This window comes from Methylobacterium sp. 174MFSha1.1, assembly GCF_900116815.1.
In the GTDB taxonomy this organism is placed as follows: Bacteria; Pseudomonadota; Alphaproteobacteria; order Rhizobiales; family Beijerinckiaceae; genus Methylobacterium.
Genome location: NZ_FPCB01000004.1, coordinates 227,141 through 342,483, shown reverse-complemented (window position 1 = coordinate 342,483; position 115,343 = coordinate 227,141). Strand labels below are relative to the sequence as shown.

The 115,343-nt window shown below is 71.2% G+C and carries 99 protein-coding genes and 3 tRNA genes (2 of these 102 running past the window's edge); 43 read left to right on the top strand and 59 right to left on the bottom strand.

Annotated features, from left to right (window positions below):
* Positions 1–377, bottom strand: partial view of a signal peptidase II gene (lspA, locus tag BM430_RS01575; RefSeq protein WP_093564617.1) — the 5' portion only. It extends 136 nt beyond the left edge of the window; 377 of the gene's 513 nt are visible here — the first part of the coding sequence; its start codon is at positions 375–377; its stop codon lies beyond the left edge, outside the window.
* Positions 377–2,572, bottom strand: coding sequence for a heavy metal translocating P-type ATPase (locus BM430_RS01570; protein ID WP_093564615.1), 2,196 nt, complete (start codon positions 2,570–2,572; stop codon positions 377–379). Before BM430_RS01570 ends, lspA begins: the two co-directional genes overlap by 1 nt.
* Positions 2,573–2,672: 100 nt before the next feature.
* Between BM430_RS01570 and BM430_RS01565 the strand changes: the two genes are divergently transcribed.
* Positions 2,673–3,074, top strand: coding sequence for a MerR family transcriptional regulator (locus tag BM430_RS01565; protein WP_093564613.1), 402 nt, complete (start codon positions 2,673–2,675; stop codon positions 3,072–3,074).
* 401 nt (positions 3,075–3,475) lie between these two features.
* On the opposite strand, the gene BM430_RS01555 is transcribed toward BM430_RS01565, so the two are convergent.
* The 22 genes from BM430_RS01555 to BM430_RS01450 form a co-directional block, all read right to left on the bottom strand.
* The gene (locus BM430_RS01555; RefSeq protein ID WP_244539261.1) at positions 3,476–4,783 is read right to left on the bottom strand and encodes a multidrug ABC transporter ATPase; all 1,308 of its coding nucleotides are present in this window, start codon (positions 4,781–4,783) and stop codon (positions 3,476–3,478) included.
* 107 nt (positions 4,784–4,890) lie between these two features.
* Positions 4,891–5,589: a DUF4396 domain-containing protein gene (locus tag BM430_RS01550; RefSeq protein WP_093564611.1), complete on the bottom strand. Its 699-nt coding sequence runs from the start codon at positions 5,587–5,589 to the stop codon at positions 4,891–4,893.
* Positions 5,590–5,597: 8 nt separating this feature from the next.
* Complete coding sequence (locus tag BM430_RS01545) at positions 5,598–8,045, bottom strand: heavy metal translocating P-type ATPase (protein ID WP_093564609.1); 2,448 nt, start codon at positions 8,043–8,045, stop codon at positions 5,598–5,600.
* Between the two features lie 67 nt (positions 8,046–8,112).
* Complete coding sequence (locus tag BM430_RS01540) at positions 8,113–8,595, bottom strand: DUF305 domain-containing protein (RefSeq protein ID WP_093564607.1); 483 nt, start codon at positions 8,593–8,595, stop codon at positions 8,113–8,115.
* Positions 8,596–8,650: 55 nt separating this feature from the next.
* Complete coding sequence (locus BM430_RS01535) at positions 8,651–8,983, bottom strand: four-helix bundle copper-binding protein (RefSeq protein ID WP_093564605.1); 333 nt, start codon at positions 8,981–8,983, stop codon at positions 8,651–8,653.
* A gap of 180 nt (positions 8,984–9,163) precedes the next feature.
* Positions 9,164–9,559, bottom strand: a complete 396-nt coding sequence (locus tag BM430_RS01530; RefSeq protein WP_093564603.1) for a CopM family metallochaperone — start codon at positions 9,557–9,559, stop codon at positions 9,164–9,166.
* A 25-nt stretch (positions 9,560–9,584) separates the two neighbouring features.
* On the bottom strand, positions 9,585–9,950 hold the full coding sequence (locus BM430_RS01525) for a hypothetical protein (RefSeq protein WP_093564601.1): 366 nt from the start codon (positions 9,948–9,950) through the stop codon (positions 9,585–9,587).
* A 21-nt stretch (positions 9,951–9,971) separates the two neighbouring features.
* Positions 9,972–13,121 carry an efflux RND transporter permease subunit gene (locus BM430_RS01520; protein ID WP_093564599.1) on the bottom strand — a complete coding sequence of 1,050 codons (3,150 nt, stop codon included), beginning with the start codon at positions 13,119–13,121 and terminating at the stop codon, positions 9,972–9,974.
* A gap of 11 nt (positions 13,122–13,132) precedes the next feature.
* Positions 13,133–14,872, bottom strand: a complete 1,740-nt coding sequence (locus BM430_RS01515) for an efflux RND transporter periplasmic adaptor subunit (protein WP_093564597.1) — start codon at positions 14,870–14,872, stop codon at positions 13,133–13,135.
* Positions 14,873–14,957: 85 nt separating this feature from the next.
* Positions 14,958–15,425: a hypothetical protein gene (locus tag BM430_RS01510; RefSeq protein ID WP_093564595.1), complete on the bottom strand. Its 468-nt coding sequence runs from the start codon at positions 15,423–15,425 to the stop codon at positions 14,958–14,960.
* 91 nt (positions 15,426–15,516) lie between these two features.
* Positions 15,517–15,729 (bottom strand): heavy-metal-associated domain-containing protein, encoded by a 213-nt coding sequence (locus BM430_RS01505; protein WP_093564593.1) that lies wholly within the window; start codon positions 15,727–15,729, stop codon positions 15,517–15,519.
* A gap of 75 nt (positions 15,730–15,804) precedes the next feature.
* The gene (locus tag BM430_RS01500; RefSeq protein WP_177302884.1) at positions 15,805–16,281 is read right to left on the bottom strand and encodes a DUF411 domain-containing protein; all 477 of its coding nucleotides are present in this window, start codon (positions 16,279–16,281) and stop codon (positions 15,805–15,807) included.
* A 19-nt stretch (positions 16,282–16,300) separates the two neighbouring features.
* The gene (locus BM430_RS01495; protein ID WP_093564591.1) at positions 16,301–19,474 is read right to left on the bottom strand and encodes an efflux RND transporter permease subunit; all 3,174 of its coding nucleotides are present in this window, start codon (positions 19,472–19,474) and stop codon (positions 16,301–16,303) included.
* Positions 19,471–20,985 carry an efflux RND transporter periplasmic adaptor subunit gene (locus BM430_RS01490; protein ID WP_093564589.1) on the bottom strand — a complete coding sequence of 505 codons (1,515 nt, stop codon included), beginning with the start codon at positions 20,983–20,985 and terminating at the stop codon, positions 19,471–19,473. Before BM430_RS01490 ends, BM430_RS01495 begins: the two co-directional genes overlap by 4 nt.
* Positions 20,982–21,392 (bottom strand): FixH family protein, encoded by a 411-nt coding sequence (locus BM430_RS01485; protein WP_093564587.1) that lies wholly within the window; start codon positions 21,390–21,392, stop codon positions 20,982–20,984. Before BM430_RS01485 ends, BM430_RS01490 begins: the two co-directional genes overlap by 4 nt.
* A gap of 81 nt (positions 21,393–21,473) precedes the next feature.
* Positions 21,474–21,884 carry a hypothetical protein gene (locus tag BM430_RS01480; RefSeq protein ID WP_093564585.1) on the bottom strand — a complete coding sequence of 137 codons (411 nt, stop codon included), beginning with the start codon at positions 21,882–21,884 and terminating at the stop codon, positions 21,474–21,476.
* A 134-nt stretch (positions 21,885–22,018) separates the two neighbouring features.
* Positions 22,019–22,249, bottom strand: coding sequence for a hypothetical protein (locus BM430_RS34465; protein WP_177302883.1), 231 nt, complete (start codon positions 22,247–22,249; stop codon positions 22,019–22,021).
* A gap of 82 nt (positions 22,250–22,331) precedes the next feature.
* Positions 22,332–23,534, bottom strand: a complete 1,203-nt coding sequence (locus BM430_RS01470; protein WP_093564583.1) for an MFS transporter — start codon at positions 23,532–23,534, stop codon at positions 22,332–22,334.
* The gene (gene arsB, locus BM430_RS01465) at positions 23,524–24,591 is read right to left on the bottom strand and encodes an ACR3 family arsenite efflux transporter (protein WP_093564581.1); all 1,068 of its coding nucleotides are present in this window, start codon (positions 24,589–24,591) and stop codon (positions 23,524–23,526) included. The genes BM430_RS01470 and arsB overlap by 11 nt, the downstream gene beginning before the upstream one ends.
* 7 nt (positions 24,592–24,598) lie before the next feature.
* Positions 24,599–25,024, bottom strand: coding sequence for an arsenate reductase (glutaredoxin) (arsC, locus tag BM430_RS01460; protein WP_093564579.1), 426 nt, complete (start codon positions 25,022–25,024; stop codon positions 24,599–24,601).
* Positions 25,024–25,551: an arsenate reductase ArsC gene (locus BM430_RS01455; protein WP_093564577.1), complete on the bottom strand. Its 528-nt coding sequence runs from the start codon at positions 25,549–25,551 to the stop codon at positions 25,024–25,026. The genes arsC and BM430_RS01455 overlap by 1 nt, the downstream gene beginning before the upstream one ends.
* Complete coding sequence (locus BM430_RS01450) at positions 25,544–25,903, bottom strand: ArsR/SmtB family transcription factor (RefSeq protein WP_093564575.1); 360 nt, start codon at positions 25,901–25,903, stop codon at positions 25,544–25,546. Before BM430_RS01450 ends, BM430_RS01455 begins: the two co-directional genes overlap by 8 nt.
* 50 nt (positions 25,904–25,953) lie before the next feature.
* Here BM430_RS01450 and arsH point away from each other — a divergent pair, with 50 nt between their 5' ends.
* From arsH to BM430_RS01430, 4 genes are all read left to right on the top strand, one after another.
* Positions 25,954–26,700, top strand: coding sequence for an arsenical resistance protein ArsH (gene arsH / locus BM430_RS01445; RefSeq protein WP_093564573.1), 747 nt, complete (start codon positions 25,954–25,956; stop codon positions 26,698–26,700).
* 308 nt (positions 26,701–27,008) lie between these two features.
* Positions 27,009–27,953, top strand: coding sequence for an ABC-three component system protein (locus tag BM430_RS01440; RefSeq protein ID WP_093564571.1), 945 nt, complete (start codon positions 27,009–27,011; stop codon positions 27,951–27,953).
* Positions 27,950–28,204, top strand: a complete 255-nt coding sequence (locus BM430_RS35660) for an ABC-three component system middle component 6 (RefSeq protein WP_093564569.1) — start codon at positions 27,950–27,952, stop codon at positions 28,202–28,204. Before BM430_RS01440 ends, BM430_RS35660 begins: the two co-directional genes overlap by 4 nt.
* Complete coding sequence (locus tag BM430_RS01430; protein ID WP_143131915.1) at positions 28,201–29,979, top strand: ABC-three component system protein; 1,779 nt, start codon at positions 28,201–28,203, stop codon at positions 29,977–29,979. Before BM430_RS35660 ends, BM430_RS01430 begins: the two co-directional genes overlap by 4 nt.
* A 462-nt stretch (positions 29,980–30,441) precedes the next feature.
* Here the strand turns inward: BM430_RS01430 and BM430_RS01425 are convergent, their stop codons facing one another.
* Positions 30,442–32,214, bottom strand: a complete 1,773-nt coding sequence (locus BM430_RS01425) for a hypothetical protein (protein WP_093564565.1) — start codon at positions 32,212–32,214, stop codon at positions 30,442–30,444.
* 727 nt (positions 32,215–32,941) lie between these two features.
* Here BM430_RS01425 and BM430_RS01420 point away from each other — a divergent pair.
* From BM430_RS01420 to BM430_RS01395, 5 genes are all read left to right on the top strand, one after another.
* Positions 32,942–33,196: a hypothetical protein gene (locus tag BM430_RS01420; RefSeq protein WP_093564563.1), complete on the top strand. Its 255-nt coding sequence runs from the start codon at positions 32,942–32,944 to the stop codon at positions 33,194–33,196.
* A gap of 474 nt (positions 33,197–33,670) precedes the next feature.
* Positions 33,671–33,907, top strand: coding sequence for a hypothetical protein (locus BM430_RS35135; RefSeq protein WP_244539249.1), 237 nt, complete (start codon positions 33,671–33,673; stop codon positions 33,905–33,907).
* Positions 33,904–34,230: a hypothetical protein gene (locus BM430_RS01405; protein WP_093564559.1), complete on the top strand. Its 327-nt coding sequence runs from the start codon at positions 33,904–33,906 to the stop codon at positions 34,228–34,230. The genes BM430_RS35135 and BM430_RS01405 overlap by 4 nt, the downstream gene beginning before the upstream one ends.
* A 24-nt stretch (positions 34,231–34,254) precedes the next feature.
* Positions 34,255–34,518 (top strand): hypothetical protein, encoded by a 264-nt coding sequence (locus tag BM430_RS01400; RefSeq protein WP_244539248.1) that lies wholly within the window; start codon positions 34,255–34,257, stop codon positions 34,516–34,518.
* A 3-nt stretch (positions 34,519–34,521) separates the two neighbouring features.
* Complete coding sequence (locus BM430_RS01395; protein ID WP_093564557.1) at positions 34,522–34,791, top strand: phage antirepressor KilAC domain-containing protein; 270 nt, start codon at positions 34,522–34,524, stop codon at positions 34,789–34,791.
* A gap of 87 nt (positions 34,792–34,878) precedes the next feature.
* On the opposite strand, the gene BM430_RS01390 is transcribed toward BM430_RS01395, so the two are convergent.
* From BM430_RS01390 to BM430_RS01370, 5 genes are read right to left on the bottom strand one after another with little or no spacing between them, the layout of a single operon-like run.
* On the bottom strand, positions 34,879–35,313 hold the full coding sequence (locus BM430_RS01390) for a hypothetical protein (protein WP_093564555.1): 435 nt from the start codon (positions 35,311–35,313) through the stop codon (positions 34,879–34,881).
* A 2-nt stretch (positions 35,314–35,315) separates the two neighbouring features.
* Entirely contained in the window at positions 35,316–35,654 is a 339-nt protein-coding gene (locus tag BM430_RS01385; RefSeq protein ID WP_093564553.1) for a hypothetical protein, read from the bottom strand.
* On the bottom strand, positions 35,641–35,892 hold the full coding sequence (locus tag BM430_RS01380; protein ID WP_093564551.1) for a hypothetical protein: 252 nt from the start codon (positions 35,890–35,892) through the stop codon (positions 35,641–35,643). Before BM430_RS01380 ends, BM430_RS01385 begins: the two co-directional genes overlap by 14 nt.
* 10 nt (positions 35,893–35,902) lie before the next feature.
* Positions 35,903–37,612 (bottom strand): P-loop NTPase family protein, encoded by a 1,710-nt coding sequence (locus tag BM430_RS01375; RefSeq protein ID WP_093564549.1) that lies wholly within the window; start codon positions 37,610–37,612, stop codon positions 35,903–35,905.
* Between the two features lie 54 nt (positions 37,613–37,666).
* The gene (locus BM430_RS01370; protein WP_093564547.1) at positions 37,667–38,203 is read right to left on the bottom strand and encodes a hypothetical protein; all 537 of its coding nucleotides are present in this window, start codon (positions 38,201–38,203) and stop codon (positions 37,667–37,669) included.
* 107 nt (positions 38,204–38,310) lie between these two features.
* On the opposite strand from BM430_RS01370, the gene BM430_RS01365 reads away from it, so the two are divergent.
* The 3 genes from BM430_RS01365 to BM430_RS01355 all read left to right on the top strand — a co-directional run bounded on the left by BM430_RS01365 (position 38,311) and on the right by BM430_RS01355 (position 40,066).
* The gene (locus BM430_RS01365; RefSeq protein ID WP_143131914.1) at positions 38,311–38,718 is read left to right on the top strand and encodes a hypothetical protein; all 408 of its coding nucleotides are present in this window, start codon (positions 38,311–38,313) and stop codon (positions 38,716–38,718) included.
* A 186-nt stretch (positions 38,719–38,904) separates the two neighbouring features.
* The gene (locus tag BM430_RS01360; protein WP_143131913.1) at positions 38,905–39,270 is read left to right on the top strand and encodes a hypothetical protein; all 366 of its coding nucleotides are present in this window, start codon (positions 38,905–38,907) and stop codon (positions 39,268–39,270) included.
* A gap of 163 nt (positions 39,271–39,433) precedes the next feature.
* Positions 39,434–40,066, top strand: a complete 633-nt coding sequence (locus BM430_RS01355) for a metallophosphoesterase (RefSeq protein ID WP_093564541.1) — start codon at positions 39,434–39,436, stop codon at positions 40,064–40,066.
* 38 nt (positions 40,067–40,104) lie between these two features.
* Here BM430_RS01355 and BM430_RS01350 read toward each other — a convergent pair whose 3' ends face one another.
* Positions 40,105–40,347, bottom strand: coding sequence for a hypothetical protein (locus tag BM430_RS01350; protein ID WP_093564539.1), 243 nt, complete (start codon positions 40,345–40,347; stop codon positions 40,105–40,107).
* 72 nt (positions 40,348–40,419) lie between these two features.
* On the opposite strand from BM430_RS01350, the gene BM430_RS01345 reads away from it, so the two are divergent.
* Positions 40,420–40,995: a hypothetical protein gene (locus BM430_RS01345; protein WP_093564537.1), complete on the top strand. Its 576-nt coding sequence runs from the start codon at positions 40,420–40,422 to the stop codon at positions 40,993–40,995.
* 149 nt (positions 40,996–41,144) lie between these two features.
* Here the strand turns inward: BM430_RS01345 and BM430_RS01340 are convergent, their stop codons facing one another.
* Entirely contained in the window at positions 41,145–41,465 is a 321-nt protein-coding gene (locus BM430_RS01340) for a hypothetical protein (protein WP_093564535.1), read from the bottom strand.
* Between the two features lie 166 nt (positions 41,466–41,631).
* On the opposite strand from BM430_RS01340, the gene BM430_RS01335 reads away from it, so the two are divergent.
* The 3 genes from BM430_RS01335 (at position 41,632) to BM430_RS01325 (ending at position 43,609) form a co-directional block, all read left to right on the top strand.
* Positions 41,632–42,138: a hypothetical protein gene (locus BM430_RS01335; protein WP_093564533.1), complete on the top strand. Its 507-nt coding sequence runs from the start codon at positions 41,632–41,634 to the stop codon at positions 42,136–42,138.
* Between the two features lie 195 nt (positions 42,139–42,333).
* Complete coding sequence (locus BM430_RS01330) at positions 42,334–42,807, top strand: hypothetical protein (RefSeq protein ID WP_093564531.1); 474 nt, start codon at positions 42,334–42,336, stop codon at positions 42,805–42,807.
* Between the two features lie 37 nt (positions 42,808–42,844).
* Entirely contained in the window at positions 42,845–43,609 is a 765-nt protein-coding gene (locus BM430_RS01325; RefSeq protein ID WP_244539246.1) for an abortive infection family protein, read from the top strand.
* Between the two features lie 227 nt (positions 43,610–43,836).
* Here the strand turns inward: BM430_RS01325 and BM430_RS01320 are convergent.
* Positions 43,837–43,912: transfer RNA gene (locus BM430_RS01320), tRNA-Ile, on the bottom strand.
* A 182-nt stretch (positions 43,913–44,094) separates the two neighbouring features.
* A complete protein-coding gene (locus tag BM430_RS01315; RefSeq protein WP_093564529.1) occupies positions 44,095–44,379 on the bottom strand; it encodes a hypothetical protein in 285 nt (94 codons plus the stop codon).
* 363 nt (positions 44,380–44,742) lie between these two features.
* Between BM430_RS01315 and BM430_RS01310 the strand changes: the two genes are divergently transcribed.
* Entirely contained in the window at positions 44,743–45,219 is a 477-nt protein-coding gene (locus tag BM430_RS01310; protein WP_093564527.1) for an Lrp/AsnC family transcriptional regulator, read from the top strand.
* A 32-nt stretch (positions 45,220–45,251) separates the two neighbouring features.
* Here the strand turns inward: BM430_RS01310 and BM430_RS01305 are convergent, their stop codons facing one another.
* From BM430_RS01305 to BM430_RS01285, 5 genes are all read right to left on the bottom strand, one after another.
* Complete coding sequence (locus BM430_RS01305) at positions 45,252–46,910, bottom strand: ABC transporter ATP-binding protein (RefSeq protein ID WP_093564525.1); 1,659 nt, start codon at positions 46,908–46,910, stop codon at positions 45,252–45,254.
* Complete coding sequence (locus tag BM430_RS01300) at positions 46,907–47,770, bottom strand: ABC transporter permease (RefSeq protein ID WP_093564523.1); 864 nt, start codon at positions 47,768–47,770, stop codon at positions 46,907–46,909. Before BM430_RS01300 ends, BM430_RS01305 begins: the two co-directional genes overlap by 4 nt.
* Complete coding sequence (locus tag BM430_RS01295) at positions 47,767–48,723, bottom strand: ABC transporter permease (protein WP_093564521.1); 957 nt, start codon at positions 48,721–48,723, stop codon at positions 47,767–47,769. The genes BM430_RS01300 and BM430_RS01295 overlap by 4 nt, the downstream gene beginning before the upstream one ends.
* Before the next feature lie 73 nt (positions 48,724–48,796).
* Positions 48,797–50,407, bottom strand: a complete 1,611-nt coding sequence (locus BM430_RS01290; protein WP_093564519.1) for an ABC transporter substrate-binding protein — start codon at positions 50,405–50,407, stop codon at positions 48,797–48,799.
* Positions 50,408–51,741: 1,334 nt separating this feature from the next.
* Complete coding sequence (locus BM430_RS01285) at positions 51,742–52,098, bottom strand: cupin domain-containing protein (RefSeq protein ID WP_093564517.1); 357 nt, start codon at positions 52,096–52,098, stop codon at positions 51,742–51,744.
* A gap of 317 nt (positions 52,099–52,415) precedes the next feature.
* Between BM430_RS01285 and BM430_RS01280 the strand changes: the two genes are divergently transcribed.
* The 12 genes from BM430_RS01280 (at position 52,416) to BM430_RS01225 (ending at position 67,911) form a co-directional block, all read left to right on the top strand.
* Positions 52,416–53,303 carry a GNAT family N-acetyltransferase gene (locus BM430_RS01280; RefSeq protein ID WP_348273068.1) on the top strand — a complete coding sequence of 296 codons (888 nt, stop codon included), beginning with the start codon at positions 52,416–52,418 and terminating at the stop codon, positions 53,301–53,303.
* A 104-nt stretch (positions 53,304–53,407) separates the two neighbouring features.
* Positions 53,408–54,277: a GNAT family N-acetyltransferase gene (locus BM430_RS01275; RefSeq protein WP_093564513.1), complete on the top strand. Its 870-nt coding sequence runs from the start codon at positions 53,408–53,410 to the stop codon at positions 54,275–54,277.
* Between the two features lie 49 nt (positions 54,278–54,326).
* Positions 54,327–55,604 (top strand): NAD(P)/FAD-dependent oxidoreductase, encoded by a 1,278-nt coding sequence (locus BM430_RS01270; protein ID WP_093564511.1) that lies wholly within the window; start codon positions 54,327–54,329, stop codon positions 55,602–55,604.
* The gene (locus tag BM430_RS01265) at positions 55,601–57,058 is read left to right on the top strand and encodes an aldehyde dehydrogenase family protein (protein WP_093564509.1); all 1,458 of its coding nucleotides are present in this window, start codon (positions 55,601–55,603) and stop codon (positions 57,056–57,058) included. Before BM430_RS01270 ends, BM430_RS01265 begins: the two co-directional genes overlap by 4 nt.
* Positions 57,059–57,407: 349 nt before the next feature.
* On the top strand, positions 57,408–58,055 hold the full coding sequence (ycaC, locus tag BM430_RS01260) for an isochorismate family cysteine hydrolase YcaC (RefSeq protein ID WP_093564746.1): 648 nt from the start codon (positions 57,408–57,410) through the stop codon (positions 58,053–58,055).
* A 103-nt stretch (positions 58,056–58,158) separates the two neighbouring features.
* Positions 58,159–59,061 (top strand): LysR family transcriptional regulator, encoded by a 903-nt coding sequence (locus BM430_RS01255; protein ID WP_093564507.1) that lies wholly within the window; start codon positions 58,159–58,161, stop codon positions 59,059–59,061.
* 316 nt (positions 59,062–59,377) lie between these two features.
* A complete protein-coding gene (locus tag BM430_RS01250) occupies positions 59,378–60,952 on the top strand; it encodes an ABC transporter substrate-binding protein (RefSeq protein ID WP_093564505.1) in 1,575 nt (524 codons plus the stop codon).
* A gap of 4 nt (positions 60,953–60,956) precedes the next feature.
* On the top strand, positions 60,957–61,898 hold the full coding sequence (locus tag BM430_RS01245; RefSeq protein ID WP_093564503.1) for an ABC transporter permease: 942 nt from the start codon (positions 60,957–60,959) through the stop codon (positions 61,896–61,898).
* 10 nt (positions 61,899–61,908) lie between these two features.
* On the top strand, positions 61,909–62,832 hold the full coding sequence (locus BM430_RS01240) for an ABC transporter permease (protein ID WP_093564501.1): 924 nt from the start codon (positions 61,909–61,911) through the stop codon (positions 62,830–62,832).
* Positions 62,829–64,481, top strand: a complete 1,653-nt coding sequence (locus BM430_RS01235; RefSeq protein ID WP_093564499.1) for an ABC transporter ATP-binding protein — start codon at positions 62,829–62,831, stop codon at positions 64,479–64,481. Before BM430_RS01240 ends, BM430_RS01235 begins: the two co-directional genes overlap by 4 nt.
* Before the next feature lie 228 nt (positions 64,482–64,709).
* Entirely contained in the window at positions 64,710–66,188 is a 1,479-nt protein-coding gene (locus BM430_RS01230; protein ID WP_093564497.1) for an amidase, read from the top strand.
* Between the two features lie 259 nt (positions 66,189–66,447).
* A complete protein-coding gene (locus BM430_RS01225) occupies positions 66,448–67,911 on the top strand; it encodes a M81 family metallopeptidase (RefSeq protein ID WP_093564495.1) in 1,464 nt (487 codons plus the stop codon).
* A gap of 3 nt (positions 67,912–67,914) precedes the next feature.
* Here the strand turns inward: BM430_RS01225 and BM430_RS34460 are convergent, their stop codons facing one another.
* From BM430_RS34460 to BM430_RS01205, 5 genes are all read right to left on the bottom strand, one after another.
* Complete coding sequence (locus BM430_RS34460; RefSeq protein ID WP_177302881.1) at positions 67,915–68,067, bottom strand: hypothetical protein; 153 nt, start codon at positions 68,065–68,067, stop codon at positions 67,915–67,917.
* Positions 68,068–68,315: 248 nt separating this feature from the next.
* Positions 68,316–69,371 (bottom strand): patatin-like phospholipase family protein, encoded by a 1,056-nt coding sequence (locus BM430_RS01220; RefSeq protein ID WP_093564493.1) that lies wholly within the window; start codon positions 69,369–69,371, stop codon positions 68,316–68,318.
* Between the two features lie 318 nt (positions 69,372–69,689).
* Positions 69,690–70,256: a histidine phosphatase family protein gene (locus BM430_RS01215; RefSeq protein WP_093564492.1), complete on the bottom strand. Its 567-nt coding sequence runs from the start codon at positions 70,254–70,256 to the stop codon at positions 69,690–69,692.
* A 22-nt stretch (positions 70,257–70,278) separates the two neighbouring features.
* Positions 70,279–72,039: a protein kinase family protein gene (locus BM430_RS01210; protein WP_093564490.1), complete on the bottom strand. Its 1,761-nt coding sequence runs from the start codon at positions 72,037–72,039 to the stop codon at positions 70,279–70,281.
* A gap of 267 nt (positions 72,040–72,306) precedes the next feature.
* Complete coding sequence (locus tag BM430_RS01205; RefSeq protein ID WP_093564488.1) at positions 72,307–75,312, bottom strand: response regulator; 3,006 nt, start codon at positions 75,310–75,312, stop codon at positions 72,307–72,309.
* A gap of 244 nt (positions 75,313–75,556) precedes the next feature.
* Here BM430_RS01205 and BM430_RS01200 point away from each other — a divergent pair, with 244 nt between their 5' ends.
* Positions 75,557–76,558, top strand: coding sequence for an SDR family oxidoreductase (locus BM430_RS01200; RefSeq protein WP_093564744.1), 1,002 nt, complete (start codon positions 75,557–75,559; stop codon positions 76,556–76,558).
* A 209-nt stretch (positions 76,559–76,767) separates the two neighbouring features.
* Here the strand turns inward: BM430_RS01200 and BM430_RS01195 are convergent, their stop codons facing one another.
* Together BM430_RS01195 and BM430_RS01190 are read right to left on the bottom strand one after the other, a co-directional pair.
* Entirely contained in the window at positions 76,768–78,081 is a 1,314-nt protein-coding gene (locus BM430_RS01195) for an MFS transporter (protein ID WP_093564486.1), read from the bottom strand.
* 8 nt (positions 78,082–78,089) lie between these two features.
* Entirely contained in the window at positions 78,090–78,284 is a 195-nt protein-coding gene (locus tag BM430_RS01190) for a ribosome modulation factor (protein WP_093564484.1), read from the bottom strand.
* Between the two features lie 173 nt (positions 78,285–78,457).
* Here BM430_RS01190 and BM430_RS01185 point away from each other — a divergent pair, with 173 nt between their 5' ends.
* Positions 78,458–79,753, top strand: a complete 1,296-nt coding sequence (locus tag BM430_RS01185) for a trans-sulfuration enzyme family protein (RefSeq protein ID WP_210188392.1) — start codon at positions 78,458–78,460, stop codon at positions 79,751–79,753.
* A 126-nt stretch (positions 79,754–79,879) separates the two neighbouring features.
* On the opposite strand, the gene BM430_RS01180 is transcribed toward BM430_RS01185, so the two are convergent.
* The gene (locus BM430_RS01180; RefSeq protein ID WP_093564480.1) at positions 79,880–80,209 is read right to left on the bottom strand and encodes a hypothetical protein; all 330 of its coding nucleotides are present in this window, start codon (positions 80,207–80,209) and stop codon (positions 79,880–79,882) included.
* 417 nt (positions 80,210–80,626) lie between these two features.
* Between BM430_RS01180 and BM430_RS01175 the strand changes: the two genes are divergently transcribed.
* The 5 genes from BM430_RS01175 to BM430_RS01155 all read left to right on the top strand — a co-directional run bounded on the left by BM430_RS01175 (position 80,627) and on the right by BM430_RS01155 (position 83,756).
* Positions 80,627–82,198 carry a 2-isopropylmalate synthase gene (locus tag BM430_RS01175; RefSeq protein ID WP_093564478.1) on the top strand — a complete coding sequence of 524 codons (1,572 nt, stop codon included), beginning with the start codon at positions 80,627–80,629 and terminating at the stop codon, positions 82,196–82,198.
* A gap of 124 nt (positions 82,199–82,322) precedes the next feature.
* Positions 82,323–82,398, top strand: a tRNA-Lys gene (locus BM430_RS01170).
* Positions 82,399–82,503: 105 nt separating this feature from the next.
* Positions 82,504–82,579 (top strand) — tRNA-Lys (locus BM430_RS01165).
* A 45-nt stretch (positions 82,580–82,624) separates the two neighbouring features.
* Positions 82,625–83,284, top strand: coding sequence for an esterase/lipase family protein (locus BM430_RS01160; protein WP_093564476.1), 660 nt, complete (start codon positions 82,625–82,627; stop codon positions 83,282–83,284).
* Between the two features lie 193 nt (positions 83,285–83,477).
* Positions 83,478–83,756 (top strand): hypothetical protein, encoded by a 279-nt coding sequence (locus tag BM430_RS01155; protein ID WP_143131911.1) that lies wholly within the window; start codon positions 83,478–83,480, stop codon positions 83,754–83,756.
* 290 nt (positions 83,757–84,046) lie between these two features.
* On the opposite strand, the gene trxA is transcribed toward BM430_RS01155, so the two are convergent.
* From trxA to BM430_RS01130, 5 genes are all read right to left on the bottom strand, one after another.
* Complete coding sequence (gene trxA / locus BM430_RS01150; protein WP_093564472.1) at positions 84,047–84,367, bottom strand: thioredoxin; 321 nt, start codon at positions 84,365–84,367, stop codon at positions 84,047–84,049.
* 139 nt (positions 84,368–84,506) lie between these two features.
* The gene (addA, locus tag BM430_RS01145) at positions 84,507–87,962 is read right to left on the bottom strand and encodes a double-strand break repair helicase AddA (protein ID WP_093564470.1); all 3,456 of its coding nucleotides are present in this window, start codon (positions 87,960–87,962) and stop codon (positions 84,507–84,509) included.
* Between the two features lie 450 nt (positions 87,963–88,412).
* Positions 88,413–89,720, bottom strand: coding sequence for an HlyD family type I secretion periplasmic adaptor subunit (locus BM430_RS01140; protein ID WP_093564468.1), 1,308 nt, complete (start codon positions 89,718–89,720; stop codon positions 88,413–88,415).
* On the bottom strand, positions 89,720–91,714 hold the full coding sequence (locus BM430_RS01135; RefSeq protein WP_244539245.1) for a type I secretion system permease/ATPase: 1,995 nt from the start codon (positions 91,712–91,714) through the stop codon (positions 89,720–89,722). Before BM430_RS01135 ends, BM430_RS01140 begins: the two co-directional genes overlap by 1 nt.
* A 125-nt stretch (positions 91,715–91,839) precedes the next feature.
* Positions 91,840–93,240 (bottom strand): carbohydrate-binding domain-containing protein, encoded by a 1,401-nt coding sequence (locus BM430_RS01130; RefSeq protein ID WP_093564466.1) that lies wholly within the window; start codon positions 93,238–93,240, stop codon positions 91,840–91,842.
* 826 nt (positions 93,241–94,066) lie between these two features.
* Between BM430_RS01130 and BM430_RS01125 the strand changes: the two genes are divergently transcribed.
* From BM430_RS01125 to BM430_RS01110, 4 genes are all read left to right on the top strand, one after another.
* Complete coding sequence (locus BM430_RS01125; RefSeq protein ID WP_177302880.1) at positions 94,067–99,283, top strand: DUF4082 domain-containing protein; 5,217 nt, start codon at positions 94,067–94,069, stop codon at positions 99,281–99,283.
* Between the two features lie 139 nt (positions 99,284–99,422).
* Positions 99,423–99,722 carry a hypothetical protein gene (locus BM430_RS01120; protein ID WP_093564462.1) on the top strand — a complete coding sequence of 100 codons (300 nt, stop codon included), beginning with the start codon at positions 99,423–99,425 and terminating at the stop codon, positions 99,720–99,722.
* 15 nt (positions 99,723–99,737) lie between these two features.
* Positions 99,738–101,888, top strand: a complete 2,151-nt coding sequence (locus tag BM430_RS01115; protein ID WP_093564460.1) for a peptidase domain-containing ABC transporter — start codon at positions 99,738–99,740, stop codon at positions 101,886–101,888.
* The gene (locus tag BM430_RS01110) at positions 101,885–103,336 is read left to right on the top strand and encodes an HlyD family type I secretion periplasmic adaptor subunit (protein WP_093564458.1); all 1,452 of its coding nucleotides are present in this window, start codon (positions 101,885–101,887) and stop codon (positions 103,334–103,336) included. Before BM430_RS01115 ends, BM430_RS01110 begins: the two co-directional genes overlap by 4 nt.
* 208 nt (positions 103,337–103,544) lie before the next feature.
* Here the strand turns inward: BM430_RS01110 and BM430_RS01105 are convergent, their stop codons facing one another.
* From BM430_RS01105 to BM430_RS01080, 6 genes are read right to left on the bottom strand one after another with little or no spacing between them, the layout of a single operon-like run.
* The gene (locus tag BM430_RS01105) at positions 103,545–103,790 is read right to left on the bottom strand and encodes a hypothetical protein (RefSeq protein WP_093564456.1); all 246 of its coding nucleotides are present in this window, start codon (positions 103,788–103,790) and stop codon (positions 103,545–103,547) included.
* Positions 103,787–105,856, bottom strand: a complete 2,070-nt coding sequence (locus BM430_RS01100; RefSeq protein WP_093564454.1) for a chemotaxis protein CheA — start codon at positions 105,854–105,856, stop codon at positions 103,787–103,789. Before BM430_RS01100 ends, BM430_RS01105 begins: the two co-directional genes overlap by 4 nt.
* Positions 105,849–106,715 carry a CheR family methyltransferase gene (locus BM430_RS01095; RefSeq protein ID WP_093564452.1) on the bottom strand — a complete coding sequence of 289 codons (867 nt, stop codon included), beginning with the start codon at positions 106,713–106,715 and terminating at the stop codon, positions 105,849–105,851. The genes BM430_RS01100 and BM430_RS01095 overlap by 8 nt, the downstream gene beginning before the upstream one ends.
* Positions 106,712–107,800 (bottom strand): chemotaxis-specific protein-glutamate methyltransferase CheB, encoded by a 1,089-nt coding sequence (cheB, locus tag BM430_RS01090; protein ID WP_093564450.1) that lies wholly within the window; start codon positions 107,798–107,800, stop codon positions 106,712–106,714. Before cheB ends, BM430_RS01095 begins: the two co-directional genes overlap by 4 nt.
* Positions 107,797–109,143, bottom strand: a complete 1,347-nt coding sequence (locus tag BM430_RS01085) for a chemotaxis protein CheW (protein WP_093564448.1) — start codon at positions 109,141–109,143, stop codon at positions 107,797–107,799. Before BM430_RS01085 ends, cheB begins: the two co-directional genes overlap by 4 nt.
* A complete protein-coding gene (locus tag BM430_RS01080; RefSeq protein WP_093564446.1) occupies positions 109,136–111,079 on the bottom strand; it encodes a methyl-accepting chemotaxis protein in 1,944 nt (647 codons plus the stop codon). The genes BM430_RS01085 and BM430_RS01080 overlap by 8 nt, the downstream gene beginning before the upstream one ends.
* A gap of 218 nt (positions 111,080–111,297) precedes the next feature.
* Between BM430_RS01080 and BM430_RS01075 the strand changes: the two genes are divergently transcribed.
* Positions 111,298–111,609 (top strand): DUF2934 domain-containing protein, encoded by a 312-nt coding sequence (locus BM430_RS01075; RefSeq protein WP_093564444.1) that lies wholly within the window; start codon positions 111,298–111,300, stop codon positions 111,607–111,609.
* A gap of 262 nt (positions 111,610–111,871) precedes the next feature.
* Here the strand turns inward: BM430_RS01075 and BM430_RS01070 are convergent, their stop codons facing one another.
* Positions 111,872–113,098, bottom strand: coding sequence for an MFS transporter (locus BM430_RS01070; protein WP_093564442.1), 1,227 nt, complete (start codon positions 113,096–113,098; stop codon positions 111,872–111,874).
* A gap of 334 nt (positions 113,099–113,432) precedes the next feature.
* On the opposite strand from BM430_RS01070, the gene gyrA reads away from it, so the two are divergent.
* Positions 113,433–115,343, top strand: partial view of a DNA gyrase subunit A gene (gyrA, locus tag BM430_RS01065; RefSeq protein ID WP_093564440.1) — the 5' portion only. The gene runs 849 nt beyond the window's last position; 1,911 of the gene's 2,760 nt are visible here — the first part of the coding sequence; it begins with the start codon at positions 113,433–113,435; the stop codon falls past the right edge of the window.

Genomic DNA, 115,343 nt, shown 5'->3' with positions numbered 1-115,343 from the left:
TCGAGGTAGTCCGTGACGACGCCGTCCATGAGCCGGTCGACGAAGTTGCCGGCGGCCCCGCCCGCTATCGCGGCGAGCCCGAGGCGTTCGAGCCCGCCGCCCGCGGCCAGAGCCCAGCCGGCCACAAGGCATGTGAGCGTGCCCTGGATGGCGAGGAGCAGCGCCAGGGAGGACTGGTCGTGCGCCGGGAACAGGCTGAAGCTGATGCCGTGATTGAACGACAGGCTTAGGTCGACGAAGGGCAGTGCGCCCTTGACGGCGCCCTCCTCCAGCCACGCCTCGGCTACCGCCTTCGCGACGAGGTCTATGGCCGCGGCGGCCCCCGCCACCCCGGCCACGGTCGCCGCCCGGCCGGCCCACCCTGACAGGGAGAACATCAGGCCCTCAGGAGACGGAGCGCGTTGGCCGTCACCAGGACGGTCGCGCCGGTGTCGGCCAGGATGGCCGGCCAGAGGCCGGTGATGCCTGCGATGGTCGTCACCAGGAACACGGCCTTCAGACCGAGGGCGATCGCGACGTTCTGGCGGATATTGCCCAGGGTCGCCCGAGAGAGGGAGACCAGCGCGGCCACGTCGCCCACCCGGTCGTTCAGCACCGCCGCGTCCGCCGTTTCCAGGGCCGCGTCGGTGCCGCCGCCCATCGCGATGCCGACGCTGGCGGCGGCGAGCGCCGGCGCGTCGTTGATGCCGTCGCCGACCATTGCCACCGGAGCCGCCGCCTTCAGGGCCGCGATCTCGGCGAGCTTGTCCTGAGGCAGGAGCTCGGCCTTCACGTCGAGCCCGAGTTCGGACGCGACCGCCTGGCCCGTGCGCCGGTTGTCGCCGGTCAGCATCACACTGCGGACGCCGAGCCTCCGCAGGGCCGAGATGCCGGCCGCCGCGTCGGCGCGGGGCTCGTCCCGGACCGCGATGGCGCCCAAGGCCTCGGCGCCACGGACGACGATGACCACCGTCTTGCCGCCGGCTTCCAGGTCCGCGACCGCGCGCTCGGCCTCGGGGCCGAGCCGCGCGCTCTCGGCGGCGTGGCGTGGGGAGGCGACGAGCACCGTCTGACCCATCACCGTGGCCGACACCGCCTTGCCGGGGATGGCGCGGGCGTCCCGCGTCGGGCGCAGCGGCACCCCGTCCGCGCTCGCCCGGTCGAGGATGGCCCGGGCGATGGGGTGGCTGCTTCCGCTCTCGACCGCGCCGGCCAACCCGAGAAGCGAGCGCTCCGACGCGTCCGGGGCAAAGACCAGGATGTCCGAGACCCGCGGCCGTCCGGCGGTCAGCGTCCCGGTCTTGTCGAACGCGACCGTGCGCACCCGCCCGATGACCTCCAGTGCGGCGCCGCCCTTCACGAGCAGCCCGCGTCGCGCACCGGCGGCCAGTCCGGAGGCGATGGCCGCCGGGGTCGAGAGCACCAGCGCGCAGGGGCAGGCGATGAGGAGGAGCGCCAGGCCCCGGTAGATCCAGGTGCCCCAGTCGGCGCCGAGCAGCGGCGGCACGACCGCGACCGCGGCCGCGAACGCGAACGCGATGGGCGTGTAGACCGCGCTGAACCGGTCGATGAAGCGCGCCGTGGGCGACTTCGACGCTTGCGCCTCCTCGACAAGGTGCAGGATGCGGGCGACCGTGTTGTCGGCCGCCGTCTTTGTGACCCGGACCTGGAGCGCACCGTCGGCGTTGACGCTGCCGGCGTAGACCGGGTCGCCGACCTCCTTGGGCTTCGGGACCGACTCGCCGGTGATAGGGGACTCGTCGAGGCTCGACGCGCCGTCGGTGATCACCCCGTCGGCAGGCACGCGGTCGCCCGGCCGCACGACCACGACCTGACCGACGGCCAGCGACGCGGCCGCCACCTCGCGGATGGTGCCATCGGCCTCGTCGACGAGGCGGGCGGTCTTCGGCACCAGGGCGGCGAGCGCCTTGATGCCGGCCCGCGCCCGGCCCGCCGCCACGACCTCCAGCATCTCGCCGACCGTGAAGAGCAGCACGACGATGGCGGCCTCCTCGGCGGCGTGGATGGCGAGCGCCCCCGCGGTCGCGACCGACATCAGCATCTCGATGGAGAAGGGCGTGCCGGCGAACGCCGCCACGGCCGCGCGGCGGCCGTAATAGGCGAGACCGACGAGCGCCCCTGGCCAGTAGGCGTACTCGCCCGCCACGCCCGGCGCGATCCGCTCGACCAGGAAGCCGGCGGCGAACAGGGCGCCGATCAGGATGCCCAGCAGCGCCTTCCGGGTCCGCCAGAGCGGCGGCTCGGGCTCCTCCGCGGTCTCGACGGGCTGGGCCCCGCCCGAGGCTTGCGCTAAGGCCAGTTCCGCGGCCGTGGGAAGCGGCGCGACGCCGTAGCCAAGGCGCTCGATGCGCCCCTCCAATTCGGTCCTCGGCGTCGCGGCCTCGTCGAGCGCGAGATCGAGGACTTGGCTGCCGTAGTTCACGCGCACGTCCGCGACGCCCGGCAGCCGGGAGACGGCGGTCTCGATCTTTCCGGCGCAGGTCGGGCAGTCCATGCCCTTGACCCTGTAGCGCAGAGCCTGCGGTCCGTTCGTGGGGAAGGATGTGCGGTCCGCGCCGGCGGCCTGGTTCATGGTGCGCTCCGTTCGCCGGGCTCCTGGTCCGGACTGGGAAGGCCCCCTACATGCACCCTGTAGTCACTACAGGGTCAAGGCCGTGCGGACCGCCTCTTCCATGACCATCGGCAGCCTCGCGGAGGCCACGCAGACCCGTGTCGAGACGGTCCGGTGGTACGAGAAGGTCGGGTTGCTGCCCCCGCCGGCGCGGTCGAGCGGTAACTACCGGCTCTACGGGCCCGAGCACCTGCGCCGGCTGAGCTTCATCCGCCGCGGTCGCGCCCTGGGGTTCACCGTGGAGCAGATCCGGGACCTGCTCGCCCTGGCGGACGACCGTGAGCGCTCCTGCGGCGAGGTCGACACCATCGCCCGCGCCCATCTCGCCGACGTGGAGCGCAAGCTGGCCGACCTGACCCGGCTCGCCTCGGAACTCCGCGAAGTCATCGGCCAGTGCGGCTGCGGGTCGGTCGCCGACTGCCGCATCATCGAGGCCCTGTCGCCGTCGGGTGAGCCTGCGTGAGCGACCTGGGCCCGGAGGTCAGCGAGCGACGTAGGGCGTCATCAGCACCCGGCTCTCGAACAACCCCTTGGCCGCGAACCCGCAGCACGCGACGGCGAGGAGACCCACCGTAATCGCGACGAAGGCTCGGCGCGCGGCGGCCTGGACATGCGGCCTGACGCGACGGCGGCGACCCGCGTTCCTCTGGCCCTTAGGAATGGCGCTCCTTCATCACCAGCCCGGCCTTTTCTAAAGTTGAGGCTTGTCACGATCCCGCCGTCACGACGCTCGATAGGCACTAGCCCCGCCTTAAAAACCGGGAGGCGGAATTGCGGTGAGATGAAAGCCCGATCTGCCACCGCGAAGTGATTACGAAGGCTGGCAGATGTACACCAAAAAGCCGACGCTCCGTCCTGGCGTGGCTAGAAAAAAGGGGATCCGCGGCGCCCGCATAAGCGTAATCTGAGCGATACCTTCGACCTAATCGGTATGGAGGCGAAATTCCTCTGTGATTGAACCGCGACGCCAGCGTTTAGGCCAGGAATGCGCGACCATCCCTGCGAGTCGGGGAAGCTGAGCGCCCTGGTTACCTCCTCGAACCGGGCTCGCGCGTCCGACCAGCCCTGCGCGAAGTCGAACAGCTCCCGCAGGGCCGGCGAAATCTCCTTGTAGGCCGCGAGTGCGGCTACCAGCGCCCCGAGCGAGAGCCGGCCCTGGATGACAAGGTAGCCGCCGACCGAGAAGAAGAAGAACGGCGTCAGGTTGGCCGTATAGTTGTAGAGGCCCTTGAGCCGGCCCTTCAGATCGGCGATCTCGACGCGCACCCGCTCCAGCGCCTCAGCTTGGCGCATCTGCTGGCGGAGGACCGGGGGATGTTCCGCGGTCCCCGCTTCTGGCGCGGTCAGGAGGCCGCCGAGCGTCCGTGTCGCGTGCACCCGCTCGCGCACCTTGGCGTTCAAGTGCCGCTGCAGCCGCGGCAGGAGCGTGAGCTGCACCGGCAGCATCACCAACGCGGCCAGCGCCAGGGCGGCATCCTGGAGGAGTAGGAAGGCCACGCTGGTCAAGAGCGTACCGCCCTGGACGAAGGGCACGGCCACCAGGCCTGCGCCGGCGTAGCCGATGGGCTCGACCTCCTGCACGGCGACAGCGGCCAGCGCGGCGCGGCGCTCGGGCGACCGCTCCCCACGGGCACGCCGGAAGACGGCGAGGCGCAACCTGCGCACGAGTCGCTCGTTGAGGCCGCCGCGCGTCCGGTTGACCGCGTACTTGGCGAGGCCGCCCAGCGTCAGCACGGCGAGGTAGCTCGCGCACAGCGCGAACAGGAGTTCGACACGTCCCAGTTCGAGCCCGAGGAAGGCCATCCCGGGATGGCCGTCGCCCTCCGCGTCCGAGAGGGCGTGGTTGATGATGTGCTTGGGGATCTCCAGGAGGAGCCAGGCGGCCGGCAGCGTCAGGAGCGAGAGCAGCAACAGCCGCAACTGCGGGCGCAGCGTCGCTTGCAGGACGTAGCGCTCAAGGCGCCACTCTTCCGGATTTCCCGCGCCGCACCGGCGCCGTTCGTGCAGCGTGCGCCAAGCGAGGCGCAGCGCCATCCACCCCGTCCAGGCCGGCGCCACGACGAGAGCAAGGACCGACACGAGCTCCATCCACCAATGGCCGTGAGGACCGTCCAGGCCGGCGAAACGGTGGATCAGGTCGTGGATGACGACGGGCGTGAACAAGGGTGGCACCACGACGAGAGGGTGGATGCAGGCGGGGCGGGTCACGTCCTGAGACTGTGCCGGATGGGGGGCGTACCGGCCTACATGCGTTCCTTGATGCCGGAACCGACGAGCCACTAGTTGATGGGGTAGCTAATCAGGAATCCCGCGACCATGGCGAGCTGCATGGCAGCCCAGAACTCTACCGAGTTCACCGGGGCCCGCTGCCCCACGAGATGCGGGAACAGGTTGAACTGCGCGAAGGCCATGAAACCGTACATGCCGACCTGCCAGGCGATCAGCGAGGCGGTGTCCGCCTTCACGGCCGCCACGAGGCCCTCTCCCGGGGAGAGCCCCCGCATCGGTACGATGGCGTAATACTGGAACACGATCCCGAGCGCGTAGGCGAAGACGAAGTCCAGCACCCAGACCGCGTACATCTTCTCCTCGAACAGGGAGTGCCAGCCGAACCTGACCGCAACCGCCGGCACTAGGAAGGCCAGCCACTCGGCGGCGACGTCGCCCAGCATGCAGCCGCTGCCGCAGTGGAGCGCGCCCTTGCCGACCATCGCTGGGAACGGCGTGCCGGTCATGTTCGGCGGCTCCTCGCCCCGCTCTTTGGCGTGGTGGTGCGCCTCCATCGTGGCGAGGCGCCCGTATCGGAAGTAGGCCCACGCCACGGCGACAGTTCCGAACAGGGCGCTGACCGACCAGACCACGTTCACCACGGTCATGTGCTGCGGGTGGCGGATGACCTGCACCGACAGCAGCAGGGCGCAGGCGGCCCCCAGCAGGAGGGACGCGACGGCGAGGGCGTGGAGCCAGGTCGGGAACACGGAGGCTCCTAGCGGGCGGACGAGGGATCGAGCTTCGTCGCCTGCAGGCGCAGGGCGTTGCCGATCACGCTGACCGAGGACAGCGCCATCGCCGCGGCCGCGATGACCGGCGAGAGCAGGATACCGAGGAACGGATAGAGGATGCCCGCCGCCACCGGCACGCCGGCGGCGTTGTAGATGAAGGCGAAGAACAGGTTCTGGCGGATGTTGCCCATCACCGCCCGCGACAGGCGCCGGGCCCGCACGATGCCGAGGAGGTCGCCCTTGAGCAGCGTCAGGCCGGCGCTCTCGATGGCCACGTCCGTGCCCGTGCCCATGGCGATGCCGACGTCCGCCGCGGCGAGCGCGGGAGCGTCGTTCACGCCGTCTCCGGCCATCGCGACGACCTGACCGGCCGCCTTGTGCCGCTCGACCACGGCGGCCTTCTGGTCGGGCAGCACCTCGGCCTCGACCTCCTCGATGCCGAGCCGGCGCGCCACGGCATCGGCGGTCGTGCGGTTGTCCCCGGTCAGCATCACGACCCGGATGCCCTCGGCCCGAAGCGCGGCGAGCGCCTCGGCTGTCGTCGCCTTGACGGGGTCGGCGATGGCAATGACGCCGGCCACGCGCCCGTCGACGCCCGCGAAGATCGCCGTGGCGCCGTCGCGCCGGAGCTCGTCGGCCTCGGCCGCGTGGGCCGAGACATCGACGCCCTGCTCACGCAGGAAGGCGGCGTTGCCGAGGGCCACGCGCCGGCCCTCGACGGTTCCGAGCGCGCCCTTGCCGGTCGGGCTGTCGAAATCCTCGACGGGGGAGGCCGCGATCCCGCGCTTCCCGGCGGCCGCCACGATGGCCAGGGCGAGCGGATGCTCGCTCGCCCGCTCGACGCTCGCCGAGAGGCGCAGCACGGTAGCCTCGTCGAAGCCTGTCGCCGCCACGACCCGCGTCACCGCCGGCTTGCCCTCCGTCAGCGTGCCGGTCTTGTCGACCACCAGCGTGGTGACCCGCTCCATGCGCTCCAGGGCCTCGGCGCTCTTGACCAGCACCCCGGCCTGGGCGCCGCGGCCGACCCCGACCATAATCGACATCGGCGTGGCGAGGCCGAGCGCGCAGGGGCATGCGATGATGAGCACCGCGACCGCCGCAAGCAGCGCGAACGTGAAGCGCGGCTCCGGCCCGAACGCCATCCAGGCGACGAATGCGAGCACCGCCACGCCGATGACCGCCGGCACGAACCAGCCGGCGACCTGGTCGGCGAGGCGCTGGATGGGCGCGCGCGAGCGCTGCGCCTCGGCCACCATCTGGACGATGCGGGCCAGCATGGTGTCGCGCCCGACCTTGGTCGCCTCGACCACGAGCGAGCCGGACTGGTTGAGGCTGCCGCCGATGACGCTGGCGCCGACCTCCTTGCTGACGGGCATGGATTCCCCCGTCACCAGGCTCTCGTCCACCGAGCTGCGGCCCTCCACGACGGCGCCGTCGACCGGCACCTTCTCGCCGGGGCGCACGCGCAGACGGTCGCCGACGCCGATGGCGTCGAGCTTCACCTCCTCGTCCGTACCGTCGGGGTGGATGCGCCGGGCCGTCTTCGGCGCGAGGTCGAGCAGCGCGCGGATTGCGCCACCGGTGCTCTCGCGGGCGCGCAGTTCCAGCACCTGCCCGAGCAGCACCAGCACGGTGATGACCGCGGCCGCCTCGAAATAGGCCGGCACCGCCCCGCCGTGCCCGCGCAACGCCTCCGGGAAGAGCCCGGGCGCGAACGTCGCGACCACGCTGTAGGCCCAGGCCACCCCCGTCCCGAGGGCGACCAGGGTGAACATGTTCAGGTTGCGCGAGACCACGGAGCGGTAGCCTCGCACGAAGAATGGCCAGCCGCCCCAGAGCACGACCGGGGTCGCCAGCGCGAACTGGATCCAGTTGGACGTCTGCTGGCCGAGGCGCTCGGTGAGACCGAACAGGTGGCCGCCCATCTCCAGCACGAACACCGGCAGGGTCAGGACGAGCCCGACCCAGAACCGCCGGGTCATGTCGACGAGCTCCTCGCTCGGGCCCTCGTCGGCGCCGACCATCGCCGGCTCCAAGGCCATGCCGCAGATCGGGCATGCCCCAGGGCCGACCTGCCGAACGTCCGGATGCATCGGGCAGGTGTAGATCGTGCCCTCGGGCACCGGGTCGGCCTTCGTCGCGGCTTGGCCGGGGTCGACGTAGCGGACCGGGTCGGCCTCGAACTTGGTCCGGCAGCCGTTCGAGCAGAAGTAGTACGGGTGGCCGCCGTGCTCGGCCCGGTGCTTCGTCGTATGCGGGTCGACCATCATCCCGCAAACAGGGTCCTTCACACGGTTGGCACCCGCGTCGTTCGCCGCGATGCCGGCCTGGTCGCCGTGCGCATGGCCATGTGCGTGCCCGGCATGGCCGTGGCCGCCCGCGCAGGCGTGGCCTCCCGGGGCGGGGTGGTGTCCCTGTGGCGCGTCGCTCATGACCGCTCCTTCCGCATGGCCGAGGAGGCGCCGCCGGGCCACGAGCGACCCGACGGCAGCCGGCGGCTTACTGGCGACCTTCCTTCTGGGCGTTCTTGTCGAGCCAGGACGTGAGTTCCTTGATGCTCTTCTCCTGCTCCTGGATGGTCTTCTCGGCGATCTTCTTCGCCTCGGGATTGTCGCCGTTCTTCAAGCCCACCTGGGCCATCGCGATGGCGCCCTGGTGGTGCGGGATCATCGCGCAGATCCAGGCGACGTCGGCGTCCTTGGCCATCATGCCCTGCATCATCGGGCCGTTCATCGACATCATGGCCTGCTGGAGGCCCTTCTGGGCATCGGTCATCTGGGCGCCCATGCCCTGCATGGCCTGGGACATGTGACCCTGCATGTCCTTCATCGAGTCCTCCTTGGCGGCCGACGCCGCCTTGCAGGCCGCGGGCAGCTCGAACGAGGGCCCCTGCATGGAGCCGTGGTCGTGGTCGGCGGCGAAGGCCGCCCCGGTACCGGCGAGCGCCAGGGTCGCGGCGAGGGTCAGGGTGCGAACGAACAAGATTGCCTCCTCAGGTCGGTTGGCGGGGGCGGCCGGCAGGACCGCCCGGTCGGGTTCAGGCGGCCATCTTCCGGCAGCTCTCGGCGCAGGCCCGGCACTGCGCGACGCAGTCCTGCATGTCGCCGACCTGCTCGCAGCTCCTGGCGCAGGCCTCGCAGATCTCGGCGCAGGCCCGACACGTGTGCTTGTGCTCCGGCAGGCCGATCAGCATGAAGTGCGCCGAGGTCCGGCAGATCTCCGCGCAGGCCATCATCAGCCGGAAATGCCCCGGCTCGACGTGCTTGCCGCCAGCCGGCAGGCAGTGGTTCGAGGCCATGCCCAGGCAGGTCTGGTAGCAGCGCAGGCACTCGTCGATGCAGGATTGCATCTCGCTCGACACGTGGCTCATTCAAGCATCCTTCTCGCTTATACTGATAAATAGGGGCAAAGCTAGAGATCTGACAAATTATTAACTCGATCAGTCAGCTATAATCCGGATATCAAACTCCCCAACCCGCGAAGCGTTCAGAAATAAATACTCTGGACGATCACGGATTTGGGAGCGCCGCCTACCTGCGCGAGGGCGACCTCACTGGGTGCCCTTCTTCTTGAGGAAGGCCTCCATCTGGGCGATCTCGACATCCTGGGCCTTGATGATCTCCTCGGCCAGCTTCCGGATCTCGGGGTCCTTGGAATGCCGGAGGGCGACCTTGGCCATGGCGACGGCCCCCTTGTGGTGGGGGATCATGCCGCGCACAAAATCGACGTCGACGTCGTTCGTGTAGCGGATGTCCATGTCCCGGTGCATCTCGGCGCCGACGTCACGGAACGCCTTGGTCGCCGGCGTGTCCGCCTTGGTCGCGGGCGCGGCGGCATGGTCGTGCCCGGCGTGGCCGCCGTGCCGATGCTCCTCGTGGGCCGGGGCGGCGCCCGCAAGGCTGAGGGCCAGGGCCGCGGCGGCGAGGGTCGAGGTCAGCGTCTTCATCGAAGGATTCTTCCTGGTGCGTGGGTCAGTTGAACTTGCCGCTGGCGGTCGAGCCGTCGGGGCCGGTGAGCTGCACCGCGCCCTTCGGGCTGTCGCCGAGGGCTGCCCCGGCCTTGCCGGTGAGGCGGTTGCCGTCGGCGGGCTCCAGGGGGACGCGGGTCGGCTTGCCGCCGACTACGAGGATGGCCGTGCCCTTGAAGCCCGCGGCCGGGACCGGCTTCTGGCCCTCGTCGGACACGAACACGTCGACGGTCTCGCCCTTGGCGACGAGCTCGACGTGGAACTTGCCCGCGTCCGCCACCCGGCCGCCGTGCTGGCCGGCGGTCTCGTGGGCGTAGGCGGCGGTCGCGGCCAGGAGGGCGCCGGCCAGGGTCAGTCTCGGAAGCATCATGCTCAGGTCCTCTCTCGGGGTTCAGTAGGCCTCGGCCGGGCGCGTGCGCGCGCCGTCCGGGGATGGGTGGACCGGTGCTTCGGCGTGGAGGGCGCGCAGCCGCTCCAGCGGCTTGCGTCCGAAGCGCAGGAACAGGACGGGAGTCAGGAAGGTGTCGAGCAGCGTCGCACTGACGAGGCCGCCGAAGATCGTGACCGCGACCGGGTGCAGGATCTCCTTGCCCGGGCTCGCCGCGTCGTAGAGCAGCGGCACCAGGGCGACGCCGGCCGAGAGCGCCGTCATCAGCACCGGGGTCAGCCGCTCCAGGCTGCCGCGCACGACGAGGTCGGGCCCGAACGGCACGCCCTCGTGCAGCGACAGGTTCAGGTAGTGGCTGATCTTGAGGATGCCGTTGCGCGCGGCGATGCCGGTCAGCGTGATGAAGCCGATCATCGACGCCACGGACAGCGGCTGCCCGACCAGCCACAGAGCCGCCACCGAGCCGATCAGGGCGAGCGGCACGTTGCCCATGATGATGAGGGCGAGCGCGGCCGAGCGGTAGCGGCTGTAGAGGATGGCGAAGACCAGGGCCAGGGACAGCGCCGAGAGCGCCGCGATGGTCCGGCTCGCCTCCTCCTGCGCCTGGAAGGTGCCCTCCAGGCTGGTGAAGAAGCCGGGCGGCAGCGGCTCCTTCGCCACGGCCTCGCGGATGGCCGCCACGATGGTGGCCATGTCGCTCTCGCCGTTGGTGTTGGCCTGGACGACGATGCGGCGCCGGGCGTTCTCGCGCAGGATCTGGTTCGGCCCGTCGGTCTCGCGGATGTCGGCCACCTGGCGCGCCGGCACCCACCCCGAGGGCGTCTCCAGCAGCAGGTCGCCCAACCCGGTCGTGGTCCGGCGGTTCTCCGAGAGGCGCAGGACCACGTCGAAGCGGCGCACGCCATCGACCACGGTCGAGACGACCCGCCCGTTCGAGAGGCGGCTGATCTGCTCGACGACGGCGGCCGGCTGCACGCCGTAGAGGGCCGCCCGGGTGTAGTCGACCCGCACCTCAAGCTGCGGGATGCGCACCTGCCGCTCGACCTGAAGGTCGACGAGCCCCGGGATCGCGGCCATCCGGTCGCGCAGGGAGTTGGCCACCCGGCGCAGGGCATCGAGGTCCTCGCCGAACACCTTCAGGGCGATCTCGGCCCGCACGCCCGAGAGCATGTGGTCGAGCCGGTGCGAGATGGGCTGGCCGACGTTCACCGCCACCGGCAGGGCCGCGAGGCGCCCACGGATGTCGGCGACGAGGGACTCCTTCGGACGCTTGGCGCCCTCGTCCAGCGCCACCTCGATCTCAGACGAGTGGACGCCCTCGGCGTGCTCGTCGAGCTCGGCCCGCCCGGTCCGGCGACCGACCGCCTTCACGCCCGGGATGTCCAGCAGCAGCCGTTCCGCGATCAGCCCGACCCGGTTGCTCTCGGCGAGCGAGATGCCCGGGTTAAAGGTCATGTTGACCGTGAACGAGCCCTCGTTGAACGGCGGCAGGAAGGCCCGGGGCAGGTTCCAGGCGGCCACGCCCGCGGCCACCACCGCCACCGCGACGGTGCCGACCAGCAGGCCCTTGTGGCGGAAGGCGACCCGCAGCAGGGCGGCGTTGCCGCGCTTGAGCAGCTTCAGGAAGCGGCTGTCGTGCTCCTCCAGGTTCCTGAGCCCCGGCAGCAGGAGCGAGGCCAGCACCGGCGTCAGGGTGATCGAGGTGAGCAGGCTCGCCAGGATCGAGATGATGTAGGCCTGCCCGAGCGGCGCGAAGAGCCGGCCCTCGATGCCCGAGAGGGCGAAGAGCGGCACGAACACCAGGATGATGATCAGCGTCGCGTAGACGATGCCGGAGCGCACCTCGTTCGAAGCCTCGACCACCACCTGGAACACGCCCTTCGGGTTGCCCTCCCGCCGGTTCTCGCCGAGCCGCCGGTAGATGTTCTCCACGTCCACGACCGCGTCGTCGACGAGCTCGCCGATGGCGATGGCGAGCCCGCCCAGCGTCATCGTGTTGATGGACAGCCCGAACAGGTGGAACACCACCGCGGTCGTCAGCACCGAGACCGGGATGGCGAGCAGCGAGATCGCCGTGGTGCGCACGTTCAGCAGGAAGGCGAACAGCACCACCGCCACCACCAGCACCGCCTCCAACAGGACGCGCTCGACGTTGCGGATCGAGGTCTCGATGAAGTCGGCCTGGCGGAAAAGGACCTGGTCGGCCTTGATGCCGGCCGGCAGGGTCGGCGACATCTCCTTCAGGGCCGTCTCGATGCTGCGGGTCAGCCGCACGGTGTCGACGTCGGGCTGCTTCTCGACCGAGACGATGACCGAGGGCTTGGCCATGTACCCGGCGTCGCCCCGCTTCGTCCGGGCGGCGAAGGAGACCTCGGCCACCTGGCGCAAGTGGACCGGCGTTTCGGCAACCGTCGCGACCACGAGGTTGCGCAGGTCGTCGAGGCTCATGGTCCGGCCGATGTTCCGGATGAGGTACTCGCGGGAATGCTGGTCGGTGAAGCCGCCGCCGGCATTGGTGCCGAACTGCGCCAGCGCCGTCTCAAGCTGGGCGTTCGTCACCCCGAGCGAGCGCATGGCGGCCGGGTTCGGGCTGACCCGGAACTGGCGCACCTCGCCCCCGATGGGGATGACCTGCGCCACGCCCGGGATGGTCAGGAGCCGCGGCCGGATGGTGAAGTCGGCGACCTCGCGCACCTGCATCGGGGTCGCGGTCTCGCCGGTCACCGCCACCAGCAGGATCTGGCCCATGATGGAGGAGATAGGGCCCATCACCGGGGTCACGCCCCGCGGCAGCTGGTCCTGCACAAGCGACAGCCGCTCGGCCACCTGCTGGCGGTTGCGGTAGATGTCGGTGCCCCAGTCGAACTCGACGTAGGTGATGGACAGGCCGACGCCCGAGACCGAGCGCACGCGGGTAACCCCGGGCAGCCCGTTCATCCGGGTCTCGATGGGATAGGTGACGAGCTGCTCGACCTCCTGAGGGGCGTACCCTTCGGCCTCCGTCATGATGGTGACGGTGGGCTTGTTGAGGTCGGGGAAGACGTCGACCGGCAGCTTGGTCGCGGTGAAGGCGCCGAAGAGCACCAGCACCGTGGCCAAGGCGAGGATGAGCAGGCGGTTGCGGACCGACTGGCTGACGAGGAAGGTGAACATCGGGCGCCTCCTCAGCGGACCTGGTCGAGGAGCTCGGCGCCCTGGGTCACGACCCGCTTGCCGGGTCCGATCCCCTCGGCCACCAGCACGCGGCCGCCGTCGAGCGGCTCGACCCGCACGGGCCGGGCCTCGAAGCGCTCGGCGGTGGTGTGCTCGTAGACGACGTCCTGCCCGTTGCCGGTGCGCACGACCGCCGCGCGCGGCAGCGCCAGCCCCGACTGCTCGGTGTCGGTCCCGGCCAGCACGGTGACGAACTGGCCGACGCGCAGGCCGGAGGCGTCGCCCTGCACCGCGAACTGCACCGGGATGGCCTGGTTGCGGTCGGCCAGCCCCGTACCCTGGTAGGCAAGCTTCAGGGTCCGGCCGTCGGCGAGCCGCGCGGTGGCGTTCTGGGCCGCGGTCAGAGCGTCGAAGCTCAGCGCCTCCACCCAGAGGCGGTTCGGGTCGACGATCTGGAAGACCATGGCCCCGGGTGCCGCCATCTGGCCGGCCACCGCGGTCGCCTGCGCCACCACGCCGTCGACGGGCGACACGAGTGTCTCGGGCTGCTGCCGGGCCTTGTCGAGGGCGGCGCGGCGGTCGTGCAGGCCGTTGAGCTCCGCGACCGCGTCGTCGAGCTGCGTCGTGGCGACGGCGCCGGTGGTGGCGAGCTTGCGGTAGCGGTCGACCCGGCGCTCGACGATGGCGATCTGCTGGTCGAGCTCGCCCTGGCGCTGGCGCATGTCGGAGACGTCGACGGCCTGGACCGGTGGGGTCACCGTGGCGAGAACGTCACCCTTGCGCACCTTGGTGCCGAGGCGCGGGAACAGCCCGGAGGCCGGTGGCGAGAGACGGCCGCCGACCGAGGACTGCACGACGCCGCTGGCGTTCGGGTCCGGGATGATGCGGCCGGGCAGCTCGACCGAGCGGTGGAAGCTGCCCTGCTCGGTCATGGTGGTGCGCAGGACCAGCAGCCGTTGCGTCGGCTTCGGCACGAAGACGGAGCCGTCGGGCAGGCGCTGCGCGAGGTCCGACGAGGCCGGCGTGGTCTGGCGCGGCTCGATCAGCGCCGCTCCCTGCACGGGCGCGCCATGGTCCTCGTCGCCGTGCGCGAAGGCGGCGGTGCCGAGGACGAGGGTGATGCCGATGGCGACCAGCGCCACCGCCGGCGCGCCACGGCGCCCGCGTGCGAGCGCCGTCACGAGCACGCCGAGCAGGAAGGCGATGGCGACCGCGGCCACCAGGGCCGGGTCCTTGGCCGTCAGCCGCTCCCGGACGTCGTGGACGACCTCGGAGACGCGCGCCAGGGCAGCCTGAGCCGGGGCCGGCTTGGCAGGCGTCGCGGCCGCGGCGACCTTCGGGTCGGGCACGGTGACCGCCACGGTCAGCACATCGACCGCGTCCCCGGCCGTGACGGTCGCCACGAGATCGTGCCGGCCAGGCTTCGACAGCCAGGGGGCCGGCAGCGCGTAGCCGCCGTCGGCCGTGGCGGTCGCGGTCTTCGGCCCGTCGGGCGTCTCGACCTCGATGGTCGCGCCGGGCACCGGCTCGTTCGTCCGGAAGCGGTCGAGGAACAGCGTCAGGGTCCCGTCGCGCGGGATGGCGACGAGCTCGAAGGCGTCCGAGAGCGCCTCGCCGCGCGGGGCGATGGTCTTCGAGACAGGCGGCTGGGCGGCGCCGTGGTCGTGGCCCTCGTGGGCCAGCGCCGGCCCCGACAGGACGGCGGCAAGCAGCGCCACCGCGCGTAAGGCGGCGGCAAAACGGGTCGACATGTACGGGAATCCTCGCGTCGGGAAGTCCGGACGGCGCCGTTCACGGGCGCAATCCGGGCGTCGCGCGCCTCAGGCGCGCCCTACTTCACGCGAGGGTTCGTGGGGGCTTGGGCAGGGCCTCGGGGCCGGTGCCGGCGCGGCCGGAAACGTCGCGCGGGATCAGCGTGACGGTCCGGAACAGGGACGGCGACAGGGCGGAGGGGCCGGACAGGATGCCGGTGGCGCAGCAGGCCATCGGTCCGCAGCAGCGGGTCTTGCAGGGTCCGGGGCAGCAACCGCCGTCCCGGTCCACCTCGATGCGCACCGGCTCGACGGCCGCGGCCGGGAGCGCGGCCTTGAGCGAGGCGGACGCCTCGGACCGGACCGAAGGCTTGGCAGGCGTGGTCGCGACGGCCGAAGCCGGCGCAAGCGCTGGCTTCGGCTGCGCCGCAGCCACGTGATGGCCGTGGTGGGCGTGCCCCTCGTGCGCCTGGACGGCAGACGGCGCGACGTAGGCGATGATCGCGAGGATCATCGCCGCCATCAGGCGCACGATTTGCCGGTCGAGGTTCATAAGGTCGTCTTACACCGGTTCGGGTGGCGGGACTATGTCCGCCGTTGAGACGTGAATGCCCGCAGGCAAGTTTGGTTGCCGTCGCGGCGTTTCAAGCCGCCGCGAGCAGCGGCTTGGCCGGGAAGCCCGCCGCGGCGATGGCCTGGGCGATCCGGTCCGCAGGGCCGGCGGCATCCGACACGGTCACGAGCTTGGCTCCGAGTTCGACCTCGACCCGGGCGTTCGGCTCGATGCCTTGGACCACGCGGGTCACCGACTTGGCGCAGCCGCCGCAGCCCATCTTCTCGACCTTGAAGCGATGCAAGACGCACTCCCTTGGATGACGTCACACCCAGATGGGGCTTCCCATTATGGGAAGGTCAAGGGGTGAGCGATGCGCTCAGGCCGGCTCGCTCCCGCGGTAGCGGGCGAAGGCACTCCTTCCTTCGGAGCCGAACAGGACTACCTCGTAGGTATCCGGCTCCATGCCGTCGACCTCCATGCCGGGCGAGCCGACCGGCATGCCCGGCACCGCCAGCCCGGTGCCTCGGGGCTTCTCTGCCAGGAGCCGCTTGATCGCGCCGGCCGGCACGTGGCCCTCGACCACGTAGCCGCCCACCTGGGCAGTGTGGCAGGAGGCGAGGTCCCGCGGCACGCCGAGACGTGCCTTCACCGGGTTCACGGCCCCCTCAGTCACCGTCACCGAGAAGCCGGCCTCGCGAAGGTGCGCGACCCACTTCTCGCAGCAGCCGCAGTTCGGGTCCTTGGTCACCGCGACCTCGGGCAGCCCCGCCGCCAAAGCACCCCTTCCGAGGGCCAGCCCCGCCGCCAAGCCCCCGAGCACGGCACGCCGGGACGGCATCGTATCGCTCCGCATGGTCATCTCCCGTTCGCTCTCACTCGGCCGCCTGCGGCAGCCTCACGTTCCCGTCCGCTGCCTCGCGGGCCACTTCGTCCGCCGGCGGCAACCCGCGCCCCTTCACCAGGGCGTAGACCGCCGGGATCACGACCAGCGTCAGCACGGTCGAGGAGACCATCCCGCCGATCATCGGCACCGCGATGCGCTGCATGACCTCGGAGCCCGAACCGGTGCTCCAGAGGATGGGCAGGAGCCCGGCCATGATGGCGACCACCGTCATCATCTTGGGCCGGACACGCTCCACGGCCCCGACCATGATGGCCCGCCGCAGGTCCTCGCGCGTGAGGGGGCGGCCCTCGCGCACGCACCCGACCCGGACCTCGTCGAGGGCGTGGTCGAGGTAGACCAGCATGATCACCCCGGTCTCCGCCGCGACGCCCGCGAGCGCGATGAAGCCGACCGCCACCGCGACCGACATGTTGAAGCCCATCATCCAGAGCAACCACACCCCGCCGACGAGTGCGAAGGGCAGCGACAGCATGACGATGAGCGTCTCGGTCAGGCGCCGGAAGTTGAGGTAGAGCAGCAGGAACACGACGAGCAGCGTCAGCGGCACCACGATCCTCAGGCGCGCCTCGGCCCGCTCCAGGTACTCGTACTGACCGCTCCACTGCAGGATCGTGCCCTGGGGCAGCTTGACCTCGTCGGCCACGGCCCGGCGCGCCTCGGCCACGTAGCCGCCGAGGTCCCGCCCGGCGAAGTCCACGAAGACGTAGACCGCGAGCTGGCCGTTCTCGGTGCGGATCGAGGTCGGGCCCCGGGTGAGCTCGACCTTGGCTACCTCGCCGAGCGGCACCGTGCCCCCGGCCGGCAAGGGCACCTGCACCTCGTCGGCGATGGCCCGCGGGTTCGAGCGGAAGGCGCGCGGGTAGCGCACGTTCACGGTGTAACGCTCGCGGCCCTCGACCGTGTTCGTCACGCTCTGCCCACCGAGGGCGGTCGCGACCACGTCCTGCACGTCACCGACCATCAGGCCGTAGCGCCCGAGCGCCTCCCGGTCGGGCGTGACGTCGAGGAAGTAGCCGCCGATGACCCGCTCCGCGTAGGCGCTCGACGTGCCCGGCACGGCACGCACCACGGCCTCGACTTGGCGGGCAACCCCCTCCATCGCCGTCAGGTCGGTGCCCAGCACCTTCACGCCCACCGGGGTGCGGATGCCGGTCGAGAGCATGTCGATGCGGGCGCGGATCGGCTGCGTCCAGGCATTCGAAACGCCCGGGAACTGCAGGGCCCCGTCCATCTCAGCCTTGAGGCTCGCGAGCGTCACGCCCGGGCGCCACTCCGCTTTCGGCTTCAGGGTGATGACGGTCTCGAACATCTCCATCGGCGCGGGGTCGGTCGCCGTGTTGGCGCGGCCCGCCTTGCCGTAGACTGAGGCGACCTCGGGGAACGACTTGATAATTCTGTCCTGGGTCGCAAGGAGCTCGCCGGCCTTGGTCACAGAGATCCCCGGCAGGGTGGTCGGCATGTAGAGCAGCGTGCCCTCGTCGAGCTCCGGCATGAACTCGGAGCCGAGTTGCCGGGCCGGCCAGGCGGTCGCGGCCAGCAATCCGACGGCAAGCAGGATGGTGAGGAGCCTGGCTCGCAGAATGCCAGCGATGAGAGGCCGGTACAGCCAGACGAGGAACCGGTTCACCGGGTTGCGGTGCTCGGGGACGATGCGCCCGCGCACGAACAGCACCATCAAGGCCGGCACCAGGGTCACCGACAGGAGCGCCGCCGCGGCCATGGCGAAGGTCTTGGTGAAGGCGAGCGGCCCGAATAGCCGCCCCTCCTGGCTCTCTAGGGTGAAGATGGGCAGGAAGCTCACCGTGATGACGAGGAGCGAGAAGAATAGCGACGGTCCGACCTCGCTCGCCGCCTCGACCAGAACCTCGACCCGCGGCTTGTCCGCCGGGGCCCGCTCCAGGTGCTTGTGGGCGTTCTCGATCATGACGATCGCGGCATCGACCATGGCGCCGACCGCGATGGCGATGCCGCCCAGGCTCATGATGTTGGCGCCGATTCCGAGCGCCTTCATGCCGGCGAAGGCCATCAAGATGCCGACCGGCAGCATCAGGATGGCGACCAACGCGCTGCGCACGTGCAGCAGGAAGACGACGCAGACCAGGGAGACGACGACGCTCTCCTCGACGAGGGTCCCCCGCAGGGTATCGATGGCCGCGTCGATGAGTTGCGAGCGGTCGTAGACCGGCAGGATCTCGGTGCCCGCCGGCAGGCTTTTCGCGACCTCGGCGAGCTTCGCCTTCACCCCCTCGATGACGTTGAGGGCGTTGGCGCCGAAGCGCTGCAGGACGATGCCGCCGGCGACCTCGCCCTCGCCGTTCATCTCGGTGATGCCGCGGCGCTCGTCCGGTCCGAGCTCGACCCGGGCGACGTCCCGCACCCGCAACGGCGTGCCACCGGAGGTCTTCAGGACGATGTCCTCGATGTCGGCGACGCTCCGCAGGTAGCCCCGGCCGCGCACCATGAACTCAAACTCGGAGAGCTCGACCGTGCGGCCGCCGACGTCGGTGTTGCTCGACCGGATCGCGTCCCGGAGCTTGGACAGGGGGATGCCCTGCGCGCGTAGGCGGTTCGGGTCGACGACGACGTTGTACTGCTTCACGAAGCCGCCAACGCCGGCGACCTCGGCCACGCCCTCGGCGCGCGAGGCGCCGAACCGGATGACCCAATCCTGCAGCGACCTAAGCTCGGCGAGCGTCCGCTCCTTGGCGACGACGACGTACTGGTAGACCCAGCCCACCCCCGTCGCGTCGGGTCCGAGGGTCGGCGTCACCCCGGCCGGCAACCGGCTCGCGGCCCCGTTGAGGAACTCCAGGACGCGCGACCGCGCCCAGTAGGGTTCGGTGCCGTCCTCGAAGATGACGTAGACGAAGGACACCCCGAAGAACGAGAAGCCGCGCACGACCTTCGCCTTCGGCACCGTCAGCATCGCGGTCGAGAGGGGAAACGTCACGACGTCTTCGACGGTCGTCGGACTTTGACCTGGGTACTCCGTGTAGACGATGGCCTGCACGTCCGAGAGGTCGGGGATGGCGTCGAGCGGCAGGGTCCGTAGCGCCAGGACGCCGGTCGCGACCGCGAACACGGTGCCGATCAGCACCAGCACGAGGTTGCGGGCCGACCAGCCGATAAGACGCGCGATCACCGCGTGCCTCCCGCGCTCGCCGCCTGCCGGTCGTCCTTCGGTGCGGTCAGGGACTGGAGCGCCGCCTTCAGGTTGCTCTCGGCGTCGATCAGGAAATTTGCCGCCGTGACCACCCGGTCGCCGGGCGTCACGCCCTCTCGGATCTCGACGTAGCCCCCGCCGCGGACGCCGACCTTCACCTCCTTGGGCTCGAACCGGCCCTCGCCGCGGTCGAGAAGAACCACCTGCCGCTCGCCGGTGTCGATGACCGCGTCGTCCGGCACGGCCACGACCGGCTTGGCGTCGCCCGTGCCGATCTCGACGTCGGCGTACATGTCAGGCAGGAGCGTCCCGTCCGGGTTCGGCAGCTCGATGCGCACCCGCGTCGCCCGGGTGTCGGGGTTCACCTGCGGGTAGACCACTGCGACCTTGCCGGAAAAGGTTTTCCCGGGCGCCGAGCGCAGGCGGACGCTCACCGGCTGTCCCACGCGCACACCGGCGAGGTCGCGCTCTGGCACGTCGGCCAGCACCCACATCGCCGAGATGTCGCCAATGCGGAACAGGGTGTCGCCGGCCGCGGCCTTCATGCCCTCGATGGCGGTCCGCTGCAGGACGAGTCCGTCCCGGGGCGCGGACCACGTGACCGCCATCGGCACCTTCCGGGTGCGCTCCATCTCGTCGATGACGGCCTCGGAGACGTTCAGGTTCTGGAGCCTGCGGCGCGCCCCGTCGAAGCCCGGGTTGGCGATGAGCTGCGCGGCGGCCGCGTTGATCTCGGGGGAGTAGACGTGGACCAGCGCCTGGCCCTTGCGGACCCGGTCGCCGGTCGTGACGTTCTCGACGTGGTCGACGTAGGCGTCGGACCGGGTGGCGATGACGGTGACGCGCCGCTCGTCGAGGGCGACCGTGCCCGGCACGCGCACCGGCTGCGCCACGACCCGCCGGTCGACGGTCTCGGTCCGCACGCCGGTGCGCTGGACCTTGCCGGGGGAGACCGTCACGACGCCGGCCTCGTCCTCGCCCGCGTAGACGGGGATGTAGTCCATCCCCATCGAGTCCTTCTTGGGCGTCGGGGAGGTGTCCGGCAGCCCCATCGGGTTGCGGTAGTAGAGGATGCGCCTAGCGTCGCCGGCCGGGTTGGCCGCGGAACCCTGGGCCATCCCGTCGGGCATGGCTTCGCCGCCCTCGGCGTCGTCGAAGCGCACGTCCTCGCTCGCCCGGACGGCCCGGAACGCGCGCCCGTCCGCGGTCGTCGTCGGGGATGCCGAGTAGACCGGCTTCCCGTCCGGGTCCTGGTAGAAGACGACCGGCCCGGTCGCCTTCGCCGAGGCGGGCGCGGCCGCCCGGCCGTTGCCGCCCGGCAGCCAATCGGCGAACCGCGCGGGGACGCGCTCGACCAGCGCCGGGACGAACTCGGAACGGGCTCGCTCCAGGACGGTAGGCACGGGGTTCCCCCCGTGCCCCGCCCCGTAGCCGACGGCCCCCGCCGCGAACGCGGCGAAGGCCCCGGCGGCCCAGGCGGCGCGGCTCACTTGACGGCCTGGAAGACCAGCTTGTCCTCGACCGTGCCGGTCTCGCCCTGGACCTTGGCCCCGAGCGAGAGGCGCCAGCCGCCGGCCATCGAGAGCTTGGCCTTGAAGCGGTACACGCCTGGTTCGGTCGAGGGCACCTGCTCCAGCTTGGTGACCATCTCCTCCATGCTGTCGGGCGCCATATCGAGGCGCTTGGCGAAGATGACGGCGTCGGGCACGGCCTTGCCGCTGCGCTTGTCGACGAGGCGCACGGCGACGACGGCCTCGCCGACCTTCGCCTCCTGCTGCACGAGTTCGAAGCGGTAGTCCTTGACGTCCGCCAGGGCGGGGACGGTCATCGCCGACGCCGACAGGACGGCGGCGAGCAGCGCGGCCGGCACGGCGCGCGCGAAGGGGTTCTTGGTCACGGGTGTCATCTCCTGAACGCGATGGAAGGCCACGCGCGGGCGCGCGTCACCGTACCGGCGCTAGCGCCGGCGGCATCGGGTTCAGGCTCGGGGAGGCTCAGGTAGCGGGGGGCGGTGCACGCTGGCGAAGGAGGCCGCGTCGGGCCACGCGCGGCTCGTCCGCGTCGCGACCGGCGCCGGGACGAAGGCCGCGGCCGGCAGGAGCGAGGCGACGCTGGCGAGGCAGAGCGCCAGCAGCCGGCAACCCGCCTTGGCGCAGTCCGGCTTCTCCGCCTTTTCCGGCGGGCAACAGGGCATGTCGTCCATGTCCATCCCGGCCATGTCCATGCCGGCATGGTCCATGGCCGACATCGCCGCGTGCGAACCGTGGGCCTGTGCCGTCATGGAGGCGTGCATGCCCGCGGCGGCCGCGGAAGCGGTCACCGGCGTCAGGGCGAGGCTGAGAACCGCCAGGAGCGGGAGCAGCCGCCGGAGGGCGAGCCAGAACGTCACGAATCGACGATGCCAGATTTCCGGGTCGCGCGGAAGGTCGATGGACTTCAGGATGCCCCTTCCCGCCGTGGGAAGGTCAAGTGCACACGACCGCCGGGACCGCGTCGGATGGTCCCGGCGGTCGAACGCGGCCGTCAGTACCCGTGATGGTGATGGTGGTGGCCTCGGTCGAAGTGGACAGGCCGGTCATAGCCGTGATGGTGATGCCGCTCGTAGCCGTGGCGGTAGCCGTAGCCATGGTGATGATGGTGATCCCAGTGGTGATGGTGATGATGGCGCGGCCCGCGCTCGTACCACTGCGCGGAGGCGGCGCCGGGGAGCAGCACCAGAGCAGCCGCAACCAGACCTGCGATGCGAAGCTTCATGGGAGGACCCTCCTCGGTTGAGATGTCTCCAGACTAGGCAAGTCGCGTTGAATCGGTTCTGAAGCCTGCGCGCAGCCTCCGTTCAGCGAACGGCGCCGCTTCCCTCGACGACGTCCGGCCGCGCCCCCCACAAGGCTATCGCCAGGCCAAGGTTCGCCAGCGCGAGCGCCACCAGCAGGCCGTAGGCCGCGTCGGCGCCGCCGTAAGTGAGCGCCACCGCCCCGAGCGAGGGGGCCAGCGCCTGTGCGGCGAGACCAGGTCGCGCCAAGCGTCCCACGAGCACTGGGTATCGCGCCGGCCCGAACAGGGCGAGCGGCACCGTGCCCCGGGCAATGGAGTAGATCCCGTTGCCCGCCCCGTAGAGCACCAGGGCGAGGCCGACCGTCGGCACGCCCGCCGCCAGGATGGCGAGCCCTACGACAACCAGCGCCATGGCCACGGTCAGGGTCCATAGCGGGTGGTGCCGGCCCTTGTTCGCCATCTCGACGATGCGGGCCCCGACCTGGGCCGGCCCGATCAGCGCGCCGTAGGAGACGGCCGCGGCCAGCGCGACGCCACGGGCCTGCAGCAGGGCGATGAGGTGCACCGAGACCAGCGTCATCACGGTGCCGCCCAGCACGAGCACGCCGGCCATCAGCCGGTAGGCCCGGCGCTCGCGAGGCGTCAACGGAACGTCCGCGTGGTGCTCCTCACCTCTTGCGGGCTTCCGGGCAGGCGCCTTCGGGATCAGGCCCAGTACCAGTGGCAGGGTCACGACGAGGTGCAATCCGGCATAGGCAAGGCAGGCGTGGCGCCAGCCGACCTGCTCGACGAGGAAGGCCGAGAGCGGCCAGCAGACGGTGCTGGCGAACCCGCCCCAGAGGGTCAGCGTGGTGATGGCCGGGCGCGCCTCGGCGCCGTAGAGCCGGCCGAGGGTGGCGAAGGCGGGGTCGTAGAGGCCGCAGCCCATGCCGAGCCCGATGACCAGCCAGCCGGACAGGAACACGGGCAGGTTCGGCGCCAGCCCGATCACGACGTGGCCGGCCGCCAGCAGCAGGGCGGCCAGCGCCAGGACCGGGCGTCCCCCGTGCCGGTGGATGGCGATTCCCACGCGGGGCGAGGCGATTGCCGCTACCAGGAGCCCGACGGACAGGCCGCCGACCACCCAGGCCAGCGGCCAGCCGGTGTCGACGGCGATGGGACCGGCGAGCACCGCCGGCAGGTAGAACGACGAGCCCCAGGCGAGGATCTCCACCACGCCCAGGGCCGAGATGACGGCGAGGCGGCCGCGGGCCTTAGACCTCACGGGAGGCAGGCTTCAGGGCCGCTCCCTTGCCCGCCACGCCGCGCTCGTACCAGCCTTGGCTCCGGTTCACGATCCACACGACCGAGAGCATCACCGGCACCTCGATCAGCACGCCGACCACGGTGGCGAGCGCCGCGCCCGAGTTGAAGCCGAACAGGCTGATGGCGGCGGCCACCGCGAGCTCGAAGAAGTTCGAGGCGCCGATCAGGGCCGAGGGCCCGGCGACGCAGTGCTGCTCGCCGGCCGCACGGTTCAGGAGGTAGGCAAGCCCCGAGTTCAGGTAGACCTGGATGAGGATGGGGACCGCCAGCAGGCCGATCACCGCCGGCTGCGCCAGGATCTGCTCGCCCTGGAAGCCGAACAGCAGGACCAGCGTGGCGAGCAGCGCCACGAGCGACACGGGGCCGAGCCGGGCGAGCAGCCGGTCCAGCGCCGCCTGCCCGCCCGAGGCGAGGAGGGCGCGTCGCACGACCTGGGCGATGATCACCGGGATGACGATGTAGAGCACCACCGACAGCACCAGCGTGCCCCAGGGCACCGTGATGGCCGAGAGCCCGAGCAGCAGGCCGACGATGGGCGCGAAGGCCACCACCATGATGGTGTCGTTGAGCGCCACCTGGCTCAGGGTGAAGTGCGGCTCGCCCCGGGTGAGGTTCGACCAGACGAACACCATCGCGGTGCAGGGCGCCGCCGCCAGGATGATGAGCCCCGCGATGTAGCTGTCGACCTGGTCGGCGGGCAGGTAGGGCCGGAACAGGTAGCCGATGAACAGCCAGCCGAGCGCGACCATCGAGAACGGCTTCACCGCCCAGTTGATGAACAGCGTCACGCCGATGCCGCGCCAGTGCCGGCCGACGTGGCGCAGCGAGGCGAAGTCGATCTTGAGCAGCATGGGGATGACCATGAGCCAGATGAGCACTGCCACCGGCAGGTTCACCTTCGCGACCTCGGCGTCGCCGACGGCGTGGAAGAAGCCGGGCATGACGTGGCCGAGCGCGATGCCGGCCACGATACAGAGCGCGACCCAGAGGGTCAGGTAGCGTTCGAAGGTGCTCATGGTGTCCTCAGGCGGTGGCGACGCGGCGGCCGTGCTCGTCGACGACGCGCTCGCCGTCCTCCTTCACGAACTCGCCCTGCTGGTCCGGCAGGAGGTCGAGCACCGCCTCCGAGGGTCGGCACAGGCGCACGCCCTTCGGACTGACCACGAGCGGGCGGTTCAGCAGGACCGGGTGGGCCTCGACCGCGTCGAGGAGCTGCTCGTCGCTCAGCGCCGGATCGCCGAGGCCGAGCTCGGCGTAGGGGGTTCCCTTCTCGCGCAGCGCGTCCCGGACCGAGAGGTCGGCGCGGGCGAGCAGTTGCTTGAGGAGTGCCCGGTTCGGCGGCGTCTTCAGGTACTCGACGACGTGCGGCTCGACGCCGGCGTTGCGGATCATCGCCAGGGTGTTGCGGGAGGTGCCGCAGGCGGGGTTGTGGTAGATGACGACGTCCATCACGCGACGTCCGGGCGGGCCGAGGTCGCGCCGGCCATCTGGCCGATCTCGCGGACCTTCGACGACAGGGCGACTTGGTCGAGGCTGCCGAGCGGCAGGGCGACGAAGGCCGCGATCCGATTCTTGAGGTAGCGCTGGGCGGTGACGAAGGCGCGCTTGCGCTCCATCTCCGAGCCCTCCGCCGCGGCGGGATCCTCGATGCCCCAGTGTGCCGTCACCGGCTGGCCCGGCCAGTACGGGCACGCCTCGCCGGCGGCGTTGTCGCAGACGGTGAAGACGAAATCCATGATGAGGGCGTCGGGCCCGGCGAACTCGTCCCACGACTTCGAGCGCAGGCCCTCGGTCGGGTAGTCGCTCTCCCGCAGGACCTGCAGCGCCATCGGGTGCGGCTCGCCCTTCGGTTGGCTGCCGGCGGAGAAGGCGCGGAAGCGCCCGCCGCCCTCCTTGTTGAGCATGGCCTCGGCCAGGATCGAGCGGGCCGAGTTGCCGGTGCAGAGAAATAGGACGTTGTAGGCGGGCTCAGGCATGGAGGGTGTCCCCGGTGGTGCAGTCGCAGGCGTCGAGCGCAGCGACGGCCGGGGCACAGACCTCCGGGTGGCCCTGGCAGCAGTCGCGCATGAGGAACTGGACGAGGTCGGACAGGCCGCCGTAGGCGGCGCTGTAGATGACCGACTTTCCCTCGCGCCGGGAGGTGATTAGCCCGGCGTGCGAGAGCTCCTTCAGGTGGAAGGACAGGTTGTTGCCGGCGACTTTCACCGTCTCGGCGAGGACGCCGGCGGCTAGCCCGTCCGGGCCGGCGGTGACCAGAGCGCGCACGACCCGGAGCCGGTGCTCCTGGCCGAGGGCCGCGAAGGCCGCGAGGGCTTGCCGTTCGTCCATCGAATGACCTATATATCAACTCTCGTTGAAACGTAGAGAAAAGAAGCGCCTTGGACAAGCCCCAGCAGCCGTTCGCCGACGGGATGCCGAACCTCTCCGAGGCGCATTTCGAGGTGCCGACCGAGGAGCGGATGGCGGCTCCGACGCCGCTCGACCATGCGCCTCGGTTCCTCGTTCTCTACGGGTCGCTCCGGCCGCGGTCCTTCAGCCGCTTCCTGGCCTACGAGGCGGCGCGATTGCTGGAGGCGATGGGCGGCGAGGTCCGCATCTTCCACGCGGACGGGCTGCCGCTTCCTGACGACGCCACCGCCGACCACCCGAAGGTGCAGGAGCTACGGCAGCTCTCGATCTGGTCGGAAGGGCAGGTCTGGGTCAGCCCCGAGCGGCACGGCAACCTGACCGGGGTGATGAAGAGCCAGGTTGACTGGCTGCCCCTCAGCGAGGGCTCGGTTCGCCCGACCCAGGGCCGCACCCTGGCCGTCATGCAGGTCTCGGGCGGATCGCAGAGCTTCAACGCCGTGAACAGCCTGCGGGTGCTGGGGCGCTGGATGCGGATGGTGACGATCCCGAACCAGTCGTCGGTGCCGATGGCCTACAAGGAGTTCGACGACGCGGGCCGCATGAGGCCAGGGCCGCTCTACGACCGGGTCGTGGACGTCTGCGAGGAGCTGATGAAGTTCACCCTCCTGACGCGCGGGCGGGCCGATTACCTCGTCGACCGCTACTCCGAGCGCAAGGAACGCGAACCAGAGCGCCTGAAGGCCGTCGCCGACGATATCGGCTTCGCCAAACGGTAGGCATCGCCGGTGAGGGCACCGTGGCGCTCCTCGTGCCGCCAGAACCTCGTGGGCGAGAGGAGCAGGATTGCGGCGTGTGCCGGCGGACGTACAAGGCTCTGCGCCGAGCGGAGTGACTGGGCGCCGGTGACGTCCCGGTCCAAAGACCCCAGGCCCGCAGCCTGTCGGTGCATGCGAGCCCGCCCGTGAACCTTGCGCCAACTCGCCTCTTACCGACAGGGCCGCGCCGGGTGTCGGTTGCTCGGAGTGCTGCTAGGCTTCTAATTGCGCGTTAGCGCGATTCCATCAGCCAGAAGCACCGCCGGCACATGCCCATCCCCGCAGACAAGCAAGGCGACTGGCACGACGCCCTCGAACTAAAGCTCTACCGGACCCACGGCGAGGAGTTCGAGAACTTCTTCGCGACGATGATGGAGATGCGTCACGGCGAGGAGTTCGAGCGCGTGGCAGCCTCCGGGCGCGCCGGCGACCGCAAGTGCGACGGGTTCCTGCACACCACGGCCGAGGTCTTCCAGTGCTACGGGGCGGCGAAGGGCGGGGAGAACCGCAAGGCGGTCAACAAGACCCTCACGAAGAAGATGGAGACCGACTACCGGGGGGCGGCGCGCCATTGGACGCGGATGACCCGCTGGCACATGGTCCACAATTTCGTGGACGGTCCCACCGCAGAACCCCTGGCCAAGATCGAGGAACTGCGGTTGGCGAACCCGCAGCACCAGCTGCACCTCTTCGGGAAGATGAGCTTCAGGAAGGTGATCTTCGCCCTTGAGGAGCCGGATGTCGCCCGCCTCATCGGGCGTGCCGCGACGCTGGCCGATTTCGAGAACCTTCAGCCGCCCGAGGTCGTGGCCGTCCTGCATGCCGTCGTGAAGGCCATCTCGGACGACCTGCCGGACGACGACGATGCCGCGTCGGTGCCCCGGGACAAGCTGCGCTACAACGCCATCACCGGGGCCGTGGCCCGCAAGATCGCGATGGGGCAGACGAACGCGGACATCGTCCGGGCTCACATCCTCAACGACCCGAACCCGCTCCTCGGCATCACCCTCGCGAATGAGTTCCGCCGCCGCTACAAGGACCTCGACCTGCAGGATCTCACCTCCAACGAGGTCATGCTCGGGCTGTACGACGGCATCGTCGGGACAGGGAACCCGACACAGGAGCGCGACGTCGCCGCCTGGAGCCTCCTGGCCTACCTCTTCGACACCTGCACGGTCTTCAAGGACCGGCCGCCCATCGAGGTGGCCGCGTGATCCTGCCGGCCAAGCACCTGCGCCACGACAGGGCGCTGATCGGCGTCGGGGCCGACATCCTGGCCGTGCTCGATGGCCCGAGCAGCGTCTCCGCCGTTTGGGACGCGGTCCGCGCGGCCCGCGCCCGGCGACCGGACGCCTCGCCCCTGTCGTTCGACTGGTTCGTCCTGGCGCTTTGCTTCTTGAATGCGGTCTCCGCCATCCAGCTCGTCGAAGGGGGGCTCATCGCCCCGTGCGGTGGGCCGCGATGATCCTCGGCATCTCCAGCGACCTCCCGAGCTTCAAGGCGCTCACCTTCCACGAGGGGCTCAACGTCCTCGTGGCGGACAGGACCGAGGACTCGACCGAGAGGCAGACCCGCAACAGCGCGGGGAAGACCAGCGCCATCGAGGTCATCCACTTCCTGCTGGGCTCGGATGCCGGCAAGGGCTCCATGTTCCAGGTCCCTGAACTGGCGGCCTACGCCTTCCACGGCACGTTCCGGTTAGGCGGTCACGAGGTATCCGTCTCCCGTCGGGGGGACAACGCGAACCAGATCCTGCTCGACCCGGACGCCGCTGCCCTCCTCGGCGTCGACCTGTCCCACGACAAGAAGGCCAACCGGCCGTACCTGCCGGTCAAGAGATGGCGCGAACTCCTCGGCCACCATTGGTTCGGGCTCCCGCACGATCCCAAGGGCACCGAGCTCGGCGCCTCGTTCAGCCCGAGCTTCCGCTCGATGGTCAGCTATTTCATCCGGCGCAACAAGGTCGGCGGCTTCCAGTCGCCCGAGCGCCAGGGCGACAAGCAGCAGCCCAGCGACTGGCAGATCAACCTCTCGTACCTCATCGGCCTCGACTGGCGGGTGCCACGCGACATCGAGGACCTCCGGCTTCGCGAGGCGAGCCTGCGCGAGTTGAAGAAGGCCATCCGCGAGGGCGCGTTCGGGCGGATGTTCGGCTCCGTGGCCGAGATCCGGCCGGAGCTCAACCGGATCGAGGACAGAATGGCCCGCCTGCGCGAGCAGACGGCGAATTTCGAGGTGTTGGAGGAGTACCGGACCTTCGCCCGCGAGGCCGCCGACGCGCGCCGTCGCATCAAGGCCATCGGGCACGAACTCGTGCAGGCGCGGCAGACCATCGAGCACCTGCAGCGCGTCTCCGAGGTCGAGCGGCCGCCGGAATACGCGGTACTGGAGCGGATCTACAGGTCGGCGGGCGTCGAGCTGCCCGGCGTCGTCCTGCGGCGGTTCGACGACGTCAAGTCGTTCCAGCTCTCGGTGGTCGAGAACCGCAAGGCGCACTTGGCCGAGCAGGTCGCAGAGACTCATGCCAGGATCGCGGCGCTCGAAGCCGAGATGAAGGTTCTCGACGGCCGGCAATCGCAGATCATGCAGGTCCTCGCCGGGAAGGGCGCGCTCGACGACTTCACGCGGATGGGCGAGGAACTCGCCACCCTTGAGATGCAGGCGACCCTGCTCCGGGAGAAGTTGCGCAACGCGGAGATTCTAGAAGGCAAGAAGAACCAGGCGCAGATAGAGCGGCTGACCCTCCACGAGCGGCTTCAGGCTGACCACCGGCAGCGCGAAGGTGTCCTCCGAACCGCCATGCGGCGCATCGATGCCGCGATCTCGGGCCTCTACGACGACCGCCGGGGCAACCTGATCGTCGACGCGACGAGCAAGGGACCGGAGTTCCGCATCACCATCCAGGGTGACGGCAACCGCGGCGGCATCGACCACATGGAAATCTTCTGCTTCGACCTGATGCTTTACCAGGCGGCGCGGGAGCGCTTCGCCGGCGGCCCCGGCTTTCTGGTCCACGACAGCCACCTCTTCGACGGCGTCGATCCGCGGCAGGTCCGCTCGGCCCTGATCCTAGGCAAGTCAGTCATTGGCGACCTCGGGGGGCAATACATCGTCACCCTGAACTCCGAGACCCTCCCATTGCTCGGACTGGACGTCGAGATCGTGGATGACATCCTGGACCCGCGTCTGTCCGACGACGAGGGAGGAGGGCTATTCGGCATCCGCTTCGAGCTGAAATGATCCTGATCAGCGGCTGGGACCTTGCCTTTTAGACAGCGGCCTGCGGCACCGTTCGCGAGGCTGCGAAGGTGCGCCGCTACAAGCGCCCCGGAAACGTCCGCTGTCCAGCGTCGGATCTCTGGACCGGGTCGGCCCGCCACTTACCAGCTATCTCTGGCCAAGCGATCACGCCTATCCCAAAGGAAATCGTCGTCATGATACGTATGGCTAGGCGCCTGTACTTGATCGCGGTCTCGATCAACGGTGTGTTCGACTGGAGGTGCACGTAGAGGTCCTTTTAGATGTCGAGCACGGTGTGCTTGGCAACCTCGTCGACTGCCCAATCGGCGGCGCAGCGGTACTTGGCCGCGCGAACGGTGGAGACGAACCGCTCTTGTCATGCCTCAATCTGAGGCACGAGGTCGGTGGCGAGTTAGACATGGAAACGCGCGCTCATGTCCGGCAGGCGTGCCCAGTTCCAGGCTATGCGGGAACCAGACAAGGCAACGCCCGCCGGGCCGGGAGGCGCTCAGCGGGCGTCGGTCCTAGAAGAGTGCTGCCCTTCGTCGTGACGTGGCGAGAATAGGTCGAGCCGAGGCCAGCGACAACACCATCGCCTGCACTCGGTCCAATATCCCGTAACACTTCGTGCGCGAGCGCGGCGGGGGGCTCGACGGACATTTCGAGGGTGTCGGCACCGACGATGGCGGCGGGTTCTGGCGCCGGATTTTCGGCGGGACGCGTGGCGGTGATGCTCGCGACCGCGCGGGCGTCGCGCAGGGCGTTGTCGATCCACCGCGGTGAGACGCCATACATCTCGGCGACAACCTTCACGGTCATGCCCATCTCGCACATCTCCATCGCCTGCTGCCCGACCTCCAGGCGATGGGCCTGCTGCGCGTCACGCGACCGGACGCCCTTAGCGCGCCGGCTGGCGACGACCCGCCCGACGGCATTCTCCGCGCGCCGGGCCTTGTCTACGAGGATGCGCAGGTTCCCCCGGCGCATCTCCATGGGCGTGATGTTTAGGAGCTCGATGAGTGCCTTCGGGCTGATCTTGTAGCGGGGGTCGACCGTGATGCCCTTGTACGTCTTCCGCAGACCCCTGGCGGCATCGCGGGCACGGGATGTCACTGAGCATACCTTGCCGGGCGCCTCGGCGCGGTCGATGCCGAGGCGGCCGGCGGTCTCCAGGACGAACGCGTCGAGCTCTTCGGGATGCAGCACCCAGGCTGCCGCATACGTCATGGCGAGCAGCCAGGTGTGCCTGCCCGCCCCGTAATCCCCCCGGGACTTGCCGTCGACGATGCCCTTGCGTCCATGCCGGTGGACGAAGAGGCGGTCGAGGTCGGCGCGGATCGTGTCCCAGTATGACGAGCCGGTAAGAAGCGCCCCGTGGTGCCCCTCGCGAGGCTTGCGGGAGGCGCGGGCAGCGCGGGCCACCTCGCGCTTGGCCTTGGCCTCGGCCGCGTCGGCCTGGCGCTGGGCCTTGCTCCGGCGGGCGAAGGGGAGGACGGTGCGGCACATCTCGTCGAAGTCGACGCGGCGGATCTCGCGGATCAGGTCCGGGAAGATGATGCGTACCGCCAGACCCGACTTCTCGTTGTATGTCCGCGGCATACGGAAGACCTTTGTAAGCGGCCGGGCGGACGGGTCGCTCCCCATGTCCCGGAACGCCTCGTGCAGAACCTGCTGAACGGCACGGTGGCGGTCCATCACGAGTTGGGCGGCCTGAGGCTGGAACAGCCACACGACCAAGGCGCCCCGGCCGCTATGCGTCGCGTAGGACGGACCCGGCCAGCCACGCTCGGCGCAGACGTTCCTAACGGCCTCAACGACCGTCACCGGCGAGACGTGCTTCCACTCGTCAACGTCGTGGAAGTCGATGTCGACCCAGAAGGCGGTGACGCTGACGGCGTTCTCCAGGGTCTTCTTCTCGGGCCGCTCGCCCAACCTCATGACGGGCCAGGTCGCGAAGCTCATGAACTTGAACCGCGCCAGGTCGACGTTCCGGGTCGCAAGAGCGCCGGGGCTCCAGCGCCGGTCCTGCCAGATGACGTCCGGCGAACCGTCGCCCTTCTTGCCCTTCGCCGATGGGAAGCGGCCGCTAAAGATCACGGCGCCGGGGCAGACCTTGTGGACGAGGCGTGCGTAGTCGAGGGGCTGGAGCTCGTAGCAGAACTCGGGGGCGCGGTGCACGAACAGGGGTGCGGCATCGCGCGCACCTGTGGCGACGGCGGTGTTGGGAAGCGTCACGACGTATCCTCTACTGCAGAGCATCGCGGGGCAGCACGTCCGCGACGACCGAGATCGATTTGCCAAGGCTAGAACAGGAGGGTGAATACGTCAAACTCCGCTCAAACACTGTCGAATACTTATGATGGCCACTCCGCTGTTGGGGGTGGCGCATGAGGTTCGACCCCTCCAAAAGGCGCAGCGGGCAGGGCTGGGCGGGCTGCACGGGGGTGGCGTGGGTAGGGATACGTCCGGCTCGGCCAGGCCGCGTACGGTGCCTCTCTGCGCCTTGGGGGTCGGCGGGCAAGACGCACGATCCGGTCCTCGGTAGAGCGCGCGGATGTGGGTGGGAACGGTTCGAGGCGCGCACGGAACGTTACGGGGTATGGGGGCTTGGCTTTAGCCAAGGTGTGGGGTGGTTATCCTGTCCCACCCGCCAGCCTTCCCGGGGACCGGCGCACCTACGACCTCGCCTCCGACGGCTAGCCGAATACCGGCACCGGGGGGGACGCTCCGAGCATCGCCCTCGGAGCCCCACCCGTGCACCCGTCACCGTCGCCTGCCATTCCGCCTTCCCGTCCCCGACCTGCCGCTAGCGGGCTCCCCTGGCCGCCCCAGGGACCATGGCGGCATGAGCCACGTCACGGCTACCTCGCCCCGCGCCAGGGTCACCGACCACGCCGTCCGCCGGTACTGCTAGCGGTACTTCGGCGCCGTCCTCGACGAGACCATCGACGACCAGCGCGCCATGCCGGTCCCGCGCAAGGCCGGGCACGACCTGGCGCAGGTGCGCGCCTGGCTGGCCGACTTCGGCGGGGTCCTGATGGCCGCCGGGCACCGCACTGGGAATGTCGTCGCCTTCCCCAAGGCCATGAAGGTCTGGGTCGCCGACGGCGTCGTCGTCACGGTTCTGGCGCGCGTGTCCAAGCCCCCGGCCGGTCCCGCCTCCCAGGTCCCGGCCCGGCCCCGGACCGTCCTCGAACTCGGCGGAGCCACCGCGTGACCGAACAGCCCTTCCCCTTCGGCGCCTGCCCGGCCCCCACCACCTGCAAGGAGGGCATGTTGGCGGTGATCCGCCCCGGCATGGACTGATCCGAGGTGCACTGCGGCCGCTGCGGCGGCCAGGGCATCGTGCGCCACGGCGAGCTCCTGCCGCCGTCGCCGTTCCCGGCCGCGTCCGAGCCGGGTCAGGCCGATCCCGTGTCCGAGCCCGTCCCCGACGCGGAACCCGCCCCGGCGGACGCGCCTGGGCCGTCCGGCAAGGGCAAGGGGGGCGCATCGTGAACCGCGCGCTTTCCTTCGGCGGCTATCACCAGCGTCGCGAGGCCGAATGGGTCGGCGCGCTGGTGCTGCTCGGCGTGGCCGTCGCGCTCCTGCTCCCGGGGCGACGTTCTCGCGCCCGACGTTCGACGCCTTCTCCGACATCGCCCCCGAGGGCACCTGGGGCGCCGCCCCGTTCGGGGTCGCCGTTGTCCGCATGCTCGGCCTCTGGGTGAACGGCTCGAAGCGGCACAGCCCCTCCATCCGCCTCGTCACCGCCGCCGTCGGCGCCTGCGTCTGGACCGGGCTGGTGTGGCTCCTCGCCCGGGACAGCTACCCCGGCTGGAACAACGGCGTCCTCGCCCTCGTCGACGCCTACTGCGCGTTCCGGGCCGTCTGGGACCAGGGCACGAACGACGCCCGCGCCGCCATCCTCCGGAGGGCCGCCCGTTGATCGACCTCGTCGCGACCTTCGTCGGCCTGCTCGCCAACGCCCTCAAGGTCCTCGGCACCGTCGCCGTCGGCGGCCTGCTCGCCGGGGGCACCTACGTGCTCGCCCGTATCAAGGAAGCCCGTCGGCTGCCGGAGCAGGCCCTGGGCCTCCCCCGCATCGCCCTCGACCCGGCCGACCGCGACCTCGGGTTCACCCTCGTCCGGACCGGCACCGACCTGACGCACGCCATGCACGACCACGGCGAGATCCTGCGCCGGTCGCTCCGGGGCCCTACCGCGACCACAGATGCGCGATCTTCGACTGGCTCGGCGCCGTCCTTCTGACACGTGAACCCGAGACCGCCTGACGTGCTCGACCTGGCGCTCGCCCTCGCCCTGACGCCCGCCGGATTTTCGGCGCTCGCCGCCGCGGCGGCCGCCGTCGTAGCCGCGGTCTACGCGCCCCGGCTCGCCGTGCCGGTCGCGCTGGTGGCGGTGATCCCCACCGGGGTCGCCTACGTCACCCTCCTCCAGGCCGAGGTCGCCTCGACCCGCCGGGAGCGCGACGAGGCCCGCGAGCTCGCTGAGGTCCGCGGTCGCGTCGTCGAGACCCTGCAGCGCCAGCACCACTAAGGCCTGCAAGACGCGGGCAAGGCGCTGCGCCAGGGGCCCAACCGGTTCGTGGCTTGGCTTAAGAAGCGGCACGACCTGATTGAGCGCAACGGCGGCAACGTCGCGACCCAGCGCCTGATCGAGCGCGGGCTCTTCACCGTCGTCTGGAAGGAGTTCGGCGGCAAGCCCCGACCGGTCAAGCGGCTTACAGGCAAGGGCATCGTCTTCTACGCGAAGGAGTTCGGCGTTCGCCCGCCGGCGCCGCCGTCGGAGGCCCTGCTCCCCGGCTTCTGACCCCATACATGGAATGCGAAGCTAACGCCGGTTAGCTTCTTTGTGGCCCGGTTCCCCCCGCGGGGGCCGGACCTTCATGCGTCCGGATCAGTCGCCCGACGAGACCTGCCCGGAGCCCGTTGGGCACGGCGCCGACATCGTCACCTTGACGTCAAGGCCGTGCTGCTCGTCGATACCCCATCCCCCAGTCGGGCCGCCGCCGACGGCGTTGTAAGTCCCGCCGAGGTCGCCCCAGCGGGATCGCGCGGCTTGGCCAGTGGCCTGCAGGATGATGGTCTCGCGACCCGTTCTCACGTCGACGGTCCCGCAGGTGATGACGGTTCCCCAGATGCGGTCGACGGGACTAGCGTAGATGCGGGCGAACCCAGCCCGGCCATCGCGGGCGGGCCCGCGGACGCTGACGTAGAAGCGGTCGCCCTCGTCTGGAAAGGGTGCGGGCTCGGACTTGGCCGACCGGGCCGCCTCGGCCGGGACGGCGGCGACGAGCAGGACGGCGGCGAGGGCGAGGGTCAAGGAACGCATCGTCAATTCTCCAAGGTGATCCATGCCGTGCCATCGGCCTCGAACCAGGCGAGCGCCGCGGCGGTGATGGGGTGGCCGTCGGCGAGGAAGGCGCCAGCGCCGTAGACATGGAAGCGGAGCCGGCGGGCGCCGGGCGGTCGGGGTGCGTCGGTGGGAGTCCCCCGCGCGACCTCGCAGACCTCCCGGACGTGGCGGGCCCGGACGCGGGCCAGCGCCCCGGGGCGCACGACGAGGACGACGCCGGCCAGGGCGACGGCCTCGACGTGCGCGACGACGCGGCCGCCCTCCCGCAGGGACCAGCACCGACGCCTCGTGTGGCGGTACAGCTCACAGGGAGGCACGCTTCCGTTCCTGCAGGGGGCCGCGGCGCTGCCGGTAGGGTGCGGCCATGGCGTTCGCCTCGACGGCGAGAGCCTCCGCGAGGAGGAGTCCTTCCAGCTCCTCGCCGTCGTCCCGGCGGGCGAGGAGCTCGTCGACGTGCAGCGCGGCGCCCACGAGCACGGGTCCGCTCGCCAAGCGGTGCTGCCAGGCCAGCCGGAGGCGTTCCCGGACGGCGCCCAGGTTGTCGTTCTCGTGCATGGCGACCCCCTCAGTTGGGCATCGCGCGGGCGAAAACGTCGCGGGCGGCCAGGACCCCCTCGACCATGCGCCGGAGCGGGCGCAGCGAACCCCCGCGCCACGCCGACAGGGCATCGAGCTCGTCGCCGTCCAAGGGCGGACACCAGGCCTCGTCGAGGCCGCGCTCGCGCCGGAGCTCGTCGAGGATGGCGGCTGCGGCGACGGGCATGTGCTCCCGGCGCGGCATCGGCCACTCAACCGGGGGGGCGCGGTCGAGCAGGGGCCCGGAGACGCCGTCCCTCGTGTTCGCCGTCAGGATGTACGAGATGCCGGACAAATCGAGCGGCACTTCCAAGGCCGGGTCGAAAATGGCCTTGGCCGTGCTCCCCCGCTCCAGGAACGGGAGCAGCGTCTCGTCAAGTCGGCCCCAGCGACGCGACGGCCCCGCTTTCTCCGCCTCGTCGATAATGCAGCCAAGGGATGCCAGCCGGAACCGAAGTACGCCCTGCGCGGGCACGGACAGCCGCCAAGTGGTCCAGGTCCGTGAAGCGCCGGCAAAATTTCCGCCGTCCATGACGCCGGCCGCGCTGTAGAGCACTTCCGGCAGGCCGCACGCCTTGAGCAGGGCCCGGGAGTATGCGGTCTTGCCCCCGCCGGCGCCACCGACCAGGGTGCGCGGGCGTAGCATGGCGAAGGGCGCGCCGACGAGATCGGACGCGTAATGCTCCGTGACCTCACGCGCCCACGGGAAGGCAGCGTTCAGCGTCGCGGCGACGGCGGCCGGTTCCGGCGCCGGCGTCAGCGGCAGGGCAACCTCGGCGACGGGCTCGCAGAGGGCCCGCGGGCTGTCACCACGGTCCCGCGCGACCAGGCTGGGCTGCGCCAAGTGCGTAAGCGCCGGGAACACGACGAGGGAGGGGCCAGGCTCGGGCCGGTCCTCCGGTTCGGTAGACGAAACGGCCTTGGGCGCCAGCGTCGCGGGGAACGGCTTCGGCCTGGCCGGCGGGCGCCGGACGATCTCGGCGCGGTCGTCGTCCGCCGGGCAACCGCCCTGAGCGTCACGGGCGTCGGCGTCCGCGTCGCGCGATCCGGCACGCTCGCCGAGGATCTCGCGACCCAGGTCCAGCGAGCGCTGGATCACGCACAGCGGGGGTCCACCCGGGCGCCACGTCCCGAGGCCCTCCGGGTGCGCGAGCAGGCTCCGAGCGCCGACGGAGAACCGGAGGAACCCCGGCGCCCGCAGCGCGCCGCACCGCTCGGCGGCAGCCGCCGAGCGCTCAAGGGCTGCGCGGTTGCCGGTCTCGGCGAGACAGGCGTCCGCGAGATGCGCGATACGGACGTAATCGAGGAGGATGCCTTCCTGGCTCTCTGTCGCCAGGTGGTCGTCGAGGTCCATCAGGAACGGACCTCTGTCGATCTCCTCGACACGCTGGGCGCAGCGGCGACCCAGGCGCTCGACGTCGTCGCGAGCCGCCTCCACCTTGGAGGGCGAGAGGGGGATCGGGAGATGCGGCAGGGACCGGCACACCGCCCAGGCCTGCGCGGCGTCGCGGGCGAGCTCGGCGTCCCAGTGCGTCTCCGCCGTCGGGACGCCGCTGAGCGGCGGGCTCTCCCAGCGCCGCTTGATGTAGCGAACCCAGGCGATGAAAGGGTGGGCGTCGGAGCGGGTCGGTGCCTTGAGCGAGCCGCGATACATCGCGAGCGCGCTGAACGGCTCCGCCCGGTCAAGGGCGTTGGTCATTGGATTGCACTCTCCTCGCCGGGAAGGCCTACGCCGCCGGCTCGAAGAACCACGCTAGTCCGGATCTCCTAACCAGACCTTAAGCTGGCGCGGCCAGGCGGGTTTTCCCCTGCGGGCTGCGCGGACGACGTCGGAGGCGTGCTTCGCCGCGTCCACGGCCATCGACAGGCGCTCGGCTTCGTCGATGCCGGGGGCGGCGTCGGCATAGCGAGCGATGGCCAGGATCAGGCCCCCGAGCACTTCGGCGTCAGGCTCCGAGGCAGCATTGGCCAGGACGAGCAGAACGCTCGGAGGCATGCCCTGACGGGCGAGGCGCTCGGCGGCCAGGTTCCGCCGCTTGATCCCGAAGACCTCCTCGAAGGCGTATGTCCACCCTCCCGGCCAGAGCTTGCTCGCCGCGCGGTCGATGGCCGGCTCCAGGGCTGCGTTGACCTCTGCACGGTCGAGCGGCACCGGCTCGCCATCGCCGAGCAGGTGCGCTTGCCTCTCCGGGTCGTAGGCCAGGGCGTTGCGCCCGATCCGGCCGACAACGGTCCACCCCTCGGGGGCGGGCCAGCGCTCCGCGTCCATCGCTTCCAGTTCGATCTCCATGTCGGTCGGGATAGCACGGCCCCGGCTGAGCGCCAGCGGGGCGACGGCGTCCCTCCCCGAATCGACGCGTCCCCGTAGAATCCCCGCAGGGACCCGGGGGGATGGTCATGGACGTGGGGAAGGTGACGGAACTCGCGAAGGCGGTCTCCGCCCTCGACGAGCACGAGGCGACGCTCCTGGCCGAGGTCGTCGAGGAGATGCGGGCGACCCGCGCCAGGACGGAGGCGGATCGCCTCGCCAAGCTCAGGTCGTTGAGCGACGTCGAGGCGGTCGAGGCGGCCATCGCGGCGTGGGAGGTCGAGCTCGTCGACGACCTGAAGGCCGCCCTGAAGGTTCTGCTCGACGCCGGGTTCGTCCGTGACGCCACGCTGGAGGCGGCATACCGCGTCGGGTACCAGCGCGGCGCCTACGACAACGCCGCCGGCCCGGCCGACATGAAGGTGCCGGCCGAGGACGACCGGGACTACGTCACCCTGCGGCGCTACGACCTCGACGACCTGCGGAGGGCGGCGTGAGGGAGGCGTTCGAGGTCGAAGCCCCTGACGGCCAGCCGGTGGCGGTAACGCTCAAGCGAACCGGCGCGCGAGTGGATCGAGCACCTGGCGCGTCATGGCGAGGCTAACCTTGAGGAGCGGGGGCGCCCGTGCTTCCAGGGCAACCGTCGGGCGCGCCGGAAGGCGGCCGCACAGGCGCGCAAGGGCGTGTCCGAAAATCCGGCGCCGGCGAAGCTGCCCGATACCCAAACGCCTCCCCTTCCCGGGGTGGTCTCCCTCATCCACGATTTCACGGCAACGGTCGAGGCGGTGGTGACTTCGGACGCCGCGCGCGATGCCGTCGCCAAGCTCACTCAGGCCGCTCAGCACACGGTCCAGTGGCTGAACGCCCAAGCCCTGAAAGGCCGCATCATCGACACGTTGACGCCCGAGCAGCGCGCCGCCCGATGGGCCGCCGTCGCCAAGGAGTGCAAGAGCCTGCGCCTGACGGAGGAGGCCTCCGAGGCGGTTGCTGGAAATCCGGCACGCCCCGGTTACCCCGCCGCCCAGGCTATCCGGCCAGGGAATACGTAACCCTGCCACCAACCGTCACTTGCCGCCCCCGGCGCGAGCTGCGATCCCTAGCCCACTGAAGTCCCACAAGGCCCGCCGTGAAACGCATACGCCACCCCCGCCTGAGACCGACCCCCGGGGCGTGACGCCATGCGCGCAGCCCCCTTCCAAGGAGGCTGCCTTCATGTCCAAGACCAAGCACTCGACCGTCCCCGCCCGCGTCTTCTTCACCGCCGACACGCACTTCGGGCACACCGGCGTCATGGAGATGAGCAAGCGCCGGTTCGGCTCCACTGAGGAGCACGACGAAGCCCTCATCGCCGCCTGGAACGCCGTCGTCGGCCCGCGCGACACCGTCTGGCACCTCGGCGACTTTGCCATGAAGAGCTCGCCCGAGCGGTGCGCGGAAGTCTTCTCCCGGCTGCGCGGCCGCAAGTGCTTCATCCGGGGCAACCACGACCGCGACCGCGTCCTAGACCTGCCGTGGTCCGAGGCGCCCTCCGACCTTCAGGTGATCAAGATCCCGTTCGCCGACGGTTTCCAGCCGGGTGGCTACCAGCAGGTCGTGCTGACGCACTACGCCATGCGGTCCTGGCCGCACATCCATCACGGCGCGATCAACCTCTTCGGCCACACGCACGCTTCGATGCCGGGCACGTGCCGGTCCTGCGACGTCGGCGTCGACGCCTGGAACATGAGGCCGGTGACGCTCGCCGAGATCGTGCCGTGGCTGCAGGCGAGCCCGGCCGAGCCCGAGGAGTTCGAGATCCGGCGCCGCCAGGAGGCCGAGAGAGCCCGAGAGGCCGAGCAGGCCTGAAACGAGAAGGGCCCCGGAGAGCGTCCCGGGACCCTTCGTTATTCGGATGCTTCGATGGCGGCGGCCGCCCGGCGCAGGGCCAGGGCCCGCGCCTCTAGCGGCGACCCCTCTTTTTCGAGCAGGGCGAGCAGCGCCGGGGCGGCCTCGGGCGGGATGCCACGTTGCCCGTTGGCCCACCGTTGAACCAGGCGCGCATCGACGCCGAGGGCGGCCGCCAGGGGCCTACGCCACTCGGGTCCGAACAGCGCCTCGCCGGCGGCCACTAGCAGGGTCGGGTTCACGCTTCCGCTCTCCAGATGTGGCTTTCGTTGTCTGAGCGCACCCTGACGGGGTCACCCCTCAGGAGGTCCCCCGTGCGTTCGCTTATCCGCTTCATCGCCGCCGTGATGAAGGCCGCCATGGCCGCGATGGCCGCAGCCCCCCGTATGGTCTGGGACGGCGCCCGCTGGGTCGCCCGGGCCGTCACCGCCCCGCCGCCGGCAGTAGCCGAGGCGCAGGCCGAGGCCATGGCCGAGATAGAGGCGATGGCGCAGGAGGACGCCGCCGCCAAGGCTAAGACCGCCGCCACGCCGGCCGCCGTCCACGAGGCATGGGGGCGCGCCGCGGTGGCGCACCTGGCACCGCTGCCCGGGCAGGCCCCCGCTGCGACGGCCTGCCTCGACGAGGCGGCCCGGTGCTACCTCGACCGATTGACGCCGGCGCAGGCGCTCAAGCTCGCCTCGCTGGAGCCCCGCCACGTCGGCGCGCACCTGCTCGGCAACCGGCCGCTCGCCTCGCTGCCCCGGCCGCTCACGCTGGCGGAGTGGCACCGGCAGGAAGTGGAGCGCGTAGCCGCCAAGGCGAAGCCGAGAGCGCGTCCGGACGGCGAGCCCCGGCGCGACCGCCGCGAGGCGTCTCACCGGCCCGCACCGGCCTTCGCCGTCGCCTGATCGGACGCCCCTAGGAACCACGAAGCCCGCCTCGGTCTCCCGAGGCGGGCTTCTTTATTTGGGGATAGCGACGTCTCGCTTGCTTGAAGCCATTGACTCTTGCGGGCTGCGCCTCACTCGACCTGGGCTGCACCCGCGGTGGCATCAGTTCATGCTGCAGCCGCACGCGCCCGGAGCATGAGGAGCCGCATGCGCTGCGCGTCGTCAGCCAGGCGGGCGGCCTCGGCGCGGGCGGCGTCCGCCTGCCTGGCCCTGACGGCCTCGATGCGTCCGGCCCGGACGCGGGCGGCGACGGCGTACCACTCGTCAGCGTTCGCCGCGTCGCGCTCGGCGCGGGCCTGGCGGCCGGCGATGAGGACGGAGGCAAGGCCGCCGGCGAGACCGTAGGCGACACCCTCGAAGGCGGCGCCAACCTGGTGAGCTGAGGTATGATAGTGAGCCATCAGGGCGGCCTCCGTCGGTGCGTTCATCAGAGATCGCAGCTCCGCGAATCGGCGCCAAGAGTCGCCCGACGCCTTCCTGTGCGCAGGGTAAAGGAAGCCCTGGGCCCTAGCATCCGGACGCCAGGCATCCGGATGGCATAGTGGCTTTCATGGCCCAGGCGGACACTCCCCCTGTACGCAGCGGGAGGCTTCCATGGGCTACCACCACGACAACGAAGACAACGACGGCGAGCAGGACCCCTTCATCGAGGAGTTCCTTCGCGAGATCGCGATGGACCAGTTCGACCCGCCGGAGCCCGAGGCGTCCGAGCCGGAGCCGGAGCCCGCTGGGGAGGACGAGAACGTCCCGGAGCCCGTGGCCGACGAAGCCGCCCCGGTGGCGGCCACGCCTCTGTCCGCGTCGGCCGAGGCGGCCGCCCACCGGCGCGTCGAGGCCGAGCGGAAGCGCGTCGAGCGCGAGGAGCGCCGCGCCGCCGGGCTCCCCGACCGCCGCACGGTCGATACCGTCGTGAGCGCCGCGCTCGCTCAGGTCCTGCGCGAGGGGAACGCCGCGGCCCGCATCCGGGCCAGGGGCTCCGCGGTAGGATTGGTCGTCGATGGCGAGGCCGTGCTGCGTCTCGCCATCCGCGGCCTGACGGCCCGGGGGGTCGCGAAGGAGGCCGCTTCCCGAGCCGTCGCCGAGCGCCTGATCGGACGGTAATCGTCGGGGGTGGCTTTGGCATCCCGCTGACTATTCGTTACAATATCTAGACGTAACGGGGCGCCCTATACTTGAGGGTGCCCCGTTTTGTTGTGGCATCCGGACGCCAAGCCAGCGCGCCCTCATAGACGCGACGCTAACCCGAACCGGTCACGGTCCCCTCGGCATGACCAAGGGGGGGGCACGATGGCGGAGATGACGAACATCGAGACGGCGCAGAGGGCACTCCTTCTTATGCGGGCCCAACGCCGGGTAGCCGACGCCCACAATCGCCTTCGGTTACGCGAGCCCGGTACCACCGTCCGGTTCCCCGACGGCTCGGTCGGCTGCCGCTCGACGCCCGAGTACGACGAGGCGTTCGACCGGTGGGAGGCGGCCAAGGCGAAGCTCATGCGCCTGTACCGTGAGACTGTCGTCGCCTCGGACCTGCCCGGCGACTTGGTCCGCGAGGTTCTGCTCGCCCGCGTGGCGCATGCCGGGGCCAAGGCCTGGTGCAAGGGAATCGCCGCTATCCCAGGCGCGCCCGACCTCGACCCAGACCGGGTCAAGGCTGAGGTCTCCGCTTTGCGCGCGAGGGAGCGCGAGCGGGTCTCCGAGGCCCTCCGGGTCGCCATGATGCTGGAGGACGAGGAGGCCGCTCACCGGCGTGGTCAAGGACCGGCGAACTAAACCGCGCTACTCCTAGGCGTAGCCGGAGGTACGACGTGTGGACGACATCCCCAAAACACGCCTGGAGCAGGTCGCGATGATGGAGGGCATCCTCATCGAGCACGCGACGGGCCGGTCCAGCGACGGCCACGTCTACGAGCACCTGCGCCGAGAGTTCATCGCCGATGCCGAGGTGCGGGTCCTCCTCCCTGACTACGTCCGGACCTGCCGGACGCTCGATGCGTTCTGGCCCTTCATCAAGGACAAGCTCGGCCGGTACCAGGAGCGCCGGGCCTTCATCCGCGAATCGTTCACGCCACTGATCGACCACCTGGAGGGCCGCAACCGCGCCCCCGGCGACGCGGTGGTCGGAGACGCGCTCGCCTCGTTCGATGTCGACGGCGTGCATGCGGTCTGGACCAAGGCCCTCGCACGGCGGACCTCCGACCCCGAGGGCGCCATCACCGTCGCGCGCACGCTGCTGGAGGCGGTGTGCAAGCACATCCTCGACGGGCTCCACATCGACTACGCCCCAAAGGACGACCTGCCCAAGCTCTACGGCCTGGTCGCCGCCGGGCTGAGGCTGGCCCCGGACCAGCACCGAGACGTGCCGATCAAGGCCATCCTCGGCGGGGCCATGAATCTGGTGAACGGGCTCGGGACCCTGCGCAACCGGTTCTCCGACGCGCACGCCGACGACCCGCCGACGGACGAGCGGCCCCGCGTCCGTCCATCGCCGCGCCACGCCAGCCTCGCGGTCAACGCGGCCGGCGCCGTCGCGACCTTCCTCGTCGAGACCTACCAGGAGCGCGGCAAGGGCTGAGCCGACCGGCCGGGGCGTGGCCTGTAACGGGCCACGGGGGCAGTGGCAGGCTGATCCTGTGACGCCTCAAGGGCTGGCCGTGCGCCGGCGCCCGCGTCGCCGACCACCCCGCCGGAGGGCCTCAGAGCGGGGCTTTTGCACGTTTGCGGTTCCGGTTTCGGTTCCGGTACCCCTGACAAGACCCCGCGAGGAGGGGGTCAATCGAGGGCTCTACAGAGGGGAAATTGTGGTGGGCCCGGTAGGACTCGAACCTACAACCAGACCGTTATGAGCGGTCGGCTCTAACCATTGAGCTACAGGCCCTCGGTCCTCGTCTCGATGTCTCTAAGCGCTTCGGCGGCAGAGACGGCGACGCAAGACCTGCCCGTAGGTACCTGGGGACCAGGGCGTCGGCAAGCCCCTTCGCCCATCCCCTTGGCAACCTCTTTGCGCAAGTCGGGGGGCACGGGGGCCGTCCGATCCGGGCTCTCGCCCCGGTCGAGGGATCAGCGCGCGGCCTGCTCCATGCCCGACGACGACGCGAATCCCATCGTGTCCTTCTCCGCATCTCCCATCGATGCGCCCACATTCATCACCGGGCGGCTGCCGACTCGGGCGGCGGCGGGCAGGGCGGCCTCGGGCTGGGCGCAGAACAGCCCGACCGTGTCCTTCTCCGGGTTGCCGGTGGCCGGGCCGACGCGCATCGGCAGGTACAGCGGACAGCGTGCCACCGCGGGGACCATGGAGCCGGCGATCAACAAGACCGCGAACGGCGCAGCGAGCAAGCGCATCTCTCCCTCCCGGGATCTCGATTATTGTCTGTCTGCCGAGAGACTGCTTGGTCTACGCGGCCGATCGGCCAGCATCTATCCGCCGATTCGAGTCCGGTCGCGTCCTCAGATTGAATGACATTGCTGTATTGACTGGAACGTCGAACGAAGATCCACGAGCATCGCCGTCCCGCTCCTGCCCGCACCGGCACGGGCCGGGACGCCGCGGCAGCCGAGTGGCATTTCATGCCGTCGCGCGCGAAACCGAAGGGGAATGTGCCGGCGGAGAGCCCGATCGCTCGATTGCGGGGCATGGCAAAAGCGGCAAAACTCCTTCAAGCCTCCTCCGAGCCTCCGCGCCGACGACGAACCAGACAGACCCCGATGAAGCTCGACAGGATCGACCTGAAAATCCTCTCCGAACTGCAGAAGAACGGCCGCATCACCAATGTCGAGCTCGCCGAGCGGGTGAACCTGTCGCCGAGCCCGTGCCTGATGCGGGTGAAGAAGCTGCAGAGCGAGGGCTACATCGCGAACTACTCGGCGCAGATCAACCTGTCGAAGCTCGGCCAGGCGCTGACCGTCTTCACCGAGGTGACGCTCAAGAACCATCGACAGGCCGATTTCGCCCGGTTCCTGGCCGCGATCGAGAAGATCGACTCGGTGATGGAGTGCCACCTGATCTCCGGCGGCTACGATTATCTGCTCAAGTTCGTCACCGTGGACGTCATCGAGTACCAGACGACGATGGAGCGGCTGCTCGATCTCGACATCGGCATCGAGCAGTATTTCAGCTTCGTCGTGCTGAAGTCGCCGATCGTGCGGTCGTACCTGCCGCTCGACACGATGTTCCGGCTCTGACGATCGCGCCCGGGACCCGGGCGCGGGACCCGTTACCGCTGCGCGAAGGCCCGGGTGAGCTCGGGATCCTGCGTCAGGCCGTCGAGCCAGCCGGTGCGCAGCTGCGGCACCGAGGAGAACAGCAGCCGCGAATAGGGTTGCGTCGGCTGGCCGCCATTCACGTCGGGGCGGAGCTGCTCGACCTTCTCGCCCTTGTACATCACCACCACCTCGTCGCAGACCGCCCGCACGGTCTCGATGTCGTGGCTGATGAACAGGTAGGACAGCGACAGTTCGCGCTGCAACTCCTTCAGGAGGTCGATGATCGCGGCGGCCACCACCGTGTCGAGGGCCGAGGTGATCTCGTCGCACAGGATCAGCCGGGCATCCGCCGCGAGCGCCCGGGCGAGGTTGATGCGCTGCTTCTGCCCGCCCGACAGCTCGCCGGGGCGGCGATGGCGTAAGGGGCGGGGCAGCCGCACCATGTCGAGGAGCTGCTCGATCCGTGCCTCACGCTCCCGCCCGCCCATGCCGTGATAGAAGGCGAGCGGCCGGGCCAGAATCTCGCCCACCGACTGGTGCGGGTTGAGCGCTGTGTCGGCGGACTGGAACACGATCTGCAGATCGCGAAGATCCTCGCGCCGGCGCTTGCGGAAGTCGGGTGCCAGGGTTCGGCCGTCGAGGCGGATCTCGCCCTTCGCCGCCGGCAGGATGCCGGCGATCACCCGGGCGAGCGTGGACTTGCCGCAGCCCGATTCGCCGACGATGCCGAGGTTGCGCCCCCGCGCCAGCGTCAGGTCGACGCCCTTGAGGATGCGAAGCGCCGGCAGGCCCTCTTCGTCGGGCTTGCCGTAGCCGGCCACCACGTTGCGCACCACGAGGAGCGGCGCCTCGTCCTGGTCGAGGGGGGTCGCGCGCGGTGCGGCGGCCGGGCGGAAGGCGGCCAGCAGCTCGCGGGTATAGGGGTGCTGCGGGCGCTCCAGGATGTCGGCGGTGCGCCCCTCCTCCCGGATCTCGCCGTGGCGCAGCACGATGATCCGGTCGGCGATCTGCGCCACCACCGCGAGGTCGTGCGAGACGTAGACGCCGGCGATGCCGCCCTTGCGCATCACCGACTTGAAGGCGCGCAGCACCTCGACCTGGGTGGTGACGTCCAAAGCCGTCGTCGGCTCGTCGAAGATCACGAGCTTGGGGTCGCCGATCAGCGCCATCGCGGCCGAGAGGCGCTGGAGCTGACCGCCGGAGACCTGGTGGGGGTAGCGGTCGCCGATCGTGTCGGGGTTCGGCAGCGCGAGCGCACGGAAGAGTTCGACTGCCTTGGCGCGGGCCTGCGCGATCGGCATCGTGCCGTGGATCCGCACGACCTCGACGACCTGGTCCATGATCGTGTGGGCGGGGTTGAAGGCGGCGGCCGCGCTCTGGGGCACGTAGGAGACGAGCGAGCCGCGCATCGCGGCGCGCCGGCTCTCGGGCAGCGCCCCCATCTCGACGCCGTCGAGGGTGACGGTGCCGCCGGTGACGCGGCAGCCGGGGCGGGTGTAGCCCATCAGGTCGAGGGCGATCGTGGTCTTGCCCGAGCCGCTCTCGCCGATCAGGGCGACGATCTCGCCCTCGTCGATGTCGAACGAGACGCCGCGGATGATCTCGACCGTGCGGCCCGCATCGGTGCGCGCCTCGATCCTCAGGTCGCGGACTTCGACGAGGCGGCTCATGCGTCTTCGCTCCGGTCGCGGATCTTCTGGGGCAGGTTGTCGATGAGCAGGTTCACGCTGATCGTCAGGCTGGCGATGGCGATGAGCGGGAAGATCACCGCCGGCGCGGCGAGGGACAGGCCGCCGATATTCTCCTTCACCAGCGCCCCCCAATCGGCGTTCGGCGGCTGCACGCCGAGGCCGAGGAACGACATGCTGGAGAGGAGCAGCACGATGAAGACGAAGCGCAGGCCGAGATCGGCCAGGACCGGGCCGACGATGCCCGGCAGGATCTCGGCGCGGATCAGGTAGCCGAGCCGCTCGCCGCGCACCCGCGCCACGGTGACGTAATCCATCGCGTTGACGTTGACGGCGAGCGCCCGGGCGAAGCGGTACGAGCCGGGGATGTAGATGACGGCGAGCGTCAGGATCAGGACCGGGATCGAGGAGCCGACCGCCGCCACCAGCACGAGGGCCAGGATCTTGCTCGGGATCGAGATCAGCGCGTCGAGGAAGCGGCTGAGCGCGGAATCGAAGAACCCGCCGACCACCGCCGCCGCCATGCCGAGGGTGACCCCGCAGAAGCAGGCGATCGCGACCGCGGCCAGCGAGATCCCCACCGTGTAGCGGGCGCCGAACAGGATGCGCGAGAGCACGTCGCGGCCGAGATAGTCGGTCCCCATCGGGTAGGCGCCCGAGACCGGTTGGAAGAAGTCGAAATCGACGATCTCGCCGACCGGGTGGGGGGCGATCAGGGGCGCGATTACCGCGACGATCGCCCAGGCGAGGATGACCAGGAAGGCGACCGCGCCGACCGGACTGATCCGGTAGCCGAGGCGCCAGCGGCGCGCCGGCCGGGTGCTGGACAGGGAGACGCTCATGCGTGGCGCAGCCTCGGGTTGGAGACGATGGTGACGATGTCGGCGACCGTGATCAGCAGCAGGTAGGCGAGGCAGAACACCATCGCGCAGCCCTGGATCAGCGGCAGGTCGCGGGTCGACACCGCGTCGAGCATCAGCTTGGCGATGCCCGGATAGTTGAAGATCGTCTCGACGATGATCACGCCGCCGAGGAGATAGGACAGGGACAGCGCCACCGCGTTGACGATCGGCCCGAGCGCATTCGGCAGGGCGTGGTGCAGCACCATGCGGCGGCGCGAGGCGCCCTTGAGCAAAGCCATCTCGACGTAGGGCGTGTTCAGGGTCTCGATCACCGCGGCCCGCGTCATGCGGATCATCTGCGCCGAGACGACGAAGCTCAGCGTCAGCACCGGCATCGCGTAGGCCTTGAGCAGGCCCGCGAGCGTCGTGACGTCGCCGGTCATCGACAGGGCCGGCAGCCAGCCGAGATACACCGCGAAGACGATCACCGAGAGGGTCGCGACCATGAATTCCGGCACGGAGATCACCGCGATGGTGAAGACCGCGACGACCCGGTCGACGAGCGTGCCGCGCAGGATGGCGGCGGTGACGCCGAGGGTCAGCGCGACCGGCACCGAGATCGCCGCGGTCACGCCCGCGAGCTTGAGCGAGTTCGCGAGGCGGCCGGCGATCTGCTCGGCGACCGGGAGGCCGTTGACGTAGGACACGCCGAGATCGCCGGTCGCGAGGTTCTTCAGCCAGATCAGGAAGCGCAGGGCGGCGGGCTGGTCGAGATGCATGGCGGTCCGCAGGCCCTTCACCGCCTCCGGCGTCGCCGCCTGGCCGAGCAGGATCTGCACCACATCCCCCGGCAGGAGCGCGGTCGCGAAGAAGATGACCACGGCGACGATCAGCAGCGTCACCACCGTGACCACCACGCGGCCCGCGATCATGCGGAGGATGAGAGTGTTCATGGGCGCTCCCGCGCTGGCCGCGACGACGAGGGCGGTCCCGGGAGCGGCGGACCGCCCCGGGACCCGTGGGGTGTCAGGCCCCGAACCAGGCGTACTCGGCGAGGCCGTAGGCCATCATGCCGCCGAGCGGGTTCGCCACCAGCCCCTTCAGCTTGGGCGAGACGCCGTCGAGGTTCGACTGGAAGGCCGGGATGATGGTGCCGGCCTCGTTGGCGACCATCGCCTGCATCTCGCCGTAGATCTGCTTGCGCTTGGGCATGTCGAGGGCGCCTCTCGCCTCGAGCAGCATCGCGTCGAACTTCTCCGACTTGAAGCGGCTCTCGTTCCACGGCGCGGCCGACTGGTAGAACTGCGAGAAGATGATGTCCGGGGTCGGGCGGGCGTTGATGTTGCCGAAGCCGACCGCGTCCTTGAGCCAGTGGTTCGACCAGTAGCCGTCCGAGGGGACGCGGTCGATGACGAGGTTCAGCCCGATCTTGCCGCCCGCCTGCTGCAGCACGGCGGCGTAGTCGGCCGAGCTGCTGGCCGCGTCCGAGGCGACCATGCGGATTTCCGGGCCGAGCATGCCGGCCTTCTGGAACAGGGACTTCGCCCGCTCCGGATCGAACTCGCGCTGCTTGAACTCGGCGTTGAAGTACGGGCTCCACGGCGGGACCGGCTGGTCGTTGGCGATCTCGGCGAGGCCGCGCAACACCGACTTCTGGATCACCTGGCGGTTGATCAGGTACTTGAAGCCCTCGACCACCCCGGCCTTGTCGCCCGGCGCGAGATCGAGGCGGATGTTGAGGTTGGTATAGGTGCCGAGCTTGCTGATGAACGGGGCGATCGCCGGGTTGCCCTCGATGATCCGCAGCGAGCGCGGGTTGAGGTTGGCGCCGACATGGATGTCGCCCGACAGGACCGCGTTGAGGCGCGCCGACTCGTCCGAAATCGCGAAATACTCGAAGGTGTCGAAGTAGGGACCCGACGACTTCCAGTAATTGGTGTTGCGGGCGACGATCGAGCGGACGCCCGGCTTGAACTCCTTGAGCACGAACGGCCCGGTGCCGTTGCCCTTGGTGAAGTCCGTGGTGCCGTCGGCCACGATCATGAAGTGGTGCAAGGCGAGGATCGTCGGCAGGTCGGCATTGGCGGCCGTCAGCGTGATCGTCGCCGTCAGGTCGTCGGCGGCGGTGACATCGGCGAACTGCTTGGCGATGGTGGCGACCTTCGAGCCGGTGGCGGGATCGAGGTGGCGCTTCAGCGAGTAGACCACGTCCTTCGCGGTCAGGCTCTTGCCGTCGTGGAAGGTCACGCCCTTGCGTAAACGGACGGTCCAGGTCTTGGCGTCGGCGCTCTCGACGCTGTCGGCCAGTTCCATCGTCAGCTGGCCGGCGCCGTTGATGTAGGTCAGCCGGTTGTAGAGGGCGCAAGCGCGGGTGTAGTCGGTGGCGTTGGAGGCCTTGGCCGGGTCGAGCGTGTCGGCGGTGGAGGCCGAGAAGCCCGCGATCTTGAGGTGGCCGCCCTTGACCGGCTCGGCGGCGAGCGCCGCGCCGGCGCGGCCGAGGATCGCGGTGCCGGCCGAGAGGGCCACGCCGCCCGCCAACAGCATCCTGAGCAGTTCGCGCCGGTCGGCGCCGCGCCGGATGGCGGTCTCGATCATCGCGTCGTCACCGGGAGTCCAGTTGGCCATCCTGTCGCTCATCGCAAGTCTCCTGGTGCGACGGTGATCCGTCGTCGGCTGAGAAGTCGGGACGCTCTTCGCGTCGATGCGGGCCACGTCCCGCGACGACGGTGATGACGAGGGCGCGGGCGGAACCTGTCGCCCGGGAGCCCTGGCAAGAGCCCGGGACGCGGGCGACATCCGGTCTCGCGGGCCGTGACGTTCCTGTCGTGCCGCTTCCGCGCCCGGGGCGGGAGGGCTGTCCGACGCCGCCGGCGATCCGGGCGGCGGCGGGTGAAATTCCGCGGATGGCGCAACGTCCGTGCCATCCGATCCCGTCCGGCGCCCTCACCCTCCGGAGGATCGGGGCCCGGCCCGGCTCTCAATGACAGCAGTGTGGCGGATCCGCCTCGCGATTTGCACCGAAACGACGGAGGGGGACGGCACAAAATTCCGAATCTTCGGTCCCGGCAAAATTTATGCAGTGGGCCGCCGCGCGGCGCTCCGGCGGCAACCCGGCATGTTCGTCTCTGTTACAGCTTGAGCGGTGCGGGGCGTCGTGCAGTCGAAGGCGAGATGACGTCATTTTGTCGGCAGAAGAGGGAGGCCGTGAGGCCCTGCATCGACTGGCGTGAGCGCCGGATCGGGGACGACCGCGTCCGGCCGGCGGCGTTCCTCTACGGATCCCGGGCGGCGCCATTTGTGGAGTGCGGCGAGTGGGGGAGGTCCGGTCGCGTCGGAATGGCGGGCCGGGCGGACCGACGGTCCCGGCGGCGTGCCGGCGATGCCGGTGGCCCGCCGCGATGCGCAACAATCTGCTGCGGTCGGGATCCCTGTGCTGAGCTGGTCACTGGCTGCCGGGGAAAGGCTGTCGGGGAAAGAAAGGGCGCGGACATTCCCCCCTCCCCGACAGATCCCGGGCTTGCCCGGGCTCTGCAAGACACGGACGAAGTCGGGCAGGCCCGACTTCTCGCGCAGGGTTGTCCGGGGAAAATCCGTTTTAGAATCAAGCGCGGGATCCCCTCTCCCGTGTGGGAGAGGGGTAGGGGCGAGGGTGCTACGCTTCAGTGTGAAATGCCGAACGTTGAGCTGCCAGCACCACGGCACAGCTTTACACTGAAGCGTGTCACCCTCACCCCCTGCCCCTCTCCCACACCTTGCAGCGATACCGGGCAAGCCCGGCATCGCCTGGAGAGGGGAGACGCGCCACTTCTTTTCCCCGGACAGCCCCGCCGCCCGCGGGGGAGGAGAAACCCGCGCATTTTCCTTTGCCCAACGCCTTGCAGTCACCGAAAGCGCCCGCCCACCAGACACGAAAAAGGCGGCCTCCCGGCCGCCTCACCCATTCCCGACGATGTCGTTGAGTCAGTCCACGCTCACTCGTAGACGCAGACGTAGATCTTGCGCACCGTCTCGATCGTGCGCCAGATGCCGACGAAGCCGGGCTTCATCACGAAGCTGTCGCCGGCCCGGTAGGTCCGGGTCTCGCCGCCCGTCTCCTCGATCTCGACCAGGCCGGAGAGGATGTGGCAGAACTCGAAGGTGGTGCCCTTGATCGAGTGGGTCTCGCCCGGGGTCGCCTCCCAGATGCCGGTCTTGATCATCCCGTCGCGGGTGTCGTCCTGCGCCCAGGTCTTGAAGGCCGGCGAGCCCGAGATCAGGCGCTCGGGCAGCGGCAGGGCCTCCTTGGGGGGAAAGCGCGGATCGGTGTCGAGGGTGACGAGAAGGCTCATGCCGGTCTCCTGGGCTTGTAGGGTGTCGGGATCCGCGGCCGCGCCGGTCGCCGGCGGCAGGCGGATCGACGGGGTAAGGCCGGCGGCGCAGGGCCGGCCTCCCCTTGGACCGGCCCGACCTTAACGGCGGGAACCCGGGGCTCCTGCCGTAAACCGGGGGGCTTCGGTCGAAAATTCCGAAGACCGCCCGATCTCCAGCGGAATTGTCGGCGCGGTCCGGGTCATTGTGTGGCGAGCGGTGGCGCCATGACGGTGCGGTGCGGGCCTCGGGCCCGACGTCTCACCCGCGCGGCGCCGGCCGGCAAGGAGAGGATGTGGTGACGACGCCCCCCAACACGATGCGGCTGAAGTCCTTCGAACTCGCCACGCAGGACATCGCCACCGTCGACGTGGACGCGCTCCACGGCCTGTCCCTCGGGGTCGAGTGGCCGCATCGTCCCGGCGACTGGGAGGCCCTGCGCGCCCTCGGGCACGGCGTCGCCGCCATCGACGAGATCGGCCGCGTCTTCGGCTCGGCGATGTGGTTTCCCCACGGCGAGGAGTGCGCGACGATCGGCATGGTCATCACCTCGCCGCGGCTCCAGACCCATGGCGGCGGGCGCTGGATGATGGAGCGCATCCTCCGGCAATGCGGCGAGCGCCGGCTGATCCTGAACTCGACCCGCGCCGCCTACCGCCTCTACGTCTCGCTCGGCTTCGAGCCGCAGGCCACCGTCTACCAGTGCCAGGGCCAGGCGACGCCGGCGGCCGCGCCCCCGCCCGGCCTCGCCGACGCGGTCGAGGTGCTCGCGCCGGCCGATCTCGACGAGGTCGCGGCCCTCGACGCGGCGGGCTTCGGTGCCGGACGCCCCCGGCTGATGGCGCAGCTCGCCCGGACCGCCGAGATCCGCGGCCTGCGGCGCGACGGGCGCCTGGTCGGCTACGGCATGCGCCGGGCGTTCGGGCGCGGCACGGTCATCGGCCCGGTCGTGGCGGAGAGCGAGGAGGAGGCCGCTTCGCTGGTCGCCAGCCTGCTCGCCGGCCTCGACGGCCAGTTCGTCCGCCTCGACACCCGGCAGGAGACGGGACCGTTGCGCAGCTACCTGGAGGCGGCGGGCCTGCGCCTGTTCGACACGGTGCGGACGCTGACCCGCGGCGCCCCGCTGCCTCTCGTCGAGGCCGGGCGCCCCGGCGTCTACGGTCTGGCGGCGCACGCCCTGAGCTAGAACACACGACCCACACACCTCGACGTCCGGCGCAAGGCTTGGACCGCCCTCCCCGACGGGCGGAAGGCCGCGTCGCGCGCCCCATCGACCGGGACATACCTGCCATGGACACCGCAACCCTCCCGGACCGCCGGATCACGGCCGACGCGATCGCCCTGGTGCCGTTCGCGCCCGTGCACCTGCCCGGCGCGCTCGCGCTGTCGCGGGAGATGTCCTGGCCCTACCGGCTCGAGGATTGGGACTTCGCCCTGCGGGTCGGCCGCGGCTTCGCGCTGGAGCGCGCCGGTGCGGTGATCGGCACGGCGGCCTGGTTCCCCGACGAGGCGGACCACGCCACGATCGGCATGATCATCGTTGCGGGCGCGGCCCAGGGACGGGGCTACGGGACGCGGCTGGTGGAGGCGCTGCTCGGCGCGGCCGGACCTCGGACCCTGCTCCTCAACTCGACCGCCGAGGGGCGCGCGCTCTACGCGCGCTACGGTTTTCAGCCGGTCGGCACCGTCCGGCAGCACCAGGGCCCGTACCGGCACAGCACCGCGGCCGCGCCGGATCCGGGCCTGCGGGCGATCACGCCGGACGACCTCGGGGCGATCGCAGCTTTCGACCGGGCGGCGACCGGCTTCGCGCGGCGCCCGCTGCTGGAGCGCCTGCTCGCTTCCGGCGAGGGCCAGGTGCTCCTGCACGACGGTGCGCCCGCGGCTTACGCGATCACCCGGCCCTTCGGCCGCGGCCACGTGATCGGCCCGGTCGTCGCCGGCAGCCCTGACGAGGCGCGCCGCCTGATCGCGGCGTCGCTCGCCTGCCTCGACGGCCGGTTCGTGCGGATCGACGTGCCGGAGGGGTCCGGGCTCTCGCCGTGGCTCACCGGGATCGGGCTGCCGCAGGTCGGCGACGCCCTCACGATGGTGCGCGGCGCTCTCCCGCCGGCCGGGCCGGCGCGCCTCTTCGCCCTTGCCAACCAGTCCTTCCATTAGCGCGACGCGCCTCGCCGTCGCCCCCGAACTCGAACCGCCCGGTGCCGCTATGAAGCTCACATCCTATTGGCTGGACACGTCGAACCCGTTCACGGGCGGTGCCACGGGGCCGGTCGAGGGCTCTTGCGACGTCGCGGTGATCGGCGGCGGCCTGACCGGATCCTCCGCCGCCCTGGCGCTCGCCAAGAAGGGCGCCCGCGTCGTCCTGCTGGAGGCTGACGTGATCGGCGGCGCCGCGTCGGGCCGCAACGGCGGCATGTGCAACAACGGCTTCGCGCAGGACTACGCCACCCTCTCTGGCAAGCTCGGCCAGGAGGCCGCCAACACGCTCTACCGCGCCTTCGATGCCGGGGTCGACACGGTCGAGCGGCTGGTGCGGGAGGAAGGGATCGATTGCAGCTTCGCTCGCGTCGGCAAGATCAAGCTCGCGGCGAAGCCCGAGCACTACGACAAGCTGGCGCGCAGCCAGGAGCTGCTCGCCGCGACCGTCGATCCCGACACCGCGATGGTGAGCCGCGCCGACCTCCCCGCCGAGATCGGGTCGCAGCGCTATTACGGCGGCCTGATCTACCGCAAGAGCGCCGCGCTGCATGTCGGCCGCTTCGTCCGGGGACTCGCCGAGGCCGCCGCCCGCCGCGGCGTCGCGGTCCACGAGCGCACGCCGATGACGAGCCTGAAGGCCGCACCGGGCGGCGGCCACCTCGTCGGCACGCCCAGGGGCACGGTGCGGGCGAAGCAGGTGCTGCTGGCCAGCGGCATCTCGCAGGCCGGGCCGCTCGGCTGGGTGCGCCGGCGCATCGTGCCGGTCGGCGCCTTCCTGATCGCCACCGAGCCGCTGCCACTGGCGATGCTCGATCGGATGACGCCGCGCCGCCGCAACGCCACCGACACCAAGAACCTCGTCAACTATTTCCGCACCACGCCGGACAACCGGCTGCTCTTCGGCGGCCGCGCCCGCTTCGCGGTCTCGAACCCGGCCTCGGACGAGAAGAGCGGCGAGATCCTGCGCGCCGCGCTGCACGACGTCTTCCCCGAGCTGAAGGACGTGCGGATCGACTATTGCTGGGGCGGCATGGTCGACATGACCCGCGACCGCCTCCCCCGCGCCGGCGAGCGCGACGGCATCTACTACTCGATGGGCTACAGCGGCCACGGCACCCAGATGTCGACGCTGATGGGCACCATCATGGCCGAGGTGATGGACGGGCGCGCCGAGCTGAATCCCTGGGGCGGCTTCGCCTGGCCGGCAATTCCGGGCCATTTCGGCCCGCCCTGGTTCCTGCCGGTGATCGGCGCCTATTACCGCCTCAAGGACCGTTTCCAATGACCGATCCCCTTCGGCACCTGATGCAGGCTGGATTTCTCGGCCGCTTCTACAGCGACGGGGCGTGGCGCGAGCCGGCGGGCACGGAGCGCGCCGGCGTCGTCGACCCGGCGAGCGAGACGGTGATCGCCGAGATCGCGCTCTGCGATCGTGACGACGTCGCGCACGCCGTCGCCGCGGCGAGGCGCGCCTTCCCGGCCTGGTCGCGCATGCCGGCCTCCGAGCGCGCCGCGCTCCTCGACCGCGTCCACGGGCTGGTGATGGAGCGGCTGGAGCTGTTCGCCCAGGCGCTGAGCGCCGAGATGGGCGCCCCGATCTCCTACGCGCGCCAGGCGCAGGTGCCGCTCGCCGCCGCCCATCTGCGGGTCGCCCGCAACCTGCTGGCGACCTATCCCTTCCTGTCGCAGCGCGGCACTACCGCCATCGCCCGCGAGGCGATCGGGGTGTGCGCGCTCATCACGCCGTGGAACTGGCCGCTCTACCAGATCACCGCCAAGGTCGGCCCGGCTCTGGCGGCGGGCTGCACGGTGGTGCTGAAGCCGAGCGAGCTGTCTCCCTTGAGCGCGCTCCTCTTCGCCGAGGTGATGCACGAGGCCGGATGCCCGGCGGGCGTGTTCAACCTCGTCAACGGCACCGGCCCGGTGGTCGGCGAGGCGCTGGCGACCCACCCCGAGGTCGACATGGTCTCGATCACCGGCTCGACCCGGGCCGGCGTGCTGGTGGCGCAGGCCGCGGCGCCCACGGTCAAGCGCGTGGCGCAGGAGCTCGGCGGCAAGTCGCCCAACGTCGTCCTTCCGGACGCCGATCTCGCCCGCTGCATTCCCCACGGCGTCGCCGCGGCGATGCGCAACCTCGGCCAATCGTGCAGCGCGCCGACCCGGATGCTGGTGCCCCGCGCCCGCCTCGCCGAGGTCGAGGCCCTGGCGCGGCAAGCCGTGTCCGCCTTCGTGGTCGGCGATCCGCGGCGCGAGGCGACGACCCACGGCGCCATCGCCAACCGGCCGCAGTACGACCGGATCCAGCAGATGATCCGGATCGGTATTGAGGAGGGCGCCAAGCTCGTCGCCGGCGGCCCCGGGCGGCCGGACGGCCTCACGACCGGCCTCTTCGCCCGCCCGACCGTGTTCTCCGATGTGCGCCGCGACATGGCGATCGCGCAAGAAGAGATCTTCGGGCCGGTCCTGGCGATCCTGCCCTACGACAGCGTCGAGGAAGCGGTCGAGATCGCCAACGACACGATCTACGGGCTCGGCGCCCACGTCCAGGGCGCCGACCTGGAACAGGTGCGGGCGGTGGCCGGGCAGATCCGCGCCGGCCAGGTCCACCTCAACGCGCCGGACTGGGACCCGGCCGCGCCGTTCGGCGGCTACAAGCGCTCGGGCAACGGCCGCGAATACGGCCGCGAGGGCCTGGAAGAGTACCTGGAGACCAAGGCGATCCTCGGGTTCTACCGGTAGCCCGGACGGGGTCGTGGTCCGGGAGGATCACGGCCTGCGCCAGGTCCGGCACCGTGTCGGACCTTCGGCACCAGTTGCTCGTGAGCCGCCCCCTTTCCCGGATCTCCTTTCACTTCGTTTCATTCGTCCGGGAAAGGGGCCGGGCTGACGTCGATTTGTACGGCGTGATTTCCTGCTGACGTCGAATGTCATGGCGTTCGCCGAGGCCGAGCCAACCTATTTACGACGCCGAGCGGTGCAATTTCAGAAACGATCGTTTTCCATCGTTTCTGTTTCCAGCCAGAAACGCCGCAGACATACTCCCTCCATCGAAACGGCGCCGCACCGGCCGCCCCCGATGGAGACGACCATGACGAAGCCCTATACCCGCCTCGACCTCGACCAGGCCGTCGTCCTGCTCGTCGATCACCAGGCCGGCCTGATGTCGCTGGTGCGCGACCTCGACCCCGACCGCTTCCGGAGCAACGTGCTGGCGGTGGCCGACCTCGCCGCCTACTTCAAGCTGCCGACCATCCTCACCACCAGCTTCGAGGAGGGCCCGAACGGCCCGATCATGCCGGAGCTGAAGGCCAAGTTCCCGGACGCGCCGTTCATCGCCCGGCCCGGCCAGATCAACGCCTGGGACAACCCCGATTTCGTCGCCGCCGTGAAGGCGACCGGCCGCAAGCAGCTGATCATCGCCGGCGTCGTCACCGAGGTCTGCGTCGCCTTCGTCGCCCTGTCGGCCATCGCGGAGGGCTACGAGGTGTTCGCCGTCACCGACGCCTCCGGCACCTTCAACCCGGTGGTGCGCGACGGGGCCTGGAACCGGATGTCGGCGGCGGGCGTGCAGCTGGTGAACTGGTTCGCGGTCGCCTGCGAATTGCACCGCGACTGGCGCCGGGACGTCGAGGGGCTGGCGACGCTGCTCGGCGACCACATCCCGGACTATCGCAACCTGATGACGAGCTACGCCGCCCTCCGGGGCACGATCCCGAACGCGAATCCCGGGGCCTGAGCCACACCATGACGGTGTGGGACCTTCGTGAGAGATAAAGCCTCGTGCGCCGGTCCGCCCTCCCCTACGAGGGCGGACCGGCATCGGTCACGGGCTCTCCGGCATGGCGAAGATCGTCGCTCTCCACTACTTCGCGGTCGTCACCCGCTGCACGTCGCTGCGCGACGCCGCCACCCAGCTCGACATCCATCCGAACGTCCTGGCGCGGCACATCTCGCAGCTCGAATACTACATGGACGCGCCGCTCCTGGAGCGCAGTCCCCTCGGCATCCGCCTGACCGCGGCGGGCGAGCTGCTCGCCGCCAAGCTCGACCGGACGATCAACGAGCTCGACCACGTCGTCCGCCTGATCGACGACCTGAAGGGCCTGCGCGGCGGCCTCGTCGGCGTCCACGCCGCCGAGGGCATCGCCTCGGCGATCCTCGTGCCGGTGCTGGCCGCCTTCGCGGCCCGCCACCCGCATGTCCGCGCCCGGCTGCGCACCGGAACTGCGAAGGACGCGGTGCGGGCGATCGAGGACGCGTCCTGCGACCTCGCCCTCACCTTCTTCGCCCCGGCCTCCGACGCGATCGCGGTGGTCAAGCGGGTGCGGCTGCCGCAATTCATCATCGCACCCCCGGACCACCCGGTGACGCGGGAGGGCGGCGCCGTTCCGGCTGCGCTCGCGCGCTATCGCTGGGTGCTGCCGGGCCCGGATTTCGGCGTGCGCACCTATCTCGACCGGGCGGCGGCGGAGGCCGGGTGCCGGATCGTGCCGACCTTCGAGGCCGCCTCCCTCGACCTCCAGCGCACGCTCATCGTGGAGGCCGGCGCCCTGGGGGTGCTGCCCCGCGCCACCGTGGCCGACGGTATCGCCGCCGGCACGATGGTGGCGGTGCCCTTCCCCGACACGATGCCGGTCGAGACCTCCCTCGACCTCTGCGTCCCGGCCGACCGCCAGCCGAGCTTCGCCGCCGAGCGCCTGCGTCGCGACCTGGACGCCGCACTGCTCCAAGTCAGCGCCTGACCAACCGGGGAGTGCCACGAAAAACGGTGCACGCCTCGCACGATTTCGTCGTAGTCAGCCCGCCCGCCCTCCCGCATCCTGCGACGGTCCGCGGCAGTTCGGACCATGGGCCGGCCTGCTCATGGGACAACCTGCGCGGCGGCGCGTCTGCTGTCCCCGATATTTGCGTCGAGCTTGCGTTTTCAGATCGATCTGTCGTTCCCAGCATCAATCGGCAAGCTGGTCTGTCGATTGCATGCCCGGTCGCCGCGGGCAGCCTCGCCCGCCCCCTGACGGCAGCGCCGCCCTCGGCGCGCCTTGCGAGGAGACACACTTGATGGCGTTTCGTCGGTCCGTTCTCGGCCTCGTCGCCGCAACCGCGGCCCTGCTCGCCCCCGGAGTCGCGCCGGCGCAGACGCTCAAGGCGGTGATGCATTCGGACGTCAAGATCGTCGACCCGATCTGGACCACCGCCTACATCGTCCGCAACCACGGCTACATGATCTACGACACCCTGTTCGCGCTCGACGGACAGGGCGAGGTCAAGCCGCAGATGGTGGACACCTACACGGTGTCGCCCGACAACCTGACCTACGCGTTCACCTTGCGCGACGGCCTCAAGTGGCACGACGGCAAGCCGGTGACGGCGGAGGATTGCGTCGCCTCGATCAAGCGCTGGGCGGCCCGCGATTCGCTGGGCCAGAAGCTGATGACCTTCGTCGAGGGCATGAGCGCCGACGACGCGAAAAGCTTCACCGTCAAGCTGAAGTCGCCGACCGGGCTCCTGCTGTTCGGCCTCGCCAAGCCGTCCTCGAACGTGCCGTTCATGATGCCGAAGCGGGTCGCCGAGACCGACCCGAACCAGCAGATCTCGGACTTCACCGGCTCCGGCCCCTTCGTGATGAAGACCGACGAGTGGAAGCCCGGCGACAAGATCGTCTACACCAAGTTCAAGGACTACAAGCCGCGCTCCGAACCCGCCTCGGGCCTCGCCGGCGGCAAGGTGGTCAAGGTCGACCGGGTCGAGTGGCTGGCGATCTCGGACCAGCAGCAGGCGGTGAACGCCCTGCTCGCCGGGGAGATCGACCTGATCGAGCAGCCGGCCTACGACCTGATCCCGCTGCTCAAGGGCGATTCCGGCGTCCAGCTCGTCGACTACAATCCGCTGGGCCTTCAATACGCGATGCGGCCGAACCACCTGATCAAGCCCTTCGACAACCCGAAGGTGCGCCAGGCCCTGACCTTCGCCCTCAACCAGACCGACTTCCTCCAGGCGGTGGTGGGCGATCCCGACTACTACAAGACCTGCAAGGCCCTGTTCGTCTGCGGCTCGCCGCTCGCCACCGAGAAGGGGATGGACGGGCTGCTCGAATCGAACTTCGCCAAGTCGAAGCAGCTCCTGAAGGAGGCGAATTACGACGGCACGCCGATCGTCCTCCTGCACTCGACCGACCTGCAGACCCTGACCAATCTCGGTCCCGTGGCCAAGCAGCTGCTCGAGAAGGGCGGCTTCAAGGTCGATATGCAGTCGTCCGACTGGCAGACCGTGGTGGCGCGCCGGGTGCGCAAGGATCCGGCCGACAAGGGCGGCTGGAACCTGATGAACACGTCCTGGGTCTCGGCCGACATCCTGAACCCGGTGATGGCGAGCTTCATGAACATGAGCTGCGAGAAGGCTCCGTTCGGCTGGCCCTGCGACGCGGAGATGGAGAAACTGCGCGACGACTTCGCCCGCGAGGTCGATCCGGCCAAGCAGAAGGCGATCGCCGAGGCCGTGCAGCTGCGCTGGCGCGAGGTCGTGCCGTACGTCCATCTCGGCCAGTTCTACATTCCGATCGCCGCGCGGAAAAACATCTCCGGCATCCTGACCGCCGCGGCGCCGGTGTTCTGGAACGTCGAGAAGAAGAAATAAGCCGATGCTCGGCTACGTGCTGCGGCGACTGCTTGCCGCCATCCCGGTGCTGGCGATCGTCGCGGTGCTGGTCTTCCTGATGCTGCGGCTCACGCCCGGCGACCCGGCGGCGGTGATCGCCGGGGACAACGCCTCGAGCGAGCAGATCGCGCAGGTGCGCCACCAGCTCGGCCTCGACCAGCCGCTGCCGGCGCAGTTCGCGATCTGGATCGGCAACCTCCTCCAGGGCAATCTCGGCGAGTCGTTCTTCTTCAAGAAGAGCATCGGCGAGCTGATCCTCGGGCGGATCGAGCCGACCCTGTCGCTCGCCGCCGCCACGATGCTGATCGCGGTCTGCGTCGCGATCCCGCTCGGGGTCGTGGCGGCCTACCGGCACGGGTCCTGGCTCGACCGGATCGTGATGGGCGCGTCCGTCCTCGGCTTCTCGGTGCCGGTCTTCGTGATCGGCTACCTTCTCATCTACGTCTTCTCGATCACGCTGGGCTGGTTCCCGGTCCAGGGCTATCAGCCGCTCTCGGGTGGGCTCGGCGGCTACCTGCACCGGCTGGTCCTGCCGGCGCTGACCCTCTCGGTCGTCTACATCGCGCTCATCGCCCGCATGACCCGGGCGAGCGTGCTGGAGGTGCTGAACGAGGATTACATCCGCACCGCCCGGGCCAAGGGCCAGGTCGAGCGCAAGATCCTCTTCCGCCACGCGCTCAAGAACGCCGCGGTGCCGATCGTCACCGTCGTCGGCATCGGCATCGCGCTCCTCATCGGCGGCGTGGTGGTGACCGAGAGCGTGTTCGCCATCCCCGGCCTCGGCCGCCTGACCGTCGACGCGGTGCTCGCCCGCGACTACCCGACGATCCAGGCGCTGATTCTGATGTTCTCGGGCGTCTACGTCCTCATCAACCTCCTGATCGACCTGACCTACAGCCTGTTCGACCCGAGGATCCGCCATTGAGGGGCCTGTCATGAGTGCCGAGCCGACCCTGCTGGCGCCCTCGGCCGCGCTCCCGCCGCCCGGCCGGTCGCTCGCCGCGCGCCTCCTGCGCAACCCGGTCGTGGCGCTGGGCGCCGGCTTCCTGCTGCTGATGGCGCTGATCGGGGCCTTCGCCCCGTTCCTCGGCACCCTCGATCCGACGGCGATCAACCCGGCGACCCGCAACCGCCCGCCGGGCTTCGAGCGCACGATCCGGGCCGACGACGGCACGACCGGCACCTTCCGCCACCGGATGGGCACCGACAGCCTCGGGCGCGACGTCTACAGCCGCGTGCTCTACGGCGCCCGGGTCTCGCTCCTGATCGCCGTCTCGGTGGCGGTGATCTCGCTCGCCGTCGGCCTCCTGCTCGGGCTGGTGGCCGGGTACATCCGCCCCCTCGACGGGCCGATCATGCGGCTGATGGACGGGCTGATGGCGATCCCCGGCATCCTGCTCGCCATCGCGGTCGTCTCGCTGTTCCGGGCCGGACTGCCGGCGGTCATCGCGGCGATCGTGGTGCCGGAGATCCCCCGGGTGGTGCGGCTGGTGCGCTCGATCGTGCTCTCGGTGCGGGAGGAACCCTATGTCGAGGCCGCGATCATGGCCGGCACCCGCCTGCCGCTCTTGATGGCGCGCCACATCCTGCCGAACACGATCGCGCCGCTGATCGTGCAGGGCACCTTCATCGCCGCCTCGGCGATCCTGGTCGAGGCGGTGCTCTCCTTCCTCGGCATCGGCATCCCGCCGGAGACGCCGAGCTGGGGCAACATCATGGCGGAGGGCCGCAACCTGTTCCGGGTCTATCCGCACAACATCCTGTATCCGGGGATCTTCCTCGGCCTGACGGTGCTCGCCGTGAACATGCTGGGCGACGGCCTGCGCGACACCCTCGATCCGAAGATGACCGGCCGATGACCGCGCCGACGAGCGAAGCGCCCTCCCCCGTCCTCGAGGTCGAGGACCTCGCCATCGCGCTGCCCGGCGGCGGCGACCGGCTGCGCGCCGTCGACGGCGTCTCCTTCACGGTCGCCCCCGGCGAGATCGTCTGCGTCGTCGGCGAATCGGGCTCGGGCAAGTCGGTCACCGCCTTCTCGGTGATGGGGTTGCTGGCCCGGGTCCTGAAGCCCGTCGCCGGGGCGATCCGGCTCCTCGGCGAGGACGTGCTGACGGCGAGCCCGCAGCGCCTGCGGGCCCTGCGCGGCGACCGGATGGCGATGATCTTCCAGGAGCCGATGACCGCGCTGAACCCGGTGCTCACCGTCGGCGACCAGATCGAGGAGGTGCTGCGCATCCACACCGACCTCGGCCCTTCGGCGCGCCGCGCCAAGGTGCTGGCGATGCTGGAGGCGATGCACCTGCCCGATCCGGAGCGGATGCACGCCTCCTATCCGCACCAGCTCTCCGGCGGGCAGCGCCAGCGGGTGATGATCGCCGCCGCCCTCATCCTCGATCCCGCCCTCCTCATCGCCGACGAGCCGACGACGGCGCTCGACGTCACGACGCAGGCGCAGATCCTGCGGCTGATCCGCGAGATGCAGGAGCGCCGCGGCACCGGCGTCCTGTTCATCACCCACGATTTCGGCGTGGTGGCGGAAATCGCCGACCGGGTGGTGGTGATGCAGCGCGGCCGCATCGTCGAGCAGGGGCCGGCGGCGCAGGTGCTGGGCAGCCCGCAAGCCGCCTACACGAAGATGCTGATCGCCGCGGTGCCGACGATGACGCCAGCCCACAGGCCCCCGGTGACGGGGGCGCTGGCGCTCGAGACCGCCGCCCTCGCCAAGACCTATCGCAGCGGCGGCCTGTTCAAGAAGACCCGCGAGGTCCACGCCGCCGCCGACGTGGCGCTTCGCATCCACCGCGGCGAGACCGTCGGCATCGTCGGCGAATCGGGCTCGGGCAAGTCCACGGTCGCGCGCTGCATCGCCCGGCTGATCGCCCCGAGCGGCGGGCAGATCATGGTCGGCGACCGCGACATCGCCCGCCTGCCCGAGCGCCGCTTGAGGCCGTTGCGGCAGAAGATCCAGGTGGTGTTCCAGGACCCGTTCCGCTCCCTCAACCCGCGCCGGACGGTCGGCGCCTCGATCGTCGAGGGGCCGGTGAATTTCGGTGCCACGCCGGAGGCCGCGACCGCCCGGGCCCGCGAGCTGATGGGCCTTGTCGGGCTCGACCCTGCGGCCCTCGTCCGCTACCCGCACCAGTTCTCCGGCGGCCAGCGCCAGCGCATCGCCCTTGCCCGGGCCCTCGCGATGGAGCCCGAGATCCTGATCGCCGACGAGGCGGTCTCGGCCCTCGACGTCTCGGTGCAGCGCCAGGTGCTGGCCCTCCTCGACGACGTGCAAAGGCGCTTCGACCTCGCGATCCTGTTCATCACCCACGATCTGCGGGTTGCGGCGCAGATCTGCGACCGGCTGATCGTGATGCAGAGGGGCCGGATCGTCGAGGAGGGCCCGACCGGGGAGGTCTTCGCCCGGCCGATGGCTGCCTATACCCGGGCGCTGATCGAGGCGGCGCCGGGGCGGGAGTTCGGGCGTGGGGCGGAGCATGTTCAGGCGGCGTCCGCCTGATGTCACCGAGTAAAGATCGAGCGCGGGATCCCCTCTCCCGTGCGGGAGAGGGGTAGGGGTGAGGGTGACACGCTTCAGTGTAAAACGCCGAGCTTGGTGCTGACAGCTGAACAATCAGAGTTTTATTCGTCACCGTCTCCACCCTCACCCCTAACCCCTCTCCCACACGGGAGAGGGGAACGCGCTCTGTCTTGATACGACAACTGTGATGAGAACAGGATTACACCAATGACCCTCGCCATGACGTGGGAGGAATGGGCCCAGCACGATGCCTGCGCGCTCGCCGCGCGGGTGCGCGCCGGGGAGGTGAGTGCGGCCGAGCTCGCCGCGCAGGCCGCCGCCGGCGTGGCGCTGACGAACCCGGCGACGAGCGCCGTGGTCGAGCTGTTCGACGACGCGATCGCGGACCCGGCCCGGGACGGCACCAACCTCGACGGCGCCTTCGCCGGCGTGCCGTTCCTGATGAAAGATCTCGGGCCGACCCTCAAAGGGCGGCTGCAGGAGATGGGCTCGCTCCTGATGCGCGGCAACCGCGCGGCGAGCGACAGCCACCTCACGGCCAGGATGCGCCAGGCCGGCCTCAACCTCGTCGGCCGCACCACCACGCCGGAATTCGGCGTGTGCAGCTCGGCCGAGAATCCGGCGGTCTACGTCACCCGCAACCCGTGGAACCTCGACTTCACCACCTGCGGCTCCTCGGCGGGATCTGCCGCCGCGGTGGCGGCGGGCGTGGTGCCGATGGCGCACGCCACCGACGGGGGCGGCTCGATCCGCATCCCGGCCGGGGTGAACGGCAATCTCGGGCTGAAAGTCTCCCGCGGCGTGTTCTCGATCGCGCCCTACGGCTCGGACCTCACCAGCGTCGTGTCGATCCAGGGCTGTCAGTCGCGCAGCGTGCGCGATACTGCGACCTTCGTCGATCTCTGCCGCGGCGGGGCGCCGGGCGAGTTCATGCCGTACTGGACGGCGCCGGAGCCCTACGCGACACTGATCGAGCGCGATCCCGGCCGCCTGCGCATCGCGCTGTCGCACGAATGGGGCGATTACCGCGCGGTGCCCCAGCACGTCGCCGAGCTGGAGCGGATCGGCCGCTTCCTCGAGGGCCTGGGCCACCACGTCGAGTGGGCGCTGCCGGCGGTCGACATCCGGGCCGCCTTCGCGGCCCAGACCACCTGCTACATCACCAACTTCGCCCAGACCATCAACGCGCTCATCGCCGCCAAGGGTCTGGAGCGTCCGCCGGAGGACCTGATCGAGCCGATGAACATCCGGATCTGGGAGGCCGGGCGCCACGCGACCTATGCCGAGCGGACCGCGATGCAGGCGGTGTTCAACACCACCGCCCGGGGCTTCGGCGCCTTCTTCGAGGAGTGGGACATCATCCTGACGCCGATCACCGCGAAGCCGACGCCGCGCGTCGGCACGACCGAGTACCTGACGATCAGCGACAATCCGTCGGTCTACGACTGGTTCGAGAACCTGTGGCGCAACTTCGCCTATACGCCGCTCGCCAACCTGTGCGGCATCCCGGCTCTCTCGATGCCGCTGGCCTGGAACGAGCACGGCCTGCCGCTCGGCATCCAGGCCCAGGCGGCCCAGGGCCAGGACGGACTGCTGCTCCAGCTTGCCGCGCAGGTGGAGCGGGCGATCGAGGGGCAGTGGAACGACGGGCGGCGGCCGGGAGTGCATGTGACGGCGAAGGCGTGAGCGACGCCACGTCGGACTGAACTTCAGCAGTTCTGACACCCGTCATCGTCATCCCGGGGCCGCGACAGCGGAACCCGGGATCCATAAACGCTGACGATGCAGGATGAAGCGGAACGCGTTCCGTCTCATTCTACCACCTCGGCGTTTATGGATCCCGGGTTCTCGCCTCCGGCGAGCCCCGGGATGACGCGGAGCATTAGAAATACCTTGGTCTGACGGACGAGTCCCGGTCGAACGATCTCCCAGAGGAGAACCACCCGTGAAGCTCTTCATCGCCGCGCTCGGCACCGAGACCAACACCTTCTCGCCGATCCCGACCGGGCGCGCCGCCTTCCTGGACGACCTCTACGTCGAGACCGGCGCCTCGCGCCGCTCGGACCACTGGTTCGCCGGGCCGCTCCGGGTCTGGCGCGAGCTGGGGGAGGCCGCCGGTTACGAGGTGGTGGAGAGTCTGGCCGCCTTCGCGCCACCCGGCGGGCCGACGCGCCAGGACGTCTGGGAGGGCCTGCGCGACCGCATCCTCGCCGACCTCAAGGCGGCCGGTCCGGTCGACATCGCCCTGTTCAACCTCCACGGCGCGATGATCGCCGACCACCAGGACGATTGCGAGGGCGAACTCGTCGCCGCGGCCCGGGCGATCCTCGGGGATGAGGTGACGATCGGCGTCGAGCTCGACCTGCATTGCCACCTGACCGACCGCATCGTCGCGGCCGCCGACGTGCTGCTCACCTACAAGGAATATCCCCATATCGACGTCGACGACCGGGCGCGCGACCTCTTCCGCCTCTGCGTCGACGCGCAGGCCGGCCGGACCCGGCCGGTAATCGCGGTGGCGGATTGCCGGATGCTGGCGGTGTGGCGCACGCCCAACCCGCCGACCCGGGGCTTCGTCGACCGGATGAGCGCGGCGGAGGGGCGGGACGGGATCCTGTCGCTTTCGCTCGCCCACGGCTTTCCCTGGGCCGACATCCCGGATGTCGGCGCCAAGGTCGTGGCGGTCACCGACGGCAATCCGGAACTCGCCGAAGCCACTGCCGAGGCGTTGGCCCGCGAGCTGTGGGACTTACGCGAGGCGACGACCGACCGGCTGCTCACCCTCGACGAGGCGGTACGGGTGGCGCTCAACCCGCCGACGGGCGTGACGGTGCTGGCCGACGTCTCCGACAATGCCGGGGCGGGTGCGGCGAGCGATTCGACCTTCCTGCTGCGCGCCCTCATCGACGCCGGCGCGAAGGCCTGCGCCATCGGCAGCTTCTGGGACCCGGTTGCGGTCCGGCTCTGCCGCGAGGCCGGCGAGGGCGCGCGGCTGCCTCTGCGCATCGGCGGCAAGACCGGTCCGATGTCGGGCGATCCGGTCGATCTCGCGGTGCGCGTCGTCGGCATCGTGCCCGACGCGGTCCAGACCTACGGCAACGGCAAGCAGCCGATGGGCGATTGCGTGATGGTCGAGGCCGGGGGGCTGCACATCGTGCTCAACGCCCTGCGCAGCCAGGTCTTCCAGCCGAGCGTGTTCGAGCAGTTCGGCGTGCGCCTGACCGATTACGCCACGGTATTCGTCAAGTCGGCCCAGCACTTCAATGCCGGCTTCGCCCCGCGGGCCGACCGCATCCTCCACGTCGCCGTGCCGGGCAGCGCCAATCCGGACTTTGCTGCCCTGCACCTGCCGAAGGCCACCCGCCCGCTCTGGCCGATCGTCGCCGATCCGTTCCGACGGGCGGGCTGAGGTTCAAGCCGCGTCGAGCCGGGCGCCCACTCCCTCCGCCTTCAGGGCGGAGACGAGCCTGTCGAGCTGCGCCCGGACATGCGCCCGGATCTCCTCGCCGGACGCGGTCGTGGCGCTCTCCAAGAAGTCGACCATGCGCCGTGCCTGAACCGTCATCGCGTTGACCCTTCTCGAGACTGGAGAAACCGCTACGTCGACGCTACTGTTACAGTACGGAAACGAACCTGTCTCATCACAATGATGCATGCTCAATACATCAAATAAGAGACAAATCCGAACTTCCAGCTTCCACCTCGCAGTGTGGCGGAGGTTTGTTGCGCCAGTATTGCGTGGGTGATCACCGAAAGGACTGGCCGCGCGGCGCGATCCACCCTCCTCCGGATGACGAGCGATGATCTAGGCCGTCAGAGCTTGGTATAGGTGAAGCGGCGCCGAGGCTCCGCGCGGGCGGCGAGCCAGTCGGCCCCGCGGCTCGCGTCGCGGCCGCCGGCCTGCCAGCGGTCGCGGATCGAGGAGGGCGAGAAGTCGAAGCTCTTGGCCGCGAGCTGGTCGGCCTCGGCCCGGTGGACGAGATGCAGCAGCGTGACGGCCGGCCCGTGCGGGTCGATCTGCTGGCGCAAGGCGTATTCCCGCTCCAGCCCGGCGATGGCGCGCCGGCCGGCGCTGGCGAAGATCAGGTCGTTCGCCCGCTCCAGGACCGCGTCGAGGGAGGCCGGGCGGGGCGCCTCGAGGCCGAACAGGTCGAGGGCGATGCAGACGAGGTCCCGCGGCGGCTCGGCGGTAAAGAGCGGGTCGAGCGGCAGGTTGTTGGTGTAGCCGGCGTCGCAGAGCAGGCGGCCCTCCACCTCCACCGGCGCGAAGGCTGGGATGATCGCGGTCGAGGCCAGGACGTGCTCGGGGCGCACGATCTGGTGCGCGGTGTCGAAGTAGACCTCCTCGCCGGTGGTGACGTCGACGCAGCCGATCGTGACGCGGATGTCGCCCCGGTTCAGGCGCTCGAAATCGACGAGCCGCGCGAGGGTGTCGAGCAGGGGCGAATGGTCGAACAACGCCACGTCGTTCGGCATCCAGGGCAGCGCCGACCACAGGCCGGGCAGGCGATGGCGGAAGATGTTCGGGCGTCCCCAGGCCAGGGTCAGGAGCGCGTGCAGGCCATTATAGACTTGGCGCGGCTTGAGCATCTCCGTGGCGCTGGGCGCGGTGTGCTGGGTCGCCTCGTCCCAGAATTGCCGCAGCCGCTCGACCCGGTGCTCGGGCGCGTTGCCGGCGATGATCGCGGCCGTGACCGCGCCGATCGACGCGCCGACGATCCAGCCGGGCTCGATCCCGCTGGCCTGCAGCGCCTCGTAGCCGCCGGCGTGGTAGGCCCCGAGGGCGTTGCCGCCGGCGAGGACCAGGGCGGTGTCGTGGGGCCGTGGGTCCGGGGACGCGGCCGATCGGTCGGGCGAGGAAGTGATCATGCTGTCCGGGATAGAGAAGGCGCTGGGTTCTCCTCTCCCCGCGGGCGGGGAGAGGGCTCCGGCGACCTTGTCGTCGACGGAGCTAGCGGAGGCGTAAGCCGGAGCGAGGGTGAGGGGGCGGTGCCGGAAGAGCCTCATCCGGAAACACCCCCTCACCCTCGCCCTGCGGGCTCGCTTCGCACCCGACAAGGGGTGCGAAGCCCTCTCCCCGCCCGCGGGGAGAGGAGAAACCCGCGCCTCGTCACGGCCCCGGCCAGCCATACGAGTGGGAATGCGGGAACGACCGCCCCGCCGCCTTGACCCAGATCAACTGAACCGTCAGCGCTCCACCGCCAGCAGCCGCCCGCCCTCGTCCATCCGGCAGCGGACCCACTCGCCGTTGGCGAGAGTGCGGCCGGTGACCGCGTGGATGAACCCGAAGTGGCACACGACCAGGGTGTGGGCCCAGTCGGGATCCTCGGCCATCCCGGTGCCGAAGGCGGCGATGCGCGCCGCGAACAGGTGGTCCGGCTCGTGCTCGTCCTCGTCGTCGGCCTCGCGCCACCAGACCTCGTCCAGGTGGCTCATGTCGAGATGGGGCCAGGCGCGGGCGAGGTCGGTCCGGCAGGTGCCGACGTCGCAGCTCGCGCCCCGGCGCTCCCGCACCGCCGGCGTGACCAGGACGGGGAGGTCCAGGCGGGCGGCGACCGGGGCGGCGGTCTGGAGCGCGCGGGTGAGCGGCGAGCACAGGATGCGCCGCAGGCCCTCCCCCGCGAGGGCGCGGGCGGCGGCCTCCGCCTGCTCGTGGCCGAGCGGCGTCAGGGGCGCATCGACGATGCCGGGATCGAGGCCCGTGGCGTGATGGTGAAGGTTGAACTGGCTCTGGCCATGACGAAGCAGGATCATGGGGGAGACATAGGGCACAGGTTCAGCTTGGGCTCGCGACGCGCAGCCGCGCCGCGAGGTGCCGGCGGTAGCGCCCGACCTCGCCGTCGAGCCGCGCCCGCTCCTCGGGCTCGGCGGAATGACCCGCCATCGTCGCGGCGCCGAGCTGGAAGGCGGCGTAGGCGATCTCCAGCCAGGCGATCAGGTCCGGATCCGGCTCGCGGCCGATCCGCCGGGCGACGACCGCGCGCAAACGCTGCCCCGCCGCGCCCACGAGCCCGAGCTCGATCGCGGCCCCGGCGAGGTCCCAGGCGATGTCCTGGCAGCCGACGAGGTCGTGGGCGGCGTGGTGGTCGACCGCGTCGGTCTTCAGGATCGTGCCGTCCGGTTGCACGAGCCATTCCCAGGGGTGCAGCCGGTTGTCGGTCTCGACCGGGCGCAGCCCCGCGCCGAGCCGCGGAAGGGCGTCGCGCCAGCCGTCGACGGCCCGGGCCGCCGCTTCGCCGAGCGCCTCGGCGGCGTTGTGGCGGGCCATCTCCCACAGGGCGTCGAGGGAGGCGCCGCGACCGTGGGCGCAGGGGAAAGCCGCGGCGCGAAAGCCGAGATAGTCGCCGACCCGCTCGGCGAGGCGCAGCGGGTCGACGCGGCCGGGCGCGAGCGGCGTCGCCCCCTCCATCCAGCGCTCGACCAGGAAGCCGTGGCAGAACCCGGCCACCTCCGGGGTGAACCCGGCCGCGTGCAAGCCCTGAGCGCGCGCGACCTTCCGCTCGCCCTCCGCCCCGAGGCCGACGAACTTGGCGAGCCAGGTTCCGCCGGCGGTCCGGGCCAGGAACTTGCGGCGCTCCTGCATCGGGTTGGCAGGGGGCCAGGCGGCGCGATCGCCGAACGACCGCGCCCGCCAGGCTCCTCCTGAAATCTCGTCCAGCGGCGCGCTCAAGGGCCCGACGAGCGGGGCGAGCCAGGCCTCCAGACGGTGCTCCGGCCGCCCGGCCCGGAGCACGAGGTCGTCGAAGGTGAGGACGTGGCGCCGGGCCTGCCCGAAGAGCCGGCGCGTCTCCTCGCTCGCGGCGTGCCCCGGCGCCCCGGCATGGCTCGGGAAGAGCGCGACGCGGTCCGCCGCGATCCCCCGTCCCTCCAGTTCGCACAAAACCGCCCCGAAGGAGCTGCCCGAGAGCCCCGGCCCCTCGTCGGCGACGGCGACACCGCCGCCCGCCCCGAACCGGTCGCGCAGGCGCTCCGACAGGCGCAGGACGCGCCGGAACGGATGGCCGACCGGCCGGACGGTCACGAGGTCGGCCGTCCCGAGGCCGGCCGCGACCATCGCGCCGAGGCTCGTCCCGATGCTGCGCAGCCCGATCACCGTCGTGCCGGCCCCTCCCCCGGACGCCGCGGCGGAGGCGGCGTAGGCCTCCGGGTAAACGGCGTAGAAGGCGAAGCCCTCGGGCAGGCGGATCTCCAGCGGGGCGGGGCCGAGCCCGGCGCAGGCCCGGGCGAGCTCGGCCCGGTCGGGAACCGCGTCCACCGCGAAGCCGCTGCGCCACGAGGCCCAGACGGCCTCGGCGAGGCGCACCAGCAGGCCGGTGAGCCGGACCGTCGCGCCCTCGTGCGCGTCCCGGCCGGTCTCCCGGAACGCCGCGTCGGCCACGCCCTGCACGAGTTCGCCCGCCGCGATCAGCGCCGCTACCAGCGCGGCATGCCGCGCGAGGCCGGGCCCGAGCCCGCGCGCAGTCTCCACGGCGTCGAGGAGGCGGGCGACCTCGTCGTCGGGATCGGCCTGGCGTCGAACGTCGCCGTAGACGAGCATGGTCGGAAGATCTCGCAGTCGGGGTCAAAGGGCAGACGCTTCGAATTCCCGGTCAATCGCTTCTCGCCCAGGCTTCCACCTCACAGGGTCATCCCGGGGCCGCGTAGCGGAGCCCAGGATCCAGACACTCAGGTGATGCAGAACGAAGCGGAACGCCGTCCGCCCCCTTTTGCGCGTCCTGCGGTTCTGGATTCCGGGCTTCGCTGCGCGGCCCCGGAATGACGATGGAGGGTGGAAACACGTCTCGACCACCCTGCTGTCGTGTCGTCACGGCGCCGCCGCCCGATCCGGCGCCTCCACCGCCGCCTCGCCCCCCGCCCCCGGGCTCATCAGCCCGCGCAGGGTCGCCGCGAGGTCGGCCATGCCGAGGCCCGCCTTCGGCAGGATGCGGTCGGCCCGGCCGGCGAGGCGGCGGCGGTCCTCCGCGGTGACGTCCTTGGCGGTCAGCACGACGACCGGGATGTCGCGCCAGTCCGGCCGGTCGCGCAAGGCGCGCAGGAAGCCGAAGCCGTCGAGCTCCGGCATCATCAGGTCGAGGAGGATCAGGCCGGGTTTCCGCACGCCGACCGCCTCGAGGCCGGCGAGCCCGTTCTCGGCGCTCGCCACCCGCCAGCCCTCGCGGGTCAGCATGGTGGTCATGCGCTCGCGCACGTCCGGGTCGTCGTCGACCACCAGGACCGGGCCCTCGTGGATGGCGGGCCGGAAGCGCTCCATCGCCTCCTTGAGTGCCCCCCACTCGACCGGCTTGTGCAGGTAGTCGGTGGCGCCCAGCGAGAAGGCGAGGTTCTGCTCGTCGAGCACCGTGACCATGATCACCGGCGTCGCGCCGAAATCCGGGTCGGCGCGCAGGGCCCGCAGCACCGCCCAGCCGTCCATCCGCGGCATCGTCACGTCGAGGAGGACGACGCGGGGGCGCAGGCGCCGCGCCTCCTCCAGCCCCGCGCGGCCGTCCGGGGCGGTCGCGACCGTGAACCCGTCGCGACGCAGGAAGCGGGCGAGGAGGTCGCGGGTCGCCGGATCGTCGTCGATGACGAGGACGAGGTTCGAGCCCGGATCGGGCCGGGCCGCGACGGCGGCCGGCGCCTCGGGCAGGCGTTCGCCGGCGGGCTCGGCCGGATCGCGCTCCTCGTAGAGCGCCGGCAGGTCCAGGGTGAAGGTGGTGCCCTCAGCCAGCCGGCTCGCCACGGTGATCTCGCCGCCGAGCATGTGGGCGAAGGCCCGGGTGATGGCCAGCCCGAGCCCGGTGCCGCCGAAGCGGCGGGTGGTCGAGGCGTCGGCCTGGGTGAAGCGCTGGAACAGCCGGGCCTGCTGCTCCTCGCTCATGCCGATGCCGGTATCGACGACAGTGAAGACCAGCCGGTCGCCGCCCTCCCGGTGCTCGCGTGCGGCCGTCAGCGTGATGGTGCCGCCCTCCGTGAACTTCGCGGCGTTGCTCAGGAGGTTGATCAGGCACTGCCGCAGCTTCGTCGCGTCGGTATGCGCCCGCCCGAGGTGATCGCCGAGGGCCAGGGTCAGGGTGTTGCCCTTCTTCTCCACCAGGGCGTCCACGGTGGTGGCGACCTCCCGGACGGTGTCGGCGACGTCGAGATCCTCGGCATAGACCTCCATCCGCTCGGCCTCGATCTTCGAGAGGTCGAGCACGTCGTTGATCAGGCCGAGGAGGTGGCGGGCATTCGCCTCGATCTTGCGCATGTCGGCGAGCAGGCTCTCCTCGCCGAGATCCTCCATCTCCTCCTGCAGCATCTCCGCGTAGCCGATCACCGCCGAGAGCGGCGTGCGCAATTCATGGCTCATGTTGGCGAGGAACTGGCTCTTGGCGCGGTTGGCTTCCTCCGCCGCCTCCTTGGCGGCCTCCAGCGCCAGTTCGGCTTCCTTGCGGGCGGTGACGTCCGCATGCGCCCCGACCCATTCGCGCACCCGCCCGTCCTCCTCCAGGATCGGGACGGCGCGGCCCTCCATGTGGCGCCACACTCCGTCGTGGCGGCGCAGCCGGTGCTCGATGGCGTAGAGCGTGCGCGAGGCGACCGCCCGCTCCCAGGCGTCCCGCGTCGCCTCCCGGTCGTCGGGATGGACCGCCTCCAGGAAGCCCTGGCCGGCGGCCTCGGCGGGCGCCTGGCCGGTGAAGCGGGTCCATTCCGAGGCGGCCTGCCGGAAGGCGCCGTCCGGCGTGGTGGTCCAGACGATGGCCGAGGTCGCCTCGGTGAGGGAGCGGAACCGCTCCTCGCTGTCGACGAGGCGGCGCTCGGCGATTTTCCCTAAGGTCACGTCGGCCATGACGATGCCGACGCCGTCGGCCCGCTCGGCCTCGGGGCCGCGGCCGCGCCGGCGCAGGGGGAAGAAGCTCGCCTCGAAGTGCCGGGTCCCGCCCGGCGCGCTCGGGGCCGGCACCGCGACCGCGACGTTGGCGGTGACGAGCCCGCTGTCGCGCGCCGCCGCGAGCTTCGGCCCGAGCGCGTCGCGCAGCGAGGGCAGCAGCGCCCAGATCGGTGCGCCGAGATCGGCGCCGAAGCCGCGCTCGCTCATGTTGCCGAGCGCCCGGTTCATGTGCCGGAGGTTGAGGTCGCGGTCGAGGAAGCCGAGGCCGACGGGGGCGTTCTCCAGGACGCTCTCCAGGAGGTCGGCCATGCGCTGGCTCTCGCGGCGGCGCACCAGGGCGAGGCGCGCCAGCAACCCGACCGCCGCCAGGGCGGCGGCGAGCGTGACGAGGGGCAGGAGCGGGGTGCGAAAGGCATCGGCCGCGGCGAGGCGGCGCAGGTCGCCCGCGGCCCGGTCCTGGACCTCCCGCGTCACGTCGCGCACGGCGTCCATGGTGCGCTTGCCCTCCCCGGTCTGGATCAGTGCGAGCGCAGCCTCCTGGCCGCCGGCCCGGCGCGCGGCGACGACCCGGGCGGCGTAATCCGTCTCGGCCGCGATCACGCCCCGGCGTCGCTCGCGCAATCCCCGGTCGGGGGTGACGCCGTCGAGGGCGGCGAGCTCGCCGTCGATCCGGGCCAAAGCCGCCGTATAGGGATCGAGGTAATCCTCGCGGCCGGTCAGGACGAAGCCCCGCTGGCCGGTCTCGAGATCCTTCAGGCTCGACAGCACCCGCTCGCTCAGCGCCATGACGCGCCCGAGCCGCTCGGCCTCGGCCCGGCTGCGCGCCCCCTCGACGGTGTTCCAGCCGCCCGCCGCCACCGCGACGACGAGGAGGAGGAAGGCCAGGGGCGACCCCGGCAGGCGCCGGCCGGGGGCGAGGAAGCGCCAGCGCTGGGTGGAGGCGGTCTTGCTGCTCATGTCACCTTGCTCTCGCGGCCCCGGCGGCGGCGCGTCCGTCATGAAACGCCCGATCCCCCGCATCGCCCGCCGGGCCGGCGGCCGAATGTTTTGCGACAGGAGCCGGAGCTTGCCCGCGAGCGCAAGGGCGAAAGGGAGCGGGCTCGGCCTCCGACGCGGGGCGGGGTGCGCGAAAGCCGCACAGGGTGAAACATTGCCGCCCCTCGCACGTCACCTCGGGGCCGAGAAACTCAGGGTGAGTATGATGCGACACAAGCCGCTGCGCGAGCAGGTCATCGTGATCACCGGCGCGTCGAGCGGGATCGGGCTCGCCACCGCCCGCATGGCCGCCGAGGGCGGCGCCCGTGTGGTGCTGGCGGCCCGCAGCGGCGACGTGCTCGCGCAGCTGGCCGCGGAGATCGGCGCCCGGGCCGTCGCCGTCACCGCCGATGTCGGAGACCGGGCGCAGGTCGAGGCGGTCGCCGACACGGCGATCGCCACCTTCGGCGGCTTCGACACCTGGGTCAACGTCGCCGGGCTCACCGTCTACGGGCCCTTGCGCGCGATCACCCAGGAGGATCACGAGCGGCTGATCCGCACCAATTTCTGGGGCACGGTGAACGGCTCCCTCGTCGCCGCGGAGCACCTGCGCGAGCGGGGCGGCGCGCTGGTCAATGTCGGCAGCATCGCATCCGACCTCGCCTTCCCGTTCCAGGGACTCTACGCCGCCTCCAAGCACGCGGTGAAGGGGTTCACCGACACGCTGCGCATGGAGCTGATCGCCGAGGGCGCCCCGGTCTCGGTCACCCTGGTGAAGCCCGCCTCCGTCGACACGCCGCTGCCGAACCGGGCCCGCAACTACATGGACCGCCAGCCGACCCTGCCGCCGCCGATCTACCCGCCGCAGGAGGTCGCGAACGCGATCCTGCACGCCGCCGTGCATCCGCAGCGCGACGTCTTCGTCGGCGGCGGCGGCAAGCTGTTCGTGATGGGCAAGGAATTCGCGCCCGGCGCCTATGACGAGCTCGCCCCGGCCATCATCGCCCTGCAGAAGCGCGGCGAGCCGCCCCGCGATCCCGTCGGCGCCCTCCATGCCCCGGTGCGGGCCGGCGAGGAGCGCGGCGACCCGCCGGTCCCGGTGATGCGCACCAGCGCCTACACGCGGGCGACCCTGCACCCGCTGGCGAGCGCCGGCGTCGCCGCGGGGCTGGCCGCGACGGCGGCGGTCGTGATCGGGAGAATGGCGCGGGGCCGGCAGCTGTTATGACGATTTCAGGCAGGCCCTTTGCGCAACTGGCACCCTCCGTGTCATCCCGGGGCTCACCGAAGGTGAGAACCCGGGATCCATAACCGCTGACGATGCAGGATGAAGCGGAACGCTTGTCGCCTCGTTCGGCACCATCAGCGGTTATGGATCCCGGGTTCCGCTTTCGCGGCCCCGGGATGACATCGAGGGTGGAGCTTCAGGCGACACACTCAAGCAGACCCTGAGCGTCTACTTCCCTCTTCCAGGTCCCGCCCCCGCGTCTCCGGCAATAACCACGCCGCCACCGTGCCGATCAGGCTGAAGGCGGCGAGGTAGTAGGCCGGCGCCATCCGGTCGCCGGTGGCCGCGATCAGCCAGTTGATGACGTAGTTGGTGCTGCCGCCGAACACCGAGACCGCGAGCGCATACACGATGGCAAGCCCCGAGCTGCGCACCGCCCGCGGCAGCGATTCCGGGATGCCGACGATGATCGCCGCCGCGTTGATCGAGGACAGGGCCGAGAGCAGGAAGGTCACGGCGTAGACCGCCGCCGGTCCCGGTGCCCGCAGGAGCCAGGCGAAGGCGGGAATTGCCAGGAGCAGGATCAGGGCGCGGGGCCAGATCATCACCGGCCGCCGGCCGTAGCGGTCGGCGAGGAAGCCGCCGAGCAGCGGGAAGGCGACCGAGGCGAGGCCGAGCGCGATCGGCACCGCGGTCGCGGCGGACTCGGATAGTCCCAGAGTCGCGCCGGCATAGACCGGCATGTTGGTGCCGACGGCGTTCGAGACCGTCGAGGCGGCAATGACCAGGAAGGTCAGCCCGAGCAGGCGGCCGTGCTCGCGAAGCAACCGGCCGATCACCGCCCCGGTCGAGGCGGCGGCGTCCGGGTCCTCGGCGGCGCCCGCGGTCTCCGGCAGGTGGCTGCGGATGACGAGGCCGACCGGCACCACCGCGAGGCCGACGAGGAACATCACCCGCCAGCCCCATTCCGCCATCGCGGCGTCGCCGACGACGAGGGCCAGGCTCGTCGCGAGCAGGCCGGCGAACAGGGCCGCGCAGCCCTGGCTGGCGATCTGCCAGCTGGTGACGAAGCCGCGGTGTTCCGGCGGCGCCGCCTCCAGCAGGTAGGCGGTCGAGGGGCCGACCTCGCCGCCCAGCGCCAGGCCCTGGATCAGCCGGCCGGCGATGACGATGGCTTGCGCCCATCCGCCGATCTGCGCGTAGCCCGGGCAGGCGGCGAGCATCAGCATGCCGACCGCCATCAGGGCGATGGTGACGAGCATGGCGGGCTTGCGCCCGGCCCGGTCGGCGAGCGCCCCGATCAGCGCGCCGCCGATCGGCCGCATGACGTAGCCGACGCCGAACAGGGCGAGCGAGGCGAGCAGGCTGTGGCTCGCGTCGGAGGCCGGGAAGAATGCCGCGCCGATCGCCTTGGCGAAGAAGGCGTAGACGGTGAAGTCGTAGAATTCGAGGGCGTTGCCGAGCACCACGGCGCCGACCGCCTTGCGGTCGAGGCCGGGACGGACCGGATTGCGCGCGTCCATGCGGGGGATCAGCGGCCCGGTTCGCGCTTGAGGCCGCCGGTCACGGGCGCGACGCCTGCCGCCACGGCCTCGTCGTAGCCGGACAGCCAGCGCTCCCGCGCCGCGGTGCCCTCGGCATAGGGGCAGGCCTCGCGGGCGAGGCCCTTCTCGGGCGCGGCGCGGCCCAAGGCGTGGGCGTCGAGGTTGTCGGGCGGGGATTGCATCGGCGCGGCCGGGCTCCTGTCGGGCGGTGCGAGAGATTGTGCACGGCCGAGAACCCGAACCGCCGGCGGCGCCGGACGTTCCCGGCGGGCCGCCGATGGATGCGAGCGGCGTGGCGGACCGGGCGGGACGGGCCTATACGACACGCCGCCCGCGCCCCGCAGGAGATGCCGCATTGTCCCACTCCCCGCCCGCTCCGTCGCCGATCGAGGCCGGCTTCAAGCCCGAGCGGCGCGCGGCCTTCCTCGCCGGGTGCCGGCCGGCGACGCGCCGGATCCACGCGCCGATCGTCGACCTCGCCGCCTCGCGCGGCCACCTCAATCCCCGCGGCCTCGGGCGGGCCCGGGCCTTCTCCGATCTCGGCTCGCTCGGGCAGAGCAGCGTCGGCTTCGACAGCCTCGGCGACTACGAGCAGGCCGACGCGGCGGGCCGTGCGGCCTATGGCGGCGCCGAGTACGGCGTCGTCCTTTCGCCGGAGGCCGAGGCGGTCTGCGCGAAGTTCGCGGCACTGCACGGCGGCGGCGGCGCGATCGTCTGCGCGTCGGGCCTCGCGGCGATCGCGATCACGCTCGACGCCTTCGCCCCGAAGGCCGTGCTGATCCCGGATGCCCTGTACTTCCCGGCCTGGCGCTACCTGTCCGAGACCGGCCGTGCCGCGCTCCTCACGTATCCGGCCGGGGCCTCGGGGGAGGAGATCGGGGCCCTCATCCGGGAGGCGGGCCGGCGTTTCGCGCCCACCGACACGATGGTCTATCTCGAGGCGCCGGCGAGCGGCACCTTCGAGATCCCGGACATCGCCGGCATCGTCGCCGAGGCGCGGCGGGCCGGCATCCGCACCGTGATGGACAACACCTGGGCGAGCCACGTGCGCTTCCGGCCGCTCGACCACGGCATCGACCTCGCGATCCAGGCGACGACGAAGTACGAGGGCGGCTACGGCGACACGCCGAGCGGCATCGTGGTGGCGCGCGACGAGGGCGACCTCGCCCGCCTGCGCCGGCAACTCCGGATCAGCGGCCACGGCGCGGTCTCGCCCCAGACCTGCACCCGCCTGCTCCACCGGGTCGACAGCGCACACGAGCGCCTGGACCGGCACGCCGCCACCGCCGCAGGCCTGATGCGGTGGTTCGAGAGCCGGCCCTTCACCGCAGAGATTCTCAGTCCCATCCGCGAGGACAGCCCGTACCACGCCCGCTTCCGGCAGTATTTCGACGCCGGCAACAGCCTGTTCACGATCGCCTTCGACCCGGGCCTATCGGCCGAGCGGGTCCACGCCTTCGTCGACGCGCTGCTGTTGTTTCGGGTCGCCGAGAGCTGGGGCGGCCACGTCTCGCTGGTGCTGCCGGTGCATCCGCGGCGCGCGCCCGAGAGCCTGCCGAAGGGCGTGATGTTCCGGTTCAATGCCGGGCTGGAGGAGGCCGAGGACCTGGTCGAGGACCTCGACCAGGCCTCGCGTGGGACGCTTGGTTGAGAGCCTGTTTGATCGGAGCCCACAGAGTTGACACCCTGCATGTCATTCCGGGGCCGCGCAGCGGAGCCCGGAATGACTCGGAGGGTGCCGATTCTGCAGGGTCCAATTAAACAGTCTCGAAAGACCCTACGGGTAGCCGTAGCGGGCCTTCGCCGCCGCCAGCAGGCGCATCGCCTCGCCGTCCCGGCCGGCCGCGCAGGCGCTCGACGCGTTGGCGAGATCGGCCGAGAAGCGCTTGCCGACCGGGACGTTGAGGTTGCCGGTGGCGACGTCGCTCTCGACGACGGCCTGGGTGCGGGCGATGGCCGGGCCGCAGCCGGTGCCGGCGGGCAGCGCGCCGGCGGGAAGTGCGGCGACCGGGCCGAGCGCGGCCGGCGGCGGGACGGCCGGCTTCGACTGGCAGGCGGTAAGGGCGAGAAGGGCCGCGAGGGCGAGCCCGGGCTTCCGATACGACACGGGGCAGCTCCATCCTGACGTGAGCACGTGCTTGACGTGAGCACTTGCGGCCAAGCTTGTGGCAAGCACCGGCGGGGCGGTCAATCACGGGACGGGCCCACGTCTGCGACGGCTTGTCATCGGGTCCGCAGGCCGGTACACAGGCGTCCCTCGCACCGGGTTCACACCCTTCAGGAGACGCGAGCCGTGGCTCATGCCGGCTCCCCGCTGACGCTTCCGACGACCGCCCTTTCGGCGGCGCGAGCGCGCGCGCTCCTCCTCGGCGGCCTTCTCCTCCTTATCAGCCCCTGAGGGCCGTCCGGGCATGCGCCTGGGCCCTTGGGGGAGCTTGAGGACCGAGACACCGTCCCGCGAGACACCTTCCCGAATGCCGCGCCCGCGCGACCCCTGATCCCGGGCGAACCAGGATTCCAGACCATGACCGACCACACCGCCCGCACCCCCTCCCCGGCCGAGCGCGTGCTGATCTTCGACACCACCCTGCGCGACGGCGAGCAATGCCCCGGCGCCACGATGACCCTGGAGGAGAAGCTGGCGGTGGCCGAGATGCTCGACGCGATGGGCGTCGACATCATCGAGGCCGGCTTCCCGATCGCCTCCAACGGCGATTTCGAGGCGGTGGCCGAGATCGCCCGGCGCTCGAAGTCCGCGGTGATCGCGGGGCTGGCGCGTGCGATTCCCGCCGACATCGCCCGGGCCGGCGAGGCGGTGCGCTTTGCCAAGCGCGGGCGCATCCACACCTTCGTGTCGACCTCGCCGATCCATCTGGCGCACCAGATGCGCAAGACCGAGGACGAGGTCCTGGAGATCATCCTGACCACCGTGGCCCAGGCCCGCGACCTCGTCGAGGACGTCGAGTGGTCGGCGATGGACGCGACCCGCACCCCGATCGACTACCTGTGCCGCTGCGTCGAGGCGGCGATCCGGATGGGCGCCACCACCATCAACCTGCCCGACACGGTCGGCTACGCGACGCCCGAGGAGTACCGGGCGATGTTCCGGGACGTGCGCGAGCGGGTGCCGAACTCCGACAAGGCGGTGTTCTCCGTCCATTGCCACAACGACTTAGGCTTGGCGGTGGCGAACTCTCTGGCCGGCCTCGAGGGCGGCGCGCGCCAGATCGAGTGCACCATCAACGGCATCGGCGAGCGGGCCGGCAACGCCGCGCTGGAGGAGATCGTGATGGCGATCAAGACCCGCGCCGACGTGCTGCCCTACGAGACCTCCATCGACACCACGCAGCTCGTGCGCGCCTCGAAGCTGGTGGCCGGCGCCACCCACTTCCCGGTCCAGTACAACAAGGCGATCGTCGGCCGGAACGCCTTCGCCCACGAGAGCGGCATCCACCAGGACGGGATGCTCAAGAACCAGACCACCTACGAGATCATGACGCCGGAATCGGTCGGCGTGCACAAGACCTCGCTGGTGATGGGCAAGCATTCGGGCCGCGCGGCCTTCCGCTCCAAGCTCGACGACATGGGCTACCGGCTGTCCGACAACCAGTTCCAGGACGCCTTCGAGCGGTTCAAGGCGCTGGCCGACCGCAAGAAGCACGTCTACGACGAGGACATCGAGGCGCTGGTCGACGAGAACCTGGCCACCGCGCACGACCGCATCCGGCTGGTCTCGCTCACCGTGGTCGCCGGCACCCGCGGCCCGCAGCGCGCGACGATGAAGCTCGACATCGAGGGCAAGATCGTCACCGAGGAGGTCGACGGCAACGGCCCGGTCGACGCGGTGTTCAATGCCATCCAGGCGCTGGTGCCGCACGAGGCCTCGCTGGAGCTCTACGACGTCCACGCGGTGACCGGCGGCAGCGACGCCCAGGCCGACGTCTCGGTGCGCCTGCGCCAGGACGACCGCATCGTCACTGCCCGCGGCGCCGATCCGGACACCCTGGTCGCCTCGGCCAAGGCCTATCTCGCCGCGCTGAACAAGCTGATGGCCGGCGCCAGCCGCCTGCACGCCCAGCACGCCGCTGCGGAGTAAAAGGCGCCGGCAAAAAATCGACGGGTCGGCGGCATCGGGGCTGGACAGCCCGCCGCCGGCCCCTTAAACGACCCTCACCGCCGGGGCGGTTTGGTGGCTTCCCCGGAGGCGCTCTTGTGAGAGCGGGCGCATAGCTCAGTTGGTAGAGCAGCTGACTCTTAATCAGCGGGTCCTAGGTTCGAGCCCTAGTGCGCCCACCACAAGATCTCAGGTTACTCTTGCGGTAACTTGAACCGGAAACCCCCGGGGTTGCCGGCACCATAGGAACGGTTGGTGGCCGTTCCCCTTTCGCTCTCGCGAGCGACGGGCGCATAGCTCAGTTGGTAGAGCAGCTGACTCTTAATCAGCGGGTCCTAGGTTCGAGCCCTAGTGCGCCCACCACTCCCCATCCCCGATGAATCCTCAAGCGAAGCGGCGGTTCCGGCGATGCCGCACCGTTCCCTATCGCACATGACCGTGGTGCTCCTGCACGGCCTCGGACGCACGCGGCGCAGCATGGCGCGGCTCGCCTCCCGCCTCGCCGCTTCCGGCCACCGGGTCGAGACCCTCGGTTACCCCTCCCGCCGCCTCGGGCTCGCGGCCTGCGCCGCACACCTTGAGCCCGCGGTCGCGGCGATCCGGGCCCGGGCCGGCGCCCCGATCGTCCTCGTCGGGCATTCCATGGGCGGCCTCGTCGCCCGGCACCTCGCGGCGGCGAACCCCGCCCTGGCGGCCGGACTCGCGATGCTGGGCACGCCGAACCGCGGCAGCGAGGCGGCCGATCGCGTGTCGGCCTTCCGGCTCGGACGCGCCGTGTTCGGCCCGGCGCTCGGCGACCTGCGCACCGACGCGGCCGGGGCGATCCCGGTGCCGGCCTGCCCGATGGCCGCGATCGCCGGCACGCGGGCGCTGATCCCGGTCTTCCGCGGCCGCATCCCGCGGCCGCATGACGGCCTGGTCAGCGTGGAGAGCGCGCGGTTCGGCGCCGGCGAGCGCTGGCACGCCGTCACGGCCCATCACACCTGGCTGATGAACCATCCCGACGCGGTGGCGGCGGTGCTCGACGCCGTGGCGTCCTGGCTGCCTCTGGACGGCCGGGCGGGCTGATTTGGCCCTCGGCGCTTCGTGCGCTCGCGCACATGACGGAGCCCAGGAGCGGGAACGCAGGTCGGCACCGACGATTTTCCGGCGCAGGATCACCCCGTGCCCTTGCACGAGCGCTGCCATGATTATCCGGCCTCTCATCGTCGCTGCCGCTTGGGCAGCTTTCTGCTTCACCGCTCAGCCGCACCGGGAGCAGGTGTCGCCCCAGGATCCGGTGCTCCTCTCCGGCATCGAGGCGGACCTCGCCAGCCGCCGCTGCGACGGCCTGCGGATCGATGCCGAGCATTTCCGGGCCTTCTCGTCGCAGGTCCAGCTCAACCACGCCGACTTCTTCCAGAAGCCCCGTTCCGTTCGCCTCCAGGCCGCTCTCGACGACCTCGACGGCCGCTTGCGGAGCGACAAGCAGGCGGCCTGCGAGGCGATCTGGGTGGCGTATGGGCCGGGGAGCCCATTGCAGTTGCTGCGGCGGGGGTGAGGCGCTGTTCGTTGGCCTCCGGCATTATCCCACCCTCCGCGTCATCCCGGTGCCGCGCAGCGGAACCCGGGATCCATAACCGCCGACGGTTCAGGATGAAGCGGAACGCCCCCCACCTCGTTCTGTGACGTCAGCGGTTATGGATCCCGGGTTCTCGGCGACGCCGAGCCCCGGGATGACCCTGAGCGTGGGGAGCCGCTTCGTCATTCGACGAACGGCCTCCACCATCCAGACATGAGAAAGCCCGGCCTCGTGGCCGGGCTCATCATTCGTCGATCAGCCTGAATGGCTCAGGCGCTGGCCTGGATCCAGCGGAACAGGTCGCCCTTCGGGGCGGCGCCGACCTTCTGGCCGGCGAGCTCGCCGCCCTTGAAGATCATCAGGGTCGGGATCGAGCGGATGCCGTACTGGGAGGCGATGCCCGGGTTCTCGTCCACGTTGACCTTGGCGATCTTCACCCGGCCGTTCATCTCGCTGGAGATCTCCTCCAGGGCCGGGCCGATCGCCCGGCAGGGGCCGCACCACTCGGCCCAGAAATCGACCACGACGGGCTCCGCCGATTGCAGCACGTCCTGCTCGAAGCTCGCGTCGGTCACCTTCACGGTTGCCATCGCCAAATTCCTTTCGTCATGAAGCCGGCCGACGGCGCGGACCGGTTCGCGTGAGGGTGAAGGTAAGAACCGGACCGGGGCCGATCAAGCTTGGCGGGCGCGCCATCCCCACTCTGCCCGTGTGCTCCCGCACCTCGGGTCACGCCAGCGCGCCGAGGGCCGCGTCGCATTCCTCCGGCGTCAGGCGGCGCAGGACCGGCCCCGCGGTCCAGACCAGGAGCGGCACCACGGCGCGCCCGGGATAGATCGTGCCGAGGAGGCGGGCGTAGAGCGCCACCTGCGCCGCCTGGCCCCGCGGCGTCGGCGCGCCGGGGGCCGGCGGGCGGCCGGTCTTGAAGTCGACGAGCCAGACCGCCTCCTCCGTCACCGCGATCCGGTCGACCCGGCCATGCACAGGGCGCAACGCGCCGCCGACCGAAACGCTGCCGGCGAGCGTCACCTCGGCCTGCGCCTGCGGGCCGAACAGCACCGCGAGGTCGGGATCGTCGAGGAGCCGCAAAGCCTCCGCGGCGATGGCGGCGCGCCTCGCCGCGTCGAGGCCCGGGGCGCGGGCAGCGACGAAGGCCTCGGCGGCACTCGGGCGCCGCCCGGGGGCGAGGCTCGGGAGATGCTCCAGCAGGGCGTGGACCAGCACGCCGCGGCGGCGGGCGGCCGGGTCGCTGGAACGGGCATCCGAGCGGCGCGGCTCGTCGGCGGCGCCGAGTCCCGAGGGGCGCAAGGGAGGCAGCGGCTCGGCCTCGGGCACGACCGGGCGGTGCAGCCAGTCCGGCACCGCCTCGGGCGCGGGCGCCGGCACGGCGGTGGCCGGGGCTTCCGGGAGCGCGGCGCCCTCGCGCCAGCTCTCGGCCGGGCCGTAGGGCATCTCCGCCACCTCGACGCCGCCGAAGGACGCGACGAGGCCGCGGCGGATCATCTCGCACCAGGCCTCGGCCGGCGTCTCCTTGTCGTTGTTCGCGTACGGCGCGACCACCAGCCGGTCCTTGGCCCGGGTCATCGCGACGTAGAGCAGGCGGTTGTGCTCCTCGCCGGCCTTGGCGTGCAGCGCGTCGCGGGCGGTCCCGACCGCCGGAGAGTCATAGGCCTTGGCGCTCGACCAGACCGGCACGGTGCTGCCGTCGGACAGCCGCATCGGGATCAGCGGCGGGTCGCGGCCGAGCGCGTCGCAGCCGTCGAGCACCAGCACCAGCGGCGCCTCCAGCCCCTTGGCGCCGTGCACCGTCATCACCCGCACCTCGTCGCGGGCGGAATCGAGGTCGCGCTTCACCGTATGGCCGCCGGCATCGCGCCCGCCGCTCGGGGCGTAGCGGGACAGGAATCCGGTGAGAGAGGGCGCGTCGGGCCCCGCCTCGGCCTGGGCCGCCGCCGTGAGAAAGACGTCGATGGCGTCGCCCGCCTCGCCGCCGAGGCGCTGCACCAGCAGCGCCCGGCCGCCGCGGGGGCCGAGCAGCTCGGCGTAGAAGCCGAACGGCCCGTGCGCCCGGGCGAGCGCCGCCCAGCCGTCGAGCGCCGTGACGCCGCGCAGGGCCGCCGGGTCGCCGGCCTCCGCCCGGCGGCGCAGGGCCGCGACCAGCGACTCGGCCGGGTCGCGGCCGGCCGCGATGCCGACGAGGTCGTCGTCGGTGAGGCCGACGAGCGGCGTCTTGAGGGCGGTCGCGAGGGTTAGGTCGTCCTGCGGCAGCAGGGCGGCGCGGCCCGCCGCGACGAGGTCGAGGACCGCGATATGGGCGGCGATGTCGAGGCGGTCCTGGCCCGCCACCGGCACGCCCTCGGCCTTGAGCGCCCGGATCACCCCCTCGAAGGCCGCCGAGCGCTTGCGCACCAGGATCAGGACCTCGCCCGGCCGCCAGACCCGGCCGGATTCGTCGCCCGCGGTGGTCCAGAGCCGCACCGCCTTCGCGACCCGGCGCGCCGCGACGAGCGCCGGCGCGCCGGCCTCGATCGCGTCGACCGGGTGGGTCCAGGCGTCGGGCTCCTCCTCGGCGCTCGGCCGCTCGACCGGCCACAGCTCGACCTGGCCCGGCGCCCGCACCCGGGCGGTGGAGTGCACGGTGCCGACCGCCGCGTCGCCGAAGGACAGGCCGCGGTAATGGTCCTCGATCCCGAAGGTCGCATCGACCGCCCGCAGCACGCCGATCGCCGAGCGGAACGACAGGGTGAGGCCGACATCGGCGAAGGGCAGGCCCGCCCCTTCCGCGTCGCGCCGCCAGGCCCGCCGCGTGGTCTCGAACTCTTCCGGCGCGGCTCCTTGAAAGCTGTAGATCGACTGCTTCGGGTCGCCGACGGCGAAGCGCGTGCGGGACAGCCCGTTACCCGCCTCGCGGGCGCCTTCGCCGGCGCAGAAATCCTCGGTGATCCGGCGCAGGATCTCCCATTGCTGCGGGTTGGTGTCCTGCGCCTCGTCGATCAGCACGTGGTCGACGCCGCGGTCGAGCTTGTACAGCACCCAGGCCGAATCGACCCGGGTCAGCAGGTCCAGCGTCTTGTGGATCAGGTCGTCGAAATCGAGGGCGCCGAGGCGCGCTTTCTGCGCCTCCATCCGGCGGTGGATCTCGGCCGCCAGCGTGAACAGGGCCTCGGTGCGAGCATAGGCCCGGGCCGCCTTGAGGCGGTCGCGCAGGTCCGCCAGCCGCGCCTGCTCGGCGAGGAGGGCCTCCTTGGCTGCCGCCGGCACCGCCTTGGTGCCGAGCGACGAAGCCGCATAGGCGTCGCCCTCGCCCTCGTCCTTGAAGAAGGCCGCGAGCAGGAGCGTCAGCCGGGCCGGGCCGGAGGCGGCGAGGGCCAGCGCCAGGGCGTCGGCGCGCTTCTCGTCGGTGGCCTTGCCCGTGCGCAGGGCCTCGATCAATCCGGCGAGGTCGGGCCCGCCCTCCAGCATCCGCGCCTCGATCGCCCCCAGGGTCTCGCCGGGGGCGAGCCCGAGGGCTCCGCGCAGGGCGTCGAGGCGGGCCGGCAGCCCATCCGGATGACCGATCAAGCCGCGATGCTGCACCGCCGCCGTCATCGCCCGGCGCAAGGCCTCGCCCGCCGCCTCGGGAGCGACCAGGCTCAGCGCCGCGGCTAGATCCGGGTGGTGCGTGTCGACCGCGTCGGCGAGCACGTTGTCGATGGTCCGGTCGATCGCCTCGCGGGTCTGGGCCTCGTCCAGCACGACGAAGCGGGCCGGCACGTTGGCCTCGAACGGCACGAGGTGGAGCAGGCGCTCGCAGAGCGCGTGCAGCGTCTCGATCTTGAGCCCGCCCGGCGTCTCGACCGCCCGGGCGAACAGGCGCCGCGCCCGGCGCAAGGTGGCGCCGTCCGGCGCCTCGCCCTCCAGCGCGGTCAGTTCCTCTCGGAGCGCCGCCTCGTCGAGGGTGACCCAGCGGCCGAGCCGCTCGAACACCCGGATCGCCATGTTGGCGGCCGCAGCCTTGGTGAAGGTGAGGCAGAGGATCTTCGCCGGGGCCGCGCCGTGCAGCAGCAGGCGCACCACCCGGTCGGTGAGCACCTTGGTCTTGCCCGCCCCCGCATTGGCCGACACCCAGGCCGAGGCCCGCGGATCCGCCGCCCGCCGCTGCGCCGCCTGCGTCAGGCCGTCGACGACGAACCCCTCGATACCCATCCGAACTCCCGCTGCGGCCAGACGGCCATCCTGCCGCGGTCGCACTCAACGGGGCGTTGCCTCAAGCGGCGTCGGGGGGCGGCGCACAGGGATTTCGGGGAGCGTGGCGGCGGGGGCACAGACACCGCTCGGCCCAGGAGCGGGTGAGGTGCGCCGGCGCACATCCCGACGCCCCCGTCTCAATCGGGGCACCGGGATTGATGCAGTGCAGTGAACTTTCCGCAGCGTCCGTCGTTTGACCCTGGAGCCGCCCGCCGGCCGCGCGGGCGGTCCGCGGCGGGCATCGACCAACCCGGCACAGCGAGATCCTCGATGCTCAAGACCATCACCTACGCGATGATCGGCGTCCTGGCCTGCGGGCTGATGGTGGCCGTTGTCGGCGCCTCCGGCGCCATCGGCGGCTAAGGAACATTGAGGGCCCGCCCCCCATCCGGGGGCGGGCCCTGTCGCTCACTTCTCCCGGAAGGCCCGGGCGACCTGGTCGGAGAGCGGCTTGACGAAGAAGCTCATCACCGTGCGCGACTGCGTCTGGATGAAGGCCTCGACCGGCATGCCGGGGGTGAGCCGCACCGTGCCGAGGCGCTTCAGCTCGGATTCCGCCACCGCGACCCGGGTGGTGTAGGCGCTCTGGCCGGTGCGCGGATCGGTGGTGAGATCGGGGGAGATCCGCGAGACCGTACCCATGATCACCGGCGTGGTACGCTGGTTGAAGGCCGAGAACCGCAAGGTGGCGGCCTGGCCGACATGGACCTGGTCGATGTCCTGCGGCGCGAGCTTGGCCTCGACGGTCAGGTGGTCGGCGGTCGGCACGATCTGCATGATCTCGGCGCCGGGCGCCACGACGCCGCCCACCGTGTGGACCGCGAGCTGGTGGACGAGGCCGTCCTGCGGCGCCCGGATCTCGACGCGCTTCAACTGATCCTCGGCGGCGATGCGCCGCTCGGCGTATTCCGACGTCTTGCTGCGGATCTCGGCCAGCTCCTTGCCGACCTCGGTGCGCAGGTCCTGGTCGATCTGCAGGATCTGCAGCCGCGTCTCGGTGATGCGGCCGCGGACCTGGGCGATGGTGGAGACCAGCGTCCCCTTCTCCCCCTCCAGTCGGGCGAGGTCGCGCTCGAGGGCGCTCACCCGCTGGATCGGCACCAGCTTCTTCTCCCACAGGTCGCGCACCCCGCCGAGCTCCCGCTCGATCAGGACGATCTCCCGGGCCTTGGCGGCGATCTGCTCGTCGAGGCCGCGGATCTGCTCGGCGAGCTGCCCGACGCGCTCGGCGAGCTGGGACTTCTGGCCCTCGCGGGCGCTCCCCCTCGTCTGGAACAGGCGGCGTTCGCCGTTCATCAGCCCGGCCACGACCGGATCGGCGGCCCGCCCGATCAGCTCGCCCGGAAAGGCGACGTCGTCGGTGCCGTCGCGCTCGGCCTCGAGGCGGGCGCGCCGCGCGGTCGATTCGTCGATCGAGCGGGTGACGATGGCGAGGTTCGCTTGCAGCACCGTCTCGTCGAGGCGAAGCAACACGTCGCCGGCGGCGACCCGGTCGCCGTTCTTGACGCGCAATTCGCCGACGACGCCGCCGGTCGGGTGCTGCACCTTCTTGACGTCGGATTCGACCACGAGCGAGCCGGCAGTGACGACGGCGCCGGAGAACTCGGCGAGCGCGGCCCAGCCGCCGGCGCCGACGAACAGGAGGAGGCCGCCGACCGCGCCGGCGAGGAGATGACGGCGGATCGAGGCTTGCGTCTCGGGAGCGATCGGATTCATCACGCGCGCCCTCCCTGGGCGACCTTGAGGGAGAAGCCGGGCGCGAAGCTCGCCGAGCCGGCCTGCATCGGCTGCATCGGGCGCGGCCGGTTGAGGGCGGGCAGCACCTCGTCGCGGGGGCCGAGCGCCTGGACGCGGCCATGGGCCATCACCATCACCTGGTCGACCGCCGCGAGCGCGCTCGGCCGGTGGGCGATCACCACCACGATGCCGCCGCGCGCCCGCACCCCGGCGATCGCCTCGGTGAGCGCCGCCTCGCCCTCCTGGTCGAGGTTCGAGTTGGGCTCGTCGAGCACCACCAGGAAGGGCTCGCCGTAGAGGGCGCGGGCGAGCGCCAGGCGCTGGCGCTGGCCGGCGGAGAGCAGCGCGCCGCGCTCGCCGATCTGGGTCTGGTAGCCGTCCGGCAGGGCGAGGATCAGGTCGTGGACCCGCGCGGCCCTGGCCGCCGCGATGATGGCCTCGGCCTCGGCGCCCGGCCGGAAGCGCGCGATGTTGGCCGCCACCGTGCCGGGAAACAGCTCGACCTCCTGCGGCAGGTAGCCGACATGGCGGCCGAGATCCTGCGGGCGCCACTGGTCGAGGCGGGCGCCGTCGAGGCGCACCGCGCCGCGGTCGGCGGGCCAGATCCCGACGAGGAGGCGCGCGAGCGACGACTTGCCGGAGGCGCTGTGGCCGACGATGCCGAGCCCCTGCCCCGGCCGGAGCGTCAGGCTGACGTCGAGGGCGGTGAGCCGCTGCCCTCCGGGCGGGCCGACGCTCGCCTGCTCGACGGTGAGGCTGTCGCGCGGCGCCGGCAGGGTCAGCCCCTCCGGCTCGGGGCCCGCGGCCGCGAGGGCGCTGCCGAGATGGCGCCAGCACTCGCGGGCGGCGGAGAAGGTCTTCCAGTAGCCGATGGCCTGGTCGATCGGCGCCAGCGCCCGGGCGCTCAGGATCGAGCCGGCGATGATGACGCCCGCCGTGGCTTCCTGGCGGATCACCAGGAAGGCGCCGACGCCGAGCACCGCCGATTGCAGCACCACCCGCAGCACCTTCGAGGTGTTGTGGATCGCCCCCGTGATCTCGGCGGTGCGCTCCTGCGTGGCGTGCGAGGCGGCGTTGACCTTGGTCCACAGGCCGGCGAGGTCGGGCTCCATGCCCATCGCGCGCACGGTCTCGGCGTTGCGCCGGCTCGCCTCGGCGACGAAGCTGCGGGCGGCGGAGGACTCGCGGGCGTCGCGGGCCTGGTGGCGGGTCAGGATCTCGGCGAGGATCGTCAGGCCGACGAGGGCCAGGGCGCCGAGGAGCGCGGTCAGCCCGATCCAGACGTGGAAGGCGAAGAGCAGGCCGAGATAGACCGGGATCCAGGGCAGGTCGAACAGCGCGCCGGGCCCGCCGCCGGCGAGCGCCCCGCGGATCTGGTCGAGGTCGCGCATCGGGCGCAGGCCGTCGGCTTCCGCCCGCCCGCGCAAGGGCAGGGTGACGACGGCGCGGAAGACCTGCCGGCTCAGGGATTCGTCGAAGGCGCGGCCCGCGCGCAGGAGCAGGCGCGAGCGGATCAGGTCGAAGTAGCCCTGGCCGAGATAGAGCACCAGCACGATCAGGCTCAGGCCCACCAGCGTCGGCACGCTGCGGCTCGGGATCACCCGGTCGTAGACTTCGAGCATGTAGAACGAGCCGGCGAGCGCCAGCAGGTTGACCGCGCCGCTGAGCACGGCGACGCCGAGGACGACGTGGCGCAGCCGCGCCAGGGCCGCCACCATCGGCGGCGCCGAGGCGGCCCGGGACCGGCCGAGGCCGAAGGCCGTCAGCGCGTCCTGCTTGAGGCCGTCATGGCGAAGGTCGTCCTGGCGAAGGTCGTCCTCTTGGAGCTTGCCCGCTTCGTCGGTCTGGGTCGCGCCGGGAGAGGCGAAGGTGTCGCGCACCCGGTGCAGGGCCGGTGCGGCGAGCCTCTGGGCGGCGTCGCGGGCGCGCCGGACGGCGCCGGTGCCGGGAAGGCGGGAAGCGAAGGATGTCACGGGGTGGTCGGGCTCCGTTCGGCGGCGCGCGGCAACGGGCCCGGATCGGGGCAGGCGGCGCAGCGGATGCGAGAGGGACGCGGGGGAACCCCGCCCGCCGGGCGGCGGGCGGGGCGTCACGCGCTTCAGACGAGGTAGTCGTGGAAGGTGAAGTGCTTGGCGCCGTTATCGGCCAAGGTGATGTGGGCGCTCGGGACGTCCTGGCCGTGGTAGCTGGCGCTGTCGACGTAGAGGTTGCGGTCCTTCGCGTCGGTCCCGCCCCAGGCGTCGTTCAGGAACTTGACCGCCACGTCGTGGTCGCCCTGGCCCCAGTCGCCGCGCACCGAGATCAGGTCGGACTGGCCGGCGCCGTGCAGGGACTTCGCGGTCTGCACGCCGCCGATCTGCTTGCCGTCCACCGAGATGGTGTACTGCGCGTTGCCGTTATAGGCGTCCTGGCTGATCTTCAGCAGCAGCTGGTCGGAGCCGCTGCCGAGGCTGACGCTCGGCTGCGCGGTGCCGCCGGTCGACGGGGTGGCGACGGGCGTCGTCACGGGCGTGGTGGACGGCGTCGTGACCGGCGCGGTGGTGACCGGCGTCGTCGTGACCGGCGTGCTCGGCACGCTGTGGTCGCCGCCGCCCGCCGGGGTCGCGGCGGTGTTGTTCGTCACCAGCTCGATATGCGAGCGGATGGCGGCCATGTCCTTGAACAGGTTGTCGACCTGGGTCTGGCTCACGCCCTTCTCGAGGTAGGCGAGCTGGAGCGTGTTCGGGCCGGCGGTGTCGGTGACGTAGCCGCCGTAGTTCTGGTAGGCCTTGGCCAGCGCCATGCCCTCGGCGGTCGTGATGCCGATCTTGGTCAGGTCGACGTCCTTCGGGATCGCGAACAGCGAGCCGAGGGGGATCGAGCCGGAGTAGCTGCCGCTGAAGCTGTCGGCGGTGGTCGCCGGCCAGACGTAGGGGGTCTTGGCGGAGCCGGCCTGGGTGGTCGAGATCGCCATCGCCACGGCGTGGTCGATGTGGCCTGCGTCGAGGTCCGCCTTCTGCACCACGCCGCCCATCAGCGACATGCCGGCGGCGCGGATGCCCTCGTGCGCGCCGGGCACGTCGGCGATGCCGTCACCCGTGACGGTGTTCTCGACGACGTAGTTGGCGTGGTAGGCGTTGCTGCCGGTCTTCGAGCCGAGCCAGGTCTCGATGTAGTGCTGGCCGTCCTCGGAGACGATGATCGCCCAGCCGTCGCCGGTCTTGAACTGCACGTCGGTCGGCGTCCGCATCTGGAACGTGCCGTTCATCGACGAGGTGTTGCCGAAGGTCCAGTCGGCGTTGGTGCCGCGGCTGTCGTAGCTCCAGGTCGCCATCGGGTCGGTCGACTTGGCCTGATAGATCGGAATCGCGTCCTGGCCGATCCAGGTGTTCACCCCAGCCTGGTGCTGGATGGAGGCGGTCTGCGCTCCGGATGCAGACTGGAACTGGGCGTTCGACCCGATCAGGGTGTTCCAGATGCTGCTCGGCGCAAAAGGCTGCGCGACCGTTTGAAAAGCCATGTATCACTTCCAGATCTGTGGAACGGGTGCCGGGCCGCAGGACGCGGCGGCAGGGATGCGTCATCGTGAGAAGATCAGCGCCCGTCAGGGGCTCGATCCGATGTGCGAGGCGGACAATAAGTAGCAACGTTTCCCTGTCAAGCCTGTGTTAATAAATGTAGTATTGTCGATACTTCAGCAAATAATTCGATACCGATTCAAGTCGGGACGGTGATTCGCCGATTCTCAGCGAAAAAATTTGCGTAGTGAATTGGGATCCGTGCGGCATCCAGGCGTTGTGGCGCCAAGAGATCGGAGGCGACAACTCTCGGTATCATGATGCAGCGCAGCAACGTAGCCGTATTGAGAGCAGGCGGATTGGTTCCTATAGCTGTCGGACGATCCGTATTGGGCGCCGTACATAAGATGAATGATCGTCCCGCAATGGGACATGGCTTGGCGGCCGGCGACGAACGCCGATGTTGAAGACCGCGAAGCTGCCCGTCGATTGTCCACCGCCCGGGACGCTCGCAGACCAGGCCGGACTCACCCGCAATCGGCTTGGCTGCAACGACTTGCATGTCGAAGATCATCCCCGAAACGATACCTGCAACGACTTGCGACGACCGCCCTATCCTTCACGGCCCGCAGATCTGATCCGGTCCGGTGTGCCGGTGACACAAGCACCGCACGGATCAATCGTGAAGCACCCTCGAAAGGCGTAGGCGACAGTTGTCGTCCGCACCGAAAGGCTGTGTGCGGGGCCGGCCTATGGCTCCTTCCACAATCCAGGCCAGGGTGTGACAGTGCCGTTCAACGCGAATCTTTCTTGTCGAAAGCAGACGCCATGCTCTATTCCGACGAGACGACCGTCGATCCGGTCCTCAATCCCGTCCAGACCGGCGACAATGCCTCGTCTCCGGCCTCGTCTTCGGTAGCGTCCTCGACTTCCGGAGCCGAGGATCCGGCCTCCGCGAGCAAGGTCGCCACGCTGCTCGGCGCGAGCCCGGTCGGCTCGAGCGGCGCGCCCGATACGGCGGCGGCGCAGATCCTCCAGGATCCCGCGGCGAAGTCGGCCCCGTCGGCGGCCTCGAACGCGATCTTCTGCTGCGGCACGTGCGGCTACGTGAACTGCCCGTCGCGGATTCTCGACCTGCCGTCGAGCACCATCCTGTCGGCGAGCGGGCAATTGCCCGGCTACGGCAGCAGCGCGCCGCTGGGCGCCGTCACCACCCTGCCCGGCGGGGCCGAGACCGCCGCGACCGGCCCGAGCAAGCCCCAGATCGCCAAGCTGAGCGGCCCGATCACGACCGCCGTCGCGCCGTCCGCGCCGTCGAAATCCGGCACGAACACGCCGGCCACCGGTTCACTCGCCGCCAATTCCCTGACCGCCGATTCGCTCAGCACCACCGCGACGGCCTCGACCACCAACAAGATCGTCCTGGAGAACCAGAAGGTCGGCAACCCGGTCAGCGAGTGGGGCATCGACGGTTCGGGCGACGACAACATCGAGGGGTTCGCCACCGACATCAGCACGAACATCGGCAAGACCGTCAACTTCAAGATCAACACCAATTCGAACAACTACCGGATCGACATCTACCGGCTCGGCTATTACGGTGGCTTGGGCGCGCGCAAGATCGACACGATCCAGCATACCGGGGTGCAGAACCAGCCGAACCCCTTGCGCGACGCGGCGACCGGGATGGTCGATGCCGGCAACTGGTCGATCTCGGCGTCGTGGACCGTCCCGACGGACGCGGTCTCGGGCGTCTACATCGCCAAGCTGACGCGCCAGGACGGCACGGCGGGCGAGAACGAGATCCCGTTTATCGTCCGGGACGATTCGAGCCACAGCGACATCATCTTCCAGACCGCCGACCAGACCTGGCAGGCCTACAACCCGTGGGGCGGAGCCAACTTCTACGGCGGCAATGGTCCGGCCACCGGCCAGGGCGCGGGCCGGGCCTACGCGGTGAGCTACAACCGGCCGATCACCACCCGCGGCGGCACCCTCGCGGCCGGTCCGCAGGACTACATCTACGGCGCCGAGTTCCCGGCGATCATGTGGCTGGAGCAGAACGGCTACGACGTCTCCTACATGTCGGGCGTCGATGCCGACCGGTACGGCAGCCTGCTCAAGAACCACAAGATGTACCTCGACGTCGGCCACGACGAGTACTGGTCGGGCCCGCAGCGCGACAACGTCGAGGCGGCGCGCGACGCCGGCGTCAACCTCGCGTTCTGGAGCGGCAACGAGGTCTACTGGCGCACGCGGTTCGCCAACAGCATCAGCAGCGACGCCACGCCGTACCGCACATTGGTCTCGTACAAGGAGACCTGGAGCACCAACCAGAACCTCGACCCGACCAACCAGTGGACCGGCACCTGGCGCGATCCCCGCGGGCCGGCCGGCACGGTCGGCAACAACGATCCCGAGAATGCCCTCACGGGCACGATCTTCCAGGTCGATTCCTACCGGCTCGACACGATCATGGTGCCCTATGACGACGCCAACCAGCGCTTCTGGCGCAATACCAGCGTCGCCGACCTGCAGCCGGGCCAGACCGCGACGCTCAACAAGAACTATCTCGGCTACGAGTGGGACGAGGCGCCCGACAACGCCTCGGCGCCGGCCGGTCTGGTGCGGCTGTCCTCGACGACGCTCGACGCACCGACCTATCTCCAGGATTACGGCAACACCACCGGCCAGGGCACGGCGACGCACAGCCTGACGCTCTACCGCGCCCCGAGCGGCGCCCTCGTCTTCGGCGCCGGCACCGTCTACTGGTCCTGGGGCCTGTCGGCCAACCACGACAACGAGGCGACGCCGACCGATCCGCGCATCCAGCAGGCGATGGTCAACCTGCTCGCCGACATGGGCGTGCAGCCCGGCACCCTCGACCCGAACCTGAAACCCGCCACCGCCTCGACGGACCGCACCGCGCCGACCTCGACCGTCACCACGCCGACGACGGGATCGAGCGTCACGGCCTTCACCCCGGTCACCATCACCGGCACCGCCAGCGATGCCGGCGGCGGCGTGGTCGCGGGCGTCGAGGTCTCGACCGACAACGGCGCCACCTGGCGGGCGGCGACCGGCGACGAGAACTGGAGCTACACCTTCGCGCCGCAGGTCGCCGGGACCTACCAGATCCGCACCCGGGCGACCGACGACAGCGTCAACCTGGAGACCCCTTCGGCCGGGCGCAGCCTGACGGTGGCGGCGTCCCCCTCCCTCACCATCTTCCCCGGTTCGGCCAAGCCCACGGTCACCAATACCGTCGACAGCACGCCGGTCGAGCTGGGTGTGAAGTTCCAGAGCTCCACCGCCGGCACGATCAGCGGCCTGCGCTTCTACAAGAGCACCCTCGACCGCGGGACCCATGTCGGCACGCTGTGGTCGAGCACCGGCCAGAAGCTCGCCACGGTGACCTTCACCAACGAGACCACGGACGGCTGGCAGACCGCCACCTTCTCGAACCCGGTCCCGATCACCGCCGGCACGTCCTACACCGCCTCGTACTACTCGACGCTCGGGCATTATTCGAGCGACGTGAACTACTTCAACGGCAACGTGACGAGCGGCCCGCTCACCGCCAGCGGCGGCGTCTACGCCTACAACCAGAGCCAGTTCCCGACCCAGAGCTTCAACAACACCAATTTCTGGGTCGACGTGCTGTTCAACGCCGGCGGCACGACGACGAACCAGCCCCCCACCGCCGTCAGCGATTCCGGCCTGTCGGTGACGAAAGACACCGCCACGACCTTCGCGACCTCGACGTTGCTCGCCAACGACACCGACCCGAACGGCGATCCGCTGACGGTGACCGGCGTCAGCGGGGCCACCAACGGCACCGTCGCGCTCAACGTCCAGAACGCCACGATCACCTTCACGCCGACCGCCGGCTACACGGGCCCGGGCGGCTTCACCTACACGATCTCGGACGGGCGCGGCGGCACGTCGTCGGCCAACGTGGCGCTGACGGTCTCGGCGCCGGGCACCGCCTCGGTCAGCCTGTTCTCGTCCTCGGCGACGCCGGCGGTCGCCAACGAGAGCGATACCGGTGCGGTCGAGCTCGGGGTGAAGTTCCAGGCCTCGTCGGCCGGCACGGTCAGCGCGGTCAAGTTCTACAAGGGCAGCCAGAACACCGGGACGCATACCGGCACCCTGTGGTCGAGCACCGGCCAGGTGCTGGCGACCGCGACCTTCACCAACGAATCTGCCAGCGGCTGGCAGACCGCCACCTTCTCGAACCCGGTCGCGCTGACGGCGGGCGCCACCTACACCGCCTCCTACCACACCAATACCGGGCATTACTCGACGACGACGAACGGCTTTGCCAATCCGGTGACGAACGGGCCGCTCACCGCGCCGGCCTCCGGCAACGGCGTCTACGCCTATGGCAGTTCGAGCCTGTTCCCGACCAGCACCTACCAGAACACCAATTACTGGGTCGACGTCGTCTTCAACCCGAGCGGCACCGCCGCCAACCAGGGACCGACGGCGGTCAACGACACCGGCCCCGCGGTGACGAAGGACACCGCCGTCACCTTCGCGACCTCGACCCTGCTCGCCAACGACACCGACCCGAACGGCGATCCGCTGAGTGTGACCGGCGTCAGCGGGGCCACCAACGGCACCGTCGCGCTCAACGCCGCCAACTCCACCATCACCTTCACGCCGACGACCGGCTACACGGGTGCGGCCGGCTTCACCTACGCGATCTCGGACGGGCGCGGCGGCACCTCGTCGGCGAGCGTCGCCCTGACCGTCTCGGCGCCCGGCACCGCCCCGGTCAGCCTGTTCTCGTCCTCGGCGATTCCGGCGGCGACCAACACCAACGACACCAGCCCGGTCGAGTTGGGCGTGAAGTTCCAGGCCTCCTCGGCCGGCACGGTGAGCGCGGTCAAGTTCTACAAGGGCACGCAGGATACCGGCACCCATACCGGCACCCTGTGGTCGAGCACCGGCCAGGTTCTCGCCACCGCGACCTTCACCAACGAGTCTGCCAGCGGCTGGCAGACCGCCACCTTCTCGAACCCGGTGACGCTGACGCCCGGCGCCACCTACACCGCCTCCTACCACACCAATGCCGGCCGCTACTCGACCACCGCCAACGGCTTCTCGAGCGCGGTGACGAACGGGCCGCTCACCGCGCCGGCCTCCGGCAACGGCGTCTACGCCTACGGCAGCTCCAGCCTGTTCCCGACCAACACCTACCAGAACACCAATTACTGGGTGGACGTCGTCTTCAACCCGAACAGCAACGCCACCAACCAGTCGCCGACCGCCGTCAACGATACCGGCCCGGCGGTGACGAAGAACACCGCCGTCACCTTCGCGACCTCGACGCTGCTCGCCAACGACACCGATCCGAACGGCGATCCGCTGAGTGTGACGGGCGTCAGCGGGGCCACCAACGGCACCGTCGCGCTCAACACGACCAACTCCACCATCACCTTCACGCCGACCGCCAACTACACCGGCGCCGCCGGCTTCACCTACGCGATCTCCGACGGGCGCGGCGGCACCTCGTCGGCGAGCGTCGCCCTGACGGTGCTGGCGCCCAGCACCGGCGCGGTCAGCCTGTTCTCCTCGTCGGCGACGCCGGCGGCGACCAACACCAACGACCTCAACCCGGTCGAGCTCGGCGTGCAGTTCCAGGCCTCCTCGGCCGGCTCGGTCAGCGCGGTCAAGTTCTACAAGGGCACGCAGGATACCGGGACGCACACCGGCACCCTGTGGTCGAGCACCGGCCAGAAGCTCGCGACGGCCACCTTCACCAACGAGTCTGCCAGCGGCTGGCAGACCGCCACCTTCTCGAACCCGGTCGCGCTCACGCCCGGCGCCACCTACACGGCGTCCTACCACACCAATACCGGCCGCTACTCGCAGACCGCCAACGGCTTCGCCAACGCGGTGACGAGCGGCCCGCTGACGGCGCCGTCGGCCGGCAACGGCGTCTACGCCTACGGCAGCTCCAGCCTGTTCCCGACCAACACCTACAACAAGACGAATTACTGGGTGGACGTCGTCTTCAACCCGTCGGCGGCGGCGTAAGTCACCAGAGATCGTTCGGTCCCGCCAACGGCACTGCAACCCTTCGCGTCATTCCGGGCTCCGCTGCGCAGCTCCGGAATGACACAGCGGATATCAATTCTGTCGAGCCCATGGACGGGGCTCATCACCGGAGAACGTTATGATCACCGAAACCTACACCGACGGCATCAGCGAGATCACCGTGACCGGCTCGATCGTCCGGGTCGACCTGATGAGCCTGTCGCCGTCCGAGCGCGACGCCAACGGCAATCCGGTGCCGATGGTGCGCCAGCGCCTGATCCTGCCGGCCGACGCCTTCGCCAACGCCGCCGACCTGATGCAGCAGGTCAAGAACAGCCTGATCGAATCCGGCGTCATCCATCCGGGACAAGCCCAGAGGGAGGCCGTGCCCTTCGCCGGCGCCCGCCCGGGCCGCAACACCTCGCCGAACTTCTCCTGATCCTCGAAAACGATCTTGGGCGCCGCCGTGGATACCGGACTGCACTGCCTCGTCGCCGTCGCGCGCCACCACGGCGTCGACCTCGATACCGAGCGCCTCGCCCACGCCTACGCGGTGGGGGACGAGGCGGTCTCGACCCCGCGCCTGACCCGGATGGCGCGGGAGGTCGGTCTCCGGGCCGGCCGCACCCGCCTGTCCTTCCGGACCCTCACCGATCTCGGCGGCGCCTTCCCGGCCCTGGCGCACTTACGGAACGGCAACTGGGTCGTCGTCACCGGCACCGACCGGAACGCCGAGACGCCGCGCCTGATCGTGTTCGACCCGAAGGCCGCCCGGCTCGAACCGTTCCTCCTCGACGAAGCCGCCTTCTGCGCCGCCTGGGGCGGCGAGGTGCTGCTGATGCGGCCGAAGGCCCGGCGGCGCACCCCCGACGGGCGGCGGCCGTTCGGGCTCCTGTGGTTCGTGCCCGAGATCCTGCGCCAGCGCCGGCTCTTCTCCGACGTGATCGTGGCGGCGCTCGCGCTCTACGCCGTCGGCCTCGCGGTGCCTTTGTTCTCGCAGCTTGTCATCGACCGGGTGCTGACCCACGAATCCTACGCCACCCTCACGGTGCTCGCCGGCGGCGTGGTGCTGGCGCTGGTCTTCGAGGCCTGCTTCACATTCCTGAGGCGCTACCTGCTGCTCTACGCCTCGAACCGCATCGACATCCGGGTCGCGGTGAAGACCTTCGCCCATCTCCTCGGCCTGCCGCTCGCCCATTTCGAGCAGGTGCCGGCGGGCATCCTGGTCAAGCACATGCAGCAGGCCTCCCGGGTGCGGGAATTCCTGACCGGGCGTCTCCTCACCACGGCGCTCGACGCCTGCTCGCTCCTGGTCTTCGTGCCGGTGCTGCTGCTCTACAGCCCGAAGCTGACCCTGGTGGTGCTGGTCTTCACCGGCCTCGTCGCGCTCACCATCGCGGGCCTGATCGGGCCGTTCCGGCGCCGGCTCCAGGCGCTCTACGACGCGGAGGGCGAGCGCCAGGCGCTACTGGTCGAATCGGTCCAGGGCATGCGCACCATCAAGTCCCTGGCGATGGAGCCGCTCCAGGGCCGCCAGTGGGAGGATGCCTCGGCGCAGGCCGTGCAGATGCGCTACGGCGTCGAGCGGATCTCGGCCATCGCGCAGGCCGTCACCGGGCTCCTCGAAAAACTCACCTCGGTGGCGATCATCGGGCTCGGCGCGCTCGACGTGTTCGACCGCTCGATGACGGTCGGCGCGCTCGTCGCCTTCAACATGCTGGCCGGCCGGGTCTCGGGGCCGCTCGTGCAGATGCTCACCATGGCGCACGAGTACCAGGAGGTGGCGCTCTCGGTGCGGATGCTCGGCGAGGTGATGAACCGGGCGCCCGAGGCGGAAGGGCCGTCGCGCGGCCTGTGCCCGCCGGTGCGCGGCGAGATCACCTTCGAGGACGTGCGCTTCGCCTACGGGCCGGACCGTCCGCCGGCCCTCGATTCCGTCTCCTTCACGCTCGAAGCCGGCAGCATCGTCGGGGTGGTGGGGCGCAGCGGCTCGGGCAAGACCACCATCACCCGGCTGATCCAGCGCCTCTATCCCGTGCAGCAGGGGCTGGTGCGCCTCGACGGGCACGACATCCGCGAGATCGACCTCGCGCACCTGCGCCGCCAGGTCGGCGTGGTGCTCCAGGACAGCTTCCTGTTCCGCGGCACGGTGCGGGAGAACATCGCGGCGGCCAAGCCCTCGGCGAGCTTCGAGGAGATCGCCGAGGCCGCCCGCGCCGCCGGCGCCGACGAGTTCATCGAGCGCCTGCCGCGGGGCTTCGAGACGATGCTGGAGGAGAACGCCTCGAACCTCTCCGGCGGCCAGCGCCAGCGGCTCGCCATCGCCCGCGCCCTCGTCACCGATCCACGCCTCCTGATCCTCGACGAGGCGACGAGCGCGCTCGATCCCGACAGCGAGGCGATCATTCGGCGCAACCTGCGCCGGATCGCCCGGGGCCGCACGGTGCTGATCGTCTCGCACCGCCTCGCCACCCTGGTCGACGCCAACGCGATCCTGGTGATCGACGGCGGCCGCCTCGTCGCGACCGGGCGCCACGACCAGTTGCTCACCTCCTGCACGACCTACCGCCACCTGTGGAACCAGCAGACGAGGCAGGCCGCATGAGCGCCCCCCAGCCTGACGACGCGGCCCGGCCGCCGCTCGCCTCGGTGCCGGCATCGGACCCGGCTCCCACCAAAACCCCTCCCCGCGGCGAGGTGGTGGTCCTGCCCTCCCGGCGCCGGCCGGCCGTCGTCTCGGAGTTCCAGCCCGACGCTCTCGCGGTCGAGGAGCGCGCCCCGCCCCGCATCGCCCGGGCGACGCTCTATGCGGTCGCGGCGCTGCTCGCGACCGGCGTCGCGTGGTCGTGCCTGTCGGAGATCGACGAGATCGCCAGCACGCGGGGCCGGCTCGTCACCACGGTGCCGAACATCGTCGTCCAGCCCCTGGAGACCGCGGCGATCCGCTCGATCGCCGTCACGGTCGGCCAGTCGGTCAAGGCCGGCGAGACGCTGGCTTTGCTCGATCCGACCTTCAGCGAGGCCGACGTGCAGCAGCTCACCGCCCGGCTCGCCGCGGCCGACGCCCTGGTGCGGCGGCTTGAGGCCGAGGATGCGGACCGGGACGCCGCCTTCGACCTGAGGCGCCCCGAGCAGGCGCTGGAGGCCCGTCTCGCCAAGCAGCGCCGGGCTTTGCGCGACAGCCGCCTGCGCGGCCTCGACGAGGAACTGGCCCGGGCGCAATCGAGCCTCGACCGCAACCGCCGCGAGGAGAGCGTGCTGCTCGCCCGCCTCGACGGCCTGCGCGAGATCGAGGGGATGCGCACGACGCTCCTGGAGCAGCAGATCGGCTCGAAGCTCAACCTGCTCCAGACCCGCGACGCCCGCCTCGACGTCGAGGCCTCGCTGGTGCGCACCCGCGGCGCGCAGACGGAAGCCCGCCACGATCTCGCCAAGGCGACGGCCCAGCGCCAGGCCTTCCTCGACGAGACCGGCCGCACCGTGCTCGAAGCCCTGGCGGAGGCGCGCGAGAAGCGGACGGTCGCGGCGGAGGAGCTGCGCAAGGCGACCCTGCGCCGCGAGCTCGTGACCCTGACGGCACCTGCCGACGGCACCGTCCTCGACATCGCCCAGCGCGGCGCCGGCTCGGTGGCCAAGCAGGCCGAGGCGCTGTTCACGCTCGTGCCGGCGGGCAGCCCGCTCGAGGCCGAGGTGATGATCCACCCCCGCGACATCGGTCACGTCGCGGCGGGCCAGCCGGCGCGCATCAAGCTCGACGCCTTCCCGTTCCAGAAGCACGGCACGGTCTCGGGCCATGTCCGCACGGTGAGCCGCGACGCCTTTCCGTCCGACGGGGAGGGCCGCGGCAATCCCGGCCCGGGCCAGCCGCCGTCCCTGTTCTACCGTGCCCGCATCAGCCTCGACGATACGGGCCTGCGCGCCCTGCCCGAGGGTGCCGGCCTGATCCCCGGCATGGCGGTGCAGGGCGAGGTCCGGGTCGGCCAGAAGCGGGTGATCGCGTACTTCCTGTACCCGCTGATGCAGGTGGCGGACGAGGGGATCCGGGAGCCGTGAGAGGCCGGCCTGACGGCGCGCTCCGCGGGCCGTGCTGAAACGGCGGGGGCATCCCGTCCACGGTGCGGTGATACCATTTCCGGAAGATTACTTCCGGAAATGGTATCACCAGCCCGCGCGGCACCTGAGCGAAGCCGATTTCCGCATCGCGAAGCGATCAATCGGAAATCGTATGACATGATCGTGGACCGTGCCGCAGCGCGATCGGTCAGCGCTCCGGCACCGCCATCAGCGGCGCGAGCCAGCGGGCCGCGAAGGGATCGCCGCAGGTGCCGTGGAGCGGCGGGCGCAGCCGCAGCAGCACCTGGATCACCGCGGAGTGCAGCCCGGTGCAGGCGCTCCATTCCACCCCGGCGCCCGGATCGGCGAGCAGCAGGGCGGCCAGGGTCTCGGCCTCCTCCACCGGGCAGGCGCCCTCGAGGCGGATCCACTCACCGTCGCGGCGCACGCTCACGGCGTCCCTCCTGCCCCTTGCCCGTCTCCTTGCCCATCTCCTTGCCCATCTCCTTGCCCTTGCACTTGCTCCCGCGCGACCAGGGTCTCCGGATCGAGCACCAGGAGAAGGCCGCCGTCGCCGGTGAGCGCGGTCCCGGCGAAGCCCGGCAGGGCGGCGAGGCCCGGCAGCGGCCGCACCAGCCCGTCGAGGCGGCCGGCGAAGCGGTCGACCTCGACGGCGACGCGCTCGTCCCCGAGCCGCAGAACCGCCAGCCGCGCGGCGGCGGGTGCCGCGCCGGGGCCCAGGTCGAGCAGGTCGGCGAGGCGGAGCACCGGCACCGTCCGGCCGCGCAGGACCGTGGCGGCGCCGAAACCGTGGTCGCGGATCCGCTCGCGCGGGACCCGGGCGAGCTCGTCCACGGCCTCCATCGGCAGGCCGTAGAGGTCCGGGCCGATCCCGACCAGGAACAGCCGGGCGAGGGACTGGGCGCGCGGCAGGATCAGCCGGATCGTGGTCCCCTCCCCGATCCGGCTCTCGACGGTGCAGCGGCCGCCGAGGCGCGCGACGGCCTCCCGCACCGCATCCATGCCGACGCCGCGGCCGGAGACGGCGCCGACCTCGGTCGCGGTCGAGAAGCCGGGGGCGAAGATCAGGTCGATCACCCCGGCCGCGTCGAGGGCGGCGAGGGAAGCGGGCGCCATGAGCCCGCGGGCGGCGGCGCGGGTGCGGATGAGGGCCGGATCGAGGCCGCGCCCGTCGTCGGAGACCGAGACCACGACCCGCTCGCCCCGGCTCTCCGCCCGCAGGACGATCCGGCCCGTCGCCGGCTTGCCGGCGCCCCCGCGCGCCGCGGGCGGCTCGATGCCGTGGTCGACGGCGTTGCGCAGGAGGTGCAGCAGGGGCTCGAACAGACCCTCGGCCACGTCCCGGTCGACCTCGGTCGCCTCGCCCTCCAGGGTCAGCGCCACCTCCCGGCCGAGCCCGCGGGCGATGTCGCGCAACGGCCGCGGGAAGCGGCGGAAGACCCGGGCCAGGGGCTGGAGCCGCAGAGCCACCGCCTCGCGGTGCAATTCGGTCGAGAGCCGGCCGATGCGCTCATCGCTCGCCCGCAGGGCGGGAAGCAGGGCGGCGGGATCGTCTCCGGACACGGCCCTGGCGACCACCGCGCCGAGGGCGGCGCGGGCGGTGGCGAGGTCGTCCGCCAGGGCCACGAGGGCGTCGATCCGGCCCGCATCGACGCGCAGGGTCCTGGGCACCGAATCGGCGCCGGCAGCGGGGTCGATGTCGGGGGCCGCCGGATCCGGCGGCGCCAGGGTGACGATCGTGACCTGGTCGCGCACCAGGCGAAACACCGCGTCGACCGTCGCTCGCGGATCCGCGGTGAGCAGCGTCACCGCGAGGTTGCAGGCGAAGACGTCGAGGGTCTCCGCCGGCGGCCACGGCGCGGCGGGGGCGACGTCGAGGGCAAGCAGTCCGGGCAGCCGGCGCACGAGGCCGATCGGGTCGTCGCCGGCAAAGAAGCAATCGGCCCGCGGGACGTAGCGCAGGGCGGTGACGGCGCCGTCCGGGCGCGTGGGCAAGCCCGCCAGGAGATCGGTCATGAGGCCGGCGGCCCATTCGGGAACCGGACCCGGTGCCGGGGCGGCCGGTGCCGGATCGGGCGCTCCGCCCGGCGGGGCCAGCAGGGTCCGGAAGCCCGCGACGATCCGGGCCGATTCCGCCGCGCTCCCGGCCGGGAGCGCCCCGGTCGCGGCGATCGCCTCGGTCCAGCGCGAGGCGGCGTCGAGGGCGGCGAGCGACGCGTCGACGAGGCCGGCCCCGGTCGCGAGACGGCCGGCGCGGGCGGCGGAGAGCCCGTCCTCGGCGGCGTGGAGGGCGGCGAGCATGTCGGGCCAGTCGAACAGGGCGGCCGAGCCCTTGAGGGTGTGGACGGCGCGAAACACCCGGTTCAGCACCGCCGGATCGGGGTCGCCTTCGAGGGCCAGCAGGTCTTCGGCCGCGGCCTGGATCAGCTCGCGCGCCTCGGCGACGAAATCCGCGGTCAGATCGGCCGACAGGTCGTCGGCGGGAGGCGCCTCACGCATGCGCGTCCTCCGGGCGCTGGTAGACGACGGCCTCGGGGAAGCGGTGGGTGCGGAACCGCGACGGGATGCGGGCCATCGATTCGGTGTGGCCGAGGCAGAGGAAGCCGCCCGGCCGCAGGGCGGAGAACAGGTTGGCGGCGGCGATCTTGCGCGAGGCGTCGTCGAAGTAGATCAATACGTTGCGGCAGAACACGATGTCGAAGCGCCCCTCCTGCGCCATCCCGGCCCCGTCGACGAGGTTGCGGCGGCTGAAGCGCACCGAGCCGCGCAGCTCCGGCAGGATGCGCCAGGTCGGCCCCCCGGCCGTCCCCTCCTCGCGCGTGAAGTAGCGCGCGACCGTTGCGGGCGGCAGCCGGCCGAGCGCCCGGGTGCCGTAGCGCCCGGCCTGCGCCGCGGCGAGCGCCCGCGTGTCGATGTCCGAGCCGACGATCTCGATCTCCCAGTCGTCGACCGCGGGCCAGTGCTCGAGGAGCCAGATCGCCAGCGAGTAGGGCTCCTCGCCGGTGGCGCAGGGCATCGACCAGATCCGGATCGGATCGCCGAGGGTTCGCCCGGCGGTGACGGCGCCGAGGAGCGAGCCGGTGAGGCAGTGCAGCTGGTGCTCCTCGCGGTTGAAGTAGGTCTCGTTGACCGTGAAGGCGTTGACGAAGAGCTGCACCTCGCCGTCGCGATCGGCCCGCAGGCGGGCGAGGTAGGCCGGCAGGGCATCGGTGCCGGTGGCACGCATCCGCTCCAGCACCCGGCGCTCGACGAAGGCGCGCCGGTTCCCCGGCACCAGGATCCCGGTCTGGCGGTAGAGCAGGTCGCAGACCCGCGCCAGGTCGGCCTCGGCGAGCGCGCCGTCGCTGTCCGGATTCATGCCACCAGCGCCGTCAGCTCGGCCGCGATGGCGTCCAGCGGCGCGACCACGCTGGCGCCGCCGGCCCGCACCAATTCGCCCGGCATGCCCCAGACCACCGCCGTCGCCTCGGCCTCCGCGATCGTGCGCCCGCCGCGGGCCCGCAACGCCGCCATGCTCCGGGCGCCGTCGCGGCCCATCCCGGTCATCAGCACCCCGACGAGGCGGCGCGGCGGCACGAGGTCGAGGGCGCTCTCCACCAGGCGGTCGACGCTCGGGTGCCAGGGATAGTCGGCCCCGGCCGGGGCCGGGGCCGCCATCAGGCCGCCGGGCCGGCGCACCACGATCACGTCGGCGTCGCCGCGCCCGACATAGACCCGGCCCGGCACCAGGAGCGCCGGCGCCGTCACCTCCTGCACGGTAAGCGCGCAGAGCCGGTCGAGCCGGCGGGCGAGCGGCCCGGTGAAGGTCGCCGGCATGTGCTGGGCGACGACGATCGGCCAGGGGAAATCCGCGGGCAGCTCGCCGAGGAGGGCGGTCAGGGCGGGCGGCCCGCCAGTCGAGGCGCCGACCAGGACGAGGCCGCCGGCCGGGTCCGTCGGCCGGGTCGGGTCCGGAGGGGGCGGCACCTGGGGTGCGGCCGGCGTCGGGCGCGGCGCGAGGTCGGCGTGCCGGGCGCGCAGGCGCGCCGCGAGCCCGAGGGCGGTGCGCGGCCGGGACCGGGCCGCCGCCCGCACCGTCCGCACCAGCACCGGCGCGAACAGGTCGACCGCCAGCGACACCGGGCCGGCGGGTTTCTCCAGGACGTCGACCGCGCCCCGCGCCAGGGCGTCGAGGCTCGCCTCCGCGCCCTCCCCGGTGAGGGAGGACAGCATCACCACCGGGCAGGGCCGCTCCAGCATGATCCGGTCGAGGCAGGCCAGCCCGTCGAGGCCCGGCATGGTCACGTCGAGGGTCACGACGTCGGGCGCGAATCGTGGCAGGAGGTCGAGGGCTTCCAGCCCGTCGCGGGCGAAGGCCAGTTCGAAATCGCCCTCGGCGGCGAAGATGCCGCCCAGCACCTTGCGCATCAGCGCCGAGTCGTCGACCACGAGGAGGCGGATCATGCGCCGGACCTCCCGGCGAAGGCGGCACGGCGGAGCAGCGCGGCGGGATCGATCAGCGGCAGCGGCCCGCCCGGCAGGTCGGCCACCCGGGTCAGCGCGGCGCCGAGCCCCTCCGCGAGGTCCCCGGCGATCCCTCGCGGCGCCGGCCGGATCGCCCCGGCCTCCGGCCGCACCAGCCGCGCCGCCCCATCGACGAGGAGGCCGGCCCGTGCGCCCCCGGCCTCGATCACCACGAGGCGCCGCGGCCCGATGCCGGGCGGCAGGCCGAGGCGCCGGCGCAGGTCGAGGACCGGCAGCGCCCCGCCGCGGATCGCCAGCATCCCGGCGAGGTCCCCCGGCGCCCGGGGCACCCGTACGAGGGCGTCCGGCGCCCGCTCCACCCGGCGCACCGCCCCGGCGGGCAGGCCGTAGGCGCTGCCGGCGAGGTCGACGACCACGATCGGCTCGGTGCCGGGGGCGACGGGGGCGGCCCGCGCCGGCTCCGCCGCGCCGGCGAGGGCCTGGGGCGACAGGAGGCAGACGAGGGTCCCGTCGTCGCGGCGCAGGAAGCCGGCCGCCCAATCGGCGGCCGGGCCGGCGCGGCGCAGGGTCCGGGGCACCGGGTCGATCGCCTCCGGCCGCACCCGCAGCACCGGCCCGACCCGCTCGGCCACCAGCCCGACGCCGCGGAGCACCGCGACCCGGGTGCCGACACCGCCCGCGAGCCCGAGCCGGGCCGCGAGGTCGAGGAGCGGCAGCGGCCGCCCGCGCCACGGCATCGTGCCGGGGGCGGCGGATCCCGCCTCGGAGGCCGGCGCGACGCTCTCCGGCCGGCGCGTCACCGCCTCGACCGCGTCGAGCGGCAGGGCGTAGGATCGCCCGGCGACCGTGAGGGTCAGAAAAGCAGCGTCCGGAGCGGTGTCCGGGGCGGCTCGCGGCGATGCCGCATGGCGGTGCGGCGCCGCGGCATCGGCGGCTCCCCCCGATCGCCGCGCGAGACGGCCCGCGATCAGGCCCGGCAGGTCGAGGATCGCGGCCCCGCCCGGATCGGCCGCGAGGCCGACGATGCCGGCGACGAGGAGCCCGACCGGCCCCTCCGCCTCGGCCACCACCATCCGGCCCCGGAGGGCCGGGCCCGGTAGCTCCCGCCCCGAGGCCGGCGCGAGCAGCCGGGCGAGGTCGAGGACCGGGAGCGCCGTGCCGCGTCTCTCTGCGAGTCCGACGAGGCAGGCCGGTGCCCCGGGCATCCGGGTCAGGGCCGGGACCGGCGCCAGGCCGCGCACGCGCCCGGCCGGGAGGGCGACGCGCGGGTATTCGCCGTCCAGGGCGACGACGAGGACGCGCTCGCGCCCGGCCTCAGCCATCCGCCCGCAGCTCCTCGGCCAGCAGCGCGATCTCCTCGACCGCCGCCGCCAGGTCCTCGGCCCCGCGGGCCTGCTGGCGGGCGGCGGTGGCGGCCTCGCTCGAGGCACGGTCGGCCTCCTCGGCGGCCGCGGCGATCTGGCGGGCGCCCGCCGCGACGTCGGCGGCGGCGGAGAGGATCTCGTCGGCCCCGCCGGCGATCTCGCGGTTGGCCTGTTCCAGCTCCGCCACGTCGGCGGCCACCGCGGCGAGGCCGGCCGTGAGGGCCCGGTTCTTCGCCACCTCGGCCTCGGCCGCGGCCGCCGCGCGTTCGAGGGCGCGGCGCAACGCGGCGGCGCCGTCCCGGATCGTGCGCAAGGTGGCGCGGATCCGCTCCGTCCCGGCGCTCGCCTCGCGCGACAGCGCCCGGATGTCGCCCGAGACGAGAGCGAAGCCCTGGCCGGCCTCGCCGGCGCGGGCGGCCTCGATCGCGCCGCTCACCGCCAGCATGCCGATCTGCACCGCCACGAGGGCGATGCCCTCCGCGATCGTCTCGATGCGCCCGGTATCGGCCTCGATCGCGCCGAGGCGGTCGAGGGAGGCGTGCATCCCGTCGAGGGACTGCCCGACCCCGTCGGCGAGGGCGCCGAGGGTGGCGCGGGTCTCGCGCAGGGTCCCGGCGAGGCCGGCGACCCGCGCGAGCGCATGGTCGGCACCGGCCCGGGCCTCCGCGGCGGCACGCTCGATCTCCGTCATCGCGGCGGCGGATTGCCGGGACGCGGCGCCCTGGATGGTCAGGCCGCGGCTGATCTGGTCGATCGCGGCCAGGATCTCGGCCGCCGCACCCGACAATTCCTGGATCGAGGCCGAGAGCGCGTCGGCGGCCCCCGCGATCGCCTCGAGATTCGCGCAGGCGACGCCCGCGGGCCGGCCGGAGGGCTTCTGGTCCGCGCTCGCGCCGCCCAGGGTCTCGGCGAGGGCCGCCAGCGCCTCGGCGGTGGCCTGGCCCTGGTCGAGGGCTTCCGTCTGCTGGGCCACCGCGCGTTGCGCCTCCTCGGCCGCGGCGGCCTGCTGCTCGGCCGCCGCCGCGACCTGCTCGGCGCCGGCTTGCGCCTCGCGGGTGGTCGCCTCCGCCCGGAGCGCCGCCGCCAGGATGCCCTGCGCGCCTTCGGCCAGGGTCCCGAGATCGGCCCGCGCCGCCTCGAGCCGCCGGGCGGCGTCGGTCCCCGAGGCGGCTTCCGCCACCGCACGCGCGGCGGCGTCCCGGATCGCGGCCCCGAGCGCCCGGATCTCGGCCCGGATCGCCTCGGCCCGCTCCCGCACCTCCCCGGCCCCGGCCTCCGCGGTCTCGGCCAGCGCCCGCACCTCGTCGGCGACGATCGTGAAGCCGCGGCCGTGCTCCCCGGCCCGGACCGCCTCCAGGGCGGCGTTGAGGGCGAGCAGCCCGGTCTGGTCGGCGATCTCCGCGACCGTGCCGGTGACCTCGCCGATGCTCGCCGCCCCGCGGTCGAGGTCGTCGACGATGGCGACCGTCGCGGCCTGCCGCCCGGCCTCGGCCTCGATCGCCGCGACCGACTGGGTCGCCTGGACGCTGGCCTCGGCGAGCACGGACTGGAACGCGGCGGTGCGCCGGCGCGACAGGTCGGCCCGCTCCCGCGCCTCGCGGAAGCGCCCGACGATCGCCGCCACCGCCGCGAGGGATTCTTGCGCCGCACCCGCGGCCTCCTCGGCCCCGCCGGCGATCTGCTCCATCGCCCGGCGCAGCTCCTCGGCCGCCGCCGCGGCCTCGGTGACGCCGGCCGCCAGTTCCTCGGTGGCGGCGCCCAGGCGCTCGGTCGCCTTCTGCCGGCGGGTGCCCGCCGGCTCGCGGGTCCGGCCCGGCCGGAGCGCGGGTTCCGCCTCCGGCACCGTGGGCGCACCGTCCCGGGCCGCGAGCTTCGCCTTCTTCACCAGTGCCATCGCGCCCAAGAATCCATTCGGCGCCCAAGAACCCGCCCGCGCCTGCCCCGATGTGCCGGAGGTGCGCCGCCGCGGCAAGCGCCACGGGGGTATCGGGCTGGGGAGTGTAGCGTGAAGCCCAGCCTCTCCCGGAGGCAAGCGGCTCGGGCCTGGCGGGTTAGGACTTCCTTAACCACGAGCCGCGATGGTCCGCTCAACTGAACACCGAGGAGGTCGGGATGGATCACTTCGAGACGAGCATCCGCGAGCGGGCCTACGCCCTGTGGGAGCGGGACGGCCGCGCGCCGGGCCGCGACGAGCACTACTGGCGCCTGGCCGAGCAGGAGCTCGCCCGGCCGGCGGCGCCGGCCGAGGCGCCGGCCGCCGAGGCGGTCGCCGCCAAGCCCGTGCGCAAGCCGGCGGCCCGCAAGCCGGCGGCGACCAAGAGCGCGGCGGCCAAGGTCGTGGCCGAGGTGGCCGAGGCGGCATCGAAGCCGGCCCCGCGCCGCCGCCGTGCCGCCGCGGCGGCCGAGAACGTTACGACGCACTGAAGGTCTCGTCGGGCGCGTGCCGCGCCCGACACGACGGCAGAGCCTGTTCGATATCTCTGTCGATCTTAATCCACCCACACCCTCATCCTGAGGTGTCAGTCGATTGAAAATCGACTGACCTCGAAGGAGGCTTCCAGTTCTCCCGGAGATTTATGGAGGCCTCCTTCGAGGCCGGGCGATCTCCGATCGCCCGGCACCTCAGGATGAGGTCGTGGATGGGAGGGGAAAGCGTCTCGTGACGCAATCCTCGCCTATCAAACATCTAGCCCCTTCCGCCCTGCGGGAGGGGCTTTTCTTCGGTCGCGACCCGCACCGTGAGCCTGCCGCGGCGCCGGACCCGCCACAGCGCGCCGACGAGGGCGACGTCGATCAGCCCCAGGACGGCCAGCGCCGCCAGCGTCGCGTCGGCGCCCGCATGGGCGATGAGGTAGGCCCCGGCCGACGGCGCGACGGCCTGGGCGGCGAGGCTCGGCTTCGCCAGCCGGCCGAGCAGGGCGGCGTAGCGGTCGGGCCCGAACAGGGCGAGCGGCAGGGTGCCGCGGCCGATCGAGTAGAGCCCGTTGCCGGCGCCGTAGACCACCAGCACCAGGCCCGGTGCCGGGAGCCCGCTGCCGAGGAGCACGAGGCCGACCGCCATCAGCACCACCGCGGCGGTGAGCGTCCAGATCGGATGGTGCCGGCTGCGATTGGCCACTTCGAGCAGCCGCGCCCCGACCTGCGACGGACCGACCAGCGTGCCCAGCGACACCGCCGCCGCCAGCGACAGGCCGCGATCCTGCAGGAGGGTCAGCAGGTGGACCGAAAAGATCGAGGTGGCGATGCCCGTGCAGGTCACGATCGCGGCGAGCATCAGGAAGACCGGCCGCTCCGCGGCGTCGAGCGACACCGCGTCCGACCGGCCGCCCCCTGAAGCCGGCCGCGGAGCGGCGCGCGGGACCGCGCCCAGGATCAGCGGCAGGCACACGCCGAGCTGCAGGGCGGCGTAGGTCAGGCAGGTGCCGCGCCAGCCGAGATGCGCGAGAAGGAAGGCCGAGAGCGGCCAGCACAGGGTGCTGGAGAACCCGCCCCACAGGGTCAGCGTCGTGATCGCCGGGCGCGCATCGGCACCGTAGAGCCGCCCGAGCGTCGCGAAGGCGGCGTCGTAGAGGCCCGACCCCATCCCGGCACCGATCACCAGCCAGCCGAGGCCGAAGACCGGCAGGGTCGGGGCGAGCCCCAGGATGACCAGCCCGGCGGCGAGCAGCAGGGCCGACACCGCCAGGACCGGCCGCCCGCCCCGGCGGCCGATCGTGCGGCCGGCGAAGGGCGCGACGAGGCCCGCCGCCAGCATGCCGGCGGTGAGGCTGCCGAAGATCCAGGGCAATCCCCAGCCGGTCTCCGCCGCGATCGAGGGCCCGAGCACCGTCAGCAGGTAGTAGCTGCAGCCCCAGGCGAGGATCTGCACGATGCCGAGCGCCGAGATGACCGGCCAGCGCCTCTGCGCGATCACGGGACGAGCGGGCCCGGGCCGCGGGCCGGTGCGTGATCCGGGACTCCCTGATTCATGACGACATCCATCGGCGGCGGCCTCCCGCTTCGGGCGGGCGCGAGGACCGGCGCCCTTCTCCCGCATCCTTTGCCAATCTCTAACGAGTTCGCGGGACACTCGTCCACCAGAGTCCGGCGGGGTTGTGGAACATCTCCGGAACACCCATCTAAGATGCTGATTTGCTTCGCCTTCCGCTCTTGGTGCCGGGCTTTGCCGCTGGCACCCGGGGCGCAAATCGGCTAAGCCGTCCGGCAAGAGAGTGTGAGCCCGCGCGGGCCGCGACGAGAGACAGACCTTGGCAGAGAACGACCCGACCGGCGCACCGCCGCCCGCGACCGACATCAAGCCCGTCTCGATCACCGACGAGATGCGCCAGTCCTACCTGGCCTACGCGATGAGCGTCATCGTCAGCCGGGCCCTGCCGGATGCGCGCGACGGCCTCAAGCCCGTGCACCGCCGCATCCTGTACTCCATGTACGAGAACGGCTACCTGCCGGACCGCAAGTACGTGAAGTCGGCCCGCATCGTCGGCGACGTGATGGGCCAGTATCACCCGCACGGCGACCAGTCGATCTACGACGCCCTCGTCCGCATGGCGCAAGACTTCGCCATGCGGCTGATGTTGGTGGACGGCCAGGGCAACTTCGGCTCGATCGACGGCGACCCGCCGGCGGCGATGCGCTACACCGAGTCGCGCCTCGCCAAACCGTCGATGGCGCTCCTCGAGGACATCGACAAGGACACCGTCGACTTCAACCCGAACTACGACGAGTCGAAGGACGAGCCGGCGGTCCTGCCCGCCCGCTTCCCGAACCTCCTCGTCAACGGCGCCGGCGGCATCGCGGTCGGCATGGCGACCAACATCCCGCCGCACAACCTCGGCGAGGTGATCGACGGCTGCATCGCGCTCATCGACGATCCGGCGATCACCATCGAGGGCCTGAACGACATCATCCCGGGGCCGGACTTCCCGACCGGCGGCTCGATCCTCGGGCGCTCGGGCACCCGCTCGGCCTACATGACCGGCCGCGGCTCGGTGATCATGCGGGCGAAGTCGCATATCGAGGAGCTGCGCAAGGAGCGCGAGGCGCTGATCTTCACCGAGATCCCGTATCAGGTGAACAAGGCGTCGCTGGTCGAGAAGATCGCCGACCTCGTGCGCGAGAAGCGGGTCGAGGGCATCGCGGATCTTCGCGACGAATCCGACCGCGACGGCATGCGCATCGTCGTCGAACTGAAGCGCGACGCCGTCGCCGACGTGGTGCTCAACCAGCTCTACCGCTACACGCCGCTGCAATCGAGCTTCGGCTGCAACATGGTGGCGCTGAACGGCGGCCGCCCCGAGCTCCTTAACCTCAAGGACCTGATCCAGGCCTTCATCGACTTCCGCGAGGAGGTCGTCTCCCGCCGCACCAAGTTCCTCTTGAACAAGGCGCGCGAGCGGGCGCACGTCTTGTGCGGCCTGGCCATCGCGGTCGCCAACATCGACGAGGTGATCCGGCTGATCCGGACCTCGCCGGACCCGAACTCGGCCCGCGAGGCCCTGATGGCCCGCGACTGGCCGGCGGAGGACATCGCGCCGCTGATCGCGCTGGTCGACGATCCGCGCCACCGGGTCAGCGAGAACGGCACCTACCGCCTGTCGGAGACCCAGGCCCGCGCCATCCTCGACCTGCGCCTGCAGCGCCTCACCGCGCTCGGCCGCGACGAGATCGGCGACGAGCTGAAGCGGCTCGCCGACGAGATCGCCGACTACCTCGACATCCTGCGCTCGCGCGCCCGGATCATGGGCATCGTCAAGCACGAGCTGGCGGAGGTGAGGGCCGAGTACGCGACGCCGCGCAAGACCGAGATCCTCGACTGGGATTCGAGCGTCGAGGACGAGGACCTGATCCAGCGCGAGGACATGGTCGTGACCGTGTCCCATGCCGGCTACATCAAGCGCGTCCCGCTCTCGACCTACCGGGCCCAGCGCCGCGGCGGCAAGGGCCGCGCTGGCATGTCGATGCGCGACGAGGATTTCGTCACCCGGCTGTTCGTGGCGAACACCCACACCCCGGTGCTGTTCTTCTCCTCGCAGGGCCAGGCCTACAAGGAGAAGGTGTGGCGGCTGCCGCTCGCGGCGCCGAACGCGCGGGGCAAGGCGCTCGTCAACATCCTGCCCCTCGATCAGGGCAAGGAGCGCATCACCACCATCATGCCGCTG

What these genes read in the sequence shown, in the direction of transcription:
- BM430_RS01570 (WP_093564615.1), bottom strand. Translation starts at nt 2,572, where the DNA reads ATGAACCAGGCCGCCGGCGCGGACCGCACATCCTTCCCCACGAACGGA.
- BM430_RS01565 (WP_093564613.1), top strand. Translation starts at nt 2,673, where the DNA reads ATGACCATCGGCAGCCTCGCGGAGGCCACGCAGACCCGTGTCGAGACG.
- BM430_RS01545 (WP_093564609.1), bottom strand. Translation starts at nt 8,045, where the DNA reads ATGAGCGACGCGCCACAGGGACACCACCCCGCCCCGGGAGGCCACGCC.
- BM430_RS01535 (WP_093564605.1), bottom strand. Translation starts at nt 8,983, where the DNA reads ATGAGCCACGTGTCGAGCGAGATGCAATCCTGCATCGACGAGTGCCTG.
- BM430_RS01530 (WP_093564603.1), bottom strand. Translation starts at nt 9,559, where the DNA reads ATGAAGACGCTGACCTCGACCCTCGCCGCCGCGGCCCTGGCCCTCAGC.
- BM430_RS01525 (WP_093564601.1), bottom strand. Translation starts at nt 9,950, where the DNA reads ATGATGCTTCCGAGACTGACCCTGGCCGGCGCCCTCCTGGCCGCGACC.
- BM430_RS01520 (WP_093564599.1), bottom strand. Translation starts at nt 13,121, where the DNA reads ATGTTCACCTTCCTCGTCAGCCAGTCGGTCCGCAACCGCCTGCTCATC.
- BM430_RS01515 (WP_093564597.1), bottom strand. Translation starts at nt 14,872, where the DNA reads ATGTCGACCCGTTTTGCCGCCGCCTTACGCGCGGTGGCGCTGCTTGCC.
- BM430_RS01510 (WP_093564595.1), bottom strand. Translation starts at nt 15,425, where the DNA reads ATGAACCTCGACCGGCAAATCGTGCGCCTGATGGCGGCGATGATCCTC.
- BM430_RS01500 (WP_177302884.1), bottom strand. Translation starts at nt 16,281, where the DNA reads ATGCGGAGCGATACGATGCCGTCCCGGCGTGCCGTGCTCGGGGGCTTG.
- BM430_RS34465 (WP_177302883.1), bottom strand. Translation starts at nt 22,249, where the DNA reads ATGAAGCTTCGCATCGCAGGTCTGGTTGCGGCTGCTCTGGTGCTGCTC.
- arsB (WP_093564581.1), bottom strand. Translation starts at nt 24,591, where the DNA reads ATGAGCACCTTCGAACGCTACCTGACCCTCTGGGTCGCGCTCTGTATC.
- arsC (WP_093564579.1), bottom strand. Translation starts at nt 25,024, where the DNA reads ATGGACGTCGTCATCTACCACAACCCCGCCTGCGGCACCTCCCGCAAC.
- BM430_RS01455 (WP_093564577.1), bottom strand. Translation starts at nt 25,551, where the DNA reads ATGCCTGAGCCCGCCTACAACGTCCTATTTCTCTGCACCGGCAACTCG.
- BM430_RS01450 (WP_093564575.1), bottom strand. Translation starts at nt 25,903, where the DNA reads ATGGACGAACGGCAAGCCCTCGCGGCCTTCGCGGCCCTCGGCCAGGAG.
- BM430_RS01440 (WP_093564571.1), top strand. Translation starts at nt 27,009, where the DNA reads ATGCCCATCCCCGCAGACAAGCAAGGCGACTGGCACGACGCCCTCGAA.
- BM430_RS01430 (WP_143131915.1), top strand. Translation starts at nt 28,201, where the DNA reads ATGATCCTCGGCATCTCCAGCGACCTCCCGAGCTTCAAGGCGCTCACC.
- BM430_RS01420 (WP_093564563.1), top strand. Translation starts at nt 32,942, where the DNA reads ATGCCGGTCCCGCGCAAGGCCGGGCACGACCTGGCGCAGGTGCGCGCC.
- BM430_RS35135 (WP_244539249.1), top strand. Translation starts at nt 33,671, where the DNA reads ATGCTCGGCCTCTGGGTGAACGGCTCGAAGCGGCACAGCCCCTCCATC.
- BM430_RS01390 (WP_093564555.1), bottom strand. Translation starts at nt 35,313, where the DNA reads ATGCGTTCCTTGACCCTCGCCCTCGCCGCCGTCCTGCTCGTCGCCGCC.
- BM430_RS01380 (WP_093564551.1), bottom strand. Translation starts at nt 35,892, where the DNA reads ATGCACGAGAACGACAACCTGGGCGCCGTCCGGGAACGCCTCCGGCTG.
- BM430_RS01375 (WP_093564549.1), bottom strand. Translation starts at nt 37,612, where the DNA reads ATGACCAACGCCCTTGACCGGGCGGAGCCGTTCAGCGCGCTCGCGATG.
- BM430_RS01370 (WP_093564547.1), bottom strand. Translation starts at nt 38,203, where the DNA reads ATGGAGATCGAACTGGAAGCGATGGACGCGGAGCGCTGGCCCGCCCCC.
- BM430_RS01365 (WP_143131914.1), top strand. Translation starts at nt 38,311, where the DNA reads ATGGACGTGGGGAAGGTGACGGAACTCGCGAAGGCGGTCTCCGCCCTC.
- BM430_RS01355 (WP_093564541.1), top strand. Translation starts at nt 39,434, where the DNA reads ATGTCCAAGACCAAGCACTCGACCGTCCCCGCCCGCGTCTTCTTCACC.
- BM430_RS01340 (WP_093564535.1), bottom strand. Translation starts at nt 41,465, where the DNA reads ATGAACGCACCGACGGAGGCCGCCCTGATGGCTCACTATCATACCTCA.
- BM430_RS01335 (WP_093564533.1), top strand. Translation starts at nt 41,632, where the DNA reads ATGGGCTACCACCACGACAACGAAGACAACGACGGCGAGCAGGACCCC.
- BM430_RS01330 (WP_093564531.1), top strand. Translation starts at nt 42,334, where the DNA reads ATGACGAACATCGAGACGGCGCAGAGGGCACTCCTTCTTATGCGGGCC.
- BM430_RS01315 (WP_093564529.1), bottom strand. Translation starts at nt 44,379, where the DNA reads ATGCGCTTGCTCGCTGCGCCGTTCGCGGTCTTGTTGATCGCCGGCTCC.
- BM430_RS01310 (WP_093564527.1), top strand. Translation starts at nt 44,743, where the DNA reads ATGAAGCTCGACAGGATCGACCTGAAAATCCTCTCCGAACTGCAGAAG.
- BM430_RS01305 (WP_093564525.1), bottom strand. Translation starts at nt 46,910, where the DNA reads ATGAGCCGCCTCGTCGAAGTCCGCGACCTGAGGATCGAGGCGCGCACC.
- BM430_RS01300 (WP_093564523.1), bottom strand. Translation starts at nt 47,770, where the DNA reads ATGAGCGTCTCCCTGTCCAGCACCCGGCCGGCGCGCCGCTGGCGCCTC.
- BM430_RS01295 (WP_093564521.1), bottom strand. Translation starts at nt 48,723, where the DNA reads ATGAACACTCTCATCCTCCGCATGATCGCGGGCCGCGTGGTGGTCACG.
- BM430_RS01290 (WP_093564519.1), bottom strand. Translation starts at nt 50,407, where the DNA reads ATGAGCGACAGGATGGCCAACTGGACTCCCGGTGACGACGCGATGATC.
- BM430_RS01285 (WP_093564517.1), bottom strand. Translation starts at nt 52,098, where the DNA reads ATGAGCCTTCTCGTCACCCTCGACACCGATCCGCGCTTTCCCCCCAAG.
- BM430_RS01275 (WP_093564513.1), top strand. Translation starts at nt 53,408, where the DNA reads ATGGACACCGCAACCCTCCCGGACCGCCGGATCACGGCCGACGCGATC.
- BM430_RS01270 (WP_093564511.1), top strand. Translation starts at nt 54,327, where the DNA reads ATGAAGCTCACATCCTATTGGCTGGACACGTCGAACCCGTTCACGGGC.
- BM430_RS01265 (WP_093564509.1), top strand. Translation starts at nt 55,601, where the DNA reads ATGACCGATCCCCTTCGGCACCTGATGCAGGCTGGATTTCTCGGCCGC.
- ycaC (WP_093564746.1), top strand. Translation starts at nt 57,408, where the DNA reads ATGACGAAGCCCTATACCCGCCTCGACCTCGACCAGGCCGTCGTCCTG.
- BM430_RS01255 (WP_093564507.1), top strand. Translation starts at nt 58,159, where the DNA reads ATGGCGAAGATCGTCGCTCTCCACTACTTCGCGGTCGTCACCCGCTGC.
- BM430_RS01250 (WP_093564505.1), top strand. Translation starts at nt 59,378, where the DNA reads ATGGCGTTTCGTCGGTCCGTTCTCGGCCTCGTCGCCGCAACCGCGGCC.
- BM430_RS01245 (WP_093564503.1), top strand. Translation starts at nt 60,957, where the DNA reads ATGCTCGGCTACGTGCTGCGGCGACTGCTTGCCGCCATCCCGGTGCTG.
- BM430_RS01240 (WP_093564501.1), top strand. Translation starts at nt 61,909, where the DNA reads ATGAGTGCCGAGCCGACCCTGCTGGCGCCCTCGGCCGCGCTCCCGCCG.
- BM430_RS01235 (WP_093564499.1), top strand. Translation starts at nt 62,829, where the DNA reads ATGACCGCGCCGACGAGCGAAGCGCCCTCCCCCGTCCTCGAGGTCGAG.
- BM430_RS01230 (WP_093564497.1), top strand. Translation starts at nt 64,710, where the DNA reads ATGACCCTCGCCATGACGTGGGAGGAATGGGCCCAGCACGATGCCTGC.
- BM430_RS34460 (WP_177302881.1), bottom strand. Translation starts at nt 68,067, where the DNA reads ATGACGGTTCAGGCACGGCGCATGGTCGACTTCTTGGAGAGCGCCACG.
- BM430_RS01220 (WP_093564493.1), bottom strand. Translation starts at nt 69,371, where the DNA reads ATGATCACTTCCTCGCCCGACCGATCGGCCGCGTCCCCGGACCCACGG.
- BM430_RS01215 (WP_093564492.1), bottom strand. Translation starts at nt 70,256, where the DNA reads ATGATCCTGCTTCGTCATGGCCAGAGCCAGTTCAACCTTCACCATCAC.
- BM430_RS01210 (WP_093564490.1), bottom strand. Translation starts at nt 72,039, where the DNA reads ATGCTCGTCTACGGCGACGTTCGACGCCAGGCCGATCCCGACGACGAG.
- BM430_RS01205 (WP_093564488.1), bottom strand. Translation starts at nt 75,312, where the DNA reads ATGAGCAGCAAGACCGCCTCCACCCAGCGCTGGCGCTTCCTCGCCCCC.
- BM430_RS01200 (WP_093564744.1), top strand. Translation starts at nt 75,557, where the DNA reads ATGCGACACAAGCCGCTGCGCGAGCAGGTCATCGTGATCACCGGCGCG.
- BM430_RS01195 (WP_093564486.1), bottom strand. Translation starts at nt 78,081, where the DNA reads ATGGACGCGCGCAATCCGGTCCGTCCCGGCCTCGACCGCAAGGCGGTC.
- BM430_RS01190 (WP_093564484.1), bottom strand. Translation starts at nt 78,284, where the DNA reads ATGCAATCCCCGCCCGACAACCTCGACGCCCACGCCTTGGGCCGCGCC.
- BM430_RS01175 (WP_093564478.1), top strand. Translation starts at nt 80,627, where the DNA reads ATGACCGACCACACCGCCCGCACCCCCTCCCCGGCCGAGCGCGTGCTG.
- BM430_RS01160 (WP_093564476.1), top strand. Translation starts at nt 82,625, where the DNA reads ATGCCGCACCGTTCCCTATCGCACATGACCGTGGTGCTCCTGCACGGC.
- trxA (WP_093564472.1), bottom strand. Translation starts at nt 84,367, where the DNA reads ATGGCAACCGTGAAGGTGACCGACGCGAGCTTCGAGCAGGACGTGCTG.
- addA (WP_093564470.1), bottom strand. Translation starts at nt 87,962, where the DNA reads ATGGGTATCGAGGGGTTCGTCGTCGACGGCCTGACGCAGGCGGCGCAG.
- BM430_RS01140 (WP_093564468.1), bottom strand. Translation starts at nt 89,720, where the DNA reads ATGAATCCGATCGCTCCCGAGACGCAAGCCTCGATCCGCCGTCATCTC.
- BM430_RS01130 (WP_093564466.1), bottom strand. Translation starts at nt 93,240, where the DNA reads ATGGCTTTTCAAACGGTCGCGCAGCCTTTTGCGCCGAGCAGCATCTGG.
- BM430_RS01125 (WP_177302880.1), top strand. Translation starts at nt 94,067, where the DNA reads ATGCTCTATTCCGACGAGACGACCGTCGATCCGGTCCTCAATCCCGTC.
- BM430_RS01120 (WP_093564462.1), top strand. Translation starts at nt 99,423, where the DNA reads ATGATCACCGAAACCTACACCGACGGCATCAGCGAGATCACCGTGACC.
- BM430_RS01110 (WP_093564458.1), top strand. Translation starts at nt 101,885, where the DNA reads ATGAGCGCCCCCCAGCCTGACGACGCGGCCCGGCCGCCGCTCGCCTCG.
- BM430_RS01100 (WP_093564454.1), bottom strand. Translation starts at nt 105,856, where the DNA reads ATGCGTGAGGCGCCTCCCGCCGACGACCTGTCGGCCGATCTGACCGCG.
- BM430_RS01095 (WP_093564452.1), bottom strand. Translation starts at nt 106,715, where the DNA reads ATGAATCCGGACAGCGACGGCGCGCTCGCCGAGGCCGACCTGGCGCGG.
- cheB (WP_093564450.1), bottom strand. Translation starts at nt 107,800, where the DNA reads ATGATCCGCCTCCTCGTGGTCGACGACTCGGCGCTGATGCGCAAGGTG.
- BM430_RS01085 (WP_093564448.1), bottom strand. Translation starts at nt 109,143, where the DNA reads ATGGCTGAGGCCGGGCGCGAGCGCGTCCTCGTCGTCGCCCTGGACGGC.
- BM430_RS01080 (WP_093564446.1), bottom strand. Translation starts at nt 111,079, where the DNA reads ATGGCACTGGTGAAGAAGGCGAAGCTCGCGGCCCGGGACGGTGCGCCC.
- BM430_RS01075 (WP_093564444.1), top strand. Translation starts at nt 111,298, where the DNA reads ATGGATCACTTCGAGACGAGCATCCGCGAGCGGGCCTACGCCCTGTGG.